Source organism: Anaerobacillus sp. 1_MG-2023, assembly GCF_030547345.1.
Taxonomy (GTDB): domain Bacteria; phylum Bacillota; class Bacilli; order Bacillales; family Guptibacillaceae; genus Guptibacillus; species Guptibacillus hwajinpoensis_B.
The window spans coordinates 173,015-288,357 of the sequence record NZ_JAUORD010000004.1 but is presented as its reverse complement, the minus strand read 5'-3'; the positions used below and the strand labels follow the sequence as shown (position 1 = coordinate 288,357).

Below are 115,343 nucleotides of genomic sequence, written 5' to 3'. Positions count from 1 at the left end.
TAGAACCAGAATCTATCCTCTGCTTCCTCGTATTGGATGTTTTTTTCTATAAAATGTTAGTAGAATAATAGATGGAATATGATATGATAAGAATTGGATAATTTGTTTGATAGAGGAGGAAAAATGATGAAAAAAGGGATTTTTGCACTTATTGCTGCGTTTTTGATCGCATTACCTTTCGCGAATACTGCAGCACAAGCTGAAGCTGATGTTAGTGGTGATGTAAAGAAGGGTGTTGCGGGTTACCTTGGGGAAGAGCATTATGACTATGATAAAGGTTCTCTTAAAGTTGTAGATGCTGAAAATCTTGAAGTTGATAGCTCGGCAGATAAGGACTTTAGTAAGGTTTCTATGATGCTTGTAGAATTCACGACAGTTCGTGACAATATCTTCTTTGAAGATCATACTCAGGTCCTTTTCTATGACACTGAAGCTAATGCTATTATTCCAGACTCAAAAGTATTAGACATTGAAAAAGCAAAAGAATACAAAGACAGTCATGCAGACGTAACGGGTGAGCATCTTCATATGAGTGTTATTCTAATTCTAAGTGCGATAATGCTTGTTGGTCCAGCACTTCTTGCTTATCTATGGTCAAAAAATAAGTATTCAACTCTTCGTTTTAAATTACAAAATAATGTATACGATACGAATACTACTTTCTAATTAATGAATGTATGTTACCCCCTTGCGGTTCTTCCGCAAGGGGGTTTTAATGATTCAAGACTTCAAAAGGAAGTCCCAAGAAGCCTAAAGAGTTAGTCTTCTTATTGAGCTTGTAATTCTACTAGTGTTCCTGTTTCAGCATCAACCATAAATTCAAGCTGTTGGAGCTGTCCTTCTTTTTCACAAGTTAGTCCACCAGCATAGACTGTGAAGGGGAGGTCGAACTTTTTTACTGAATCCGTTTTCATGTGAATCCATGAACCTTTGACAGTATAAGTAGATTTGACAGCTCCCTTCACAGCTTTTAGTGCCTTTTCAGGTGATATATACGTTTTTTTAGAAGCAATCGTTGAAGTAGTAATAGCTGCTGCTCCAGCTCCAATAAGCGCTCCAATTAATAGATCTCTTGTTTTCATTACTATGATTCTCCCTTCCTTTAATGGACGATTTATTTTCCATCTTCAGTATATCTGAAGTTAGCTCTCTGACCAAATATTTCTATAGAAAATCCGTGACACTAGCAACAATTATCTAGATTCGATACAATAGGAAAGGAATAGAGGAACGATGGAAGGGGATACATATGGAAAAAGAAACTCTCTCGTTATTTAAAACATTAACTGAATTACAAGGTGCTCCTGGTTTTGAACATGATGTTAGAAAATTCGTGAAAAGTGAGATTGGCAAGTACACGGATGAAATTATTCAAGATAATCTTGGAAGCGTTTTTGGAGTTAAACGAAACAATGGCCCACGCATTATGGTAGCTGGCCACATGGATGAAGTTGGGTTTATGGTTACATCAATTACTGAAAATGGGATGCTTCGTTTTCAAACACTTGGTGGATGGTGGAGCCAGGTGCTTCTTGCTCAGCGTGTTCAGGTTATGACCAAAAATGGTCCTATTCCTGGAGTTATTGGTTCGATCCCTCCACATTTGCTTGATGATGCTACACGAAACAAGCCAATGGCTATTAAAAATATGCTCATTGATATTGGTGCGGATAACAAAGAAGACGCAGAAAAAATTGGTGTCATGCCTGGACAACAGATCGTACCGGTATGTTCATTTACGCCTATGGCAAACGAAAAGAAAATCATGGCAAAAGCTTGGGATAACCGCTATGGTGTAGGTCTTGCCATTGAGCTGTTGAAGGAGCTTCAGAATGAAGAGCTTCCAAATGAGCTTTATTCTGGTGCTACAGTTCAGGAGGAAGTAGGTTTACGTGGGGCACAAACAGCGGCAAACATGATTAATCCTGATCTTTTCTATGCTCTTGATGCTAGTCCTGCCAACGATATGACTGGAGATAAAAATGAATTTGGCCAGCTTGGTAAAGGGGCTCTCCTGCGTATTTATGATCGATCAATGGTTACTCATCAGGGGCTAAGGGATTTTGTGCTTGATACAGCGGAGAGCAACGAAATTCCTTATCAGTATTTCATCTCTCAAGGTGGAACTGATGCTGGACGAGTGCATTTATCTAATAACGGAGTACCATCTGCAGTAGTGGGAATTTGTTCAAGATACATTCATACGTCTTCATCAATGATCCACGTAGATGATTACGCAGCAGCAAAAGAACTATTGATTAAATTAGTGAAGTCAACAGATCAAACTACAGTAGATAGCATTAAAAGCAACGTGTAAGTGAGAAGGGGCCAAAACGGCTCCTTTTCTTATGAGATCTTTTAAAAAATGGTGGAGGGAAGATGTATGGATAAAGTTGCAATCGGGTCGACAAATCCTGTGAAAGTTAATGCAGTCAAAGCTCACTTTAAAGGTGAAGTAGTGGGGGTGAGCGTTGAGTCAGGTGTCGCTGACCAGCCTTGGGGTGATGAAGAAACACTTCTTGGTGCTAAACAAAGAGCAATAGCTGCAATGGAAAAAGGGCATTCGACAATTGGTATAGGTCTTGAAGGCGGAGTACAGATGGTAGGGGAGCACTTATACGTTTGTAATTGGGGAGCACTTGTAGATGAGATAGGGAATGAAGTAGTAGCCGGTGGTGCAAGATTTCCACTTCCTGAAGAAATAAAGAAGAAGTTAGAACTAGGGGAGGAATTAGGTCCTGTTATTTCAGATTATGCGAGACGAGTCGATGTTAGCAAAAAAGAAGGCGCCATTGGTGTTTTTACCAATGGCGCCGTTACAAGAACTGACATGTATGAACAACTAGTTTCTTTACTGGTCGGTCAATATCAGCTGGTGATTCGTTAATTTGTTTCTAAAATATAGGACAGGGCTTTTAGTGCCTGATCAGTATTTTCCACTGTAACTTGAGCTTTGTTCGATAGCTCCTTTAAAGGATGGTGCAATGATTCAGGGCGAACTAGAATAAGTGGTTTGCCAAGGGTGATAGCTGTAGCAGCATCCATTGCACTGTTCCATTGTTTGTAACTTTCACCAAATAGTGCGAGGACAACATCTGATTTTTCAAGAAGAACTTGAGTTCTGAGATTATTGATCTCTGAAGCTGCTTCATCCTTCATAATAGCATTAGGCTGATTGCCTTTAATTTCTTCGCCAATGGCGTCAGAACGCTCATGATTTTCCATGGGTCCTACGAAGTGAATAGGTAATTCCAGTTTGATTGCTTTTTCTTTTAATTCATTTCTCCAGTTATCGTGAATTTGTCCAGCAAGATAAACAGTTAAGTCCATTTGTAGTCCTCCTTTAATTTGATACCGGTATTATTGTAGCATGGCTTTTTCACATATTCCCAGTAAAGTGAATGAGTAAAATCTTTCTCGATAGTAGGAGGTTAAATTACAATTTCTGTTTGAATAAGGAAAAATGAAGATACCCGTTAGTTCTGAAACCTTAATCAAACGTGGTAAATGAGAAATTTGTGTATACTAAGTAAGGATCAACAGTCTGGAAGGAGAAAGTAATGAACGGATTTTTGCAAAGGAAAGGCGTAACTCTATCACCACGAGTCTATTTTATTACAGCTCTAAGCTACATGGCTCTTGGTCTATTTTCATCGTTAATTATTGGATTGATACTGAAAACGATTGGAGGGCAAATCTCATCGTTATCATTTCTTGTTCCAATTGGTGAGCTTGCGATGAGTTTAATGGGACCAGCGATTGGTGTCGCTGTAGCGTATGGTCTACAAGCCCCTCCGCTTGTTTTATTTGCATCGCTTCTAGCGGGTGCAGCGGGTGCTGAGCTTGGTGGTCCAGCAGGTAGTTACGCTGCAGCGATTATCGCAGCGGAAGCGGGCAAACTTGTTTCGAAGTCAACTAAGTTAGATATTATCGTAACGCCACTAATCACTATTTTTGCAGGTTATGGAACGGCAGCTCTTATCGGACCTGGCATTCAAACATTACTGACTAATTTTGGTTCACTCATTATGTGGGCGACAGAGCAACGCCCGATAATTATGGGAATCATAGTAGCTGTTCTTATGGGACTAGCTCTTACGGCTCCGATTTCTAGTGCGGCCATTGCAATCATGCTAGGATTAGAAGGCATTGCTGCAGGGGCAGCTACAATTGGTTGTGCAGCTCAAATGGTTGGTTTTGCTGTAAGTAGCTACCGAGAGAATGGGGTAGGAGGTATCGTTGCTCAAGGAATTGGTACTTCTATGTTACAAGTTGCGAATATTGTTCGAAACCCATGGGTGCTTCTTCCACCTACGCTCGCTGGCGCCATTCTTGTCCCGATTGGCAGCGGTTGGCTGTCGATGTTAAATAACCCTTCAGGTGCAGGTATGGGGACGAGCGGCTTTGTTGGACAAATCATGACATTAAACGTTATGGGTACCGGAGGAAATATTTGGACAGCTATTCTTCTATTGCATTTTATTGGACCAGCTATTATAAGTCTGCTAATATCCGAGGTAATGAGAAAAAAAGGACTCATTCGTCTAGGAGATATGAAAATTAATACCGATTAGTATTAGGAGGTTTATCATGAAGAAATTTGTCAATCATGAAGAATATTTACAAGCAATTAAAGAAGGGAAATCGGTTTTGTTATTTTCCGCAGATTGGTGCCCCGATTGCCGCGTAATCGAACCGTTTCTTCCAGATTTAGAAGAGAAATACTCTGAGCTAGATTTCTATTACGTTGATCGTGATGATCATATTGAACTTTGCCAAGAAATGGATGTTTTTGGCATCCCGAGTTTTGTAGCCTTTAATGAAGGTGAAGAGACAGGAAGATTTGTAAGTAAGATGAGAAAAAGCAAGGAAGAAATTGAGGAATTTCTTACAGAAGTTAAGTAATTTCGTACAAAGCTATGCTTGGCATAGCTTTGTTTTTGTATTGGTTTATTTCATGGTATGATAAAAGAACATCTCAATTATAGGTGGTGAAAATATGGAACCAAAAGAATTAAAGAAATTGCTCGAAAAAAGTCTTCAACAAGAAGATCGTGAGCTTACATACAATCAAAAGGAAGAAAAACTTAGGGTAGAAGATAGTGCAACAGGTAAAGGAATCAGTCTTGGATTAAAGGGGCTGTCCGCTAAGTATGAAGAGCGAGGCGAAAAGATACTAGATGAAGTCGTTCATCATGTAGAAGAAACGTTAAAAGTAATGAGAGAGAAGCAAGAACTTAATGGCAAAGAAAACCGCATTTTTCCAGTCATTCGCTCGGGGTCATTTGCTTCTGAAACGGAAGCTGGCGTTCCGTTTGTTTTTGAAGAACATACGGCGGAGACAAGAATCTACTATGCACTTGATCTTGGTCATTCTTATCGCTTGATTGATGAGGAATGGTTAAAGAAGGAAAATTGGACGAAAGAAGCTTTGCATGAAGTGTCATTGTTCAATTTAAGAGGGTTATCTACTGAAGTAAAAGCAGATACGGTTGCAGGAAATACATTTTATTTCTTGAATACTAACGACGGCTATGACGCAAGTAGAATTCTTAACGATTCATTATTGGAACGCATGGAGAAGAGTGCGAAGGGTGAATTAGCGGTAGCTGTTCCTCATCAAGATGTCCTGATTTTTGCTGATATTGAGAATGAACAAGGTTATGATGCGCTTGCACAGTTGACCATGCATTTCTTTTCTAGTGGACTCGTACCAGTAACTGGACTTCCCTTTATGTATGAAGATGGAAAATTAGAGCCGGTATTTATTATGGCGAAAAACAAACCGAAAAAATAACTGTTTGATAAAAGGAGTACATGGACAATGAACATGTTTTACAATAAAGAAGGCGTTGGAGATACACTAATCGTTACTTTAGGAAGTACTGAACGAGAAGATAAAGCAGTTCAGCGCAAAGAGAATGTTGCACGTATTTATAGTAAAGAAACAAATAAAACTATTGGCTATAATCTATTTCATTTTTCACAAATCCAAGAGTTAACAAGCTCAGGTGTTGTTGAGGAAAGCGAAGAGCTTGTTAATGCTGTTAATCGGGCCATCCAAGCTAATGGATTTGACGATGAGCTTGTATACGATGCTTCCCCTAAGTTTGTTGTGGGTTATGTCGAGGAAATGGAAAAGCATCCGAATGCTGATAAATTAAATGTTTGTCAGGTGAACGTAGGACAAGAAAAACTCCAAATCGTTTGTGGTGCTCCAAACGTCGACAAAGGGCAAAAGGTGGTTGTTGCGAAGGTCGGAGCCGTCATGCCTTCTGGTATGATCATAAAGGATGCGAGCTTGCGAGGAATTGAATCAACGGGAATGATTTGCTCAGCAAAAGAACTTGCACTACCAGATGCTCCTCAGGAGAAAGGAATTCTGGTCCTTCCAGAGGATCATGAAATTGGTACGGAATTTAAGGCCTACTAGAAATTTTTCTAGTAGGTTTTTTCTTTCTATAAAATTGGGAATAAGAAATATTGAACCTATTTTTACGGTTTTAGACGAAGAACCTGTTTTTTTTACGAAAGATTTTAGAAACAGCCTTACAATGATAGGGGAGTTTCCGATAAAATAGAAGAACAAATCGACCTAAAAGGGCTTAATTAGAAAAGGTGATAGTAGTTGGATAATAATTGGATAAAAAAAGCGTGGAATAAATTATTTGACCTTGATGAGGAAGAAGAACCTCAAAGAAAGGAAGCAGATGTTAAAGAAACAAAATCGTTAAAAGACCGACCTGATCGAAAACATTCCATTGGGCGGATGGAAAGTGCAAATCGGAAGAATGAAGCAAGGATTGTTCACCAATACCCAAGAGAAGGGAACTTTCGGTTCCCTCTTATTCCGGATCATTCAAATAACCAAAAGAATAAAGATGGGAGAAAAGAAGTCCAACGCCATCAAAGTGAACAGTTACCTACGAATAAACCTAAGGCTGAGAATCGTAATCAGAGCATCACTTCTCCGAAGAAAGATGGCCCCTCCAGCAAAACGACGAGGGATGGGCTTTCAGAAAACAACGGTTCAGTAACAAATAAAAAGTTCTCAGGTGTGAATTTCAAACCATCTCAAATCCCATCACCTATTTATGGTTTTAGCAAACGTCCTGTTACTGAAAAAATGGAAGAAGAAGTAAAAAAATCGCATCCAAACAATCGATACACATCACTCGATAAAAGTGACGTAATTGAAAAACTTATCCAGGAACCTGAACCTTATTCACTAAGCGAAGGGAACGGCATACTGACGGATTCAGATCAAGTTACTCAAGGTGTCGATCAGCAAGAGACTGAAGCCGTTAGTGTGAAAGAAGAAACGACAAACAATGCAATTGTTAATGAAGAAGATAGAGAAGACAATAGAGAGGTCTTCATTTCTGATAAGAACAACTTTGAAGTTAAAAGCGGTGCTTCCTTACCTCTTGAGACAGAAAAAGAGAGTGAGCAATATAGGGAAGCTGAATCGGAAATCAGTCAGACTGAGGAACAGTGGGAGCAAATAGAAACTCTCACTGAAGATGTAACATTAGAAGAAACAAACGACCTTCAAAAGAGCGAGATGCTAGAAGATGAAAACGAAGAGAAATCAGAGTGGACTGCTGATTATGAAGTGACAGATGATATGGAAGAGGATTTTATCATTTCAGATGAAGAGTTTATTGTTGAGAATCAAAATGAGGAACAAACAGCTATTGAAGAATCACCAGAACCAGAACCAGAACCAGAACCAGAACCAGAACCAGAACCATCTAATCAACTCGAAGTAGAACAGCAGTTTCAGCGAGAACAAATAGAAGAATCAATTGAGGAGTCGTCTCAAAATCTTGAACATAAGGAGAAAAATGTTCAAGAACAATCCGGACGGGATTCCGCTCGACCAAAGCCGCAGGTTCCTTACAATGTAATGATGCTTGCGAATGACCGACGTCATTTAACAAAAAAACCAGGCAGTGGAGCAGAATATAAACTTCCTCCTATTTCACTTCTTGATATCCCTCCTCGTAATGAAGGTAATGACGAGCAGTGGCTTGAAGAGCAAAGGGAACTATTGGAGCTAACCCTTTCAAACTTTAATGTACAGGCTAAGGTAGTAGGGGCAACAATGGGGCCGACGGTTACCCGTTTCGAAGTGCAGCCAAGTCCAGGAGTTAAGGTGAATAAGATTACGAATTTAAGTGATGACATTAAATTAAGTCTAGCAGCTAGAGACATAAGAATGGAAGCACCGATACCTGGAAAGAATGCAATAGGAATTGAAGTGCCAAACCCTACGAGTAAGCCTGTATTTATTCGGGAGATTGTTCGAAGTGGAGCATTCCAATCTGAAGGTTCACTATTGAATGCGGCGCTCGGTTTTGACATTGCTGGGGAAGCAAAAATAACTGATATTCAAAAAATGCCTCATGGTCTTATTGCGGGTGCTACAGGGTCTGGTAAGAGTGTATGTATCAATTCGATCTTAGTGAGCTTATTGCTTAAAGCAAATCCTAATGATGTAAAGATGATGTTAATTGATCCTAAAATGGTAGAACTTGCACCATATAATGGCCTGCCACATCTAGTCACACCAGTTATTAATGATGTGAAAGAAGCTACTACTGCTTTAAAGTGGGCAGTGGATGAAATGGAAGAGCGTTATGAGAAATTTGCGGCAGCTGGTGTTCGAGATATCAAGCGATATAACGAGCGAGCGATAAACCACGGAGAACCTCAGCACAAACTACCATACATTGTCATTGTGATTGATGAACTCGCTGATCTAATGATGGTTTCACCACAGGACGTTGAGGATGCGATTTGTCGAATTGCACAGAAAGCAAGAGCTTGTGGGATTCATCTACTAGTGGCAACGCAAAGACCGTCAGTTGATGTAATTACAGGGCTTATTAAAGCGAACATCCCTACACGTATTGCTTTCTCTGTATCTTCGCAAATTGATTCTAGAACAATCCTTGATACAAGTGGCGCTGAGAAGCTTCTAGGAAAAGGCGATATGCTTTGTTTGGAGAATGGATCCTCGAAACCAGTTCGATTGCAAGGTAATTTTGTTTCGGACGAAGAAATTGAGCGAGTGACATCCTACGTACGTAAGCAGCGGAAGCCGAATTATTTGATCAAAAAAGAAGATTTGATGAAGAAGCAGCAGTACGATGATCAGGAAGATGAATTGTTTGAGGAAGCGTGCATGTGGGCACTTGAACAAGGTCAGGCTTCTTCTTCTGCACTGCAACGTCGTTTCCGAATAGGATTCAATCGAGCGGCAAGACTAATTGAAATGATGGAAGAACGTGGATTAGTATCTGAAGCTATGGGAAGCAAGCCTAGAAGTATTTTAATGACGAAAGCTGATTTTGAAGAAACATTCCTAAAAGATATGCACGTATAGTGCATATCTTTTCTACTTGTTTTATAGAGCCAGGTTCTATATGATAAGTAGTGTTAAGCTAATGTTAAATTATAGTCAGATAAGTGAATGGTTGAACATAGAGAGCTCACATTCGAATGACCAAACTACTTGAAGGAGCCCCATTATGAAGGAAATTGAACTTAAAATGCAAGGCAAAATAAAAAGGCTTACGAACCGAACCTTTAAATTTGATGAGCGTGTAGGTGAAGGCTGGTTTTCAGCTGTTTACTTCCTAAAGACATGCGAAATTGTGGAAGAGTTCAAGCCGGACAATATTGTGACAATGCAGTTCTTTCAAAAACATGATGCCGTTCTTTGTGGTTCAGATGAAGCAATTGCACTCATAAAAACCTTTGCGAAGGACCCTGAATCGCTTGAAATAGAGTCGCTAAAGGATGGGGATAAAATCTCTCCATTTGAAACGGTTTTGAAAATTAAAGGGCCATATCAAAACTTCGGATTTCTCGAAGGAATTATTGATGGTATTCTGGGCAGAAGAACATCCGTCGCGACGAATGTTTATCATGTAGTGAAAGCAGCACGATCATCAGGTATCCAAAAACCGGTTATTTTCATGGGCGATCGTGATGATCATTATACTCAACAAGCGGGTGACGGGTATGCTTCTCATATTGGGGGGTCTACTGCACAGGCAACCCATGCGATGAATGAATGGTGGGGCAAAAGAGGAATGGGAACTATGCCTCATGCCTTAATTCAACTTTTTAAAGGTGATGTTGTTGAAGCATCAAAAGCTTATTATGCAAAATACCCTGAAGATGAATTGATTTCTCTTGTTGATTACAATAATGATGTAATTACGGATTCATTACGTGTAGCAAGGGAATTTGGCAAGACGTTGAAGGGGGTTCGAGTTGATACCTCTCGTACGATGGTTGATCAGTATTTTTGGCGTAATCCTGATGTTCTAGGGACGTTTGATCCAAGAGGGGTTAATGCAGAACTGATTTTTGCACTTAGAGATGCCCTTGATAAAGAAGGCTTCGAGCATGTGAAAATTGTAGTAAGCGGCGGTTTTACGGAAGAAAGAATTCGAACGTTTGAATCTCAAAACGTTCCTGTTGATATTTATGGTGTTGGAAGTAGTTTGCTTAAAGTAGACATTGGCTTTACAGGAGATAATGTCATTCTTGATGATGAAGCAGAAGCTAAAGCAGGCAGAAAATATCGACACAACCCGCGTTTAGAGCGTGTTGAATAAGCAAAAAAGACAGGAACAAAATCCTGTCTTTTTTGCGCCCGTAGTACCAAATTACTTTGATGAATTATATTGGAGACCTGTCTCTTTTTCTGCTATAATGTAGTATTGAAAAGAAAAGCAGCGCATACTTGTAATGACATCATATACTAAAAAAGGTTACGCGGAGAAGAAATGAAAGTGTGGAGGTTCTGAAATGACTATATATCACTTTGTTGGCATTAAGGGATCCGGGATGAGCGCTCTAGCACAAATCCTTAGCGATATAGGATACAGTGTGCAGGGTTCAGACGTAGAGAAACGTTTCTTTACACAGGAGGCTCTTGAACAAAAAGGTATTACTATTCTTCCATTTGGAGAAGAAAATATTAAAGAAGATATGATTATTATCGCCGGCAATGCATTTGATGATCAGCATGAAGAGTTAGTGCGAGCAAGAGAAATGAACCTTCCTGTTTATCGCTACCATAAATTCCTTGGAGATTTTATTCAAAAATTCACTAGTATTGCTGTAACAGGCTCTCATGGTAAAACATCAACAACTGGTTTGTTGTCTCATGTTGTTGGGGCAGCAGAACCGACATCGTATCTTATCGGAGATGGTACTGGTAAAGGCGTAAAGGACAGTCAGTATTTTGTGTTTGAAGCATGTGAATACCGTCGTCACTTTTTATCTTACCAGCCTGACTATGCGATTATGACAAACATCGATTTTGATCACCCAGATTATTTTTCAGATGTTGATGATGTCTTTTCGGCATTTCAGGAAATGGCAATGCTTGTGAAGAAGGGTATTATTGCTTATGGTGATGATTCTTACCTTCAGCAAATCCAAACAAAAGTACCAGTCGTATTCTACGGATTTGATGATCAAAACGATTTTCAGGCAACAAATATTAAAATTGATGAACATGGGACAACATTTGATGTTCATGTTCGTGATGATTACTATCGTACATTCCAGATTCCGATGTATGGGAAACACAATGTGCTGAATGCTTTATCTGTCGTTGCTCTTTGTCACTATGAAAATCTTTCAGGAGATGCAGTAGCTGCTCAACTTGCAAACTTCAAAGGGGTTAAGCGTAGATTTACAGAAAAAGTCGTTGACAATCAGGTACTAATTGACGATTATGCGCATCATCCAACTGAAATTAAAGCAACTATAGAATCGGCACATCAGAAGTATCCAAATCGTGAAGTTGTGGCCATTTTCCAACCTCACACATTTACAAGAACAAAGACGTTCCTAAATGAATTTGCAGATGTGTTAAAAGAAGCAGATGTTGTTTACTTATGCGACATCTTTGGATCGGCACGGGAAGATGCAGGTCAGTTATCGATTGATCAACTGATTGAAAAAATCCCTAATGCTCACTTGATCTCTGAAGATTCCATTCAGCAGCTTAATGATCATGATAAAGGAGTACTTCTTTTCATGGGAGCCGGTGATATTCAGAAATATCAAGAAGCATATGAGACCGAAAAAGCGTCTATTTAAGCGAGAAGGCTCCTTGAGCCTTCTTTTTTTTACTATTCTCCTGATAGAGAAGAATGAGAATGTGTTATAAAAAAAATTAAAAAAGGAATAATGAAACTTGTAACGAATTAATTATGGTGTAGGGTAGTAAAGTAGACTCATTTTTCGTTCGTATGTGAAATGACAAACTTGTGTTTACGAAAGAGGAATGAAGGGAAGAGATTCAGAAAAGGGAGGTGCCAGCACATGGAGATTATTTTGTATTTAAGTGTAGCTATTATTGCGATTGCATTTGCAGTTCTTGTTTATTTCGTAGCCCAAACTCTCAAATCCTTGAAGGATACGCTGAGTAATACGGCGAAAACACTTGATAGCCTTGAAAAACAAATGAATGGTCTAACAACTGAAACTACTGCACTGTTACATAAGACTAATTTGCTTGCAGAAGACATTCAGGGGAAATCTGAAGCTCTGGATACTGTTTTTGTACAAGTAAAAGAAGTTGGAACATCACTTGGAAAGATGAATCATTCATTAAGAAATATTTCTGGAAAAGTAACAGATGAGGCAGAGCGTCAATCTGAACAAGTTACAAAAGTCGTTCAGTGGGGAAATGCTGCCATGCAAATATGGCAAAAATGGCAAGTTAAGAAGAAAGCAACAGATCAGTACGTTGATTCAAAATAATAGGAGGTATTTATATGTCGGATAACAACATTAACACAAAAGATTTTATCATTGGTTCACTTATTGGTGGAATCGTTGGTGCAGCAGCTGCACTACTTTCAGCACCTAAATCAGGTAAAGAACTTAGAAGTGATCTAAATCAACAAGCTGGAGCAGTGAAGGAAAAGACTTCTCAATTCCGTGATTCTGCAGTAGAACGTAGCACAGATTTTGCTAACCGTGCTAAAGAAAAATCTTCAACAATTTACAAGCAAGTATCGGATCAATCGAATAACATTGTTTCAAAGATTAAAGATCGTAATCTTGAAACAGAAGAAAATAGTGATCTGCATACTCAGGCAGATGCTGACGTTGAGAGCTTCCAACAGGATCTTAGCGATCATTTCTCTGAAGAAGAACCGGCTTCAATGGAGAATCCTACTAAGTCCTAATTTGTTATATAGAAATGAAAAAGAAGAAGCATAATGCTTCTTCTTTTTCATTTCCTGTAAACTTCTTTATAATGAATTTATAGCAATTTGAAGGGGGATAAACTTATGGCCATTACAAAAATAACTACATCAGAAGATTTCAAACGCATCAAGGAAGCTAATAATCAATTTCTATTATTTAAAAATAGTACAACTTGCCCAATAAGTGCTCAAGCTTTTGAAGAATTTCAGAAGTTTTCCGAGGGTGTGTCAGAAGACGTGTATTATTTGAACGTGCAGGAATCACGTCCTTTATCAACTGAAATTGCTGACTCATATGGGGTAAAACATCAGTCGCCACAAGCGCTAGTGTTTAATGAAAATGAGGTCGTATGGAATGATTCACATTGGAGAATCACTAATACCTCGTTAGCGGATGCTGCGAAAAAATATTTAAAATAAACGGCTTTATAAAGCCGTTTTTCTTTTACTGACATGGTTTAATGCTTAAAAGCGTTTAAGAATTAAAAGAAAAGTAGTGACATTTTATTTTTCATCGTATATAATAACCCTAATCACTTAAACAGATAGGAGTGGAGATATTATGGCTAATATCCAAATTGATGAGTTGAGAGAGAAATTAGACGAGATTAACCTGCAGCTGCTTGATTTAATTAATGAGCGTGCTGAAGTGGCGAAAGAGATAGGTAGAGTAAAGAAAGCACAGGGGATTAATCGTTTTGACCCTGTTCGAGAACGTAAGATGCTTGATTTGCTTACAGAGAAAAATGGTGGGCCTTTTGATAATTCCACTCTTCAACATATATTCAAGGAAATTTTTAAGGCAAGCCTTGAGTTACAGGAAGACGATCATCGTAAGGCTCTTTTAGTTTCACGAAAACGCCAACCCGATAATACGGTTATTGATATTAAAGGCGAAAAAGTTGGAGATGGCGGGCAAGTTCTTATTTCAGGACCTTGTGCTGTTGAAAGCTATGAGCAAGTTGCTGAAGTAGCGAGGGCTGTTAAGAAGCAAGGATTTAAAATGCTTCGCGGTGGAGCTTTCAAACCACGTACATCGCCATACGACTTCCAGGGTCTTGGAGAAGAAGGATTAAAGATTCTTAAACAAGTCGCTGATGAGTACGATCTAGCTGTAGTCAGTGAAATTGTAAACCCTGCAGATATTGAAACAGCAGTTAAGTACGTTGATGTAATTCAAATCGGAGCACGTAACATGCAGAACTTTGAGTTACTTAAAGCGGCAGGATCCGTTGATAAGCCGGTTCTTCTAAAAAGAGGTTTATCTGCGACAATTCAAGAATTCATTAATGCTGCAGAATACATCGTATCGAACGGTAATACACAAGTAATGCTTTGTGAGCGAGGAATTAGAACTTACGAAAAAGCAACGAGAAACACGTTGGATATTACAGCAGTTCCAATTCTTAAACAGGAAACTCATTTGCCAGTTCTAGTTGACGTAACGCATTCAACTGGACGCAAAGATCTTCTATTCCCTGCAGCAAAAGCAGGTCTAGCTATTGGAGCAGACGGTATCATGGTGGAAGTTCATCCAGACCCAGCTGTAGCTCTTTCCGATGCGGCTCAGCAGTTAGATATTCCACAATACGAACAATTTGTTAAAGATCTAAAAGCAAGTGGTTTATTCAATCCAGCGAAAGCTGCGCCTTCTACTTTATAAGTAGAAGGTTTTTTTCTGTGTATGATGTATGAATCCTCAACCTGATTTTCCTAAGTGGCTTGGGTTCTATTGGAATAAAAGAACGTAAGAGTGTTATCATATATAAAGATGGAAGCAAATACGACAGATTTATGATTTAGTCTTTGAAAATTTACGCTTATATAAAGCAAAAAGCGACTAAATATGCTATCTTTAATACAGTATCTAATTGTGAAATAACCTACATAGTCATAATAGCAGGTGTTTCACAGCTAATAGTGGTTTATTAGTGTTAGTCGATATAGGTTTTGGTTTGCAGTCAAACGGATAGTATCGTATCATTAAATAAATTAAAGTCCGTAAGAGCATGAAGGAGGATCATCGTGAATACAACGATTTATGACGTAGCGAAAGAAGCAGGAGTATCAATGGCAACTGTATCAAGGGTTGTGAATGGCAACCCTAATGTTAAGCCTGCAACAAGAAAAAAGGTATTAGAGGCGATTGAAAGACTAGGATACCGTCCTAATGCTGTAGCAAGAGGTCTTGCTAGTAAAAAAACGACCACTGTCGGAGTTATCATCCCTGATATTTCGAGTATTTTCTTTGCTGAGCTTGCTCGCGGTATTGAGGATATTGCTACAATGTACAAATATAATATTATCTTGAGTAACTCAGATCAAAATAAAGAAAAAGAAATTCATCTTTTAAATACGATGCTTGGAAAACAGGTAGATGGAATTGTGTTTATGGGCGGTAAAATTACAGAAGAACATGTTGAAGAATTTAAGCGCTCCCCTGTTCCGATCGTTCTAGCAGCAACGCTAGAAAAGGGCCAGGAGATTCCGTCAGTTAACATTGATTATCAAAAAGCTGCATATGAGCTTGTGACAAGCTTTATTGAAAAAGATCATAAAAAAATTGGACTTGTTAGTGGTCCATTAGAAGATCCAATTAACGGAGAAGAAAAGTTTCTTGGTTACCGAACAGCCTTAGAAGATGCAGGTATGAAAGTCGATGAAGATTGCGTTGCAATTGGTGACTATACTTATGACTCCGGCATTGAAGCAATGGAAGGGTTTCTTGAACTAGATGAGAAGCCAACAGCTATCTTTGCAGGTACGGATGAAATGGCACTAGGCGTTATTCACGCTGCACAGGACAACGGTTATAACGTTCCAGAAGATTTCGAGGTCGTTGGATTTGATAACACAAGACTAGCAACTATGGTTCGACCAACGCTTTCCACCGTTGTTCAACCTATGTACGATATTGGTGCTGTTGCCATGCGTCTTCTTACAAAATTAATGAATAAAGAAACAGTAGAAGAACAAACGGTTGTTTTACCCCATCGTTTGCAACATCGTAATTCAACTACTCATAATCAAGATTAAAAAAACGAGCCTAGGCTCGTTTTTTTATTAATTCACAATTTGATAAAGCGCTCGTTCGCAAGTTAGTTTGTTTTTTTCTGTGATTTCCTGTTTCCTTGGAATGGGCTCATACAAATCAGCTTTATCATGCCAATTCTCTGGAAGAGAAAGTGGTGAGAGTGGGGCCCACCTTTCGATCCATTGTTTTGGCAGGGCGCCGGTTGCTGATAGCCCTTTCATTTCTAACCAAATTCTTGACCAAGCGCGTGGTACAACACGCCAGATATCGTAACCACCCCCGCCAACGGCAATCCATTTTCCGTCACAATACTTATGAGCTAATTGGTGTGCTAGTTTTGGAATGAATTCATAGCTTTGCATGGAAACAGAGAGATGTGTTAACGGATCATAATAATGAGCATCTGCACCATTTTGAGTTAGGATTACATCAGGCTTAAAAAAATCGATTACTTTTCGAAACGAATCCTCGTACACTTCCTGAAATGACTCGTCCTCTGTAAAAGCGTCAATCGGAATATTAAATGAAAACCCATATCCTTTTCCTTGACCTTTCTCATTAATATTTCCTGTTCCAGGAAATAAATAGCGTCCCGTTTCATGGATAGATAGTGTGCAAACATCAGGATCATCGTAAAAAGCCCACTGCACACCGTCTCCGTGATGGGCGTCAGTATCAACATAAAGGACCTTTGCGCCATATTTTTGTTTCATGTATTCAATGGCGATTGAACTGTCATTATAGATGCAAAAGCCTGATGCTTTACCTCGAAAACCGTGATGGAGTCCTCCGCCTATGTTAAGGGCATGAGCAGCTTTTCCTGTCATAACCGCATCAACTGCAGTGAGCGTTCCCCCAACAATAAGAGCACTTGCTTCATGCATGTTCGGAAAGATTGGCGTATCTTCTGTTCCAAGACCGTAGTTAGCTGCAACAGAGGATGCAAGGCCTCCTTTACTAGCTTTTTTTACTGCTTCTATGTACGCTGGATCATGAATAAGAGCAATTTCACTATCGGTTGCAATCCGAGGAGGGACCACTTCTTGATCATTTAAAGCATTTATTTCGGTAAGCAAGTCCTGTGTGAGCTTAACACGTATATGATTGAAAGGATGATCGTCACTAAATTTATAATTTAAATAGTCTGAGGAATATACAAAAAGGGAGTCGCACTTCATTTTTGAACACCCGGCATATTTGGCCAGAGAACCTCATAACCTTCATTTTTAATATCGTTTACAACGGAAGTGGGATTCATCGTTTGTATTCGAAAAACGATGTTTTTGAATTTTTCATTGTGACTACACGGATAGACTAGAACGCTAATAATGTTAACATTGCGCTTTTTAATGATTTGGGTAATATCGGCCAATTGTCCTGACACATTTTCCACCTGTACTTCAATATGTGAACTCGGCTGGTGTGCTCCTGTCAAAAGGATTAACGTATGTAACATATCCGTCTCCGTAACCATTCCGATTACTTTTCGGTTTTCAACAATCGGAATCGAACTAATGCGCTGCTCATAAAAGATCGTAGAAATTTCTTCTACAAAATCCAATGGGTGAGCTGTAATGACGTCTTTCTTCATAATAGAGGAAAGAGGAGACTGTAATACGTCCTTGTTTGGATTTGAGTCAAGAATTGATGGACTAGCATCTTTAATATCTCGATCTGATATAATGCCAGTGAGTTCCCCTTCGCTATTTACGATAGGGAGATGGCGAATGTTTTTTTCTCTCATCATTTTAATGGCATCAGCAATGGTTTGGTTCTCTTCAAGTGAAAAAACATTTTGATTCATAATTTCTTCAATGACCAACTTGGCTCACTCCTTTGCATTCTTAATACATGAAGCGATTATGGAATCGCAGGCGATCAAACGCTTGAACAGAGTCCTGGTTAATTCTTGTCCCAATTCTAGCCATTAAGCAATTTGCAGGATGAGAGCTTATTTCAGGATCATCCGTTGCATACCACTCAAGACCTCCTGCATTCATCATTTTCTCCATCACTTTACGATAATCCCAAACTGATAAACCTGTTCCTTTAAGGTCCCAATGCCAATAATACTCGGTAGTTATCACGATGTAATCATTCATTGCATCGTCCATAAATGACGTTTTGAGAAGGCTTTTGCCGACTTTAGCATTACGGTACTTTGGAATAACTTCAATTGCTCCTAATTCAATTAAATCTTCCATATTACCTTCTGACCAACGTTCAAGTGGGTCTGGATATAGAAATGTGACATAGCCTACAATGGTTTCTCTTTCTCTAGCCACAATGATACGGCCTTCAGGCAGACCTGCTATTTCAACCAGTGCTTTATGCTGTTGTTCCGGTGGGCGAAATGCGACAAGGTCCTTATGTAAATGATAGGATGCCAGGCGATCTGGAGTAATTGGTCCTTCAATAATAAGTTTTCCATGCGGGGTATTCTTCTCGATTGCATTATACGTTTTACGATGTTCCATCTAGTCACCACCTTTTAATAATGGTCTCAGTTCTTATTATACATGAAACGTGAGAAATGTAAGGGGTTTCAATGTTATTTTTTGAAGTTTTGTCATTTGTTAAAAAATTAGGAATTTATGTTATACTATCAGTGAAAGACATGAAGGAGAAGGAGGAGATTACTTATGGAATTGAAACCGCTTTCTGCTACATTGGGTAATCATAATTTACAGGATTATGAAGCTACATACGAGAATTTTGATTGGAAAGACGTGGAGAAAACATTTACCTGGAGTGAGACAGGTAATGTCAATATGGCCTACGAAGCAATCGATAGGCACGCTGAGTCCGATCGTAAAAACAAAGTAGCTCTTTATTTTTCTGACCCAACACGAGATGAGAAGTATACGTACAGTGAGATGAAAGCAATGAGTAACAAAGCAGGTAACGTTCTAAAAAAAGTGAATGTCGAAAAAGGAGATAGGGTCTTTATTTTCATGCCAAGATCTCCAGAGCTATACTTCATTCTACTCGGAACGCTTAAGTTAGGTGCGATTGCTGGCCCACTTTTTGAAGCCTTTATGGAAGGTGCAGTAAGGGATCGTCTTGAGGATAGTGAAGCAAAGGTACTTGTTACAACACCTGAGCTACTTGAACGCGTTCCGGTTGATGAGCTTCCTAATCTCGAAAGTGTTGTGCTAGTAGGAGATAACGTTAAAGAAGAAGGTCCTTATATAGACTTTTATAAGCATTTTGAATCAGCAGAAAAGAAGCTTAAAATAGAATGGGTTGACCGTGAAGATGGGATGATTCTGCATTACACATCAGGCTCAACTGGTAAACCGAAAGGCGTACTTCATGTTCATAATGCGATGGTACAACACTATCAAACGGCGAAATGGGTACTTGACTTAAAAGAAGATGATGTCTACTGGTGTACAGCTGATCCAGGTTGGGTAACGGGGACGTCATATGGCATATTTGCTCCATGGCTTGCTGGAACGTCGAACGTCATTCGTGGTGGTCGTTTTAGTCCCGAAGATTGGTACGGTACGATCGAAAAATATGAAGTAACTGTATGGTATAGTGCTCCTACTGCATTTCGTATGCTTATGGGGGCGGGAGATGAGATCGTTAAGAAATTCGAACTTTCATCTTTACGTCATGTACTAAGCGTAGGAGAGCCATTAAATCCTGAGGTTATTAAATGGGGTAACAAAGTTCTTGAACGGAGAATTCATGATAACTGGTGGATGACAGAAACGGGAGCACAGCTAATCAGTAATTATCCATCAATGGAAATAAAGCCAGGATCAATGGGCAAACCAATTCCAGGCGTGCACGCAGCAATCGTAGATGATCAAGGAAATGAACTTCCTGCTAATCGAATGGGGAACCTTGCGATTAAAAAAGGCTGGCCATCAATGATGCGAGCGATTTGGAATCGTCCTGAAAAATATGAAAGCTATTTCTTAAAAGGAGACTGGTACGTATCTGGCGATTCAGCTTATAAAGATGAGGACGGATACTTCTGGTTCCAGGGGCGAGTCGATGATGTTATTATGACTTCGGGTGAAAGAGTTGGTCCATTTGAAGTTGAAAGTAAACTAGTCGAACATAGTGCTGTTGCTGAAGCTGGGGTGATTGGGAAACCGGATCCTGTGCGGGGTGAAATTATTAAAGCCTTTATTTCACTTAGAGATGGTCATGAACCGTCTGATGAACTGATGGAAGAGATAAGAAATTTCGTTAAAAAAGGACTTGCAGCTCATGCAGCACCTCGAGAAATCGAATTTAGAGATAAGCTTCCGAAAACGAGAAGTGGTAAGATCATGCGTCGCGTATTAAAGGCGTGGGAGCTGGATTTACCAACTGGCGATTTGTCTACAATGGAAGATTAGTTAATAGAAAACAGCCTGCAGCATATTGCTGCAGGCTGTTTTTTTACTGGTCGTTATTGCTTGTGTTGCCGCCGGTGCTGTTTGAATTATTTCCGCTTTCAGCACCATTTGTAGGACTACTGTTTCCATTGTTATTTCCATTACCGGAGTTGTTGGAGTTGTTATCATTTGCATTTTCACCGGTGTTGGTATTCCCTTCATTTGAAGATGAATCTTCTGAGTTGCTGGATTCATCACTCTCATTATCGGAGGGAGCATTATTTTCGTTCTCTTCATTATCAGAAGCCTCATCATTTTCTTCATCTGTTGAAGGTTCTGCTTCTTGCTTTTTCTCAGGTTTTGGCTCTGGTTTATCAGACCAATCTCCATTTGTTACTTTAGCCGATGGTCCCGATTCATTCCCAGCTACATCAACTGCTGTTACGTAATAGGCATAAGCACCAGAAGGGATGTTAAATGAGCTACCATCAGATGCTTTTACGCTTCCAAGCTTCGTAAATGAACTACTACCGTTCGAAGCGCGATAAATACGATAACCAACAATATCACTTTCACCTGAAGCCCCCCAATTTAGTGAAGAGCCACTTATTGAAACGCCACCAACTGCGCCTGGTTTTTTCCCATTTTCTGAAGCAGTTTTTCCTTCTGAAACGATATTTAAATCACTAAATCCAGAAGGGAGAAGCTGTGAAATATCAACTCCTGAGAAGTAATCCTCTTTAATCATGACTCCGCTGGATACAAACTCTTCTGGAGTGGAACTAAGTGCTTGATAGGTCTTACCATTCATGATGACATAACGTCCTTGAGTGAGACTGTCATCCACTTCAGTTGGTACATACTTTGCATTGAATAGATCAGTTTTGACAAGTCCGGCTTTCTGACAGAGATCAGAGGCGAGCTTTCCAGATATACCACAGAACGAACGTCGCACAATACCCGTTGGCATTTTGAATGATTCTTCTGGATCCATTATTTCTGGTTTTTTATCATAAGCGGCATTAGCAAATAGTGCCCATAAGTTTTTGTTTCTGTTGGCATATTGACTATCCATGCTAATTTGTTTGTCATATCCAGTCCATACACCTAGTGAAACATTAGGGTTGACTGCTACAAACCATGAATCATAATAATTTTGTCCAGTTCCTGTTTTTCCTGCCCAATCAGAAGCGAATTTTAATTTCCCTGGAATGTCTTGGGCAGTACCCTGGTTAACTACATCACGCATCATATCGATTGATAGATAGGCAGTTTGAGGACTGAAAACATCCACTGGTTCTGGTTTTTGTTCGAAAATGGTGTTTCCATCGCGGTCAACTATTTTATCAATTAAATAAGCATCAACAAACTTTCCTCCATTAGCAAACGTGCCAAATGCGTTGGTATTCTCTTCGACACTTACTCCCCGTTGTAGCGCACCAATTGCCATTGAAGGATTGGTGCGATCATCAAGAGTCATTGTACTAAAGCCCATCTTCACCAAATAGTCGGTTGCGTCCACTGGGTTCATTTTGTTATAAACTCGAACAGCTGGAACGTTATAAGACCTTTCCAACGCTTTACGTGCAGTTACAAGACCATGGTAGTTTGATGAATAGTTACCAGGATTATATCCATCTTGAATTGGTAAGTCTGGCACAATATAGCCAGGCTGAACTTTTCCCATTTCCATTGCCGGGGCATAGTCAAGCAATGGTTTCATTGTAGAACCGTTTGATCGATAAGCGTCTGTAGCATGATTAAGTTCTTCTTGCGCGAAATCCCTTCCCCCAACAAATGAAAGAATTTTTCCAGATTCATTTTCGATGAGGATACTACCTACTTGCATAGGAAATTCTTTATTTTCAAGCTCTCCAGTTTCAGGATTTTGCACGGAGAGAGTTTTAGCACTTTGGAAATAGCTTCCGTTTTCTAGCACTTTATCTCTTGCAGCATTCATAGATTCATAAATATCTTTGTCAATTGTAGTATATATTTTATATCCATTTTTGCGAAGCTCTTTCTCTGCATTACTCATAAATTCAAGGAATACATCTGAATTTTCTTGAACTTCTTCCCATTTCAAATCCATTTTCTTGGCTATTTCCGTTGCAGATCTACCAGTAACGTTAGCATCATAAGTAATTTGATTGTAATAGTCTACACTCTTCGAAAGTTCCTTCCCGTCATATCCTTCTTCATTGGCGATCTGCTCGGCAAGAACTCGCTTCGCACGATCTTCAATCTCAAATGTAAGGTAAGGGTATTTTTCTACTGGCGAAGGCGAAGACTCAGCTAGATTTTTTTCAATATCGTATTCTAGCGCTTTGTTATACTCTTCTTCAGTGATTGTTTCTTCTTCATACATACGATATAGAACAAATTCCATCCGATCGATTCCAGCTGAAAGATCCTTCTTTACCTCACCCGAATTTGTAAAAGGGGTGTATGTATAAGGGTTTTTGGGAATACCTGCAATGAATGCAGCTTGAGGCAAATTTAAATCACTAGCATTTACACCAAATATGCCCTGTGAGGCTGCTTGTACGCCCGCAATATTATTACCGGAAGCATTTCGTCCATAAGGAACGATATTAAGGTATGCTTCTAGAATTTCTTCTTTATTAAAGAAATTTTCGAGTCGAAGAGCGAGTAGCATTTCTTTTGCTTTTCGTTCGAAAGAAACTTCTCTTGTTAGAATCTGGTTCTTAACTAACTGTTGTGTTAATGTACTACCACCGCTTCGATCATCTGAATTGGTGACTTCTTGAAGAACGGCACGTCCAATTGCTTTTGGAACAATACCATCGTGATCGAAGAAATATTCATCTTCTGTGGAAATAACTGCTTTTTGTAGAAGAGGAGAAACGTTTTTTAACTCAACCTCTTTTCGCTCAATATCAGAACGAAAGTTACCAAGAAGAACATCACCTGCAAAATATACCTCACTGGTTTCTTCATAGTTATAAACGTCTCTCTTCATCTCATCGTAAGAGCGAATCGGTTCATCTTTAACAAGTGATGCGAAATATCCTGCACCAACACCACCGGCGAAAATAGTGCCCATTAGACCTAGCACGATAAAAATAAGAAATAAATTCCAAGTCACTTTGTAGGCGATCCTGGACCCGGTTAAGATGTTATATTCTTGTAATCTATCAATGAACGCGTTCCACTTCTGCCTGATAGAAGAAAAAAGCTCTCGCATTCCTATACCCCCTCAAATTAATCCTGTTTATTATAGCATATGTCGTCGAGATTTGTATAAACTGGTAGGGATTTCTATAGGCTTAGAATTGACATGATTTTACCTTTGTGATATTAATTTAATTAGTGTTTTTTAATGAACGACATGCCTTGATTGGACGAAGTAGCATTTTTCTCCCTTTTTCAGAGAGCTGATGTGCGGTGAGAATCAGCATAAAGGAAAATGTGAATTACCTCCATGAGCATCTAATGGGAAAGACAGTGTCTGTGTAGCATTAGACGGTTCAGACCGTTATTCTGACTGAGTGGGAGAAAGGTTACTTTCTTCAACAAGGGTGGTACCGCGATTAAACTCGTCCCTTTTCTGGGGCGGGTTTTTTTTGTTTTTTTTTGCCTATTAAGATTATTTTAGTGGTTTGCCAAAAGATATTATTAACGAAAGGGAGTCGATTACATGCACATATTAGAAGAATTAGAAGCAAGAGGACTTTTAAATCAAGTTACAGATAGAGAGGGCCTTGAAAAGGAACTTTCAGAAAACCGCATTGCTCTTTATTCTGGCTTTGATCCTACAGCTGATAGCCTTCATATTGGGCATCTTTTGCCTGTTCTAGCCCTACGTAGATTTCAGTTAGCTGGCCACACGCCGATTGCGCTTGTTGGTGGAGCTACTGGGCTGATTGGTGACCCTAGTGGCCGTTCAAATGAACGTACGTTGAATTCAGAAGACATCGTAAAAGATTGGACGAATAAGTTACAGGGGCAGCTTGCTCGCTTCTTGGATTTTGGAACAGATGCGAACTCTGCAAAAGCTGTAAACAACTACGACTGGATTGGGGAGCTAAATGTTATTCCATTCCTGCGTGATGTTGGAAAGAACTTTGGTTTGAACTATATGCTTGCGAAAGATTCTGTTACTTCACGTCTTGAAGCGGGAATTTCTTTTACAGAATTTACGTATATGATTCTTCAATCATATGATTTTCTTCAGCTTTACCGGAAAGAAAACTGTCGTCTTCAAATTGGAGGAAGTGACCAATGGGGGAACATCACAGCAGGTCTTGAACTGATTCGTAAAGAAGAAGGCAGCGAAGAGTCTTCAAAAGCCTATGGAGCAACATTCCCACTTGTTACGAAGAGTGATGGTTCTAAGTTCGGTAAATCTGAAGGTGGAGCGATTTGGCTTGATGCCGATAAAACCTCTCCTTACGAATTCTATCAGTTCTGGATTAACACAGATGATCGTGATGTTGTGAAATTCCTTCATTACTTTACCTTCTTAAGTATTGAAGAAATTAAAGAGATTGAATCTAAGCACATCGAGGCGCCTGAAAAAAGAGAAGCTCATCGTACTCTTGCTGAAGAAGTGACAAAGCTTGTTCACGGAGAAGAAAAACTTCAGCAGGCAATCAACATCTCGGAAGCGCTGTTCAGTGGTGACATTAAACAGCTAACAGCTGATGAAATCCGTTTAGGTTTTAAGGATGTTCCTTCTTACCATGTAGAAGATAATGAAAAGGGACTTATCGATCTTCTTGTAGAAGCTGGTATATCTTCATCTAAGCGCCAGGCAAGAGAAGATGTGAAAAATGGAGCGGTGTATATCAACGGTGAACGGTGTCAGGAAATGGATAAAGTTATTTCAGAAAGCGACCAAATCGAAAATCAATACGTGATTATTCGTAGAGGGAAGAAGAAATATTACCTTCTTACTTACTAATCATTTAGCTATTTTAACTAATACTGGTAATTCCCAATAACGAATAGTTATCACAGAGAGTAAATGAGCTAAAAATCACCAGCGGTTATTAACAGCCAATCATAAAGAGGAAGACCCTCCCATTGAAAAAAAGGAGGGTCTTTCTCTTTTTTTTTATGTTTTTTGTGCTAAGTAAATTGGGACATAAAAAAACCCCGGAATAAGTTCCGGGGTTTTTGAAACAGCTTAACGAGAGTAGTACTCAACGATAAGAGCTTCAGTGATTTCAGCAGGAAGTTCAGAACGCTCAGGAAGACGAGAGAACGTACCTTCAAGCTTATCTGCATCGAAAGTAAGGTATTCTGGAACGAAATTGTTTACTTCGATAGCTTCTTTGATGATGTCAAGGTTGTTAGACTTCTCACGAACGCTGATCACTTGACCAGTCGCTACACGGTAAGAAGGAATGTCAACGCGTTTGCCATCAACTGTGATGTGGCCGTGGTTAACTAGCTGACGAGCCTGACGGCGAGTGCGAGCTAGACCTAGACGATAAACAAGGTTATCAAGACGAGCTTCAAGAAGAATCATGAAGTTTTCACCATGAACACCTTTCATTTTGCCAGCATCATCGAAAAGACGACGGAATTGACGCTCAGTCATGCCGTACATGTGACGAAGCTTTTGCTTCTCTTGAAGTTGAAGACCATATTCAGAAAGCTTTCTACGCTGGTTAGGTCCGTGTTGACCTGGAGCGTAAGGACGCTTTTCCAATTCTTTACCTGTTCCACTTAGAGAAATACCAAGACGACGAGAAATTTTCCAACTTGGTCCTGTATAACGAGCCATAATTAGCTCCTCCTTTATACCATTATTATTGGTATAAAATAAAAACAGTGTCGTGATTCCGGTTTGTGCACATTGTGTTTTCACACGCCTTCACCTCGACAGCCGGAGGTTACGCGGCGTACCTATTAAAAGGAACACAATGAAATCACAGCCCGTCACGCTGCTGCCCATTCTTATTTTACACAAATGCTATTGTAACTCTTTCAGCATTAGATGTCAACTTTAGTAGAAATGAGATGAATAGATAGCACGTCGACATCATTTTTTAGGATATGAGAAAGATAAATACCTCTTCACCTTATAATTGAAAACGCTTACAATGGAGGTGTATCTAGTTATTTTATAACAGGGGGTTATTATTTTGACAAGGAAGCATCGCTTTGAGACAAAAACAATTCATGATGGATATGAATCTAAATCGCATCACAACAGCCTGGCATCTCCTATTTATCAAACATCAACTTTTACCTTTGAAACAGCTGAGGCTGGTGAACGAAGGTTTGCAGGTGAGGAGCCTGGCTATATTTATTCAAGACTTGGAAACCCTACTGTTCGAATGTTGGAAGAGCGGATTGCCTCTCTTGAAAATGCTGAGGCAGGCTTAGCGTTTGGTTCAGGAATGGCCGCTGTGTCTGCTGTTCTTTTGAACCTAGTGAAGACAGGCGATCACATTCTTTGTTCAGAAGGGGTCTACGGATGTACTTTCGGATTACTTAAAATGTTAGAAGAGAAATTTTCAGTCGAACATGACTTGCTTCCGCTAGACTCAGTTGAGCAACTACAAAAAGCAATTCGTCCAAATACTAAAGTTATATATATTGAAACTCCGATTAATCCAACATTGAAATTAATTGATCTTGAAATGGTTTCTGCAGTCGCAAAAGAAAAAGGAATTAAGGTTGTGGTGGATAATACATTTTCGACTCCTTATTTACAACGCCCGTTAGAATTTGGCTGTGACATTGTTTTGCATAGTGCAACGAAATATATTAGTGGCCATGGAGACGTGGTAGCTGGTTTAGTTGTGGGTGACCAAGAGACCATCTCTTCAATTGCTAAAAGTACGCAAAAGGATATAGGTGGAATTCTTTCACCATTCGATGCGTGGCTATTGTTAAGAGGCTTAAAGACCCTCCCTATTCGAATGGATCGTCACTCTTCAAATGCTAAACAAATTATGAGGAAATTAGCTGAGCATCCTGCTATAACGAACGTGATGTATCCGGGTTTGGAAGAATCTTCATCGTATGCTATTGCTCAAAAACAAATGAAAAGCTCAGGCGGTTTAATTAGTTTTGAAATTGCGGGGGGGAAGAAAGACTCCCAAGCCTTCATGAATAGACTTAATATGATTAAAATAGCTGTTAGTCTCGGAGATGCCGAAACCCTGATTCAACATCCCGCTACAATGACACATGCGATTGTCCCGGAAGAGGAGAGATTAAGGATGGGAATTAGTGAAACTCTTATTCGCCTTTCTGTTGGTCTTGAAGCATGGGAGGATATTTGGGAAGATATTCTTCAAGCGTTAGAGAACTAAAAAAAGCCATTAGAGAATTTCTCTAATGGTTTTTTAAGTAGTATAGGTTCAAAGCACTTTACTTCAACTCTAAAGAAAATCTTGCAATGCTTTAGTAAATTTCTCTAAATACTCCTGATCCAATTCATCGAAACGGCCAACTTTAGGGCTATCGATATCAAGCACTCCGAGTAGTTTATCTGAAGTGTACATTGGCACTACAATTTCAGATTGTGAAGCAGCGTCACATGCAATATGTCCGGGGAAATCATGAACATTGCCAATTCGCATCGTCTTGCCTTCTTTAAATGCTGTGCCGCAGACTCCTTTACCGTTCTGAATACGAACGCATGCTGGAAGTCCCTGGAAAGGTCCGAGCACAAGTTGATCGGTCTCTTTTTCGTATAAATAGAATCCAACCCAATTGACATCTGTTAGAAACTGATTTAATAAAGCAGAGGCATTTGCAAGATTAGCGAGCTGATTTGTTTCACCATCTAGCAGTGCTCTTAGTTGTTTAATTACCATTTGATAATCTTTTTCTCTTTTGCCTGAATAGGATTCGACTTCAAACATGTCAAAACACCTCTTCCTTACATCGAAATTATGACCATCATATCAAATCTTGCAGATTAATACACATATTTTGTCGTACGATTAATAAAGGATTGCCTATGTTATTACCGAATCAATAATTTAGATCGTATTATTTGGAGGTGGTTCCTAGTGAAACAGGAGCGAGATACAGCATCGAAGCGAAGTGTCATACAGGCCGCCATTCAACTTTTCAATACAAAGGGTTTTAACGGTACTTCAGTGCGAGATATAGCGGGTAAAGCTGATGTGAATGTTGCCCTGATTTCGTATTATTTTAACGGCAAAAAGGGGTTAGCTGAGTTTCTAATGACGTCATTTCTAGAAGGGTATGTAAAGGAACTCGAAAAAGTATATCAGCAGCTTGATGCGCAATCTGCCAGAAGCTGTCTCGCTGAAGCAATTGAAAGGATTATGGAGTATCAGTATCAGAATAGGCAACTCGCAAGGTTTGTACTTCGAGAGGTCACCTTTGATTCAGTGCTTGTTCGGGAAATCATGACCACTTATCTAGCAAAAGAAAAGTACTACTTTAGCAAAATATTTGAGGTGGGGTTTGCAAGGGAGGAATTTCGTCCACAATCCATTGATTATATCATCATGCAAATGAGAGGCATGCTTTCTATGCCGTTTTTGCAACCTCAATATATACTAGAAGTGCATCATATTCAGCCAAATGAACATTACTTTATTGAACGATATACGAAACAATTAAATGAATGGATAGAACGATATATTTGTAAGACTGGAATTTGGGAAGCAAGGCCGTTCGTTATGAACGGCTAAGCATAGTTGGTGATTGTAGAGAGTGTGTAATAAGTCGTTCTGCTCCTTGACCTATCCCTTTTGCGCTATGGGCATCTGAGCCATAGACGAGAGGGATTTCTCGTTTTATTGCTTCACGTATAACCCAGTCAGTTGGATATGGCTCTCCACATAAAGGTTTCACTGTTCCGGCTCCATTATAATCTAATGAAAAGCCCCTTCCTTTAATCGCATCAAGTAATGTAGAGATTTCCGAGAAAAAGGAACTTTTAGACGGGTGTTTTTTCTGGAATTTATTTGCTAAAGTTATATGTCCAATTCGAGTAGGCTTATACTTTCCTAGATCAGCATGTACTGACTTCAATAGCGTTTCGTAATACTTTTGGTGAACCTTATCAACGGAACCCAATGAAGCAATTAGTCGTTCAAAAGCTTCTGGACTGTAGTCAAGGCAAGTATAGTTAGTTCCTTCTTTCAAAAAATGAACAGAAAGAATCGCATCATCTAATTGTGGTCCTACTGTATTAAGAAACTGTTTTGTCTCTTCTTCATAGCCTTCAATAAAATCAACCTCTAGTCCACAGTTAATTTCAATTTTTCCCTTAAACTTATGTTTTAGCTGCTGAATATTTTCAAAGTAGTTTTCTAGTACTTCCCATTTCATTCCGCTATCTTGATTTGGAACAGGGTCCTGGAAATTTTGTGGGAGAGGAGCGTGTTCAGTAAATGTCATGCCTTTGTAACCGAACTGAATAGCAGCTTCTACGTAATCCTCAAATAAATCTGTTGATCCATGTGGACAAAATGGAGAGTGTATGTGTCCATCATATGAAATAATCATCCAAAAGCACCTTCTTTCAATAAATGAAAAAGTTTATAATAAAATCAAGGATTTTAGTTGTCGAATATTGAATTTATTTAGTCAAAGAGGTAATTACATGGTATCATAAAAACATTGATGAAATTCGTACATATTCGTTTATAAAAGATCTATATCTGATGATTTAGACTGCTGTTTTAGCATGTATACATAAATTGATGATGTGGAAGAAGGGGTGCTTCCGTTGGAGTATATTGTCATTGCGATTATTTTACTTGTTGCCGTCATTTTATACGGCACTTTTGCTAGAAGAAAAATATACAATGAAATCGATCGTCTAGAAGAATGGAAGATTGATATATTAAACAGACCTGTGACAGATGAGATTTCGAAGGTGAAAGGTCTAACAATGTCAGGTCAAACGGAAGAAAAATTTGAAAAATGGCGTGAAGAGTGGGATGAGATCGTAGCAGTTAAGCTTCCCAACTTGGAAGAGCAGCTTATGGATACCGAGGAAGCTGCTGAGAGGTATCGCTTTAGAAAAGCGAAAGCAACATTAGTTGAAACACGTGAACGATTAGAACAGATTGAAAAGCGGATTGAACTAATGTTAGAAGATATTAATGAGCTCGTTTCGAGTGAAGAGCAGAATAGAACAGAAATTGTTTCCGTTCAAGAGGTATTCAGGGAAGCCAAACAGCGACTTCTTTCGCAAAATCGTTCACTTGGTAAGGCTTATCCTACACTAGAAGCTGAACTCGAAGAACTTAAACAAAATCTTAAGCGTTATGAACAACTAACCGAAGAAGGTAACTATCTTGAAGCTAGAAGTGTGTTGAAAGAAACCCAAGAGCGGTTAACAGCTGTTCAAGAAAAAATTTCTGTTACACCAGAATTAATAGCGCTTGTGCATACGCAGATACCTTCTCAACTAAAAGAGCTTGAAGATGGAACTTCCGTGATGGAGTCTGAAGGCTATGTACTTGATCATTTGGAAATTCAAGATCATATTGAACACGTCGAATCAGATTTAGTCAGATGGGATTCGGCTATTGAGAAGACGGAAGTCGAAGAGATCAAGATAGAAATTGATACAGTGCGAAGAAATATTGAAGGATTATATGATCAATTGGAATCTGAAGTAGATGCAAGGCATCTTGTTACGGAGAAAGTAGAGGAGCTTGAACATGAGCTGCTTAAAACTAATAATCACTTTCAAGACTTGCAAGAAGAAACGAATGTTGTACAGCTCAGCTACCGTTTAGAGGAACAGGAATTGAAAATGATTAAAGAAATTGAGAAAAAGATTTCTGATATGCATATTCGGTTTAATGCTGTTATTGGAGCAGTTGAAGGCAATAAGCAGGCATTTACCACACTTGCTGAAACGGTACTTTCCTTAAAAGAAGATCTTGCTTCAATTGATCATGAAATGCAAATTCAAAAAGAGAATTTGCATATGTTAAGAAAAGATGAGCTTAAAGCGCTTGAGACGATTAAAGATTTGAAAAGAAGATTAATTGAATCAAGAAGAATGATGAAGTTAAGTAATCTACCAGGCATTCCAGAATCATATTTAGATGGTTATGAACTGGCAGAGGATATCATTGTAGAATTAAGTGATCGTCTTTCAGACGTACCGCTTGATATTTATCAAATTAATGAAGTGCTTTCTGATGCTGAACGTGCGGTTGAACATAGCACTGAAATAACAAAAAAGCTTGTCGAAGACGCCATTCTGACCGAACGCTTGATTCAGTTTGGGAATCGATATCGAGGGAAGCACAGAAGTGTAGATGAACTGCTTCAAAAAGCAGAAGATCACTTCAGACAATATGAGTACGATGAAGCATTATCAACAGCTGAAGTTGCCATTGAAAAGGTTGATCCACAGGTGCTTCAATCGTTGAAAGAAGATGTAAGAGAACCTGTTAAATCATAACTCTCCTCCTTGAGGAGAGTTTTTTTGTTGTAATCAGTATTTTTCTTTTTAAAAAAACGCAGACAATTTGTCTGCGTTAGCAAAATTATGATGTTCTATCTTTCTTAGATATTATCCATCCTACTATTCCACCTATGATAGCGGGTACAATCCATCCTACGCCATCACTATAGAGTGGGAGCTTATGTAGAATGGTAATCCCAGGCATTATAATCCCGGCGCCCTCAAGGGCGTTAGGAACACTTATAAGGATTGTCAAAATGATAGCCCCCCTATAAACGTAGTGATGGATAGAAAATAGGTAGCTCATGAATGTTAAGAAGATCAATACAATTGCTACAGGATAAATCGCAATTAAAACAGGTAATGTAAATGTAATCAATTGAGTCAGTCCAAGGTTTGCCACAAAAGCACTGAAAATTGTAACGATCAGAATGACAAACTTATAAGAAAGCTTTGGATATGTTTTTGAGAAATACTCGCCACATGCCGTTACTAGTCCTACAGATGTTGTTAAACAAGCAAATGTAATCGCGGCTCCAAGAAGAAGTGTGCCAAATGAGCCGAACAGGTAACTCGCAACGCTAGAGAGGATTTCTCCTCCGTTATTAACTGAACCAAGAAGATTAACACTTGTAGCTCCTATATAGGCAAGTGATAAATAAATACCCGTTAACCCTATTGCTGCTAGGATTCCAGCTTTCAATACAGCGATGGAAATGGTTTTTCGATCTGTGATGCCTTTATCCTTGACGGCTTGAATCACCACAATTCCAAATACAAGAGCTGCAATTGCATCCATCGTAAGATAACCTTCAATAAAACCTTTAAAGAAAACGCCGTCCTCATACTTCGCTGAAGGAGCTGAAAGTGGACCTGGAGGATGGATAAAAGCCCCTACGATTAAACTTCCAAGAACTAGAAGTAACAAAGGTGTTAAGACCTTTCCCACTCGATCCACTAATCTTGAGGGATTCAGTGATAACCAAAACGTAATACCGAAGAAAATAATGGTATAGATAAATAATGGCATCCCGGTAACGTTCGTTGATTCATTCAAAAATGGCACGACACCAATTTCAAATGCTACCGTGCCGGTACGTGGGATTCCAAAGAATGGCCCAATCGCAAGATAGAGGATCGCAGTGAATACAAATCCGAAAGTGGGATGAACTTTAGAAGCAATATCTTTTAAGTTTCCCCCCGTTAACCCAATCGCGGTCACGCCTAAAAGAGGAAGTCCAACTCCTGTGATGAGAAAACCAGCTGTTGCTACCCAAATATTACTCCCAGCAGAATGACCGAGCGCGGGTGGGAAAATCATGTTTCCTGCTCCGAGAAAAAGGGCAAAAAGCATTAGTCCTATTGTCAAAATGTCTTTATTTGATATTTTCAACTTCATAAGGGCCTCCTGATTAAACTGTTTAACATGTCCTAATTTTCGGACTTCATATTAACACAATTGATCGACAAATCATAACGAAACCAAAATGATTAATAATTCAAATAATTTATCCGCCAGTCTAGCAGCGTTCGTTCGACTTTGGTAATCATAACCATTCTTAGCGTAAGGAACAAAATGATGAATCTATCTCATTGTCTAGAATATTTGATTTGGTGATTTGTTTGACCTATGGTAGGATTATTAGTTGGAAATATAAGATGACTGAAGGTGTCATAATATGATTTATTTGGATAATAGTGCTACAACGCAGCCCTATAAAGAAGTACTTGATGCATATCGAAAAGCAGCTGAAAATTTTTTTGCTAACCCTTCTTCTCTTCATCGAAAAGGTGGAGAAGCAGAGCGATTGTTTCGACAAGCGAGAATGAGTATTTCAGATTTGTTACAAGTGAAAATGAATGAAATTATTTTTACTTCTGGTGGAACTGAGAGTAATAATTTGGCTATTAAAGGTTCAGCACTTCAATATATGAATCGAGGTAAGCACCTCATTACTACGAGTATAGAACATGCTTCCGTTTTGGAGTCCTTCCGGCAACTTGAATCCATGGGATTTGAAGTGACGTATTTACCTGTTAACAGAGAAGGAAAAATCTCTCTAGATGATCTTGAAGAGGCGCTCACTCCTGAAACCATTCTTGTTTCTATTATGCATGTGAATAATGAGATTGGTGCTATTCAACCAATAAAAGAAGCGGGAAAGTTGATTAAACAAAAATCACGTGCTTTCTTTCATATTGATGATGTTCAGGGAATTGGTAAGGTGCCACTCAATTTCAATGAAGTACAAGCTGATTTAGTCTCTTATTCGGCGCATAAATTTCATGGGCTAAAAGGTAATGGGGTATTAATAAAACGAGATAAACTGTCTTTATTTCCACTGCTTTCAGGAGGGGGACAGGAAAACGACATTCGCTCAGGTACAGAAAATGGTCCTGGAATTGTCGCGATGGCAAAGGCTCTTCGATTATATTTAGGGAAAGCGGATGCTCAAAAGGAGAAGTTAAAAACTTTACAAACGCTGTTGCTAAAAGAACTCTCCGATATTGAATGCGTGAAGTTAAATAGTACTCGATTAGGTGCTCCGCATATTGTTAATTTCTCAGTCCCTGGTATTAAGCCGGAAGTATTGATTCATACGCTTGAGGAAAAAGAAATTTATGTGTCAACTCGTTCGGCGTGTTCTTCCAAAACAGCAGCAGCAAGTCACGTATTAACATCTGTTGGTTTATCAGATCAAGAGGCAAAGTCGGCTATTAGAATAAGCCTTTCTTTTGATACAACAATAGAGGAAGTAGAATTCTTTCTTGAAGAGCTTCAAAAAGTAATACCTAAACTAAAACATGTAATGAGGTAATAGCTATGTATGATCATATCATTCTTCGCTACGGGGAAATTTCACTTAAAGGTAAAAACAGAAAAGGATTTATCACTGCTTTGAAAAAAAGAGTGAAGCAGGTATTGTCTGACTATCCATCCATTGAGGTTCATCAATCTTTTGACCGAATGATTGTGAAATTGAATGGAGAGGATCCAGATCCGATAATTATGAAGCTAAAAACGATTTTTGGCATTCACTCCCTTAGTGTCGCCATCAAGACAGAACACGATCTCGATCTTATTAAAGAAAAGGCATTACAGCTTGTTAAGGATCAAATGGGTAATGAAAGTATGACTTTCAAAGTAACAGTTAGGAGACCTTTCAAGCAATTTCCACACCGCTCACAAGATATGAATCGCGATATAGGCGGTTATGTTCTTACTAACACAGAAAAATTAACGGTGGATGTGCACAATCCCGACATGGAATTGAAGGTAGAAGTGAAGCAAGATGGCGCTTACCTTAGTTGCGATAATTCTGAAGGTGCTGGTGGTCTTCCAACTGCTCAAGATAATAAAGTAATGTTGATGTTATCAGGTGGTATTGATAGTCCAGTCGCGGGTTATTTAACGATGAAAAGGGGAGTGAAAGTAGAAGCTGTTCATTTTCATAGCCCCCCTTTTACAAGTGAGCGTTCACGCCAGAAAGTAGAGGATCTTGTAAAAGTTCTCTCTCGATACGGTGGAGACATTCGCCTTCATATTGTGCCGTTTACAAATACACAGAAATCAATTCAAAAAGAAATGCCTGATAATTACAGCATGACAATTATGAGAAGAATGATGATGCGAATCACAGAAAAGTTAGCAGAAAAAAGTGGAGCACTGGCCATTGCAACAGGGGAAAGTCTTGGACAAGTAGCAAGTCAAACGATTCAAAGTATGAATACAATTAATGAAGTGACAAATTATCCTGTTCTAAGGCCACTTATTTCTATGGACAAAATTGAGATCATGAGGATTTCAAGGGCTATTGACCTGTATGATATCTCGATTCGGCCATATGAGGACTGTTGCACGGTGTTCTTGCCAGATGCACCTAAGACAAAACCAAAACGGGAACATGCAAATAAATTTGAACAATACTTACCAATTGATGAATTAGTAGAAGAGGCTGTAAGTGGTGTTGAAACGATTGTTATTAAGGAAAAAGATGATTCATTTGATGACTTACTTTAATCTTCCAACATTTAACCATACTACCAATAGTTAATGAGAATAACCCTCCCTTTTCTATCAAATGATAGTGTCAAGGAGGTGAATAACTCATGGCTAATAACAGCTCAAACAACCTTGTTGTACCAGGTGTACAACAAGCTTTAGATCAAATGAAATACGAAATTGCTTCTGAATTTGGTGTGAATCTTGGTCCAGACTCAACTTCACGTTCAAACGGTTCAGTTGGCGGCGAGATCACAAAGCGTCTTGTTCAGCAATCTGAACAGCAATTCGGAGGATACTCCAAATAATTTAATATAATGGCTTGGAGAAGGTGAATTAGACACCTTCTCCTTTTTTATCGGGAATAATGTTCAAAACTTTCATACTTTTATGTATAATATAATTATTGCAGAATAAAGGGGGATAAGAATGCAAGACTTAATTGCACCTGAACATTATAATCTAACAAGCGAGATGGAGCGCTTTACTTCTAAAGAACATAAAGTGGCCCTGAAATGGCGAAGTGATAAAGGCGAAGTTCAAGAAATTACATATAAACATTTATTTGAAAAGGCGAATCGCATCGCTGGTGCGCTAACTGCCCAGGGATTAACAAGTCAAGATCGTGTTTTGATCATGATGCCCAGGTTAATTGATACATATGCCGTATACATTGCCTGTTTGAAAGCGGGTCTAGTCGTTATTCCTTCTTCAGAAATGTTGAGGAAAAAAGATTTGATCTATCGAATTAATCATGCCGAAGCAAAAGCGGTTATTTGTGAAGCAGAACTTATTGAATCATTTGAAGGTGTAGAAGACGAAGCGCCTTCTTTGGAACATAGATTCATTGTAGGCAATCGTGCTAATGGATGGATATCTTTACTGGATGAAGCTAAAAATGAAAGCGCTTCTTTCGCTGGAGTGGCCACATCAAGAGAAGACATGGCATTCCTTTCCTATACGTCTGGAACAACGGGAAATCCTAAAGGCGTTGTTCATAGTCATGGTTGGGCATATGCTCATTTAAGAACTTCTTCAGCCTCATGGCTCGATATTCATGAGGGAGATAACGTTTGGGCAACTGCAGGACCAGGGTGGCAAAAATGGATTTGGAGCCCTTTTGTTGCCACATTATGTAGTGGTGCAACTGGTTTTGTTTATAGCGGTAAATTTGATCCAGAAGCGTACCTTGGTTTTCTTTCAGAATATGATATTAATGTTTTATGTTGTACACCAACAGAGTATCGCTTAATGGCAAAAGTAGATGATTTAACTAGGTACAAATTGCCTGCTCTCAGAAGCGCCGTTTCAGCTGGTGAGCCGCTTAATCGTGAAGTAATTGATACGTTTAGAAAATATTTTCAGATTGATGTCAGAGACGGCTATGGTCAAACTGAGAATACATTGCTTGTTGGCATTCTAAAAGGGATGGAAGTAAAGCCAGGTTCAATGGGGAAACCAACACCTGGTAATCAAGTGGATATTATTAATGAAGATGGTCAACCTGTTCAGGTTGGAGAAGTGGGAGACATTGCCGTCCATAAGGATGTACCTGCTCTTTTCAAACGGTACTATAAGGATCAGGAGCGTACGCAAATGGCCTACAGAGGTGACTATTACTTAACGGGGGATAAAGCTTCCAAAGATGAGGATGGTTACTTTTGGTTTGAAGGTAGAGGTGATGATATTATCATTAGTTCCGGATATACAATTGGACCATTTGAAGTAGAGGATGCTCTTGTGAAACACCCGGCTGTACGGGAGTGTGCGGTCGTCGCAAGTCCTGATGAAGTTCGCGGTAATATAGTAAAAGCGTATATTGTACTGAAAGATCCCAATCAAGCGGGAGATGCTTTAGTTCGTACACTACAAGATCATGTGAAAGAGCTAACTGCGCCTTATAAATATCCAAGAAAAGTTGAATTTATTGAAGAACTTCCGAAAACAACTTCGGGTAAAATTAGAAGAATCGAGCTTCGTCAAAAAGAAACTCTTGGGGCGTCTTAGAATAGAGGATACAGTAAAGAATAAGAAGAAGACCTCAGTGGTCTTCTTCTTATTTTTTTGCTTTATTTTTGATTAAAGCTTCAATCTTATTTGCCTGATCTCCTGCATTATCCTGCTCCATTGCTTTAATATATGTCGAGCGGTTCTCAAATGTTTCACGCACGGATTTTAAGAAAGAAGCTTCTGATAAATCTTCCTCCAATAGAACATTCGCATAGCCTGATTTCTGGAACGATTGGGCGTTCAAAATTTGGTCCCCTCTACTTGCAGCTCTTGATAATGGGATGAGTAACATTGGTTTTTTCAATGCAAGGAACTCAAAAATAGAATTTGAACCAGCTCTTGAGACAATTAAATCAGACATGGCTAATAAGTGAGGAAGTTCATCTGTTACATATTCGAATTGCTTATACCCCTGCATTTGTAAATTTTCATCCATTTGCCCTTTACCGGTCAGGTGGAGAATATCAAATGTTTGTAAAAGCTCATCTAATTGATTGCGAACAGCTTCATTGATTCGTTTTGCACCAAGACTTCCGCCCATAATTAACATAACAGGCTTTGTGCCAGTGAATCTGGCAAAAGAGAGGCCAGTGGAGCGTTTTCCACTTTTTAGTTCATCACGAACAACTGCGCCGATATATTCCGCTTTACTTTCAGGCAAATGGTTTACCGTTTCAGGGAAAGTTGTACATACCTTTGAGGCGAAAGGGATGGCTACTTTGTTAGCGAGTCCCGGTGTTAAATCAGATTCATGAATAATGACAGGAACTCCATTCATTTTTCCGGCAATTACGACAGGTACAGATACAAATCCCCCTTTAGAGAAAATGACAGAAGGCTTTTCACGTTTAATAATGGAAAAAGCCTCTCCTACACCTTTAATTACTTTAAAAGGATCTTTGAAGTTATTCCAGTCAAAATATCTTCTTAGCTTTCCAGTAGCAACATGATGATAAGTAACCCCTTTGACAGGTTCAATTAACTGACGTTCAATGCCGTTCTCAGAACCGATATAATGGATATCCCAGTCGTCTTTTAAAAAACGAGGAATTAGTGCTAAATTAACTGTAACATGCCCTGCGGAGCCGCCACCTGTAAATAAGATTTTCTTTTTCAACGAGATTTCCTCACCTTCAACAATTGTCTTGCATATACTCTTTGTTATTCTTATTGTATCATGATTGAAAAATCAACCAAGAGTTTGATGAAAAACCAGAAGATTCACAGTTTATATGTGGAATGATACAATTAGCTCACAATTCACATTTACATAAAGGAGAGAACATCAGTGGGAACGCTTTGGTTTGGTGGTAAGATCTATACGCTTGAACATGAAAATGAAACGGTAGAAGCCGTCTATACAGAAAATGGCCGTATCAAAAAGGTCGGGTCTAAATCAGAACTAACCTCTATGTTCGAGAAGGAAATGACAGAAAAGCATGATTTAAAAGGAAATGTCATGATTCCTGGCTTTGTGGATAGTCATCTCCACATGATTGGACATGGAGAAAAACTTCTGCGTCTCGATTTATCTGAGGCTACTTCAGGGGAAGAGATGAAAAGACACCTTATTAACAAAGTGAATGATACAGCCTCATTTGACTGGGTGATTGGGGAAGGTTGGAATGAAAACAACTTTCAGGACCGCAAAATCTTCCACCGTGATGAATTAGATGATATTGCTCCAAATAATCCAATGATGTTAACAAGAGTGTGTAGACATGCCATACTTGCAAATTCGATAGCCCTTGATCTTGCAGGTATAACGGATGATACACCAGATCCTGAAGGTGGTGTAATCATGAGGGATAATGAAGGCAGAGCAACTGGTTATTTATTGGATCGTGCCCAGGAACTAGTGAAGGATGCTATGCCTGAAGTAAGTACTGAATATCTTGAAAAAGCTCTGTCTTGCTCAGTCGATGACCTTGTAGCGAAAGGCGTTACGGGTGGTCATAGTGAAGATCTAAATTACTATGGTGGTTTTAAACGTACTTATGAGACTTTTGTAAATGTTATTAACGGACAACGTAAATTTAGAGCTAATTTATTAGTCCATCATGAAGTAATCGAGCAGATGCGCAAGCAAGGATTAGGTTTCGGTGATGGAACAAATTATGTGGAGCTAGGTGCGATGAAGATTTTTGCTGATGGCGCACTTGGTGGACGTACTGCTTTATTGAGCGATCCATATAATGATTCTCCTGATACTTCAGGAGTTGCGATTCATAGCATTGAAGGACTTGCCGAACTTGTGAAGAAAGCAAGGGTTCATGATATGCCTGTTGCTATTCATGTAATTGGTGATCTGGCACTCGAGTATGCAATTGAAGCGATTGAACAGTACCCTGCTCCATACGGGCTTAGAGATCGCCTTATCCATACGCAGGTCATGCGTGATGATTTGTTGAAACGATTAAAAGAACTTTCAGTTATACTTGATATTCAGCCAAGATTTGTCGCTTCGGATTTTCCATGGGTAATGGAGCGTCTCGGCGAAGCAAGAATGAGGTGGTCATTTGCATGGAAAACGCTGCTTAATAGCGGCGTCCCAATTGCAGGTGGATCAGATGCACCGATTGAACCTGTGAATCCATTATTAGGTATTCATGCAGCAGTTACGCGAAAGCGTCCTGAGGAAACACATAGTGGATATTATCCTGAACAGAAATTATCTGTGTATGAGAGCGTCTCACTTTTTACTAAAGGAAGTGCGTTTGCAATTGGAAGAGAACATGAAAGAGGTTTGATTAAAGAGAACTTTGAAGCGGATTTCACTGTATTAAATCGCGATATATTTAATTGTGATCCAGACCTCATTCTTGAAACAGATGCTGTTATGACAGTGATTGATGAAACAATTGTTTATCAAAAAGAGCGTGGTTCTCTCTTATAGAAAAAATATTTACTAATATAAATCTATGTGAACTTATATAGTTGATAACTCGGTTTTTTAGCTTAAAGCGATTGGTTATCACCGATCGTAAATAAGCCGAAGTTCAACGATGTTCGTTAACATAGTCAATAAAAAAGAAGCGCCGCACATTTTTGCGACGCTTCTTTCGTTTAGAGGAAACTTCTTTGAACTTTATGCCAGAAAGAATTGTTTTTAAGCTTTACCGTTTTAATGCGTTTTTCTGGGATATGAATTTGAATTTCTTGAGCATGTTGAATGCTCATTGCTTCATTGTCAATACCAATAACAGGATAATCATTACCATCCTGTATAACTTGAAGAGAAAGCGTTCTCTCATCACTTAGTATAAAAGGAGAGCCAAGCGTTCGGTAATGATTATTGTTTAGTGAAGCGAGTTCACTTACTTGCATACAAGCAAGCTTTGGATCTACCACAGCACCGTTTACGGACTTGTTATACGCCGTGCTTCCTGTTGGTGTAGAAACAATGAGACCATCTCCACGAAATGTTTCAAAGTGAAAATCTTCCACATAAACTTCCATGGCAAGTGTCTTAATAATTGAAGAACGAATGGTGCACTCGTTCAAGCAATAGAAGGATGATTCATTGTTCACTTTTACTTCAATCGTCGGGTAACGGCGAACTTCAATGCCTTCTGATAAAATGTCTCCTACCATATTTTGGATGTTGTCGATGTGGAAATCACAATAAAATCCGAGCTCACCAGTAGAAATTCCTACATAAAGGCAATCTTCTCTGAAACCTGTTTTTCTAACGGCTTGAAGGAAAGCACCATCTCCTCCAATACTTGCAATAATGCTAGCTTCTTCAGGGGTTTCTACGATATGAAAATCGTTTTTTTCTGCTAGTGCCTTTAAGGGTTCTACTTTCTCCTGAATTTCTTTTGACTGCTTATAGAAAAAAAACAAATTCCGTCGATTTGGCATGTGAATTCCTCCCTGTCTATCTGTTTGTCTTCTTTACTTTATCATTATCGCATTTTAGAAAAAAGAAAAAATTATGATTTCGTTCAATTATTCAAGGCTATGAATGATTGCGGAAAGAAGAGTAAAGTGTACTTTCTATAGTTCCCTATCTCGTCACACTAAATTTGTTAAAACACTTCTATGGAGTGCGGTTCCTTATTTTGTATGGTATTCTCAAAAATATGAAACCAATAAGTTGGCTTCATCGTACATAAGATAGCATCAGGATATAGAGGAGGCTTACTATGAATGGAAAACGATGGATCGCCCTCGGCATTACCGCTGTTTTGATTATCGTATCAATCGGGTTTAATTTTGTTTCTAGTCTGGCATTTGGAGGATGGCAGGAAGAAATGAATACAACGGACCAATTTGCAGAGACGGTTATTGAAGAAGGTAGTAGTTCGAATAAGATTGCGGTTTTGAATGTGGAAGGAGTTATTCAAGACACTGGCACAAACACTAGTTTTCTTCCACAGACTGGATACAATCATGCTGTGTTTATGAAACGTTTGGAGCATGCTGGGGAAGACAACAGTGTTAAAGGCATCATTTTAAGACTTAATACGCCAGGCGGCGGGGTAGTAGAAAGTGAAGAGATTCATGATAAGCTCTTAGAGATTAAAGAGAAAACGGATAAACCCATTTATGTATCAATGGGAAGCATGACGGCTTCTGCGGGTTATTATATTTCAGCTCCAGCTGATAAAATCGTTGCGAGTCCTTCCACGATTACAGGTTCCATCGGTGTTATTATGCAGTCGATGAACTATGCAGAACTAGCTGAGAAGGTAGGAGTGAAGTGGGAGACAATTAAGAGCGGTCCACATAAAGATATTATGTCTCCTAGTCGTGAAATGACTGATGAAGAACGGGACATTCTCCAATCAATGATTGATAATTCATATGATGAATTCGTTCGGGTAGTTAGTGAAGGTAGAGGAATGGATGAAAGTAAAGTGAGGGAGCTTGCTGACGGAAGAATTTATGATGGAAGGCAAGCGAAGGAAGTTAACCTTGTTGATGACCTGGGAAATCTTGAAGATACAATTGCCGGTATGAAAGAAGAGGTGGGGGATCGCAAGTTACAAGTGGTTCAATATAAGCAAAACTTAGGATTAAACTCTCTATTTGAAATGACGGCAGCTAAGCTCATGGGACCTGATAAAGATCTCTTAGGCATCCAGCAGTTATTATCCACTCCACAATCCCCTAAGTTAATGTATTTATATTCTGAATAAGGAGGCAGGCAGAATGGATGAAACAATGAGTACGACTGCCTCTCCCGCATCGTTAGAGAAAGAAGTGAAGCACGAACGTTTTGCTGGCTTCTGGATGCGCTTTTGGGCATATTTAGTTGATATTATTGTTGTAGCAAGTTTGAATGGAATTCTGATTACTCCTATGATCAGAGGGTTTGATCTTCCTGCAAATGAACCTGCCTATCTGCCGCTACAGGCGATATTAACAGGTATCGTGTATTACGCTTATTTTATACTGATGACTAAGTTCTTATCTCAAACGCTAGGGAAAATGCTTTTTGGTTTAAGGGTAGCCTCTGTTAAAAGTACGACTTTATCATGGGGAACGGTTATTTTTAGAGAAGGCATTGGACGATTTATTAGTAAGACAATCTTATTTGTTGGTTTCCTTGTCGTTGCTTTTACGAAAAAGAAACAAGGAATCCATGATTTGTTCGCTGATACAATTGTTGTGCACGAGGAATAGGAACATACTGAATGAATAAACCTGTCCATATTGGGCAGGTTTATTTTATACTCTATTTTCATGAATACTGTCTCAAAATAGAAAGGTATATGGGAGGAGGCTATTCATTGATTATTATTATTGTTGCTATATTTGGCTTATTAGTGATTGCCTCCTTACCCCTTATTGTTTTTTCGACTGTAAGAGTAACGTTCACAATAGAGCACTCTACTTCAGTTGAAGAAATTCAAATAGCGGTGAAAGCCCTCTTCGGATTAGTAATTTATGAGACAACCATACCACTTGGAACGTTATTAGAAGGTGGGGAAGAGGCTGTCAAAGCAAGCAAAGAAGAAGATGGGCTGAAAGGTGATCTCAAAGAGGTCATCCAGTTACTGAAAAAAACGCTTGGGGCTAAAGCATCTGTTTTGTTTTTTCTTAGGAAGACACGATTTCGAACGATTCAATGGGAAACAAATTTTGGAATGGGAAACGCAGCGAGTACTGCAGTAGTAGCTGAACTTATTATGAATACAAAAGTCGCTATCTTCACACTTTTATCACATTACTCTAATCTTCATTCAGTCCCTCAACTCATCGTAACACCAATTTATGAAGTGAAAACGATTCAAACTTATATACGATGCATGATTACATTTAAACTGGGGCATGCTATGATCGCGGCAATTAAATTAATGAAGTCTCAAAAGAATGTACAGGAGGCTTAGCGGTTTAGTAAGTGAAGGAGGAAAACACAAAATGCCTGAACATCCAATTGAAGGACTTATGCAGACTGCAATGGAAAATCTGAAAGACATGATTGATGTAAACACGATTATAGGTGACCCTGTCGAAACCCCTGATGGAAGCGTCATTCTAACGGTGTCAAAGGTTGGGTTTGGATTTGCTGCTGGTGGTAGTGAATTTATGCTAAAGCAACAGTCTAATCAGCGTGATCAGCAAGGGCAAAGCAAAGGCGATCCTTTTGGTGGAGGTAGTGGTGGTGGTGTTTCCATAACACCAATTGCGTTTTTAATTGTAAGTGCTGGCGACATAAAGATGATACACCTTGATAACACCACACATCTTTATGAGAGATTGCTCGATCTTGCCCCACAGGCAATTGAAAAAGTACAAAGCATTCTTCAGAATATGAATCATGATACTAAGGGAAGAAGAGGAAACGATCATCAAAGCGATTCACAATCTTCGCGACATACATCCCAAGGAAAACACCTCTTCCGTGGTCATAAGAGACAGCAGGATGACGATAAGCAGGATTTGGATTTTTAAGCTACTTTTAATTAAAGTAGCTTTTTTATATGGTCTTTAGCTTAGATCCTTCTGCCATTGTGGGTTGTTCTAGAAAACTAAGTTGCATTAATCGAACATAAATACGTCTGGTTCATAAAAACTGAGTTAGAAAGCCTTAGCTGATTTCTTGAAATCAGAAGCGATGGCATATATGATGAAAACAGTCGTACATACGACCAATTATGAAGGAGGTATGAACATGGCTAATATTACATTTAAAGAAACGCCGATGACACTTTTAGGGGAAGAAGTAAGAGCGGGGGACAAAGCGCCTGATTTTACTGTTCTTGCTAATGATCTATCTGAAAAAACGCTTGATGATTATGCAGGTATTCGTCTCATTAGTGTCGTACCATCACTAGATACAGGCGTTTGTGATGCTCAAACACGTAAATTTAACGAAGAAGCTGCTAAGCTTGATAACGTGAAAGTGTTAACAATTAGCGCTGACCTCCCATTTGCCCAGAAGCGCTGGTGCGGTGCTGCTGGAATTGAAGATGCTATTACTTTATCTGATCATCGCGATCTTTCATTTGGTAAAGCTTTTGGCGTAGCAATGGAAGAGCTTCGTTTATTAGCAAGAGCTGTTTTTGTAGTAAACAGTAAGGACGAAGTTGTATACACAGAATATGTTAGTGAAGCAACAAATCACCCAGATTATGACGCTGCACTTGACGCCGCTAAGCAAGCTGAATAATGTAAACAAACATGGCAAGGACTTCGATGACGTGATCGGAGTCCTTTTTTAACGGAATTGTATTGTGATCTATAATTCATAGACGTTAGTGTAGAAAACTCTCGATTAGCCATAAACTTTTGCAAAGAATAAACAGTCACTCTCGTAACAGATGATCTTCCGATGTTGCGAAAGAACTCAAGACTGTTTACAATAGAGACGGCGAACTGATAGGAGGCCAATCAATGACCGAACTAACTGTAGAAAATTTATATAACGTGCTTGATGAATCGACGCTAGTTATTCAAAATAAATTGGAAATGTCGTATCTTGAAGCTCTCGTTGAGACAGGTTTAAACATATTCGAAAATAAAGTATTACAAGAGGAACTAGATACGGATACCGTTGTCCGTCTTAAAGCTCTTTATGATTCATGTGATCTTGAGGGTGCTAAGAAAGAAACAGTGCGTAAAGGAATCCAGCTTGCACTTCTGAAAGGGATGAAGAAAGGAATTCAGCCTCATCATGCCATGACTCCAGATAGCGTTGCGCATTTAATCGGTTATCTTGTGAAAAAATATAAAGATGTATTAAATATAGAGGAAATGAAAATTCTTGATCCTGCAGTAGGAACAGGAAATTTACTCACTTCTGTTTTAAACCAATTAGAAGGTGAGAAAGTTGAAGCATTCGGAGCGGAACCAGATGATCTTTTATTACATTTAGGTTTTGTTAATGCGAATTTGCAAAAACACCAGGTAGAATTTCTTCACCAGGATAGCGTAAAGCCACTTTATATTCCCCAAGTTAATACGATCGTAACTGATTTACCTGTTGGGTACTATCCTCATGAGGAAGCAGCTGCAAAATACGAATTAAAAGCAGAAGAAGGGATGTCTTACGTTCACCATCTTCTTATTGAACAAAGCTTAAATATGACAGAAGAGTCTGGTATGCTCTTCTTTATGATTCCAAACTTTCTCTTTGGAGATGATGGAGCAAAACAAGTAAGGAATTTACTAAACGATCGCTCTGTTATCCACGGCATTATTCAATTGCCTACAAGTTTATTTGCGAATGAATCGCAAGCTAAAAGTATTCTTGTTACTCAGAAAAAAGGAGAACATACGTTAAAGCCTAAACAAGTCATGATGGCGAAACTTCCGTCTTTTTCCAATCGCGAAGCGATGTTGAACATGATGCAGCAGATTAACGGTTGGTTTTCACAGCTTTCTTAAAGTTTATGAAACGTTTACAAATCTGAATTGACGGAATACTTGAATGTAAGCGGTTTTCATCTTGAATAAAGTAATGGTCGGTGTTTAAATAATAAGAGTGCTAAAGATAGAAGGGTCTGACCCTTCTATTTTCGTGTCGTATTCTAATTTTATTGAATTAAAGGAGCTGTCACATATGGCGAAAATAATCGCAATCAACGCCGGTAGTTCTTCGTTGAAGTTTCAACTATTAAATATGCCGGAAGAAACTGTTATCACTAAAGGACTCGTGGAGAGAATCGGCCTTGATGACGCCATTTTTACAATAGAAGTGAACGGTGAAAAGAGAGAAGAAATCACAGATATCCCTGATCACGCAGTAGCAGTTAAAATGCTTCTAGACAAGCTGATTAGCTTTTCAATCATTTCTTCTTACGATGAAATTGAAGGTGTTGGACACCGTGTTGTTCATGGTGGGGAGAAATTTAATGATTCTGCATTGATTACTGAAGATGTGCTTGCTGGAATAGAAAAAGTATCAGAGCTTGCACCATTGCATAATCCAGCAAACCTTGTAGGTATTCGCTCTTTCCGCGAGATTTTGCCAGAGGTTCCATCTGTAGCCGTATTTGATACAGCTTTTCATCAGTCAATGCCTGAACAATCATTCTTATATAGCTTGCCATACGAATATTATGAAGACTATGGTGTTCGTAAGTACGGTTTCCATGGTACTTCCCACCAGTATGTTTCAGAGAGAGCGGCAGAGATGCTTGGTCGCCCGCTTGATCAATTGCGTCTCCTTTCTTGCCACCTTGGTAACGGTGCGAGTATCGCAGCTATTCAAGGCGGAAAGTCAATTGATACATCAATGGGCTTCACTCCACTAGCTGGTGTGACAATGGGAACTCGTTCAGGTAACATTGACCCTGCTTTGATTCCATTTATTATGGAGAAAACTGGTCAAACAGCGGAAGAAGTTATGAATACATTGAATAAGAAAAGTGGTCTTCTTGGAGTGTCTGGTTTCTCAAGTGATCTTCGCGATATCACTAGTAAAGCAGAAGCTGGAAACGAACGTGCTGAATTAGCACTAGAAGTATTTACTTCTCGTATTCATAAATACATTGGGTCTTATGCAGCGCGCATGTCAGGACTAGACGCTATTATTTTCACAGCAGGTATCGGTGAAAATAGTGACGCGGTTCGTGCACGTGTACTTCGTGGACTTGAATTTATGGGCGTATATTGGGATCCAGCTCTAAATAAGGTGAAGGGGAAAGAAGCATTCATTAACTACCCTCACTCACCTGTCAAAGTAATGATTATTCCTACTAATGAGGAAGTCGTCATTGCACGTGATACAGTTAGGCTTTCAAAATAAACTTTAGAGGAACAGCGTATCTTAACAGATGCGCTGTTCTTTTTTTACTCCTTATTCCACCTTTGTTGGAAGTTTTTGATTGGAAAAGCTACAATATAAGAAAGAGTTGTAAGGGAGTGAATTCGAATGGTGTGGACAGATAGAGAACAAAAAAGAATGAACGCCATAAATCAATGGGAGGAAGAGCACTTTACGCATCATGCAACGGACGTAGAGCGCACTTTCCAGAAATGGTATGACTATCAGCTTAATCAGCTAGAGTCACCAACGAAAAACCGTTTGTATGCCGTAATTGATTCAGCTCTTTTTCATATGCATTCGCTTATACAAAACTCACAATCGCAAGTGGATGCCAGTCATCGATTGTTAACGGATGCAAGGTTATTTGATCCTAGAATTGAAAATATTCAGGACATGAAAAACCTTTCAATTGATCATCTTGTTTACATAGCAGATCAACAAATTGCCCGTCAGCGAATGGTATCATTTGCCCAAGGGGGACTTGCGGGAACGGGGAGTTTTCTACTGCTCGGTCTTGATATACCTGCTGTACTTGCTATTAACTTGCGTACCGTTCAGCTAATAGCGATGACATATGGCTATCCAGTAAACTATCCTTCCGAAATGATGATTGCTCTTAAAGTATTTCACATGGCAACGTTACCGAAAGTGCTACAAGAACAAGCCTGGAAAGCGTTAGAGGAAGAGATAAAGCATGAGCAAACGCATCCTTATTTTTATGAAGGGCCTGAAGAAATTGCAGACGGAAATTGGCTACAAGGACCAATGAAGCAAATTATAAAGGGAACTGTTCTTATGATGTTAAGGAAAAAAGTAATTCAAGGAATACCCCTTCTTGGAATAGCCATTGGAGCGGGAGTGAACTATAGATTTGCGCGGACAGTAAGTGAAACCGCACATAAATTTTATCAGAAACGTTTCTTGAATGAACTTGGAAAGGGGGACGTAGGATGAGTTCAGAAGATCACAAAAAAGATGCGCCATCGATTCGAGCTCTGATTGTAACAGTGAGTGATACAAGGACAATTGAAACGGATAAAAGCGGAGATATCATTTATTCCTTACTTGAAGATAACAATCATATGGTTGGGCAAAGAGCAATTGTAAAAGATGAACAAGAAGAGATCCGCCATGCGATTCAAAAAGGTATAGATGATAAAGGCGTTGATGTTGTGCTTTTAAATGGTGGAACTGGAATATCCCAAAGAGATGTTACGTATGAAGTTGTGGAAGCCATACTCGAAAAGGAGCTTGCGGGATTTGGAGAACTATTCCGCATGATTAGCTATACAGATGATATTGGTACTCCAGCGATGCTTAGTAGAGCCATTGGTGGGGTGACAGGTGGAACGGCAATATTTGCTATGCCTGGGTCTTCAGGAGCAGTCAAATTAGCGATGTCGCGATTACTGCTACCGGAGTTGCCACATATTGTCCGTGAGCTCCATAAATAAAGAATCTCTTGTAACGAAATTTATGTGACCATCCATTCCGATATCAGATTCAATCATCCTATTTTTAGAAGCATTTTTCATCCTTGCTTTGGAAACAATATAAGCGCAAGTCCGAAATGATAGGAGGATGTCTTATGGCTGATAAGAAAAAGGAACTGATTTATGATGAGAATGGCGAAATGGCCGTGCATCAGCAATTGAGTGAATCATACCAGAGTGGTGTCATTGATCAAGAAGAAACTAAAAAAACAAAAGAATTACCACGGAAAGCTGACAGGAAAAGTTATTATTAAAAAGCAAAAAGTTCATGCTAAACGCATGAACTTTTTTATTTATGATCGTTTTGGATTGCTGTTTCTAATGGAACTTCACCATGATTAACCAACTGGGAAGTAACGAAAAGCGAGATAACATCCACCAGTTAGGAAAAATGAGAGAAAACCTGGTGAATAGGATGCAGGAAGAATAATGTAAAAGATAAGACCAATTAAAATCGCGACAAACCCAGGTCGATTCAAGAGATTGGCCTTCTCAGATAATTCCTGGAGCATCGCTGAAGTAAATCTTCCTTTTTTCACAATAATAAAATCAGTCACGATTACAGCTGATAACGGGATAACGAAGGCTCCAAGAAGTGAAATAAATGACTCGGCCTGGTTAACAAAAGTAGGGAATCCACTTAATATAACAGCGGCACAACCTAGTAATACCGCACTTTTTACTCGACCAAGAGAAGGGAAAGTATTAAGCAGACTATATCCTCCTGTATAAGCATTGCTAATGTTAATCATAATCATCGAGCAAAGGGCTGAAGCAAAAATGAGGATCAATAGGAGTGGTGACTGTGTTTGTTGACTCGTGATTAAAAATGGGTTCCACGTGTTAGCTACTGAAGCGGTGTAGGCTCCGAGTAGTGCTGTTAATGTGAAACCAATCGTATTTCCTGAGAAGATTCCCCAGAATGCATGCTGAGTGGATTTTGCGTACCTTGCCATGTCTGAAGAACTACTAACACCTGATACATACTGCACAAAAGCGAGGCTGGCAAAGAAAAAGAAAGAGCCTAGTTCAGGGCCGTGTTTAACTGATAGAACGTTTGAGTAACTGTTCCCGTTAATAGGAGTCTGAGAATACACAAAAAACATGGCAACTCCTCCGGCAAATAGAAGAGGGAGAAAGTACCTTGTGGCTTTTTTGACGGCATTGAATCCTATTAATGCAAGTAAAGCCATTACTGAAGCGAGAAATAGAGATGTTGGTAGAAAAAGAAGGTCGATTGAAAAAGCACGTTTCATCAGCTCTACAACCATATAAGTACCTCCAATGGTTTGGACAGCAAACCAATAGAGCGACGTGATGGTTCTTACGGGAGAGGCGAAGTATTGAGCTCCTTTCAGACCAACAAAAGCTCTTACTGCATATTGTGAAGGGATACCTCGACGCGCCCCTGGAAAAGAAAGGTAAGACACGAAAAGGAATGCAAGACTTGCTCCAAATACAGTGGCTAGAACTGCCCATACAAAACTAAGGCCGCCTTCGAGGACGGCGAGAGCTGGGACGAGAAAGTTACCGGCATTGACAGAAACGGTCATTTGAATCATGGCATACTCATACCATCTTGTTGTGCGTAATTTTTCTGGGACTGATTCAAGCCCATAACGCTCAATTTGAATAGTGGAAGAGGTTTTGCTTAGACTGCTCATATGATCTCCTTTAAAGTTACGGACTTATCTTTATTTTAGTTCGCAAAAAAGAATGAAGCAATCCTGATTGCTCGGTTAGGAATAATATATGCTGTTTACACTCAGCATAAGGGTGAGGTGATTAATAATGAAAAAGTTTGTTGTCATAACCTTTGCTATTTACTTGTGTCTTTTTACAATTCGAGCAGAGGCTTCTACATTAGAAAACAGCTTCTCGTTTAAATGTATGGTAGTAACAAATGGAGTTGAACATGAATGGGAATTTTCCAGTCCGAACGAATTTGAGGTAGAGAATGGAACAGTCGTTGAGAAAGGTGGTCGTGCAAAAGACGAAGTAGAGGCGTTATTTCAGCATTTGGAAGTAACTGAAATCGCGCGAGTAGAAGAATTAGTAAAGAAAATGGACACCTTTGGTTATAAAAATGCAGAGCGATTTGAGTTGAAATGGATGGATGCAAGTGGAAGATTATATACTTGGGTCTGGAACCAAAACGATCGGTAGACTTTGAATAGCGGTTTCGTTAAGATGAGGAAAGACGTGAAAGGAGCCGCATTCAAGTGAAGAATAGTTTTGCAGTCGTTTTAGGTGGTGCAATTGGTGCTACACTACGAGCGGTGGTGGGAACCATATTGAATGGCAGTCCCTTATCGACTTTTATAGTAAATATAGTAGGTTCCATTATCCTTGGGTTTTTCTATCAATACAATCATTCAAACAATCGCTTTTCAGAGCCAGCAAAAAAAATGATTGTAACTGGCATGATAGGATCATTTACGACTTTTTCAACCTACTCCCTTGATCTTTTGGTCTACATAAAAGATGGTCAGTTTATTAAGATGGGCCTATATGGGGGCGGCACTATTGTAAGTGGAATTCTAAGTGTCTTCCTTGGAGTCTTATTAGCTAAAAGAACGAGGAAGGTGACGTAATGGAGTGGTTAATGATTGCGATCGGTGGAGGTATAGGGGCATGGCTTCGATATATAACGGCATTAATGGTTAATCGATGTAACACTTCTCGATTCCCGCTAGCCACTCTACTTGTTAACCTCATAGGGAGTTTCATACTAGGGATGGCTTTCGGAGCAGGCGATTGGGGTGCTGGGATATCGACTGGATTTCTTGGAGCACTAACGACTTTTTCTACCTTTATGTACGAGGCTTTTGACCTAGGCTCAATAAAGCTTTGGCTTTCTGTCACATATATATCAATTAGCTTAATTGGCGGGTTGTTAATGGTGGCAGCGGGGTATATGATGGTGATGTAAAAATACTCCGACAACTAATGCGATCTATTTATGAAATAGATTCACCCCTTAAGTCATTCCCACATTTAATGGTATTAAATGTTATACAATAGAGATAACAGTATATGGCTGGTTAGAGATAAAGGAGGAGTATCAATGCATATTGGAGTGCCTGTTGAGGTTAAAAACAATGAGAACCGTGTAGCAATGACCCCTGCTGGAGTACTGACCTTAACGCGATTAGGTCATGAGGTTTATATCGAAAAAGGAGCGGGCGTTGGATCTGGTTTTGGGGATGATCAGTACCTTGAAGCTGGAGCCCATCTAGTAGAGACGGCCGCTGAAGCGTGGTCGAAGGAAATGGTCATGAAAGTAAAGGAACCACTTCGAGAGGAGTATGTCTACTTTCGTGAGGGTTTGATTTTATTTACATATCTTCATCTTGCTGCAGAATCTGAATTAACCAGGGCTCTTGTAGACAAAAAAGTGATCGGAATTGCCTATGAAACCGTTCAGTTACCAAATGGCTCGCTACCTCTTTTGACACCCATGAGTGAAGTTGCTGGTCGGATGGCGGCTCAAATAGGGGCTCAATTCCTTGAGAAACCTAAAGGAGGACTCGGTATTCTACTGGGCGGTGTCCCTGGGGTTAAAAGAGGTAAAGTAACGGTTATTGGTGGAGGAGTCGTCGGAACGAACGCTGCGAAAATTGCGATGGGGCTTGGTGCCGATGTGACAATTATGGATTTAAGTCCAGAACGAATGCGTCAGCTTGATGACATTTTTGGTACTGAGATTAATACGATGATGTCTAATCCACTTAACATAACAGAAGCCGTGAAAGAATCAGATTTAGTGATTGGTGCAGTGCTTATTCCAGGGGCAAAAGCACCGAAGCTTGTAACAGAAGAGATGATCAAAGAAATGAAGGCGGGCTCTGTTATTGTTGATGTAGCAATTGATCAGGGAGGTATTTTCGAAACGACCGATCGTATCACAACTCATGACAACCCGACATACACAAAATATGATGTTGTTCACTATGCGGTAGCGAATATGCCTGGAGCTGTGCCGCGTACATCAACCATTGCCTTAACGAATGTGACTGTACCTTATGCCGCTCAACTTGCGAATAAAGGTTATAAAAGAGCCTGTCTAGAAAATGAACCATTGCTAAGAGGAATTAATACGATGGACGGATTTGTAACGTACGAAGCAGTAGCTGAAGCCCATCAGCTCACATATAAAAATGCTCGCTCACTCCTTGAAAAATAGAAGTAGAAATAAAGCAGCTAACCGTTAGCTGCTTTATTTTTTTATCGTATTAAAAAGCTTAGAAATTTTCATCAGTGTTGAAGGGTTTTTATATAGTTATACGAATCATAAGAGAGGGAGGTGAATCATCAAATGGCTTTTTGGAGTAAAAAAAGCATTAAAAACAATCCGCAACATTCAATCGGGATAATAGATGCAAACCTTCATGAGATACGACAGGCTGTCGGAGCATTTGCTGAAAAGAAAAGAGATGGGATCTCGTTGAAAGTATTGGTAAAAGAAAATAATGAACTTGATTCTTCTCTCCTCGCTCCCCATCTTGGAGGCATTCCTTCTAAATCATTTTATATGTCAAAAGAGACATTTGAACTCTTTGAAGAGGAAAACCGTCACATTCCTTTTTGGATTGATGCAGTGCAAAGAGCGGTAGATGCATACATTCGTTCTGAAAAAGCACCTCCAATTATTGAAGGAGACCCGTATAAAAAAATTAGTTTTTTTAAGCTAGAGAAAAAAGCTCTTTTAACAGAACGACCGCCACTTGATTTTTATTTTACAGAACAGGAAAGTATGGTTACACATAGAAAACGGGAAAAATAACGGGAACATTTTTCTCGATCATTCGTATGAAAGAGAGGATGGGAGGTCGCGGTATGAGTTTTTTATCAAAGTTTTTTGGAAAGAAAGAAGAGAAGAAGGTAGAAGAAAGAACGGTTTTTACGATTCAGATAGGAGATATCATCACATATGATCTTGAGGATTATGAGGTTGTGGGGACGCTAACATATCATAATAAAGGTTACGAATGGCAAGCATACCAGTTAATCTCAGGATCATCTTCGATCTGGCTTAGTGTTGAAATGGATGATGAACTAGAGCTAGGCATTTATCGAAATGTAAAAGAAAAAATCTCGAAACCAATTCCTGAAGAAATAAGCATTGATTCCGTTACTTATTATAAAGAGGAACATGGTTACGCAAAGGTGACGGGCAATGGACGAGGAAGTAAGTTAGATGGACAGGAAGTCGAGTATTATGATTTTTCCAATGAAGATGAATCAAGTTATCTATCCATTGAAGTCTGGGGTTCCGAAGTAGAAGTGAGTAAAGGTTACGCGATTGAAGATTATGAAATCAAAATTCTTGCTGGAAGCAAATGAGAGGATGAAAGCGAATGTTTAAAATGTTTAAAAGAGTAAAAACGATTATGTCTTCTGAATTAAACGCTGCACTTGATAAAGCGGAGGATCCCGTAAAAATGCTAGAGCAATTTATGAGGGATATGGAAGCGGATATAAGAGAAGCAGAAACCGCTGTTGCAAAACAAATCTCTAATGAAAAGATGTTAAAGAAAAAATGGGACGATGCTAATTCTATGGTGACTAAGCGTCAGGGGCAAGCTGAGAAAGCTCTTCACTCTGATAACGATGATCTTGCAAGAAGAGCGCTTCAGGATAAGAAAGATCATGAAGCCAAAGCGGAAACATTAAAGGTATCGTACGAAAGAGCAAAAGCTGACGCCGACTCTCTTCGCTCAAAACTAGATGAAATGAAAGAAGAGTATCGTCAAATGCAACTGAAGAAAGATAGTTTGAAAGCTCGAGCTGAGTCAGCTAAAACAAAAACAAAAATAAATCGCGCCATGTCTGATATTGGTGGTGATGATTCTAAACGAGGATTTGAGCGTATGGAAGAAAAGGTTCTTCAATATGAGGCAGAAGCTGAAACAAGTGAAGATATGCGTTCCAAAAACCGTTCGCTTGATGATGAGCTTGCGGCCCTCGATAAAAATAATGGAATCGATGATGAATTAGCTGAGCTAAAGAAAAAAATGGGGAAAGAATAACCTTTCCCCTTAAAATGGGGTGGAAGAATGAAATGGCTAATAGGATTGCTGACAGCATTCATTCTGCTCTTATCGGCATGTGGGATTACGAAGGATATTCTCGAAATTGTTGAAGACCGCTATCAGCTTGAAGATGTTGTAGCGAGTAGCGTGGATTCAAACGATACCTCAAAGGTCTATCTTGCTGAGGAAGATATTCCTTCTGTTGCCACCTATCTTAAGGAACAAATAAAGCCGAATGAAGTCAGTGAATTAAAAGAAGGTAAGCAAATTCTTGTTTATGATGACTATATCGTTACATTAGAAGAAAGTGATGAGCCATCAAACACACTAGTTGAAGTTGCGACAGTTGGCTTTGTGAGAGATAATTACCAGCCGGATTTCTTTGATGGGTTGCTGGCTTACTACATTCTTGATGAAATACTTGATGTAGACGACTGGGGCAAAAAGCAGAAGAACCGCTGTCAGAGCGCTAGCGGAAATTGCTATGGCGGTTATGGATCTACTGGAGGTTCATATAAAGGACCGACTACGATTCCGTCATTCCGAGGATCTAATCGTGGGGGCGGACCTGGAACAGGAAAATAAACAAAGGAGGATCATGACATGGGGCCATTTCTATTAACATTTTTTTATTTTATAGCGGCGATTGTCGTTGTTGTAGTTGGATTGATTGTGTTTGAATTGATCACGACAAAATATAAGGACTGGGAACAGATTGAGAACGGGAACATGGCCGTTGCACTTTCGATAGGTGGTAAGATAATCGGGATTTGTTTAATACTAGCATTCTCTATTTACCATAGTTCGGATGTTCTTGAAACAATTATCTGGGGAGCGTATGGTGTAGTGCTTCAACTAGTTGCCTATTATATTTTCGATTTTCTTACTAGACGATTTTCAGTGGAAGAGAAGCTTAGTGAAGGTGTCGTAGCTGTAGGCATTCTATCGATGTGTGTTTCAATAGGACTAGGCTTAGTAGTAGGAGCATCAATTACGTAAAAAGAAATGATCAGCTGAAGGTGGAAGTCATGAGCAAGACGTTAAGTAAAAGCAGTCAATTGTACTGGGCTTCAGGAATTGTATCCATTTGCGGTATTATTTTTGAAGTGCTGTTCGGTGCACTGGGTTCTTACATACTCGGAGACGGTGTTAAGCAATACACGTTAACTATTTCTCTCTTTCTAACAGGTATGGGTATTGGCGCATCATTGAGTGAAAAGGTAGTTAAAAACCTGATTACGAGATTCATTGCAATTGAGCTTCTTATTGGCTTAATTGGAGGATTTTCAAGTTTTGCTGTGTTTGGAATTACAGCTTTTGCGGGAGAAGAAGCAACAGCCATTGTACTCTATTCCATTATTCTCATTGTTGGTGGACTAACTGGCCTTGAATTACCCATTCTTATTCGGAAAGCGAATGAGATTGGCGTTGAAATGAACAAAAGCACGGCTAGGGTGCTCTTCTCTGACTATGCTGGGGGACTTGTAGGAGGAATGTTATTTGCTTTTTACCTTCGTCCGGAATTCGGTCTAGTAAAATCAGCCTTTCTTGTAGCTATTGTAAACATTCTCGTTGCATTTTGGATGATTAATTCATTTAGAAAAGAGATCGTCTATCAAGGAATGTATGTTGGAATAGCCTTTCTTCTGTTTGTACTAATGATTGGTGGGACTTTATTTGGAGAGGAGATGGCGTTCTCGTTTGAGCAACGCCTATACAAAGACCCCATCATTTACTCCGAGGAAACATCCTATCAAAAAATCACCTTGACGAAGGAGCAGGGAGATCTAAGACTTTATTTAGATGGACAGCTTCAGTTTAGCTCAAGTGATGAACATAGGTACCATGAAACACTTGTGCATATTCCTATGGCTGCTGTTAAAGAAGTGGAGGATGTTCTTATACTTGGCGGTGGAGATGGTCTTGCGGTTAGAGAGCTACTTAAATATGACGATCTGAAATCCATTACAGTAGTGGATCTAGATCCGGAAATGGTAAAACTAGCGAAGAATCATCATTTATTAACGGAATTAAATGAGCATTCACTTGAAGATAAACGTGTCGATATTCATAATGAAGATGCATTTCAATACATTGAAAAACAGAAAAAAATGTTTGATGTCATCATATCTGATCTCCCAGATCCAAATAATGAGTCTTTGAATAAGCTTTACACGTGGGAGTTTTACTCTTTATTGCGCAATCATTTAGATGTAGGTGGGGCGCTAATGGTGCAGGCGACTAGTCCCTTATTTGCGAGGGAAGCTTATTGGACGATTGATCGAACGATTTCAGAAACTGGACTACGAACGTCAAATTATCACGTTGAAATTCCAAGTTTCGGGAACTGGGGTTTTGTTATGGCAACAAGGAATCCTGTAGCTCAAGAGGACTTGGATATTTCAGTTCAAACCGATTATCTTTCAGACGAAATGATTCCATATCTTACTGTATTTGGTAAAGATGAGGACAGTCACATGGTGAAAGATGGCGAAAAAATCAGCCTTGAACCTAATACTCTAATCCGCCCTCATTTAATTGAAAAATATGAAAACGCCTGGTTGTATTATTAGTTTAGATCGTTTATCAAAGGGAACGTAATAAGTAAAGAACTAACCTCCTAGCGTTTTAGGGAAGGTAGTGAAACCCAATTGTTAAAGGAGCGATAACAAATGAAAGTTACATTTCATGGTCATTCAGTTGTAGAAGTTGTTACGAACAAAGCAAAAATTTTAATTGATCCTTTTATTTCCGGTAATGGTCAGTGTGATTTAGATGCGGATCAAGTTACTTGCGATGTGATATTGCTAACACATGGGCACAATGATCACGTTGGTGACACAGTTGAAATTGCAAAGCGAAACGATGCATTAGTCGTAGCTCCATTCGAACTTGCTACATATCTTGGTTTCAAAGGTGTTAACACGCATCCTATGGCAATCGGTGGGGCACATGAGTTTGAGTTTGGTAATGTGAAGTTAACTCAGGCATTCCATGGTTCGAGCTACACTGAAGAAGAAAACCAGCAAATCATTTACACAGGGATGCCAGCGGGGATTCTCTTTAGCGCAGAAGGTAAGACGGTCTACCACGCGGGTGATACTGGGCTTTATTCTGATATGAAGCTATTATCTAATAAGCAAATTGATCTTGCGTTTCTACCAATTGGTGATAATTTTACTATGGGTCCTGAAGATGCAGCTATCGCTGCAAAATGGATAGGAGCTGAAATAACCGTACCAATTCACTACAATACTTTCCCGCTTATTGAACAAAATGGCGAGGCGTTTACTGAAAGCCTTGAAGGTACAAAAGGTAAGGTTCTTCAAACAGGAGAAACAATCGAATTGTAATCAAACACAAAACCGATGCTTTGCATCGGTTTTGTGTTTGATAATCGTATTAATTAAGCGGACTTGAACATACCCTTTTAGTAAAGACCGTGAGGGGGGAATCATTGTGAAACAACGATTGTTTTTATCCGTCTTATGTATTCTGTTTTTGATGTATGATGCTATGCCGCGCTTTCAAATTGACTTAACGCTAGAAGGTGCTTTTTTTAGTCTCTGGCTTTTATTTGCTATTATGGCACTTGGTGGAAATCTTTCCGGACTATTTTTTGGAAAGCAAGAGAGAAAACCTATGATAGTTAATGATTCAGTAGAAGAATTAAGAAAAAAACAATACGGTCGTTGAAGTTATAGGTCTGTGTTATGTATAATGAAGTCAATTCAAACACCACTATAACAGCAGTAGTTTAGCTACTGATACAGATGTGCATGTAGAAAGTATGGTGAAAGAAATTGACAACGAAACATGAACAGATCCTCTCTTACATTGAAACGCTAGAAGTAGGAAGTAAAATATCCGTACGTCAAATTGCTAGAGAATTAAAGGTTAGTGAGGGTACAGCATACAGAGCGATTAAGGATGCTGAAAACAAAGGAACGGTCAGCACGATTGAACGGGTTGGGACGATCCGAATCACAAAAAAAGAGAAAGAAAATATCGAAAAACTCACGTATGCTGAAGTAGTGAACGTCGTCGATGGGCAGGTGCTTGGAGGAAGAAATGGTTTACATAAAACCCTTCATAAGTTTGTTATCGGTGCGATGAAGCTAGAGGCCATGATGCGTTACGTCGATCCTGGTAGTTTGCTCATAGTCGGTAATCGCGACAACGTGCATAAAATTGCACTAGAAGCCGGGGCTGCTGTCCTTATTACAGGTGGATTTGATGCGCAGGATGATGTGAAAAAAATGGCTGATGCATATGATTTGCCGATTATATCTACCTCCTATGACTCCTTTACAGTTGCAACAATGATTAATCGTGCAATATATGATCGATTAATTAAGAAAGAAATAGCCCTAGTAAGTGACATACTAACGCCGCTTACGAAAACGAGTTTTCTTGTGACAACAGAAAGTGTAGGTCGCTGGCATGAGCTAAATGAATCAACATTGCATAGTCGCTATCCGGTTGTGGATCCAAATATGAAGGTTCAAGGCATTGTGACATCTAAAGATATTTTAGGTGAGCAGCATGAAACGTCAATAGCTAAGGTGATGACAAAACACCCGCTCACTGTTAATGAGCAAACGTCAGTCGCTTCTGCAGCTCATACAATGATCTGGGAAGGGATAGAGATGCTTCCTGTTCTCGATCATTATCAGCGACTTATCGGTATTATTAGTAGACAGGATGTACTTAAGGCTCTTCAAATGATTCAGCAGCAGCCACAGATAGGGGAAACCTTTGACGACCTTATTACGAGTCAAATCAAAGATATTTCCACTGGATCGGAAAGTCGCTATAGCTGTGAAGTAACACCTCAAATGACGAGCCTACTTGGAACGTTATCTTATGGTGTTGTAACAACCCTTGTCACTGAAGCTGGAAGTCGAGTTTTGAAGAAATACAAAAAGGGTGATTTAGTAGTAGAAAACATTACACTTTATTTCATCAAACCGGTTCAAATTGATCATACAATTGAAATTGTACCTAAAGTTCTCGAGGTATCAAGGAAATTTGGTAAAGTAGATGTTGAAATTTATCATGAAAATACGGTCGTAGGAAAGGCCCTTATGATGGCGCAATTGATTGATCGATAATAAAAAACCGCCAGAAATAAATCCGTGGCGGTTTTACAAGTAAACATAGCGCTGCTAGTTTAGTTTCATATCCTTTGCTTCTTCGATTGCAAATGGAAGATAGTGTCGATACTTTTTATAGCCAACTGTGACGTTTACAAGACCAAGTAAAATAAAGACAGCGGCAACAATCACAGTGACCGTTGATAAAGAAACGGTAAGCGTATTAATGGCAAAAAAGATAAGGAAAAGTCCTAGTGCAATGCTTGCTTTTGAATTAAGCCATTGAGTTGTTGCGACACCGTTATGTCGAACAGATTTTACTCGATAAAACAAATAGAAAACGATTGAAAAGACAATTAATATGACAAAGATAGGCATGACTGTTTTCCTCCATAATTCAAGGTTCTTTTCTATTGTATAGAATTTAGTACTGAAAATCTATGACATATACGTAACAATTGGGAAGCGGTCGAAAGGAGAAAGTTGATGAAGGAACAAATATTAGATGCTATCGAACAATATGAGACCATTATCATTCATCGTCATGTGCGCCCAGATCCTGATGCACTTGGCTCACAGGGAGGACTTGCCGAGCTTATACACGCTTCTTTTCCAAAGAAGCGTGTGTTTACGGTTGGTGAAGAAGAACCATCACTTACATTCCTGAACCGAATGGATGAGGTTCAGGATGAAACATATCATAACGCACTTGTCATTGTTTGTGATACGGCGAATCAGCCTAGGGTTAGTGATAACCGATATCGTAATGGCAAGCTCTTAATTAAAATTGATCATCATCCAAATGAAGACCCTTATGGTGATCTTCTCTGGGTGGACACTTCTTCAAGCTCTGTTAGTGAAATGATTGTAGATTTGTACCTTACCGCTAAGGAACGAGGGTACAAGCTTTCTGAAAAAGGAGCTTTTCTTCTTTATGCAGGTATAGTAGGTGATACCGGACGTTTTATGTTTTCTAATACGACTCAGCGTACCTTTATGTATGCAGGTGAGCTTTTGAAGTTTGGTGTAGACACAGGCTCTCTATATAAGGAACTATACAAAACGGAACAGCATATCGCTCGCTTAAACGGATATGTCTTACAGCATTTTGAAACATCAGAAACTGGTGCTGGATGGATGAAAATCACAAAAGAAACAGTTGCTTCATATGGCGTAACGGCTAGTGAGGCATCACAGCTAGTGAATACTTTCTCTAATGTAGCGGGTTTGAAGGCGTGGGTTTTCTTCATTGAGGAACCAGATCAAATTCGTGTTCGTCTTCGTTCTAAAGGGCCTGTTGTGAATACAATTGCTGCTCAATTTAATGGTGGCGGACATCCAATGGCTGCGGGGGCAACTGTTTATTCGTGGGCAGAGGCTGATGACGTTCTTGCGGAGTTAGACAAAGTGTGCGAAGAAGTATAATAACAAACTAAAAGACCGGTGTCTCCTTTATTGAGAGAGCGCCGGTCTTTGTTGTTACCACATTTACACTTGATCATGCGATTTAGGTATAAACCATGAACCAAAGCTTGTCACGTCTTCGTGCACGTCGATGTTAAGTGATTGCAATTCCTTTTTAATTAGAGCAGTCATTTCGTGTGACTCTGCGTAAGCGGATCGCCCATTCATTAAATCAGCAATTTTCGCTCTCGCGATTTGTTTGCGATCAATAACCATCGCGCCACCTCCAAATTTTCTATACTCTTATCATATACTACACCTATGAAAATTGCGACTTGTCTGACAAAAGGTCACAAAATAGTTTTATTTTCGCTATTGAACGAGTTCAATTGTAAGCACCACCTCGACTGTTGTCCAAAGAATAAATTGCTTCACTTTAAAACCATATTTAATATTGTCAATCATAAGCGTTTTGTTTTCGAGGGATTGAATGATAAAACTTCTAGTTCTAGAAATCGCTCCGAGATCCTTGTTGAGAAGATCATTTAATTCGGTTTGAATTTCTTTCTTTAATTCGTGACGCGTTAATGAGTTTAATGATAGGTCATTATTTTTCTCGAAAGTGACTTCGATTTTTTTGACGAGAAGAGTTTTTTCGATTTCTTTATTATTATAATTTTCTTGATCATCGAGCAATGTTTGATTTTGGGTTTTTAGGTCCGAGATTTCAATTTTTTGTTCTTTAATTGTTGTAATCTGCTTTTCGTACATAATGCCGAAAAGCATCAGAAAGAATAACCACCCAAAGATAACTCCTACAGAAAGACCTGCAAGAAATCGTTGCCATCCTTTTCTAGAATAAATTTGCGGAACTCTCATAAGGAAGAGCGTTCCTGAGTAAGCCAGTTAATGATCTCCATACCTGCCTGCGCCCCGCCAAGCGCACAGAAAATCCATAAAAATTGACGCATGATTTCATCTGGTGAACCACTGAGAAAACTTCTTTCCATGTTATTTATCGTATCAAATGTTCCGCCAATTGCTGCGGCAATCGCCCAGATTTTTAATCTTTGTGCAACGATATAGATCCAGTGTAGTGGTGGCTCACCAGAAAGGAATGCCCCGATTCCTCCGATAATTGACCCTCCAACAATCACACCAAATGCAACGAAAAAAGCGATAATTAATGTTACGAGCGTTACTCTCTCCATTTTGATTCCTTCTTTCGTATCAAATTTCATGAAGTAACTTATTCTTTACAATACATAAAAAGCTGAAGAAAAAGTGTGTGATTATAAATCAGCCTATTTTTCGCTTTTAGTACAGCCTATGCAATTAGGAGAGAGGGATATGCTTGATAATGTTTGTTTGAGAAGGTGGAAGTATTTATAATAGAAAGTAATAGCAAATTGAGAGTGGGATTATATATGGAATTTGTGCATCTTCGTGTTTACAGTGAATATAGTCTGCTAGATAGCCCAAGTCGAATTGAATCACTTGTTGAATCTGCAATACAAAAAGGATTTCAGTCTATGGCTCTGACAGATAAAGGAACAATGTATGGGACAATTCCATTCTATAAAGCATGTCAAGCAAAGGGAATCAAGCCAATAATTGGACTAGAGGTAAGCGTGGGGAATGAGTCTTCTCTCCATCAGCGGGACCAACAGTTGGATAACCTTGTTCTACTTGCTGTTAATACGGTAGGTTATGAGAACTTATTGAATATCAGTACGCAAATGCAAAGTACAGGGGGGCCAAATCCATACATAGATAAAACAAATTTATTTGAAAGATCAGATGGTCTCATCGCCTTATCTGGGACCCTTCATAGTGAAATTGGAAAAGCCCTTCTTTATGAAGAAGAGACGGTCGCCTTACAAATGGCAATAGAGTATCAACGCGTTTTCAAAGAGGGATTCTATCTCGAAATGCAGGATCATTCTCTTAGAGAAGAAAGACACCTTAACTTGTTAATTTCCAAGCTTGCCAATAAAGCGAACATTCCATTAACCGTTTCAAATGCGGTTCACTATATTAATCAAGAAGATGGGGAAGCACATGATTGCTTAAGGTGTATTGATACAGGGCAACGTTATCAAGAGAAAGACAAGGTGGCCTTACCTAATCATGAATATTATTTAACCTCTGAGGAAGAAATGAGAGAGCGGTTTAAGGGTTATGAGGAAGCTCTTGCAAACACAACTAAGATCGCCGCAAGATGTTCTGTCGAACTGAATTTTGAGCAAACGCACTTACCCGTTTATCCAGTTCCTGACGGAAAATCGGCTTTTGAGTTTTTGAAGGAGATATGTATAAACCATTTAGCTGAACGGTATCACGATCCAGGTATACATGTGACGGACCGATTAGATTACGAACTTACAATTATCAATGAGATGGGATTTAATGATTATTTCCTAATTGTTTGGGATTTCATGAAATATGCTCATGATCATCATATGATTACAGGTCCGGGGAGAGGATCGGCGGCTGGCTCTCTCGTTGCTTACTTATTGCATATAACTGATGTGGATCCTATCGAACACAACCTTCTATTTGAGCGCTTCTTGAATCCAGAACGAGTTACGATGCCAGATATTGACATCGACTTCCCTGATGTAAGAAGAGATGAGGTCATTGAATACGTTTACGAGAAATACGGACATGACCGCGTAGCCCAAATCGTAACGTTCGGTACGCTTGCTGCAAAAGCTGCAATTCGTGACGTTGGAAAAGTGTTAGAAGTAGACACGAAGCTTCTGGATGCGATGTCTAAAGCAGTCCCTTCAAGACCTGGAATGACGTTGAAACAGGCAAAAGAAGAGTCAAAAGCACTCAGGGAGCTCATATCATCTACCTCTGAAGGAAAACAGGTTTTTGACATAGCAAGTACGATTGAAGGGCTACCACGTCATACATCAACACATGCCGCAGGAATTGTTATTTCAGCTGAGCCGCTTACGAAACATGTGCCTTTACTTGGTGGTCATCATATTAGTTTGACGCAGTTTCCCATGAACGATTTAGAAGAAGTAGGTCTATTGAAAATGGACTTTCTTGGACTTCGAAATTTAACTTTAATTGAAGGGATATTAAATGATATTGAAAGTGAAACAGGCGTGCGCCCTTCGCTTTCTACTATTCCAATGGATGATCAACCTACCTTCTCACTGCTGCAAAAAGCTGACACAACAGGTGTTTTTCAACTTGAATCTGATGGCATGCGTCAAGTGTTGAGGAGGTTGAAGCCGACTGAATTTGAAGATATTGTTGCTGTTAATGCTTTATATAGGCCGGGTCCAATGGAAAACATTCCGCTCTTCATTTCAGGTAAACATAAAGAACGTTCAATTGATTATCTCCATCCAGATCTTGAACCAATTCTAAAATCAACTTATGGAGTTATCGTGTATCAAGAGCAAATCATGCAAATTGCATCAAAATTAGCAGGTTTTTCTCTTGGAGAAGCGGATTTATTAAGAAGGGCCGTATCTAAGAAGAAGCGTGAAGTTCTTGAATCTGAAAGAGAGCATTTCGTTAGTGGTTGTCTTGCAAAGGGATATCCTAAAGAAACTGCTATTAAAGTATATGAGTACATTGTCCGTTTTGCGGATTACGGATTTAATCGGAGTCACGCAGTAGCTTATAGCGTGATTGCTTATCAACTAGCTTATTTAAAAGCTAACTATTCACGTTACTTCTTTTCGAGTCTATTAACTTCTGCAATCGGAAATCAAGATAGACTTGCTATGTATTTATCAGAAGCAAGACAGAAAGGCATAACGGTTCTTCCGCCGTCAATCAACAAAAGTAAAGAAACCTTCACTGTTGAAAATGAGGCCTTGAGATTCGGTTTACTTCCTGTAAAAAATGTAGGTAAAAATGCTATAGAAGAAATCTTGGATAAGAGGAATCACTTTTATAAAAGCCTTTTTGATTTATGCGCAAGAATTTCACTGAGAATAGTAAATAAGCGTGCACTTGAATCGTTGATCTTTGCTGGTACGATGGATGAGTTCGGGGTAAGTCGTTCCTCTATGCTCGCTTCACTCGAAGGGGCCATGAACTATGGGTCTGAACAAAATGGACAAACAGGTTTTTTTGAAGATGGTGAGGCTGAACCAGTTTACGAGAGCGTTCCCCCTTTTGATGAAAAAGAAATGCTTGCTTTCGAGAAAGAAGCAATTGGGTTTTATTTAACAGCCCATCCTCTTGATCCCTATTTAGAGAATTTGAAGGGATACGTAAGAGATGTTACGAGGGAAGCAATCACTGCTTCAGATCGAGCCCCATTAAGGTTAGCTGTAGAGGTATTGAAGGTCAGAAGTATTCGCACGAAGAAAGGACAAATGATGGCTTTTCTAACGTTTGGTGATGAAACGGGAGAAATAGAAGGAGTCGCTTTTCCTGATGTTTGGGAACAAATGGAGAGTCTTTTATCGAAAGGGCAATTTCTTTACGTTGATGGTGTAGGGCAGAAACGAAATGATCAAACGAATATTATTATTTCTCGAGTGATGAAGCTAAGTGATGTTCAGCCAAAGAAAGAGAAGAAAACCTTATTTCTGAAAGTTGAGCCTCACCATATAAGTATGCTAAGTGAAGTGAAGGAAGTGCTTCGTAACTATGAGGGTGATGCAGAGGTCGTAGTTTATTATAGTGAAACAGATAAAACCGTAAAGCTTGGTAAAGAATGGCTGGTAAACCCTGATACTGACTGTCTTCAAGCCTTGAAAAAATTACTTGGTGAAAACAATGTTGTGAAAAAGCCTCAATGAAAATCTTTACAGCTAATGGTGATTTGTTATAATGGTGAAAATAGAGTGGTCTGACCACTGCCCAATTGTACTAGGGAAATTGTTAACATCATCTAATGCTTCTGAAAAAAGGAGAGTGGGTTTATTGTCCATTACGAGAGAAGAAGCTCTACATATTCACAGAGTGAGACAAGGAAAACTAGAATCTAAATCAAAGGTGCCGGTTCGAAACGCTACGGATTTAAGTCTAGCTTATTCACCAGGTGTTGCAGAGCCTTGTAAAGAAATTTATGATGACAAGAATAAAGTATATGAATATACGATGAAAGGAAACATGGTTGCCGTCGTATCCGATGGCACAGCCGTTCTTGGACTTGGAAATATTGGGCCGGAGGCAGCACTTCCTGTAATGGAAGGGAAAGCAGTGCTTTTCAAAAGTTTTGCTGGTGTTGATGCATTTCCTATTTGCTTAAATACGACAGATGTTGATCAAATTGTGCAGACAGTAAAGTTAATGGAACCTACTTTTGGTGGTATTAACCTTGAAGATATTGCTGCCCCTAATTGCTTTGTTATCGAAGAAAGATTAAAAAAAGAAACAAATATCCCTATTTTCCATGATGATCAACACGGCACTGCCATTGTTACGGTAGCAGGGCTTGTCAATGCTTTGAAACTATCAGGTAAGAAAATGAGTGAAATTAAAGTAGTTATCAATGGTGCTGGAGCTGCAGGTATCGCCATTATTAAGCTTTTGAATCGTTTTGGTGTCAAGGATATCATTATGTGTGATTCGAAAGGTGCTATATACGAAGGCCGTTCTTATGGAATGAACGACGTGAAGGCAGAAGTTGCGAAGTATACAAATCGTGACAAAGCAGAAGGATCACTGAAAGAAGTTATTTCAGGAACAGATGTTTTCATTGGGGTTTCAGTTGAGGGAGCACTGACAAGAGAAATGGTCGAATCTATGAATGATGATCCAACTATTTTTGCAATGGCTAACCCTAATCCTGAAATCATGCCAAATGATGCAAGAGAAGCGGGAGCTAAGGTCATTGGTACTGGGCGATCAGATTTCCCAAATCAAATAAATAATGTTCTAGCGTTTCCTGGAATTTTCCGAGGCGCACTTGATGTTAGAGCAACTCATATTAACGAAGATATGAAGGTCGCTGCTGTCCATGCTATTGCAGAACTTGTTGCTGAAGAAGATTTGAGCGCTGATTACGTTATTCCCGCACCGTTTGATCCACGAGTAGCACCTGCTGTTGCTGCTAGTGTAGCGAAAGCTGCGATGGAGACGGGTGTGGCTCGTATAAACGTAGATCCTGAAGCAGTTAAAGAAAAGACACGTGCTCTCGCTATTATTGAAGAAGATAACGAGTAAGTGGGGAAGAGCTTGACTTTCTCACTTTTTTCTTGCATTTTATTTATGGAGAACATGAAAAACAGCTTATCTTCTGAACATTTATTTTGGTTAAGAGGCATTCACGGTTCCAAACCGCAATTGTCTACTGTTACTATTTGTTTTCAGTCAGGAAAGGGTGTTGATTTCCCATGACGAGTCAGGGGAAAGTTTATCAGAATATCCTTCAGAAAATAAAAGCGATTATTTATAACGATGGTTTACAAACCGGTGATAAGCTCCCTTCGGAAAGGGAGCTTTCTGAGCGCTTAAATGCAGGAAGATCTTCCGTAAGAGAAGCGTTAAGATCAATGGAAATGCTTGGTCTAATTGAAACTCGTCGAGGAGAAGGGACATTTATTGCAAATGCTAGAGATCATCGACTTGTAGAAGTCATTGCCTCCTTCATTCTAAAAGATACAAAGTCTAAAGAAGATCTGTTAGAAACTAGAAGGTTAATTGAAAAAGATATTCTAAGGGTGGCTTGTGATCGAATCTCAGATGAATATCTTGATCGATTAAGAACTATGATGGAATATAAGGACAACTCTTCCGGTCGAAATATTTTTTCAACTGAATTTGATACAGCTTTCTTCCGAGTTATTGTTTCATCAACTCATAATCATCTACTCATGAGGTTATGGGGAGAGCTTGCAGATTACCATCAGACAATTTGGCACCAGTTAACTTTCCGTCCTAAAGAGTATTATGAATCCATGATTGATGCATTGACTTCTAGGAATAAGGAAAGTGCCATTTGTTTATTTGACACGTATGAAATAAAAAAAACGGAAGAATAGCAAATATGTTTGATATTGTGAAAGGGATGGTCAACTTTGTTAAAAGATCTATTCAACAAGAAGAAGAAGTATGCGACGGTTCCCTCAGATAAAATAAAACAAGATGTACCTGAAGGCATTATGACAAAGTGTCCAGGGTGTAAAAGTATTATTTATACGAAAGAGCTGGAAAAATCGCATAAGGTTTGTGTGAAATGTGGGTATCACCATCAAATGTCAGCCCCTGAAAGGTTAAAGGATACGCTTGATGCAGGTTCTTTTACAGAACTGGATGCTGATATGATTTCAGAAAACCCGCTCTCTTTTCCCGATTATGTTGAGCGTTTGGAAAAGGATCAAAAGAAATCCTCATTGAATGAAGCGGTTGTAACGGGTGAAGGAACAATAGATGGCTACCGAACAGCTATTGCAGTAATGGATGCACGTTTTCGAATGGGAAGCATGGGTTCAGTGGTAGGAGAAAAAATCACTAGAGCGATTGAGCATGCGCATAAAGAAAAAATTCCGTTTATTGTCTTTACTGCCTCAGGCGGTGCTCGAATGCAAGAGGGTGTTTTGAGTTTGATGCAAATGGCGAAATCCAGCGTTGCGCTTAAAAGGTTTAGCGATGACGGAGGACTATTCATTTCTATAATGACACATCCTACAACTGGTGGTGTATCAGCGAGTTTTGCTTCTGTAGGCGATTTTAATTTCGCTGAACCTAAGGCTTTGATTGGCTTCGCTGGTAGACGAATTATTGAGCAAACGATTCGTGAAGATCTTCCAGAAGATTTTCAAACGGCTGAATTTCTCCTTCATCATGGTCAGTTGGATCGGGTGATACATCGAGCTGATATGAAGAAGATACTCGGTCAGGTACTAATGATTCATGGAAATGGAGGTGAAGAATAATGGCACAGAGACTTGATTTTGAACGACCTCTCCAGGAGTTAGAAGATAAAATTACTGAATTACATTCTTTCATGGAAGAAAAGAATGTGGATCTTAATGATGAAGTTTCTCGTCTTCAAAAAAGACTTTCAAAAATGGAAGAAGAAATTTATGAGAATTTAACAGCGTGGAACCGTGTCCAATTGGCTAGACATCCTGAACGTCCCACAACTTCTGATTATATCGAGCGTATATTTGAGAACTTTCTTGAATTGCATGGTGATCGACTGTTTGGTGATGACGAAGCGATTGTAGGAGGTATCGCAACCTTTGAAGGAAAACCTGTTACGGTTATCGGCCATCAGCGTGGTAAAGATACAAAAGAGAATCTTAAACGGAATTTTGGTATGCCACATCCTGAAGGCTATCGTAAAGCGCTTCGTCTCATGAAACAAGCTGAAAAATTTCAACGTCCCGTTATTTTTCTTCTAGATACTAAAGGAGCGTTTCCTGGTAAGGCAGCGGAAGAAAGAGGACAAAGTGAAGCGATTGCACGAAACCTGATTGAAATGGCGGGACTAACCGTTCCTATCATTTGCATTGTTATAGGAGAAGGTGCGAGTGGAGGAGCGTTAGCGATTGGTGTAGGTAATCACGTGCACATGCTTGAAAATTCATGGTATTCCGTTATTTCTCCTGAAGGAGCTGCGGCCTTGTTGTGGAAAGATTCTAGTTTAGCTCAGCAGGCTGCTGATACTATGAAAATCACGGCGCCAGATTTGAAAGAACTAAATGTCATAGATGAGATTATCCCTGAAGTAAAGGGAGGGGCTCATCGCAATATGGAAGAACAGGCGAAAGCGATTCAATCGGCCCTTGTCAAATCACTTGAAGAACTGACACAACTTTCCAAACAGGAGCTTGTGAATCAACGCTATGAAAAATACAGAAATATTGGACAATATACGTTTGTAACCGATACCATTGGCTTAAAATAAGGAAAGTGCTTTCTCGTTATAGAGAAAGCACTTTTTTGCGATGAAGCTTAGCTATTGTATTCAACGACCGTATTTGATATTTTAATAACACAAAGAATTAATGAGGTGAACAGTTATGAAACGTATTGGTGTACTAACCAGCGGAGGAGACTCACCAGGAATGAACGCTGCTATTCGAGCTGTCGTTCGAAAAGCAATCTACCATGATATTGAAGTTTATGGGATCTACCACGGATATACCGGGTTGATTAATGGAAATATAGAGAAAATGGAAATCGGTTCTGTAGCTGATATTATCCATCGTGGCGGTACAATGCTATATTCTGCTCGCTGCCCTGAATTTAAGACACTTGAAGGTCAACTGAAGGGTGTAGAGAACTTAAAGAAATTTGGTATTGAGGGTCTAGTTGTAATCGGAGGAGATGGATCCTACCGTGGAGCTCAGAAATTAACTGGTCATGGCTTCCCGACGATTGGAATTCCAGGAACGATTGATAATGACATCCCAGGAACAGACTTTACAATTGGTTTCGATACAGCACTAAATACAGTTATTCAAGCTATTGATAAAATTCGTGATACGGCGACATCTCATGAGCGTACATATGTGATCGAGGTAATGGGACGTGACGCAGGAGATATCGCTCTTTGGTCAGGACTTGCTGACGGTGCTGAATCAATTCTCATTCCTGAGGAGAAGTTCGAGTTGTCAGATATTTTGAGTCGTCTGAAGCGCGGCCATGATCGCGGAAAACGTCACAGTATTATTGTTGTTGCTGAAGGTGTTGGAAGTGGTGTTGAAATTGGGAAACAAATTCAAGAAGAAATGAACATGGAAACACGTGTAACCGTTCTTGGTCACGTTCAACGTGGTGGTTCACCAACTGCTTCGGACCGAGTTCTAGCAAGCCGTCTTGGAGCACGTGCTGTTGAACTTCTACTTGAAGGAGCAGAAGGGCGAACAGTTGGTATTCAGAACAACCAAATTGTTGATATGGATATTAACGAAGCACTCGCTCTGCCACATGAAGTCAATCAAAAAATGTGTCAGCTTGCAAAGGAATTATCTATTTAAAAGACGTTAAGTGGTTCACCCCTTTAAACTTAAGGGGTGTATCGTAATGTCCGAAAATATTACATAACATAGTTGTTATGAAGAAAACTAATTGAAGCATAGCTTTTAGGAGGAGACAGACCCATGCGCAAAACTAAGATTGTCTGTACGATTGGACCAGCAAGTGAAAATGAACAAACTTTAGAAAAATTGATTAATGCAGGGATGAACGTTGCTCGTTTAAATTTCTCACATGGTGATTTTGAAGAACACGGTAATCGTATTAAATCAATCCGTGCAGTTGCTGAAAAGCTAGGAAAAAACGTTGCGATCCTTTTAGATACAAAAGGCCCAGAAATCCGTACGAACAATATGGAGAACGGTGGAATCGATCTTGAAGCTGGTCAACAGCTTATCGTTTCTATGGAAGAAGTACTTGGTACAACTGAGAAAATCTCTGTCACATATCCTGAACTTGTTAATGATGTTCACGTTGGATCTAAGATTCTACTTGATGATGGATTGATTGAACTTGAAGTAAAGCAAATTGAGAAGAATGAACTTTATACTGAGGTTCTAAATAATGGAACATTGAAAAACAAAAAAGGTGTTAACGTACCTAACGTGAGCGTTAACCTTCCTGGTATTACAGATAAGGATGCTGCAGATATTGAATTCGGTATTGAACAGGGTGTAGATTTTATTGCTGCGTCATTCGTTCGTCGAGTATCCGATGTTCTTGATATCCGTAAACTTCTTGAGAAGCATAAAGCAACTGACATTCAAATTATCCCTAAGATTGAAAACCGTGAAGGTGTTGATAACATCGATTCCATCCTTGAAATTTCAGATGGTTTAATGGTTGCTCGCGGTGATCTAGGTGTTGAAATTCCTGCTGAAGAAGTACCTCTTGTACAAAAGCAGCTTATTAAAAAGTGTAATGCACTTGGAAAGCCTGTTATTACTGCAACACAAATGCTTGATTCTATGCAGCGTAATCCTCGTCCAACTCGTGCGGAAGCGAGTGACGTTGCCAATGCTATTCTTGATGGCACAGATGCAATCATGCTTTCAGGTGAAACAGCGGCAGGATCTTATCCGGTAGAAGCTGTTCAAACTATGCATAACATTGCTTCTTATACTGAAAAATCATTGAACTTCCGTGAGCTTCTTTCTGTAAGAAGTAAAGAAACAGAAACAAATACAACAAATGCGATTAGTGAATCAGTAGCTCACACAGCTTACAACTTAAATGTGCCAGCAATTATTACAGCTACTGAGAGCGGACATACAGCGCGTATGATTGCTAAATACCGTCCGAAGGCACCGATTGTAGCTGTAACAAATACGGCTAGCGTTTGCCGCAAGCTTGCTCTTGTATGGGGCGTTCATGCACAAGAAGGACACAAAGTATCAACAACAGACGAAATGCTAGAAGTTGCAGTTGACGCTTCAATCCAGTCTGGAATTGTAAATCACGGAGATACAGTTGTTATTACTGCTGGTGTTCCAGTTGGAGAATCTGGTACAACGAACTTGATGAAAGTTCACGTTATCGGTGATATTCTTGCAAAAGCTCAAGGAATTGGGAAAACATCTATTTCAGGAAGAATCGCTATCGCAAAAAATGCTCAAGAGGCGATTGATAAAGCAGATGGAAACACAATTCTAGTTACAATTGGCTCTGATAAAGATATGGTTCCTGCTCTAGAGAAGGCAGCAGGGCTTATTACAGAAGAAGGCGGACTTACTTGCCATGCTGCAGTTGTAGGTCTTAGTCTTGGACTCCCTGTCGTAGTTGGTCTTGAAAATGCGACACAACTATTCGAAGAAGGTCAACAAGTAACACTTGATGCAACGACTGGAATTATTTACAACGGGAAAGCAAGCATTCTATAAGCAAGATTGAAACTTTTAAAAGGCTGTCGAGAAAATCGACAGCCTTTATTATTTAACTTATTTTGAGTATTCTTCACTGGGGATTAGGTTAATGGTGCAATTGAGTTCGAAAATTATTTTAAATCACGTATAATAGTGTTAACGGGACAATTTCCCGATTATGATTGAGGGAGCTATGTCATGTTTCGTATTTTGTTGCTTTTTATTATTATCGTTCCAGCTCTAGAAATCGCTTTGTTACTTCTGTCAGGAAGAACACTGGGACTTATTCCGACAGTATTATTGATTATTGGTACAGGGATTCTAGGAGCGTGGCTTGCGCGTAAAGAAGGGGCAGAAACGATCCAAAAGGTTAACAGACAAATGCAATCAGGCCAGATGCCTGGAGATGCTATTCTAGATGGTCTATGCATACTCGTAGGTGGTGTCGTTCTACTCACACCAGGCTTCATCACAGATGCAACAGGATTTTTACTTCTCATCCCGGCAACGAGAAAACCTTTTAAGAGATGGATTAAGAAATTCCTTGAACGTCGAATGAATAATGGTCAGTTTATGTTTATTAGAAGGTAAAAATTCTGCCTTAGAAACGTATAATGAAATGTCATTAAGGAGCTTGAATACATATTCAAGCTCCTTTTCTATCGGAAGAAATAAAGTGTGATTTGACATTGTATAAACAAGTAAATTATATTAATTGATAGGTCAATGATTGACCTATCAATTAATTAAGGTTATATTGTTGACATCAAGGAACTCATCTAGTATATTAGTTGATGAGTCAACGATTGACCCATCAACTGATTGAAGGAGGAGGATGCGTTGAAGAATTCTTGTTCAAATGAAGGCGAAATTTTATATCAGTTAAATGATATTTACAAGCAAATGAGCCCTAAATTCGAACGATGCACCGGCATCAGTCAGTCTCGCTTAGAGCTCCTGCATAAATTGTTTGAGGTTGATGAAATTAGCCAAACAGCATTGCAGAAAGAAGTGAATATTGATAGCGCTGCTGTAACGAGACATTTAAAGCAGTTGGAAGTGAAAAAAATGGTTGCTCGTCGTAAAAATCCAGATGATAACCGGTTTACCTTCGTGAGGTTAACAGAAGAAGGCAGAGATCGAATTGCATCTTTTCGGAAAGAGAAAGAGCAATTCATTCAAAAGGTACTAAAAGATTTTACTGAGCAGGAACAATCAGAATTATCGAATATGCTTAATCGTATTCAAAATAACATTAAAGAAATTCAATACTAACTAGAAAAGTACTAAGGAGAATTAACGATGAATGCAACGAAAATTAATGACTTTAACGAAATTATTACAGGGCGCCGCTCAATCCGCCATTATGATCCATCCGTGAAAATAAGTAAAGAAGAGATGACTGAAATACTAACTGAAGCAACACTCGCACCCTCTTCAGTGAACCTTCAACCATGGCGTTTTGTCGTTATTGATAGCGAAGAAGGAAAGGCGACATTAGCACCACTTGCTAAATTCAACCAGTCTCAAGTTGAGACTTCTTCAGCAATGATTGCCGTTTTTGTTGATATGAACAGCTTGGACTATGCTGATGAAATTTATGACACTGCTGTACAAAAAGGATATATGCCTGCAGAAGTTAGAGATCAGCAGCTTCCAGCGATTAAAGGGTTGTTAGAAGGCATGTCAACAGAACAGTTTAGAGAAATGAACATCATTGATGGTGGTTTGGTATCCATGCAGTTAATGCTTGCTGCACGTGCACACGGTTATGACACCAATCCAATTGGAGGATATGAGAAAGCTCAAATCGCTGAAGCTTACGGTATGGATAAAGAGCGTTACTACCCAGTTATGTTGCTTTCAATTGGTAAAGCAGCAAATGAAGGCTACAAATCTGTACGCTTACCTGTTGAATCGATTGCAGAGTGGAAATAAAAAATAAAAATTGAAAAGAGGAAATGAACAATGATTATTATTCATGCAGGATTACAAATTAACCCGGCTAAAGAAGAAGAATTTCTTAAAGAAGTGACAACTTTGATTGAAGCGGCTAGAAATGAAGAAGGTAACATTTCTTATACACTTTCGAAAGAAGTTGAAAAAGAGAACACTTATAAAATGATTGAAGCTTATGAAGATATGGCTGCAGTCGAAGCGCATAACCAAAGTGCTCATTTTCAAACTTTTGTAGGTAAAGCACCAGAATATCTAGTTGCACCTTTAGAAGTTAAAGTTTATGACGCTACTGAGATACAAAAATAATAATTACTAGATAGCGACAAGCTTTCGACTGTAGCATGGGAGCAACGTCCAAATGAGACGTTGCTCCCATGCTTTTTTTGCTTCTATTATTAAAGGGGGTTTGATATAGCCGCTCAGACCGATTTTTCTCTTTGTGATTCATCCAATTGGTTTCGAGAGAATCCTGTACGAACCACTAAAGTGATCAGTGTAATTAGACTCATGCTCCTTTGATAAAACCCCAAATGTCCTTAAAAACATTTGCATGATAAAGAGTTTTTAGTACAACGAGAAGAACTGGGCCGATGATTAGACCAATGAACCCAAATAGTTGGAAGCCTACAAATAGAGCAATCAATGTTGCAAGAGGATCAAGTCCAATATTCGATGATAGCACTTTAGGCTCCATGACTTGCCGCTGAATCACGACAACTCCATAGAGAATAGAAAGTCCTATGGTCAACCCGTAGTTTCCGATTAAAAAGGAATAAATCATCCATGGCACGAAAATTGCGCCTGTACCAAGGTATGGTAGTAAATCGACAAGGCCAATGATAATCGCTATGGTAATAGCATAATCTACCCTTAAAATAAAAAGACCAACTAAAACAATGATCGCTGTCATTGAAATAAGGGTAAGCTGTGCTTTCAAAAAGCCAAATAGAGCGCGTCTTAAGTCAATATAAACGGTGCTAATACTTTCTTGGATATCAGTTCTTACTTTTAATTTCATCCAATTTATGAACTTATACCAGTCTTTACTAATAAAGAAAGTGGCAAGCATAGAAAAGACCAGAACTGTTAGGATCGTAGGTAAGCTGACGATAAACGAGCGTATTCCTTCAACAAGAGATTGAAGTATATTCGTAAGAGTAGTTGTAATGGTTGTTCCAATGGATTGGATATTATCGAGTACAGTGGTTTGTTGATCTTTGTTCAAATCCTTAAATAATTCTTCAAGCTGATAATAAAGTGGCATGACGTGAGACACGAAAAGATCTTCTATGAATAAGATAATTTCCTGGAAATTTCCTGGTAATACATTTGCGATATATACAACGCCTTGTACAACTTCATTTACTAGCAGAGCAATAAAGGCTGCAAGGACTCCGATAAGGAATAGAATTGATAGGGCTACAGCGAGCGGTCTCGGTATTTTCGCTCTGTTTTCTAATAAATCTACGAGAGGGTTAATTAGAAAAGCGAGCAGCAGAGCGATGACAAATGGATAAGCAAGATGCCAGATATAATAAAAGGAGATCAGAGAAACAATAATAAGAAGAATGACAAGTAGAAAGCGTAAGATTCTATGTATGTACTTCCAATTCATTTGAATCCCCCTTATGTCTTTCCTATATTTTACACCGGTTACTTCGTGACAATCAATTAGGGATTGAGGTGATCCGTGCTTAAATTCATAAAATTTGTTATACTATAAGAGTTCTGTTAGTGTGAAAGAGGGAGTTATATGACAATTATTTCACAGCCTACCATCTTTTTGCTTATCTTACTTGGGATCGCACTTGTAGCGAAGAATAGCTCACTGATCATTGCGGTAGTTGTTTTATTACTAATCAAAGCAGTGGGATTAGGGGATAAAGTGTTTCCGATATTTCAATCCAAAGGCATTTCATGGGGCGTAACGATTATAACCATTGCTGTACTCGTGCCAATTGCTAGTGGTGAAATAGGGTTTAAGCAACTAGGAGAAGCTGTCAAATCTTCCTATGCCTGGATTGCGATGGGGGCAGGAGTGTTTGTAGCCATCATAGCTTCAAAAGGCATCGTCTTACTTCAGAATGATCCGCATATTACGACAGCACTTGTGTTTGGTACTATTCTTGCAGTGGCCGTTTTTCAAGGGATTGCTGTAGGGCCATTAATAGGAGCAGGAATTGCCTACATGGCTATGAAAATTGTCGAACTTTTTAACTGAACAACTGTTCAGGAAGGGATGTTTGTGCATTATTTATTTGATTATCAATTCAGATTTTCGGCATATGAGAAAAAAAGGAATTGATGAAATTATGCATATTCATTCACAAATATCAGAGAATTGTTTATAATGAGAACTGACGCACCAACTTGTACATAGGTTCTTATTTTTTTTGGAGCGTTTTAAAAGCGTTATCAAAGCAGAATTTTTAGAAAATATCAAAGCCAATAATATGGAAAAGGAGAGGGAGACGTATGACGACTACACGCGGATTAGAAGGCGTAGTTGCAACAACATCATCGATTAGTTCTATCGTTAATGATGTCTTAACATACAGAGGATATAACATCGATGACCTCGCTGAGAATGCTAGTTTTGAAGAAGTAATTTATCTTTTGTGGAATGATAAACTTCCAAATAAGACAGAACTTGAGGAATTTACAGCTGATTTTGCCAAAAATGCAGCTATTCCTGAAGAAATCGTTGCTCAAATGAAGTCTTATCCAAGTGATCAAGTACATCCGATGGCAGCTCTTCGTACTGCTGTTTCTACACTTGCTTTATATGACGAAGAAGCAGATGATATGAGTGAAGAAGCGAATTATCGTAAGGCGATTCGTCTTCAAGCTAAAATACCTACTGTTGTAACCGCTTTTTCCCGGGTTCGTGAAGGAAAAGATCCAATAGAACCTAAGAAAGATCTAAGCTTTGCTGCTAACTTTTTATACACATTAACTGGTGAGCTTCCGGAAGATGTGGCTGTGACAGCTATCAATAAAGCCCTAGTCCTTCATGCAGACCATGAACTGAACGCTTCCACTTTTACCGCTCGCGTATGTGTAGCTACTTTATCTGATATGTATTCAGGTGTCACAGCAGCGATTGGTGCTCTTAAGGGACCTCTTCACGGTGGGGCAAATGAACGCGTGATGGCTATGTTAAGTGAAATTGGAAGCGTTGATAATGTCGAACCTTATTTGCAAAATGCATTTGATAACAAAGAAAAGATCATGGGCTTTGGACATCGCGTTTACAAGACAGGTGACCCGCGTGCGAAGCATTTACGAGAGATGTCACGTCAGTTAACTGATCTTACAGGTGAAACAAAATGGTATGAGATGTCAACGAAGATGGAAGAAATCGTTACAAGTGAGAAAGGTCTTCCACCAAATGTAGATTTCTATTCAGCTTCTGTTTACCATAGTCTTGGCATTGATCATGACCTGTTCACGCCACTTTTTGCAGTGAGTAGAGTTTCTGGTTGGATTGCTCATATCCTAGAGCAATATAGTAATAATCGCCTCATTCGTCCGCGCGCAGAATATATTGGTTCAACGAATCAGACATATGTAAAAGTAGAAGACAGATAGAAGAAAACTCAGGGAGGATCATTTCTTCCCTGTTTAGCTAACATAAAAGTTATTTCAATAGGAGGAATACAGAATGGCAAATGGAGAGAAGATTACTGTAAATAATGGTGTACTAAATGTTCCAGATCACGCAATTATTCCGTATATTGAAGGAGATGGGACTGGTCCTGATATTTGGGCAGCTGCTTCTAAAGTTATCGAAGGTGCCGTTGACAAAGCTTACGGAGGAAAGAAGAAAATTGTATGGAAAGAAGTATATGCAGGTCAAAAAGCCTACGATAAAACAGGTGAATGGCTACCAGCAGCTACTCTTGATGCAATTCGTGAATACATAATTGCAATTAAAGGGCCACTTACAACACCTGTAGGAGGAGGCATTCGTTCTCTTAACGTTGCACTTCGTCAAGAACTTGATTTATTTACTTGTCTTCGTCCAGTTCGTTATTTTAAAGGAGTTCCTTCTCCAGTAAAACGCCCTGAAGATACAGATATGGTTATTTTCCGAGAAAATACAGAAGATATCTATGCTGGAATCGAGTTCCAAAAAGGATCAGATGAAGTGAAAAAAGTGATTTCATTCCTTCAAGATGAAATGGGTGCAAAAAACATTCGTTTCCCTGAAACTTCAGGTATTGGTATTAAGCCAGTTTCTGAAGAAGGAACGAAGCGTCTTGTTCGCGCAGCGATTCAATACGCTCTTGATGAAGGTCGTAGAAATGTAACGCTTGTTCATAAAGGGAACATCATGAAGTTCACAGAAGGCGCATTTAAAAACTGGGGCTATGAAGTGGCTGAACAAGAATTTGGAGATAAAGTCTTTACTTGGGCTGAATACGATCGTATCGTTGAAGAAAAAGGTAAAGATGCTGCGAACGAAGCTCAATCTAAAGCAGAAGGTGAAGGCAAACTCATCGTGAAAGATGCGATTGCGGACATTTTCTTGCAACAAATTCTTACTCGTCCAGCTGAGTTCGACGTTGTCGCTACAATGAACCTTAACGGTGATTATGTATCGGATGCTCTTGCAGCGCAAGTTGGTGGAATTGGGATTGCTCCAGGAGCCAATATCAACTATGAAACTGGTCATGCTATTTTTGAAGCAACGCATGGTACAGCTCCAAAATATGCTGGTCTTGATAAAGTGAATCCATCATCTGTTATTCTCTCAGGCGTTCTTATGCTTGAGCACATTGGATGGAATGAAGCAGCTAAGCTAGTTCTGGATTCCATGGAAAAATCAATTGCGAATAAAGTTGTAACATATGACTTTGCGCGACTAATGGACGGCGCAACAGAAGTGAAAACATCTGAATTTGGTGATGAACTAATCAACAATATGGACTAATTCCACAGACCACCAATTTTGAACTGGATTAAAGGAGTGGCTATTAAATGACAATGAAACGTAAGAAAGTTTCCGTAATTGGTGCAGGATTTACAGGTGCAACGACGGCTTTTCTGCTAGCTCAAAAAGAACTTGCTGATGTAGTACTTGTAGATATCCCGAATCAAGAAGGTCCGACAAAAGGAAAAGCTCTTGATATGTTTGAAGCAAGCCCAGTTCAAGGATTTGACTCTAAAATCACAGGGACTTCAAGCTATGAAGATACAGCTGATTCAGATATTGTCGTTATCACTGCTGGAATTGCAAGAAAACCAGGGATGAGTCGCGATGATCTTGTGAATACTAATGCCAAAATCATGAAGAGCGTTACTCAAGAAATCGTAAAGTATTCTCCTGAAACGACAATAGTTGTTCTAACAAATCCTGTAGATGCCATGACGTATACGGTGTTTAAGGAGTCAGGTCTCCCTAAAAACCGTGTCATTGGGCAATCAGGCATTCTTGATTCTGCACGATTCCGCTCATTTATTGCTGAAGAATTAAATCTTTCTGTGAAAGATATTACCGGTTTCGTACTTGGTGGTCATGGTGATGATATGGTACCACTTGTTCGCTATTCATTTGCTGGGGGCATACCACTTCAGAGCCTTATTTCTGAAGACCGACTTAATGAAATTGTAGAACGTACACGCAAAGGTGGCGGGGAAATTGTGAGCCTGCTTGGAAATGGTAGTGCTTATTATGCTCCTGCTGCATCTCTTGTTGAGATGGTTGAAGCCATTTTAAAAGATCAACGCCGTGTGCTACCTACAATCGCTTATCTTGAGGGTGAATATGGCTATGATGGTCTATACCTTGGTGTGCCAACAATACTTGGCGGTGGTGGGATTGAAGACATCATCGAATTAGATTTAACAGACGAAGAAAAGAAAGAGCTGGATAAATCAGCTGAATCTGTTCGTAAAGTTATGACGGTATTAGGTTAATAAAGCCAATAAAGTAGATCCGGTTTTAACCGGATCTCTTTTACAACATTAGGAGAAAGCGCTTTCTTATATAAGGTGGGGTAGCTATGCTTTTAGGAAAAAAACGAAAAATCGGGCGAATGATTGAAGAAATTTCTGTTGGAGAAAAGCTTGAGGTATCAGAAAAGATAGAGGATCGAGATCTTCTTCTCTACCTTGGAATTTCTAATGATAACAATCCTCTATTCATTCAGCATGATTATGCCTCCATGACGCCTTTTAAAAAGCCGATTGTTCCGCAAATTATGCTTCTTGCTATCGTAACAGGTGCTATTTCTAAATATTTGCCAGGACCTGGAAGTAGTCTTAAAAAACATGACGTAATATATGAAAACCCGGTGCATCATTATGAGACGATTCACTTCAAGTTTGAAGTCACAAACGTGTCTAAAGAAGCACATGAAGTCGTCATAAATGTTAAGGGTGTAAACGAATCAGAGAATTCCATTTTAGACGGAACTTTCACTGTCAGCCCTCCATATCCTGCTAAACCATTAACAAAGTCAACTTCATTTGATAATTTTTAGAGCCCATTTTGGGCTCTTTTTTTGTTACGAACTTTCATACGTATGGAAAACGGTTAATACCGTGGATAGCTTAAGTTTTTCTTTTGCCTTTGTGAAAAAAATAGTATGATGAAGGTATTCAGGCTAAAATAAAGAAAACCGCCTGGTATAAGAATCGGTATTGATGAATGGGGAAATTCGTTAGGGGGATTTGACAATGGCTCAAAAAATACTAGTTGTTGATGATGAAATATCAATTTTAACATTGCTTCAATTTAATCTTGAACAGGCAGGATACGAAGTCGTCACTGCTGAAAACGGTGCTGAAGCATTAGAAGTCGTGGTTGAGGAAAAGCCGAATTGCATTATCCTTGATCTCATGCTACCTGAAATGGATGGATTAGAAGTATGTAAAGAATTGAGACAACGTCATATTCACACACCTGTGCTGATGTTAACTGCAAAGGATGATGAATTTGATAAAGTGCTTGGTCTTGAACTAGGTGCTGATGATTATATGACGAAGCCATTTAGTCCAAGGGAAGTAGTGGCCAGAATCAAAGCTATTCTCAGACGAGTGAAACAACTTGAGGAATCAAAGGCTGCTAGCCAAATGGAAGAATCCGAAAAAATCCAAGTTGGAGAATTGGAAGTATATCCCAATAATTATGAAGCATTCTTCCAAGAAAAGATTATGGAGGTAACCCCGAAAGAATTTGAGTTACTAGTTTATCTTTTACGTCATAAAGGACGTGTGCTTACCAGAGAGCAGCTGTTGAGCGCTGTATGGAATTATGATTTTGTAGGAGATACGAGAATTGTTGATGTGCATGTTAGTCACTTACGTGAAAAGATCGAACAGAATACGCGCAAACCTGAATATATTAAAACAATCAGGGGGCTTGGATATAAGTTAGAGGAGCCCTCAATTTAATGAAAAGATTTCGTTCACGCTTTCTTAATGCTCAATTTGTTATCCTCTTTATTGTATTTTCTATGATGATCGTTTTCCTTGGCAATTTATTTGAAGGAATTCTATTCGAGAGTGCTAGTCAGGAAACTCTAACGAATATGTGGCTGATATTGATTTTTTCTTTTGCAGCTGCTTTTTTTATCATTATATATTTTAGTCTTCGTATCTCCAATCAGTTAACGAAGCCCCTGGAGGGAGCATTAAAGGTTGCGAATGAACTAGCTTCGGGAAATTTCAAGGCAAGAACATATGAGTATAAACTAGACGAGACAGGACAACTAAGTCATGCTTTAAATATACTTGCTAGAAATTTGCAAACCATGACGACATCTTATGAAATTCAGCAAAATCGCTTAATGACACTTATTGAAAACATGGATAGCGGCTTAATTCTTATTGACTCAAAAGGTCATATTAATTTAGTGAACCGCTTTTATAAAGATACCTTTCAAATCCAAGTAAATGATTATATGGACTTGCTTTATTATGAGGCTATTCCTTATCGAGATATTATTCGTATTGTTGAGGAGACACTTCTTGTAGAACACACAGTGCGTAAGCAGGTTGAATTAGAAGTAGGAATTGAAATAAGGCATTTTGATGTGTCTGGTGCACCAATTCTTGATCAGGACAATAAGCTGAAGGGTGTTGTCCTTGTTTTTCACGATATTACAGAACTGAAGAAGCTCGAACAAATGCGCAAAGACTTCGTAGCGAACGTTTCTCATGAATTGAAAACGCCGGTGACTTCGCTCAAAGGGTTTGCTGAAACATTATTAGATGGCGCTATGGAAAATAAAGCTTTTAGAACTCGTTTTCTTACCATTATTCTAAATGAGAGTGATCGACTTCAAAGTTTAATTCAGGATCTTCTCGATTTATCTAAAATGGAACAAAAGCATTTCTCATTAAACTGGCAAGTTGTGGACTTAGAAGAGGTTATTGATGACTGTTTGTTAATGACTCAAAGCAAAGCAGAAAAAAAGGGCATCGAAGTGAATGTCCAATATGAGGGGAATCTTCATATTAAAGGAGATACAAATCGTTTAAAACAAGTGTTTCTGAATTTAATTGCCAATAGCATTACGTATACACCGGAAGAAGGCAAAGTTACGATTTCTGTTAAAGAGTCAAATGACATTGTTGAGTTCATTATTTCGGATAACGGAATTGGCATTCGTAAAGAAGAACTTCCTAGGATATTTGAACGTTTCTATCGAGTGGACCGGGCTAGAAGTAGAAATTCAGGCGGAACGGGTCTTGGGCTTGCTATAGTGAAACACCTTGTTGAAGCCCATCATGGCCGTATTGATGTGAAGAGCGAACTTGGAGAGGGGACAACATTCGTGATTACACTTAACAAAGAGAGATATTTCTAAACTTTACGATTTCTTTACACTCTATTTATATGTCCTTTAAACTATTTCTGTAAAGTAACAATTGACCCCTTCATCATGACGAGAGCATATTTTTGAGACGAGTATAACTCGTCTCTTTTTTTTTGCTCATATTATGGAATGCTTTCTATACAAAATCAAAACTTTATTGAAAATGTTAAGTCGTAATTTTCTTATGCTTTTTTTGTTTATTGGCGCTTGTTTTTCTTTCTTTTTGCCATCGTGGTAAAATGAAAGGAGCAGGCGTCGCTTTTTATAATTTTAGCGATAATAAAACGTCTATATGAATGAAACGGGAGGATTTCGATTGAAAAACAAATTAGTATTAATTGATGGAAATAGTATTGCTTATCGTGCATTTTTCGCATTGCCATTGCTAAACAATGATAAGGGTGTATATACGAATGCGGTGTTAGGTTTTACAACGATGTTGCTGAAGATTATTGAAAATGAATCACCAACTCATATGCTCGTAGCGTTTGATGCAGGAAAAACTACGTTCCGTCATAAGACATATACAGAATACAAAGGTGGTAGACAAAAGACTCCTTCTGAATTGAGTGAACAGTTTCCTGTCATTCGTGAGGTGCTAGATGCCTTTAATATTAAGAGATATGAAATTAAGAACTATGAAGCAGATGATATTATTGGAACGGTATCAACCATTGCGAGTAAGGAAGATTGGGAAGTTAAAATATACTCTGGTGATAAGGATCTTCTTCAGCTAGTTTCAGATAACGTTCATGTGGCTTTAACTCGTAAAGGGATTACAGATATTGATACATATGACCCTGCATTTCTTAATGAGAAATATGGACTTTCTCCAGATCAAATTATCGATATGAAGGCGCTAATGGGTGATAACTCGGATAATATCCCTGGGGTCCCAGGGGTTGGAGAAAAAACGGCTCTTAAATTATTAAAGCAGTTTGGCACAGTTGATGCGGTTTATGAGTCGCTTGATAAAGTGTCGGGCAAAAAGCTTAAGGAAAAACTTGAAGATAACCGTGATCAGGCCATGATGAGTAAGGAGCTCGTAACAATATTTAAGGAGACGCCTCTTGAGCTTGGAATAAATGATCTGTCATATAGCGGATATGAACATGATGCTGTCGTTTCATTATTTAATGAGCTCGGATTTAAGAACCTTCTTAATCGAATTGGTGGAGAGCAAAATGAAGAACAAGAAATAGATGAATTGTCTTTTGATTTGGTTAAAGAAATTGAAGAGCATCATTTAATCAGTCCATCTGCCATGATCGTGGAGGTAATGGAAGAAAATTATCACAATGCGGAAATACAAGGTATTTCTATTGTGAATGAAAATGGGAATTATTTCATACCAACCGAAGTCGCAATGTCTTCTAAGCTATTAAAGAACTTCCTTGAAGATCGATCTCAGAAGAAGTGGGTGTTTGATGCGAAGCGAGCAGTTGTTGCTTTAGGGTGGAAAGGGATTGCGCTAGAAGGCATTACGTTTGATTTAGTAATTGCTTCTTATTTACTGAATCCCTCTGAATCAACGCATGATATATCTGCTATTTCTCGTCGAGAAGGCTTTTCAATCGTTTCCTCTGATGAATCGGTTTATGGTAAAGGGGCAAAACGCAAACTTCCAGAACAAGACGAGCTTGCAGACCACCTTGTTCGAAAAGCTTTCGCTGTTTTCCAATTAAAAGAGACACTTGAAGAACAGTTAAAAAAGAATGAACAGTATGAGCTATTTCACGATCTTGAAATGCCGTTAACCCTTGTTCTTGGTGAAATGGAAACAAAAGGTGTATCCGTCGATACGAAATTCCTTGAGAAAATGGGTGCAGAGTTAAATGAGAAATTAAGCAAAATCGAAGCAAGGATTTTTGAACTTGCAGGTACAGAGTTTAACATCAATTCGCCTAAGCAACTCGGTGAGGTTCTATTTGATAAGCTGGAGCTTCCGGTGATTAAGAAAACAAAAACTGGATATTCAACTTCAGCTGATGTACTCGAAAAGCTTGAAAGTAAACACGATGTTATTCCAGAAATTCTTCTTTACCGTCAATTAGGGAAGTTGAATTCAACATATGTAGAAGGTTTACTAAAAGTCATCTATTCTGATACTGGGAAAATTCATACAAGGTTTAACCAGGCTCTCACGCAAACAGGTCGACTTAGCTCTACAGATCCTAACTTACAGAACATTCCGATTCGTTTAGAAGAAGGCCGTAAGATTAGAAAAGCTTTCATTCCATCTAATGAAAACTGGGTTATGTTTGCGGCAGACTACTCGCAAATTGAACTAAGAGTCCTTGCACACATCGCACAGGATCAAAACTTAATCGAAGCTTTCCAACAGGATGAGGATATTCATACGAAAACAGCGATGAATGTGTTCAACGTTAACAAGGATGACGTTACGTCGAACATGAGAAGACACGCGAAAGCTGTTAATTTCGGAATTGTTTATGGTATTAGTGATTATGGTCTTTCTCAAAGTATTGACGTTTCGAGAAAGGAAGCTGGCGAATTCATCGATCGGTACTTAGAGAGTTTCCCAGGGGTGAAAAATTACATGGAAGATGTAGTTGTTAAGGCGAAAGAAGAGGGGTATGTATCAACAATGCTCCAGCGAAGAAGATATCTGCCTGAAATTAATTCAAGGAACTTTAATCAAAGAGGATTTGCTGAAAGAACGGCAATGAATACACCGATACAAGGAACGGCTGCTGATATTATTAAGCTTGCGATGGTTCAAATGGATACGCGATTAAAAGAAGAAAATCTAAAAACGCGTATGCTACTTCAAGTACACGATGAATTAATTTTTGAAGCACCAGAAGAAGAAATTGAAACGTTAAAACGGATCGTACCTGAAGTGATGGAATCTGCAATCAAACTGGATGTACCGCTGAAAGTTGATTATGAATATGGCTCCACCTGGTATGATGCGAAGTAGGCATCAAAGGAGAGAGAATAATGCCTGAATTACCAGAAGTAGAAACAGTTAAACGCACGCTCGAAGAATTAATTGTAGGGAAACGGATTACAAATGTATTAGTAAAATGGCCAAAAATCATCAAGAAACCTGATGATGTCGAAGAATTTAAAATGAAGGTGATTGGACAGACATTTAAGGGTGTAAGAAGAAGAGGGAAGTTTCTAAAGCTTATACTCGAGGATGATGTGATCGTTTCGCATCTTCGAATGGAAGGGAAATATAAGTTAACATCTATAGAAGAAGAGTTTGATCATCATACTCACGTATTCTTCACTTTTGATGATGGGACAGAACTTCGATACCATGATGTACGTAAATTTGGCACGATGCACTTGTTTCCGATTGGAATAGAAGAAAATGAGTTGCCGCTTGCTCAGCTAGGTTATGAACCATTTTCTGATCAGTTTACCCCAGAAGTTTTACAACAGGGGTTTAAAAAGACTTCTAGGAAAGTAAAAACGGTGTTATTAGATCAAACAATCGTTGTGGGATTAGGAAATATTTATGTGGATGAGGCATTGTTTAAAGCTGGTATTCATCCTGAGCGAGTGGCTTCAACGTTAAAAGAAAACGAAATTGAAGAGCTTCATGCTGAGATTGTGAATACGTTAAAAGAGGCTGTAAACAAAGGTGGAAGTACAATACGTTCCTATGTAAATAGTCAGGGGAAAGTTGGAACTTATCAGGACAGTCTATTTGTCTATGGTAGAGCAGGTCAAGAGTGTAAGAGGTGCAGTGGAGAACTTTCCAAAATCGTAGTCGGTGGGCGCGGTACGACATTTTGTCCTGCCTGTCAGAGAAATGAGTGATTCGTAGCGTTGGATGGGCTGCTTTCATATACTATTTAAGATTTTAGTATGGAAGGAGCTCGCCTATGTACTGGGTTTCTCTTTGTTTCTTAGCACTTGCAGTAAGTGTAGATGGATTTGGGGTCGGCTTAACTTATGGCTTGCGAAGAATGAGGATTCCTTTTAAGTCAATTCTCATTATTTCAATCTTTTCGGCGGTCTCCATGTTGTTCGCTATGGGGTTTGGGTCACTTTTACAATTATGGATATCAGATATATTAGCCCAGCGTATTGGAGGCGGCATCCTTATTGCGCTTGGTGGCTGGGTGCTGTATCAAATGTTTCGTAACAATAAAGAAGCAGAAAAAACTGTTTCAGAGCGAATCCTTCTTCATTATGAAATTCGGTCGCTTGGAGTGGTCATCAGTATATTAAGAAAGCCGACAACAGCCGATTTTGATGACTCCGGTACGATTACAGGTATTGAAGCTATCATGCTCGGTGCAGCATTGTCGCTTGATGCCTTTGGAGCAGGGATTGGTGCGTCAATGGTTGGGTTTCCACCAATTGAAACTGCTCTTTTAATTGCATGTATGAGTTCGTTATTCCTGCTTTTAGGTCTTAAGTTTGGTAACTTCACTTCAAATATTAAATGGATGGATAAACTTTCTTTTTTACCAGGGTGTTTACTCATCATTCTGGGCTTTATGAGAATGTAGGAAAGGAGAAGATACGATGGATATAGGACTTACGGGTGGAATTGCTAGTGGAAAAAGTACTGTGGCAGAAATGATTCGTCAATATAACATACCAATAATTGATGCAGATGTGATGGCAAGAAAAGTAGTTGAACCTGGTGAGCCAGCTCTAGAAGAGATTTTTCGTTTGTTTGGAGAGGAAATGAAGGATGGTAATGGTGGGCTTGATCGGAAGAAGCTTGGCTCGGTTATCTTTAAGGACGATGACAAGCGTAAGCAATTAAATCGTGTTCTTCATCCTGCTATTCGAAAAGGAATGCTTGACGAAGCTGCAGCTTATAAAGAACAAGGAAACGCTCACGTGGTATTCGATATTCCGCTGTTATTTGAAAGTAAACTGACTCATATGGTAGATCAAACACTCCTTGTCTATGTTAATGCTGACGTTCAATTGAAACGATTAGTGGAGCGGGACGGTAGTACAGAAGAAGAGGCAACTGATCGCATACACTCTCAATTGCCTATCGAACAGAAGAAAAAGCTTGCTGACGAAGTGATTGATAATATGGGAACACGTGAAGAAACAGATAAGCAGCTTAGGAACATTCTAACTAAATGGAAAATCATTTAAAAAACACGCCTTTTCTGGCGTGTTTTTTGCATTTATTTAGACAATTGCTCAGATATATGACAATTTACAAAAATAGTGTAAATTAATCTTTTCAATTGCATATTATATGTTATACTAATTTTGTGATAGGGGAAATAAGTATAACACATATATGGCGGGAGGAACGCTAGATGAAATCAAGAGTAGCGATTAATGGCTTTGGAAGAATTGGGCGTATGGTATTTAGAAAGGCAATTATGGAAGATAGTTTAGAAGTTGTGGCAATTAACGCTAGCTATCCGCCGGAAACGCTCAGCCATTTAATTAAATATGATAGCATTCACGGTACATTTGATGGAGAAGTAGTCCCTGTTGAAAACGGGATAAAAATTAATGGTAAAAAAGTTGTTGTTATAAACAATCGTGATCCGAAAAGTCTTCCTTGGAAGGATATGGGGATCGATATTGTGATTGAAGCCACTGGTAAATTCCGTACAAGAGAAGAAGCAGCTTATCATATTGATGCGGGTGCTACGAAGGTAATCATAACAGCTCCTGGTAAAAATGAAGATCTTACAATTGTTATGGGGATAAATGAAAGCGAATACAAAAATGAGAAACATCACGTTCTTTCAAACGCTTCTTGTACAACCAACTGTCTTGCTCCTGTAGTACAGGTGCTTGATAAATCCTTTGGTGTTGTCTCGGGAATGATGACAACTGTGCATGCGTATACGAATGACCAAAAAAATATCGACAACCCACATAAAGATTTGAGAAGAGCTCGCGCTTGTGGTCAGTCAATCATACCGACTTCGACAGGAGCGGCAAAAGCAATTTCTAAAGTTCTACCACACCTGGAGGGGAAACTTAACGGTATGTCACTTCGTGTACCGACACCAAATGTCTCACTTGTAGATCTTGTAGTAGATCTAGAGAAGGATGTGACAATTGATCAGGTTAATGATGCTTTAAAGGCTGCTTCCGAGGGACCGCTTCGAGGAATTCTTGGCTACTCTGATGAACCTCTCGTTTCCATTGATTACAACGGAAATGATCATTCATCGATTGTCGATGGACTTTCTACAATGGTCGTTGAGAATAAGAAAGTAAAGGTTCTTGCCTGGTACGATAACGAATGGGGTTACTCATGCCGAGTTGTTGACATGGCGAAATATGTGGGAGAAAGAATACCCGAGAGATTGAAAGCAATCGTATAGAAAGAAGGAGAAGAAGCGGTATCTCACCGCTTCTTTTTTAAATGCTTGTGTTATTGATATCTCGATTTTGTTCGAATCAATGGGGGAACACAGCGCGTAAATACTACAAAAATCAACAAGGCTTGTTAATCTAGTCGGTGTGTAAAAAAGCGAAATGCACATCTTAGTTAACGGAGCAGTTAACGATAAACCAAATATATTTGAATGATTGATTCATACTACAGCTAATAGGATAAAATTAGTCATATGAGAGTTTGAGGAGCTTTAATGCTCTATAAAGACGAATTAACAAAAAGGTTCTCTAATTTATTCTTGCAAATCTATTTTAAAAGCCTTATACTATTTTTCGTGAACTTCTTTTATAGCAATTTGGCATTGAAAACTACTTAAAGGGTTAGGACCTCATCGGACTAACTTTCCCCCGTGGTGGATTTTCGATACCGCATGCTAATCAATGCATGAGTAAATTTAAAGGGGGAATTTTGCTATGGATACAATGGGTCGTCACGTCATTGCTGAACTATGGGGCTGTGACATTGAAAAATTAAACAACATGAAATTTATTGAAGAAACGTTTGTTGAAGCTGCTCTGAAGTCTGGTGCTGAGGTTCGTGAAGTTGCATTTCATAAATTCGCTCCACAAGGTGTTAGTGGTGTTGTTATTATTTCTGAATCACACTTAACGATTCACAGTTTTCCTGAACATGGTTATGCAAGTATTGATGTATATACTTGTGGTGATCTTGATCCCAACGTTGCGGCTAACTATATTGCTGATGCTCTAGGTGCAGATTCACGAGAAAACATTGAACTTCCTCGAGGCATGGGTCCTGTGAAACCTAAAGTTAGAGAAGAACAGTCAGCGTTTACTTCATAATAATACAATGATTGAAAAGGGTGCTCAGTGCACTCTTTTTTTATATTCACTAATACGACATCTCGCTTTTCCTCACGGTCCTATTACTTTCAATGTGATTGATTTATCAGTCATTTATTGCTATTCTTAAAAAAAATAGAGGAGGACCTGGGGTGGGAATAAAAGAATTTTTTAGCAACCGTTCTGAAACTGGGGAGAGACATCCGAATGATGCACTTAAAACCCATTATTTTAAAGCGACAAAGGAACAGGCTTTTACAGAAGCAAAAGCCGTCCTTCAACAGCACTATAAAGGTGAAATCGTTACGAATTCTCCGGAGCGTGGAGAATTTGTTTTTCAAGTGAAAGGTCCTAAAAAGGCTCTTATTGTTGTAACAGTTGTCACGGTTCGTGCTTATAGAACTGCAGTCGATTTCTCTGTTTCAACAGAGACGCCTCTTCCGGTTGATTTTGGTTACAGTAAGAAAGTGATTGAAACCATTTATAATGATTTGAGAAAGAAACTTACGTTAATCGGAACAGGGATTTCTGAACAGTTTTAAGGGTAGGTGTGTCTTGACACATTTTATGCTAAAATAGTAGTAGAAATCTTGTTCGTTTAGTGGAGATGATCTTATGCGTTGTCCCAACTGCAATCACAATGGTACAAGGGTGCTTGATTCTCGGCCGGTTCACGAGGGCCGTTCGATTCGTAGGCGCCGTGAGTGTGAATCGTGTACGTATCGATTTACGACATTTGAAACAGTTGAAGAAATACCGCTTATAGTAGTGAAAAAAGAAGGAACTAGGGAAGAGTTTAGCAGGGATAAAATTCTTAGAGGTTTAATTAAAGCCTGTGAAAAAAGGCCTGTTCCACTTGAAACTCTAGAAACAATTGTTAATGAAATCGAACGTGATCTTCGTAATCAGGGAGCTTCCGAGATCAGTAGTGATGCTGTGGGAGAGCTTGTTATGGATCAGCTGGCAAAAGTTGATGAAGTTGCTTATGTTCGATTTGCTTCTGTCTATCGTCAGTTTAAAGATATTAATGTCTTTATCCGCGAATTAAAAGAATTAATTAACAGAGCAGAATAACAAAGGGGGAGCTTCGCGTAAGCTCTTTTTTTGTACGGTTTCAAAAATTATGAGGAATACAAAGGTGAAGCATATGCATTGGAAAGAACTTCTTCCTGTTGATACGCTTCAGATTGAAGCATCCGGAATTTTGCACGAGTATGATCGAAGAGTACTAACATTGTTATATCAACCTTTAATCGGGGCTCCGGCCTACAGTCTTTATATGACTCTCTGGAGTGCTCATGAGCAGCAGAATCATTTTGTTACAACAATGACTCATCATAATTTGCTACTTATGATGAGATGGGATTTGAAGAGAGTACTTGAAGAGAGACGTAAATTAGAAGGAATTGGCCTGTTGAAAACATATGTAAAAGACAGTGGAGATCCTAGACATTTTACTTATGAATTGCAAGCTCCTCTCACACCGGAACGCTTCTTCAATGATGGCGTACTGAATATTTATTTATTCAATCGATTAGGACGTAATCGATACAATGATCTAAAAAAGCATTTCACAGTGGAAAAGGCAGATCTAGCTGAGTATAGTGACGTGACTGCATCATTTAATGAAGTATACGATTCTCTTCACCCGTCTGAAATGACTGGTATGAGCGAAGTAGAAGAGGAAGTAACGATAGAGAAACGTGATGAAAATAAAGGCCTTGTTTTTACTTCTTCACAATTCGACTTCGATATGATGAAGCAGCACATTTCTGATATGATTGTCACTGAGAAAATGTTTACAGAGTCTGTTAAGAAAACGATTGAGCGACTTGCTTTTGTGTATAAAATTGAACCATATGAAATGGGCCGGATTGTAGAACAAGCCGCAATTCACCATGACGAACTTTCTGATGATCTATTGCGAAAGGAAGTAAGCAGTTGGTTCGCGCTTGAAAATCGTGGCAAAGTGCCTGCTCTCCAATATAGAAGTCAGCCTGTTTCTTTACAAGAGTTTCATAAGAAAGAACCCGAGACAGAAGAAGAGAAAGCGGCGCAGAGATATGAACAGATGACGCCATATGATATTCTTCAGCGGGCAGCTGAAGGGGGAAAACCTTCTGAAGCAGATATGAAGCTTGTGGAGCGAATAATGGATGAACAAAAGCTGACTCCTGGTGTTATGAATGTTTTACTTGATTTCATTCTAGAAACTCAGGATAAGAAGCTATCGAAGAATTATGTAGAAAAGTTTGCGAGTCACTGGGCAAGGGCGAGGGTAAAGACAGTAAGAGAAGCGATGAACCTTGCCATTAAAGAGCTTCAACAACCGGCCAAGAAAAAGACAGGCTCTTCCAATCGTGGGAAACCTGCCGCTAGAAAGGACAAAGTCCCGGAATGGATTTCAGATCAAAAAGAACCGGATATGTCTCATGAGGAGCGATCTGAGAAACAGGATCAGCTTAAAAAGATGCTAAGTAAATATAAGAAATAAGCGGGGTGAACAAGAATGGAATCAATCCAGGAATCATTTAACAAGATGCCAGGCAATAAGAAATTCCAGCAACAGTACCAAGAGATGAAGAAGGCTATTATGGCCGATGAAGATATTCGTGCATTTATTGAAGAGCATGACGAGGTCGATGACAAAATAATTGATAGAAGTCTTGCAAGACTATATGAATATACAACACAAGCAAAGCGATGTGAAGGATGCCCTGGTCTCTCGAACTGCATTAATATGATGGAGGGGTACGAGCCTGAGCTATTTATTAATCGTTCGGTGATTGATATTCGCTACAATCGTTGTCCAACAAGAATTGAAGATGATAAGAATAAAAAGCGTAATCAGATGATTCAAAGCTACTATATTCCGAAAGAAATTCTTCAGGCTACCTTCGCGGATTTGGATGATGAAGATCCTGTTAGAATTGAAGCGATTGGGACAGCGATTCAATATGTAGAAGATTTCGTTCCTGGTGAAACCACTAAAGGGCTTTATATTCATGGAGGTTTTGGGGTAGGGAAAACGTTTATTCTCGGGGCTATTGCAAACCAGCTGGCGAAAGAAAAAGGGGTTCGTTCTCAGTTTATTTATACTCCGGATTTCTTCCGTCAAATGAAAAGCGCCATTCAAGATCAATCTATTGATGAAAAGCTTGATTATTTAAAAGAAACACCGCTCTTGATACTTGATGATATTGGAGCGGAAAATATCTCAAGTTGGGTACGAGATGACATTCTTGGAGCTTTATTACAATATCGTATGACTGAGGGCTTACCAACTCTGTATTCATCTAACCTGGACTATGCTTTGCTTGAAGATCATCTAGCTTATTCCCATAAAAGTGGAATTGAAGAAACAAAAGCTAAGCGGATTATGGAGCGAATTAAGCACTTTACCACGCCTGTATTTTTAGAGGGTAAAAATAGACGAGTTTAAAGTCTTCCATTACGGAAGGCTTTTTTTTGTGGTTCTATACATCATTTCGCATACTCTGCCATATAGATTCTAATGAGAAGGTAGTGGACAGGAGGGAATGCGTTGGTTACGATAACATTTACTGATATAGATGACTTCCTATTTGTATTCGATCAATTGAACAAGTTCATTAAAATCGGTGACTCAGTCATTGTAAATGAAGAAGAGTTAAGTCTTTCTGTTGCGATAGGCCCATATGATACAAAACTGTGTTATCAGATTTCTCAATGCATTGCTAACTGTGTGAGTACCTTTTATGAGAAGCGTTGGATGGAACAGCTATTAACTTCAACGTATTATTATCAAGATAAAGATGAAATTGGTGAAATTACATCCATTGCTCGAAGTATTGGAGATGGGGATAAAGAAGACTATCCAGGTGCTCATCGCTATGCTAATCGAAGGGACGTACTCCTTCAGTCAACATTATCGTGTATTGAACAGGGTGGAACCATTTTGTTTGATTCTTTTTTAAGGTTTCGAACGGGTCCTTATCGTGCTTTGCTAAATGAATTGATTGGAGAGGCGATTGACGAATATAAACTTGAACAAGAATATCAAAACTTCGTTGAAGGTTTAAGAATTCTTTTGCGATCCAGGCAATCTCTTCAGAAAAAAGTAGTTCTTGTTTATGATAAAACGTATCAATTGTTTGATATGAATGGGTCACTATTAACTGGTATAGAAGGGAAGTTGGAAGATCTTCCTGTTGGGCTAACCATAGATGAGATAGATTCTGAAATTCTATTTCCCCTTCTGCTGCTTGCTCCAGAAGAAGTTTGTATTTACACGGATGATTCCGATGAGGGGCTCGTTCAAACAATCCGAAATGTTTTTGAAGAAAGGTTAAGTTTTTTTCCGTATCGTATGTCTAAACTATTTTTTTCAGGCAATCCTTAAAATAGGCTTGATTTTCATATGTACACTACTTATAATACCTACATACACGCATATACGTAATTGTTACGATAAGGACATGAGATGTGTTGTTAGCTTTCAGAGAGGGAAGGATTGGTGCGAACTTCCTAGCGAGACGAGCATACTTACCACCTTTGAACTCTGCCCTGGAAATGGGGTGGCGTTTCTGCTACGTTACAGCAGTCTGAGCCGTATAGGTTATTATCTTATGCGGGAAGCAGGGTGGAACCACGAGATCAACACTCGTCCCTTTTGGGATGGGTGTTTTTTATATGCAAAAAAAGGAGTGAAGAAGCATGGCTGAAATGGTAAAAATAACGTTTCCTGACGGTTCTGTAAAGGAATTTAATAAAGGGACAACAACGGAAGAGATTGCAAGCTCAATCAGCCCGGGCCTAAAGAAAAAGGCTCTTGCAGGAAAAGTGAATGGTGTTCTTTTTGATTTGAGACGCGAAATTGAAGAGGATGCTTCTATTGAAATTGTAACCCCTGAAAGTGAAGACGGTCTTGAAGTGCTTCGTCATAGTACAGCGCACCTGATGGCACAGGCAATTAAGCGCCTTTATAGTGATGTGAAACTAGGAGTAGGCCCGGTTATTGATAGTGGTTTTTACTATGATATTGACTGCCCTGTATCCATTACGCCTGAGGACCTGCCTAAGATTGAGAAAGAAATGAAGAAAATCATTAATGAAAATCTTGAAGTGAAGCACATCGTTGTAAGCCGCAGTGAAGCAGAGAAAATGTTTAAAGAGATTGGCGATGAGCTCAAATTAGAGCTATTAGAAGCTATTCCAGCTGACGAACAAGTGACAATTTATGAACAGGGTGAATTCTTTGACCTTTGCCGTGGACCACACGTTCCTTCTACTAGTAAGATTAAAGCCTTTAAATTACTTTCGATTGCAGGCGCTTATTGGCGTGGAGATAGCGAAAACCAGATGCTTCAACGCATTTATGGAACTGCTTTTCCAAAGCAATCTCAAGTTGAAGAATACCTTCATCTTTTAGAAGAAGCCAAAGAACGTGATCACCGCAAACTCGGTAAAGAACTTAAACTATTTACTATTTCCCAAGAAGTTGGACAGGGACTTCCGATTTGGTTGCCAAGAGGGGCGACTATTCGTCGGACGATTGAACGATATATTGTAGACCTTGAGGAACGTCTTGGTTATAACCATGTATATACACCTCATCTTGCAAATGTTGATCTATATAAAACGAGTGGTCACTGGGATCACTATCAGGATGATATGTACCCTCCGATGAAAATGGATGAAACAGAAGAACTGGTTCTTCGTCCAATGAATTGTCCGCATCATATGATGATTTATAAAAACGATCTAAAAAGCTATCGTAGTCTTCCATACCGCGTTGCAGAGCTTGGAACAATGCATCGATATGAAATGTCTGGTGCGCTAGCAGGTCTTCAGCGCGTACGTTCGATGACGTTAAACGACGCTCACATCTTCTGTCGTCCTGATCAAATCAAGCAAGAATTTATCGAAGTTGTCGAGCTTATCCAGGAAGTTTATAAAGACTTTAACATCAGTGACTACTCATTCCGTCTTTCTTATCGCGACCCAGCAGATAAGAAAAAGTATATCGACAATGATGAAATGTGGGAAAAAGCACAAAGAATGCTTAAAGAAGCAATGGATGACCTAAACGTCGAATATGTGGAAGCTGAAGGCGAAGCGGCATTTTATGGTCCGAAATTGGATGTTCAGGTGAAAACAGCTCTAGGTAAAGAGGAGACTCTTTCGACTGTTCAACTTGACTTCCTACTTCCAGAGCGATTTGATCTATCTTATATTGGTGAAGATGGCAACCACCATCGTCCAGTTGTTATTCATCGCGGCGTTGTTTCTACAATGGAACGCTTCGTAGCATTCTTAATTGAAGAATACAAAGGAGCATTTCCAACTTGGCTTTCACCTATCCAGGCGGAGATTATTCCGGTATCAGAAGTTCACTTAGAATATGCGAAGAGCGTTCAGAAAAAACTTCAGCGTGCAGGAATTCGTGTCGAGGTTGACGAACGCAATGAAAAGATTGGTTACAAAATCCGGGAAGCTCAAATGCAGAAAATTCCTTACATGCTCGTAGTAGGTGATAAAGAGGTGGAAGGTGAAGCGGTTAACGTACGCCGCTACAGCCAGCAGGATTCTGAGACTGTTTCATTGAATGATTTCACAGCTAGAATCGAAGAAGAAATTAAACTGAAGAAGTAATGTAAGACCGGCATAATTGCCGGTCTTTTATTAATATAGAAAAGAAATTTACAAAAAACACTTGTCACAAAGGGAAAGATTCGTTATGATAATCAAGTGCACTTCGAACGAATCTTATCACCTTGACATACATTTGGTCAGCATGGTATACTGTCTTAGGTAATTAAATATCGGAAACAAAGCAAGCAGAAGCGCCCGCTTCTCACCTGATTGACGCCGTAACTGGTAGTTTGCAGGTACACTGTTCTTATAATTGTGTAATGTGTGGGTGCCGTATGCGCCGACGCTTTTTTTATGCTTTGAACCGGATATAAACCATTTAATGACATCATGTTAGATGATCATCATCGAACAATAACCATGGAGGTGGCTGATTATTAGTAGAGATATGAACGTCAATGAGGGCATTCGTGCTCGGGAAGTACGTCTAGTTGGTGCAGACGGAAACCAAATTGGTGTGAAATCCAAATCTGAGGCATTAGATATGGCTCGTAATGCAAATCTTGATCTTGTAATGGTTGCTCCAAACGCGAAACCTCCTGTTTGTCGCATTATGGACTACGGAAAGTTCCGCTATGAGCAGCAGAAGAAAGAGAAAGAAGCGCGTAAGAAACAAAAGATCATTACCGTTAAAGAAGTTCGCTTGAGCCCGAACATTGAAGAACACGACTTCAATACGAAGCTTCGTAATGCACGTAAGTTTCTTGAAAAAGGCGACAAAGTGAAAGCATCGATCCGTTTCCGCGGACGTATGATTACACACTCTGATATCGGTAAAAAGGTGCTTGAGCACCTAGCAGAAGATTGCAAAGATATTGCAACTGTTGAGTCCAAACCAAAAATGGAAGGACGCAGCATGTTCCTAATCTTGGCACCTATCGCAGAAAAGTAATTCTTGAAGGAGGAACTCACTCATGCCAAAAATGAAATCTCACCGTGGAGCTTCAAAACGGTTTAAGAAAACTGGATCAGGTAAACTTAAGCGCAGCCGTGCTTACACTAGCCATATGTTCGGTAACAAGTCTCAAAAGCAGAAGCGTAAGCTTCGTAAAGCTTCTCTTGTTTCCGCAGGTGACTTCAAGCGCATTAAGACTTTAATCTACAATAAGAAGTAATCGGTTATTATATTATTTAGACACAGAAATTAGGAGGGGTTTAGTATGCCAAGAGTAAAAGGTGGCTACGTAACACGTCGTAGACGTAAAAGAACGTTAAAACTCGCAAAAGGATATTACGGATCTAAGTCTTTGCTTTTCAAAGTTGCTAATCAGCAAGTTATGAAATCAAACATGTACGCTTACCGTGACCGTCGTCAGAAAAAACGCGACTTCCGTAAGCTTTGGATCACTCGTATCAACGCGGCAGCTCGTTTGAACGGTCTTTCTTACAGCCGTTTGATGTTTGGTCTTAAAACAGCTGGTATCGACATCAACCGTAAAATGCTTGCAGAACTAGCGGTAAATGACGAAAAAGCATTTGCTGAACTAGCTTCAAAAGCAAAAGAAAACTTGAAATAAGTTCTTTAAAACCATCCTCACATGTTGAGGATGGTTTTTTTGTAAGCTATGTTACTTATATCATTGTTTCTCAATTTTGTCTCACAAAGCGTAATTGAGTCAAAATCAACAGCGCTCATTAACATAGCCTTTTTGAAAAAGGTTTTAATAGAGGAGAGAGTAAGTGTTGGATGGTTTAATTGTATTAGGAATATATTTGGCGATCATCAATAGTTGGAGTTTCATAGCTATGGGGGTCGATAAGCGTAGAGCGCAAAATCGAAAGCGAAGAATTCCCGAAAAGACGCTATGGTTTTTATTTTTCTTTGGAGGAAGCTTCGGAGGTTTAACTGGAATGAAGAATTTTAGGCATAAAACCAAACACAAGCAATTTGTGTATGGCATCCCCGCTCTATTAGCTCTTCATCTCGTGCTCCTTGTTATCTATGCATACATCTATATGTAGAAAAAACGCCGAATGGGCGTTTTTTTTATTTAGAGTATTGTTCTTTTTATTCATAAGACGAACTTGTTTTCAATTAGGATTCATTTTGCTTAAGGTACCTTTTGTCTTTCAAAAATAGGCGCCAGAAGTAGATGAATCCTGGGGTTAAAATAAAGAAGGCTACAATGTAGGTGACGATTAATGCTCTAAATGTAGCGGGGTCTGTGAATCCAGTTTCAATCGTTACATTTGGGTATACGATATAAGGTAAATGAGCTGAACCATAAGCATAACTAGCAAGTAAATATTGTGTAACGATACTTACCATCGCAAGCCTCGGAATACCGACACCTGTTTTTCTAGGAATAAAGAGAGCGAGATATCCGATTGCAAAGGTTGTGATAGAACCAATTAACCACGGTACGTAGTCCATTAAATTGTCATAAAGCCATGGAGCTTCCGTTCGAATAGTGAGAACGAGTAAACCCGCCATCGCTAGTGAGATTGGACCGACAAGAATAGCATCCCTTCTGTAAGTTTGATAAGCTTCTTCATCTCCTGATACGTTAGAGTAATCAGAAAGCAGCAGAGAAGATAGAAAGAGCGTGCTTGAGATGGCGAAGGCCATGAAAGCATAAACACTTGGACTTGTAAATAATTCAACCAATAAAAGACGTTCTATCCCGTTTGATGTTTGGATAAATCCGCCATGCGTAATAGGTAACACGCAAATCAAAAGAGCTGGAATAAGAAAACCAGTTATTCCTGATATCAAGGTTAAGAGGCGTTTGTAATTTGAAGAAGCAGAATGAGAAAATACAAGAAACGCACTCCTAAGGGCAAGTAATAGTATAATCAAACTCCCTGGAATGAGAAGGACAGTACCGAGGGTAAATGTTGCTCCAGGGAAAAAGCTGAAAAGAGCTACGACGATGGCAACGATAAATACATTTGTTACTTCCCAAGATGGAGATAAATAACGATTTGCAATATTTGTCGCTTTCGTGTTGTTTTTATTTAAATAGATCATGGACCAAAAACCAGCACCGAAATCGATTGTGGCCATAACCGCATAAATAAAAACAAGACCCCATATTAATGTGATAGCGTAAAATGCTTCTGACATGTGGTTCACCTCTTATTCTTTTTGAACGGTATAGGCAGGTGCCTACTGATCGAGTTCCTCGCTAATCGGGTTACGATTGAAATAGTAGCGAAGGACGAGGACTGTTGAGATCATTAAAATGATATACACAATGAGAAAGAGAACAAAGAGCAGGCCGATATTTCCTGAAGTCGTGACTGCTTCTTCCGTTTTCATAACGTGATAGATAATCCAGGGCTGTCTGCCGGTACAGGCGAATATCCATCCGAATTCAATTGCTGTAATGGCGAGCGGACCTGCAGCAATAAATGCCCACATAAGCCAGCGTGGAAATTCTTTTCGTTTAAGGATTTTGTACCAAGTAAATCCAACAATAGACAATAGCATGAGTAGGGAACCAATCCCGACCATTGAATTGAACAAGGTATGAACAAATAGTGGTGGCCACTCTTCTTCAGGCCATTCTTCAAGACCGAGTACTTCCGTATCAAATGAGTCATCGGATAGAAAACTGAGTGCCCACGGAACTTCAATTGCCCACTTTACCTCACGTTCTTCTTTATCGGTATAGCCGCCAATGGCAAGTGGTGCATAAGTTTGTGTTTCAAACAAACCTTCCGCCGCCGCGAGTTTCTCAGGTTGATATTGATACAGTTGTTGAGCAGATTCATGTCCATTTAAGGCAGTTAAAATTGAAAAAACCCCACCTATAACGAGCCCCATCATTAAAGCTTTATGATGAAATTTATATTCTCTCGTATTACCTCGTTGACGAATCATTTTATATGCCGCAATGGATGCGATAACAAATGCTCCTGTCATTAAAGCGGAAACAGTTACGTGTCCAGCTGTAACTAGAAAGGAAGGATTGAAGAACGCCTCCCATGGATCAACGTTAACGAATTTTCCGTCTACTATCTCAAATCCAGCTGGTGTACCTTCAAAAGCGTGGACATTTGTAATTAAGATAGCTGATGCGCTCGCACCGAATGCAACAAGCGTTACGCTCACAATTCGCATGATTGGAGAAAGGCGATCTGCAGCATAAACATAGATTGACATAAAGAGAGCTTCTAGGAAGAAAGCATAAATTTCAATTTGAAAGGGCAATGCAATCACTCGTCCAACGACTTCCATAAATCCTGGCCATAAGAGAGAAAGCTGTACACCTGCAATGGTTCCTGTAGGAATCGCCACCCCTAGTAAAACAGCGAACCCTTTCGTCCATCGATTGGCCATTATCGCATAATCTCTATCTTTTGTTTTTTGATACATAAGCTCAGCTACAAGAACCATTAAAGGTAAGCCTACACCGAGTGTTGCATAAATAATATGTACGCCCATTGTCATTCCAAATAATGAACGAGCAATAACGAGTTCATCCATAATTTATCCCCTCCAATTACCGAACTGATTAAATCCCTCCTTATTGTCCACGTATTTCCAAATAATATTCTAATCGAGAACCTTCGCTTTTTGACATAACAGCTCGTCTCTTGTCATAAAGGTTAAAGGAAGGGGGGAACATCATGAATGAGCTCGTCCTACCGCTTGTGGAGGTTGTATCAAATAGCGGAATTTACGCCCCATTCTATTTCATTATTTTTCATTTTATTCGTCAGTTTGTATTTGTTCCAGTTAGTGTTGTTTGTGTTGCTGGTGGAGTGATGTTTGGCGCAATATATGGCACGATTTACTCATTGATTGGAATTACTGTTGTAAGTACGGTTTTTTATTTAGTTGTTAAGCGGACGCCGGGTTTGTTTAAGAAAATTATTCGAATGAAAGAACGATGGACACGTAAACATATGCCAATGTCAGTTGGGCAAATCGCCATCCTTCGATTAGTACCTTTCGTTCATTTTCATTTCATTTCCCTTTGTTTAATTGAGGTATCTAAAGACTTTAGAGATTATTTGCGGTCATCCCTCATTTCAAATGTACCTCTCGCTTTGTTGTATTCTTTCTTTGGTACGGCGATTAGTAGGTTCGATCCGGTCGTCATCGTACTCATGTTGTGTGGACTTGTCATCCTTTTCTATTTACTAAGAAGAAGAGAGTGGATTATGAAGTGGGAGGATTTCTTTCAGCCTGTGAGATAAAAAACTTTTATATTTGATCGTAACAAACAACCCCCCTCCAGATCGGAGGGGGGTTGTTTGTTAAGTATTTTCGCGATGGCGTAAAAATTCTTTGACTGGGCTCTTCCATTCAATTTTTGCACTAGGATAGCGGATGTCCATTTCCTTTTCAAGAAAATAGAAATCTTCTTTCTCAAGCAAATATAGTTCTGATGCATTTTTCACCCCTACTGAAAGGGTAATAATATCGAACGATTTTTCAGTAGTGCCAAGATACTTTTCACCTTCGAATAAGGCACCTTTGTAGGTGACGAGAAAATTTTTTCTTACATTGGACGAGTCATCGAAGAAATAGTACTCTTTATGATCGTGAGCTTTTTCCAACTTTCGTTTTGGATCCATAAAAAAGCGGATGACAGAATAAGCAATCAACACCATGGCTACGAGAATGACAAGACGAAAAAGAATAATAATCATTAGTCAGCACCTCATTTTCACTATGCTTCTATTCTCTATACGTATATGATAAAGAAAGGTTTCAAAAAAAGAAAAGATTTAAGAAAGGAAGAGTTCATTGAAATTCGAACAATTATTTACATTACAAAGACAACTTGATACTCGGATTGTAAAGGAACACAATCTGAGGCATGAAGATTTATTCGAGAATAAACTACTTGCTCTTAAAGTCGAGATTGGAGAACTAGCGAATGAAACACGTTGTTTTAAATATTGGAGTAAAAAAGCTCCTTCCCCTAAAGAAACGATTCTAGAGGAGTATGTGGATGGTATTCATTTTATTCTCTCATTAGGGATTGAATTGGGTATTACAACGTATGAAGCATTGTCAAAAGACGATCCCGCTGGCTCTGAAGTACAAGCTTTCCATCGTGTCTACAAAGCGATTGATCAAGTGGCGAGTGAAAAAAATGAGGAAGCATTTAACGATTTAATGGAAAGTTATCTTTTACTTGGACAACTTATCGGGCTACGGTTTGAAGAAATGAATGAAGCATATTTGAAAAAAAATAAAGTGAATCATAATCGACAGGATCAGGGATATTAGATTCAAGAGTCCTCTGAATTGTGAAATATTTCGGAAACCGTTATAATGAACAGAGAATACATATCAAGGAGGCAATACATATGGCTAAGCTAGACGAAACGTTGCAGATGCTGAAAGAACTCACTGATGCGAATGGTGTACCAGGTAACGAACGTGAACCTCGCGAAGTGATGAAGAAGCACATTGAATCTCTTTCAGATGAAATTATGTATGATAATCTTGGCAGCTTAATTGCGGTTAAAAAAGGTAAAGCAGAAGGCCCAAAGATTATGGTTGCAGGTCATCTCGATGAGATTGGCTTTATGGTAACGCGTATTGATGATAAAGGCTTTCTTTATTTCCAAACAGTTGGCGGCTGGTGGGAGCAGGTTATGCTTGCACAGCGTGTTAACGTCATGACTCGTAATGGTAACATTATGGGCGTCATCGGTTCTAAACCACCACATATTCTTCCTCCTGAACAGCGTAAGAAATCGGTCGATAAGAAAGATATGTTCATTGATATTGGTGCTTCAAGCCGAGAAGAGGCTATGGAATGGGGCGTTAAGCCGGGAGATTCTGTTGTTCCAGTTTGTGAATTTACTGTTATGAATAACGAAAAAATGCTTATGGCGAAAGCATGGGATAACCGTATTGGCTGTGCTATTGCGATCGAAGTACTTCGTAAGCTAAAAGGAGAAGAGCATCCTAATACTGTCTATGGCGTTGGGACGGTACAAGAGGAAGTAGGTCTTCGCGGAGCGACTACGGCTACAAATATGATTAAGCCTGATATAGGCTTTGCGGTTGACGTTGGTATCGCTGGTGATACTCCTGGAGTAAGTGAAAAGGACGCTCAATCCAAAATGGGGAAAGGTCCTCAAATTATTATGTATGATGCTTCAATGGTCGGTCACAAAGGTCTTCGTGACTTTGTAACAGATACAGCTGATGAGAACAATATTCCTTATCAGTTTGACTCTATTGCAGGCGGTGGAACAGATTCGGGTAAAATTCATTTAACAGCAAATGGAGTACCTGCACTTTCCATCACAATTGCCACACGCTATATTCATACTCACGCAGCGATTCTTCATCGTGATGATTTTGAGAATGCAGTTAATTTGATTGTTGAAGTGATTAAAAAGCTTGATGCTGATACTGTGAAAGAAATTATCTTTAACTAGAACACAAAATCCGGTGGCTCTTGCCACCGGATTTCGCTTGTTAATTTACACCCTGTGCCATATAAGAGAGCATTTGCTCTCGCTCATTTTCTGGTGCTTCTTTCCAAAGAATTTCGAAAAGAACACCAAGCCCAGGGAGCATTTTCTCTTCTCCGCTTTGCATGGCGTCGAGGATTGTCGCTTCGAGTTGCTCCTCATTGTTGCCATTAATATTAGCGAGAATTGCTTTGCGTAAATTAAGGTCCATACTTTCCACCTCGCCTTTCTCATTCGCTTGTTGGTTCAAGCCTCATTAGTATGAGCGAATTGAAGAAATTTCATGAGTTTTATTGGAATCTTCCCTTTCAACCCTTTATAATGGAAACATTGAAAACTGAAGGAGAGCATAATGATTATAGAATCCGCTAAAAATCAAAAAGTGAAAGATTGGAAAAAACTTCAGACGCGAAAGGGTAGAGAGAAAGCTTTTTCTTATATCATTGAAGGTCCACATATTGTAGAAGAAGCTGCGAAGGCTGAGGCTTTAATCACAGAATTGATTGTGATAGAAGACACTGACTTATCTGCTTATCCGTTTAAAGAGCTACCTGTGGTCTATACTGTTACGGAGAAAGTGATGCAAGAACTAACGGATACAGAAACACCACAGGGGATTATGGCTGTTTGTAAAATGGTTGAGCCTGAACTACCTCGTCATGGCAAACTATTATTACTGGACGCCATTCAGGATCCCGGTAATTTGGGAACGATTATTCGAACTGCAGATAGCGCTGGATACGACGGCCTTCTACTTGGACATGGAACCGTTGATGCTTATAACAGTAAGGTGCTTCGATCCACCCAGGGATCTATATTTCATCTTCCTGTAATAAAAGGGGATTTGGTGAAAGAAGTTCAGAAATTAAAAGAAGCTGGCATGCTGATATACGCAACAGAAGTGAGTGGAGGAACGCCATATCACGAGCTTGATTCATCTTCTCAGTTTGCTGTCATTCTTGGAAACGAAGCAAACGGTGTATCAGACGAGCTTCAATGTTTAGCAGACGTGAACGTATATATTCCGATATATGGTAAAGCAGAGTCGTTAAATGTCGCCGTTGCAGCAGGAATTCTGATGTATGGATTGTTACCTTCATAATAAGGCTTGCGGATATAGCGATTTTTTTCTATAATTAAAAGCAACTTATATATGTTAAAAACAATGATGGAGAGTAGTAAGCTGCCGCTGCCTTTGCAGGGAGGAAATGCCGAGACTGAAAGCATTTCTATTGGGACGCTGCCGAATTCGCTCTGGAGTTGCCGCTTTGTTCGTTCGAAAGCGGATCGGTTTACAAGCCGTTATTCTTTGCTTAAGGCTGATAGGTGTACTCTATCGGTGAATTAGGGTGGTACCGCGAAATCAAATCTTCGCCCCTTTCTGGGGAGCGAGGATTTTTTTATTGCAAAAAGAAGCAAACACGAAAATGAAGTGGAGGTTGAAAAGATGCAAGAGCGTTTACAAACGTTAAAAGAAGAAGCACTATCAGAAATCCAGCAAGCTTCTTCAATGAAAGAAGTGCAGGATATCAAAGTGAAATACCTTGGAAAAAAAGGGCCAATTACAGAAATTTCTAAAGGTATGGGAAAATTATCGAAAGAAGAACGTCCGAAAATGGGGCAGCTCGTTAATGAAATTCGCTCAGCGATTTCGGATCAATTAGAGGAGAAAGTGACTCGTTTAGAAAAAGCAGCCGTAGAAGAACGATTGAAGAAAGAAACGATCGATATTTCTCTGCCGGGTCGTCCAATTAAGAGAGGAAATCATCACCCACTTACGAGGGTAATCGAAGAAATTGAAGACCTATTTCTTGGTATGGGATTCTCGATTGCGGAAGGACCAGAAGTTGAAACCGATTATTATAATTTCGAAGCGTTAAACCTTCCAAAGGATCATCCGGCTAGAGATATGCAGGATTCATTCTATATAACTGAAGAAACGCTATTAAGAACGCATACCTCTCCAATGCAAGCTAGAACGATGGAGAAGTTAAATGGAGAAGGTCCTGTTAAAATCATCGTGCCCGGTAAAGTTTATCGTCGTGATACAGATGATGCAACACACTCCCATCAGTTTATGCAAATTGAAGGACTAATGGTTGGTGAGAATGTTCGCATGAGTGATCTAAAAGGTGTGCTCCAATCATTTGCGAAGAAAATGTTTGGAGAAGAACGTGAAATCCGTCTTCGCCCTAGCTTCTTCCCATTTACTGAGCCTTCTGTAGAGATGGATATTTCTTGCTTTAATTGCGGCGGGAATGGCTGCTCTGTATGTAAAGGAACAGGATGGATAGAAATTCTTGGAGGAGGTATGGTACATCCGAATGTACTTCGCATGTCCGGCTTCGATCCTGAGAAAGTCACTGGGTTTGCTTTTGGTATGGGACCAGAACGGATCGCTATGCTGAAATATGGTATTGATGACATACGTCATTTCTACACGAATGACAGCAGATTTATTAAACAGTTTAATTCACTATAATATGATTGAAAGTTAGGAGGAGAAAACATGCTCGTATCAATGAATTGGCTACAGCAGTATGTAGATTTAGATAGTTACTCAGCTGATGAACTGGCAGACCTGATTACTAAGGGTGGTATTGAGGTAGAAACAGTCGAAAAGCTTAATAAAGGAATTACCGGTGTGGTTATTGGTCACGTTCTTGAATGTCAGCAACACCCTGATGCTGATAAGTTAAATATTTGTAAGGTGAATGTTGGTGAAGAAGAGCCGGTCCAAATTATTTGTGGAGCACCAAATATTGCTCAAGGCCAGTACGTAGCTGTAGCAAAAGTTGGGGCTGTACTTCCAGGCAATTTTAAGATTAAGAAAGCAAAACTTCGCGGTGAAGCTTCTCATGGTATGATCTGCTCGCTTCAGGAGCTTGGAATTGAAAGTAAACTTGTATCGAAAGAGTATGCAGACGGAATCTTTGTATTTAGTGAAGACGTGACACCTGGAGAAGATGCGCTTGAATACTTGAATCTAAATGATGAAGTTCTTGAGCTAGGTCTTACTCCAAACAGAGCTGATGCGATGAACATGATCGGCGTCGCTTATGAAGTCGGGGCAGTATTGAATCGCTCAATTGAACTTCCATCTCCAGAGCTTGTTCGTTCGGATGAAGACGTTGAAGAGTATGTGTCAGTTCGTGTAGAGAATGAAGAAGATAATCCTTATTATGGAGCTTCCATTATTAAAGACTTAACGATCAAATCATCACCGCAGTGGCTTGTAAATCGCCTCGTTTCTGCTGGTATTCGTCCAATTAACAACGTAGTCGATATTACGAACTATGTTCTTTTGGAATACGGACAGCCACTTCATGCTTTTGATTATAATCGGTTTGGGTCGAAGGAAGTCGTGATACGTCGCGCAACTGAAGGAGAAAAAATTGTCACTCTTGATGATGCTGAACGCACGCTTTCGAGTGAGCATCTTGTAATCACGAATGGTTCAAAACCCGTTGCCGTGGCTGGTGTTATGGGTGGCGCTGATTCTGAAGTACAAGAAGACACAACAACGATTTTGCTTGAAGCAGCTTACTTTAACAGCAAGCTTGTTCGGAAAGCATCAAAAGATCTAGGCTTACGTAGTGATTCAAGTGCGCGTTTTGAAAAAGGAATTGATCGAAACCGCGTTGTTGGTGCAAGCGAACGTGCTGCTCAGCTCATTCAAGAAATTGCCGGTGGAACAGTGTTAAAAGGTATTGCTGAACAGGGAGCTCGAACCATCGAAGCTCTTGACGTTAGTGTTGAAGTGAATCGAATTAATCAAGTTCTTGGAACAGAAATTTCTGAAACAGAAGTTGCTGCTATTTTTGAGCGTCTGCAATTCTCTTATCAAAACTTTGGTGGCACATTTACAGTTCAGGTACCGCCACGCCGCCCGGATATAACGATTTCTGAAGACTTAATTGAAGAAGTAGGACGTCTCTACGGATATGATAATGTTCCTGCAACGCTGCCTGTTACAGAAAGTACACCAGGACAGCTGTCAGAATATCAAGTGAAGCGTCGCCATGTTCGCCGTACGCTTGAAGGCGCAGGTCTTTTCCAAACAGTAACGTATTCTCTTACGTCGCCTTCTAAACGTCTTTTCTTCTCTGATGAATCAGCCGAAGCTGTTCGTCTTGCGATGCCAATGAGTGAAGAAAGAAGTGAACTTAGAACGAGCCTGATTCCGCATCTTCTAGAGGTAGCGCAGTATAACCGCAACCGTCAGCTAGAAAATATTGCTTTCTATGAAACGGCTTCTGTGTTCTTACCAGGTGATGAACTTCCAGTGGAACAGGAACACCTTGCTGGCGTAGTGTCAGGATTATGGCAAGAGCACCTATGGCAAAAAGAAAAGAAAGTCGCTGATTTCTTTGTCGTAAAAGGAATCCTCGAAGAAATAGCGGTTGAATTTGGTTTAGAGGATCGTCTTTCGTTCGCTCGTGCAGAAGAGCCAAAGCTTCATCCAGGTCGTACAGCATCGGTTTATCTTGATGATGAGCTCATCGGATATATCGGTCAACTTCATCCAGAAGTTGAGAAAGATCTTGATTTGAGTGAAACATACGTTTTTGAAATCAATCTAGAGAAGTTACTGAATGCAGATGTTGCTCACCTTCAATACAAAAAGCTTCCACGCTTCCCGTCTGTTACTAGAGATGTTGCTCTTGTTGTCAGTGAGTCGCTTGAAGCTGGAGAAGTAAAGAAAGTCATCAAAGAAGCTGGTGGATCTAAGCTTGTGGACATTCAACTATTTGATGTTTACCAGGGTGAACATCTTGATGAAGGTCAAAAATCACTAGCCTTTTCTCTTAGATATTACAATCCAGAACAAACTTTAACAGAAGAAGAAGTGAAGAAGGCACATGACCGGGTTCTTACAGCAGTAGAAGAACAATTTGGAGCTGCCCTTCGTCGATAGCTATAGAAAATCCTCCCTACGTGTATAGGGAGGATTTTTATTTATACTATTTTTTACATAAACATTCCTACAAATATAGCCGTAATAAAGGACGCTAGTGTACCACCGATAATGGCCTTTAACCCTAATTTAGAAACTTGAGAACGTTTAGTGGGCTCGAGTGACCCTAGTCCAATAATAAGCTGCCCGATGGATGAGAAGTTAGCAAAGTTACATAGTGCGACAGAAAGAATGGCAACGGTTTTGTCAGATAGCTGTGCTTGAATGGAGGTTAAGTTTTGGAAAGCCACAAATTCATTAATTGACATTTTCGTACCAATGATGGATGCTGCTCGAAAAGCTTCATCCGTTGGAATACCTACTAATAGGGCAAATGGATAGAAGATATACCCTAGAATTGAGCTCAGGTCAGTTCCAACGAAACCTAACATGCCGTTTACAACTGCTAGAATACTGATGAATGCTATCAAAAGACCTCCAATATTTAACGCAAGCATCACACCGCTGACTGTTCCGTCGGCGATTGCCTCAAAAATATTGGCGTGATCCGTTTTTTTCATTTTTACTTTATCATTAGTTTGTGAAACTTCAGTTTCTGGTTCCATCACTTTTGCAATAACAAGTGAAACGAAAGGAACGCTAAAGACAGAGATCAATAAATATTTAAGTTCAATACCCATAAGTGAATAACCGACGAGGATGGCTCCACTAGCAGAAGCAGTACCTCCTACCATGATGGCAAATATCTCAGATCTGGTGAGCAATTTCAAATATGGTTTTACAAGTAAAGGCGCTTCGGCTAGGCCTAAAAAGGAGTTTCCAACAGCGTTAAATGTTTCAACTTTCGTCGTTCCCATTAGCTTACCAATCGTAATGCCAATCACTTGAACGATAAGTGGGATAATGCGCATGTAATAAAGTGCTGAGACAAGAGCAGAAATGAAGATGATGACAGCTAAAACATTTATAGCAAATACAAATGTTAGACCTGTTTCTTCGTAGAGGCCACCAAATACGAATTGAATACCTTCGTTACTATAGTTAATAACGTTTTGTACAGCTGCAGAAGCTTTTTCGAGCATAACCTTTCCTGCATTTACTTTTAGAACAAATAAAACAAAAAGCCCTTCAACTAAAACGCCAACCCCGATCGTTCTCCATTTGACTGATTTTTTCTTGTTACTCATTAACCAGGCGATAGCAAGTACGCCAATAATCGAGAGTAGTCCTGTGAAAATATTCATGATGGTAATTCCCCCTGAAAACTAGTGGTTTCTTCACAAATCTAAATCGGTTGAATACAAAAAAACCCGTACTTTGTAGAAAGTCCGAGTTTACAGGAAGAAAAGTGGCACACAAAAAAACAGAATATGCTTGTCTAAGTGATGATGCCATACCTTCCCTATAGTCCAGCAATTCTCGGTTGCCGGGTAGAAACTCTTTGGACCCTATTTCCAAAATTATATAGAGATAAATGTGAAGTTGTATTCATCAATCTAGCAGAAGAAAGAATAGGTAGCAAGACCTATTAATAAAGTAGGAATGTTTGGAATATTCGAATGAAAAATGTAAACGCACAACATTTTTTTGCTTATTGCTTCCTTATTCACGCTCTGATAGAGTACAAAGTGATTAGAATAATGGAAGCTCATATATGTCGGGAATTGGCCTGAACGTTTCTACCCTGTTACCTGAAATGACAGGACTATGAGTGAATAAAAAATTGAGAAGCCCTTAAACGTAGCTCATTGCTATAAATAGAAAAGGTTCACTTTCAGGAAACGATGGTTAGCGACATGCGAGTTATCCAGCAGGGGGATATAGGATGGAAAAAAAGAAGGTATATTTCAATCATGATGGTGGCGTTGATGATTTGGCATCACTGTTTCTATTATTAAACATGGAAGAGATCGAGCTTGCTGGCGTATCGGTTATTCCTGCAGATTGTTATCTAGAACCAGCTGTTTCTGCAAGCAGAAAAATAATAGATCGATTTGGAAAAGCCACTGGATTAAATGTTGCGGCCTCCAATTCAAGAGGGATTAATCCATTCCCTAAAGACTGGCGCATGCATGCCTTTTATGTCGATGCTTTACCTATTCTAAACGAATCAAATAAAGTAAATACACCTATGTCAGAACTGCCTGCTCATTTGCATCTGATTGATGCTCTCGAACAAAGCTCTGAACCGCTGACGCTCCTTTTTACTGGACCATTAACAGATCTTGCTAGAGCGTTAGAAACAGCTCCGCATATTGAACAGAGTATTGAAAAGTTAGTATGGATGGGGGGCACTTTCCTAGAAGTAGGAAATGTGGAAGAACCAGAACATGATAGTACAGCAGAATGGAATGCTTTTTGGGACCCCGAAGCAGTATCTACTGTTTTCAAAACTTCTATTAAGATCGAAATGGTCGCACTTGAAAGCACGAATCAAGTTCCATTAACCAATAATGTAAGAAACATGTGGGCAGCTAAACGAAAGGAAATTGGTGTTGACTTTATTGGACAATGCTACGCCATGTGTCCTCCACTTGTACACGTTGAGACCAATTCGACTTACTATTTATGGGATGTTCTTACTACAGTTTCTGTGACACCAAAACCTTTTATCCATTCAAGAAAAGTAAAATGTCGTGTTGAAGTAGATGGAGTAAGTCAAGGGAGAACCGTTCTTGATGAAATAGGTCGTGAAGTAATTGTAGTAGATGACGTGGATCGTGACATGTTCTTTAACTATTTCACTTCCATCATGCTGAAAGCAGAAGATCAATTAGAAGCTTCTCACCCTTATTAATTAAATGAACATCAAAAAAGCTGACTCACTCGAGTCAGCTTTTTTCGTAGAGTTCCTTTAACGACGTGATTGATCAGCTATTTTTTGAGCTTTTAAGCTATTAGCAAAATGTATCTTAGCTAAATTCCCAAGAATCTGATCTCCATGTTTTTGAATAAGCTTTGCAGCTGCTATATCTACAGCTGGTCCCGCCCCTTTAGGAAGCTTTACATTATATTCTTTTCCAAGTCGATCCATTTCCATTACAAAAGAGTACCTTGCAATAATGGATGCTGCTGCTACGGCAAGGTGTATTTCTTCAGCTTTAGTTGCGAAATATACATTTTCTTTTACGATTGTGGATTGACCTTTTAGGTAGTTGAAATAAACTTCAGGTTTAGCGAATTGATCAATGAGTATGGCATCATATTCCTGTACTTTGCGCATCACATTCTGGATGGCCTGATTATGTAGTAGAGCCTTCATTTTCCCCTGATTCGTTCCCTTTTTCTGCATAGTATTGTATTTTTCATTTGGTAGGATAAGCAGGCTATAAGGAATGGTTTTAATCAAATTTCTAGCTATTTCAATAATTTCTGGATCCTTCATTCCTTTAGAATCTCTTACACCGAGTTCCTTTAAGAGTGGAATTTGCTTCTGGTCGACATATGCAGCAACAACTGTCATTGGACCAAAGAAATCTCCTGTCCCAACTTCATCACTTCCGATGGCGGAAAGAGTTGAGATATTACCAGGTGGAGAGTATTGATGATCGCCCACTGTTTTCTTTTTCGAATTCGTTGCCTTTTTAGAACTCGCTGTTCCGCTAGATTGCCATGGTCTTGCTTCTGCTTCTGCCCCTGCACCCTGGAACATTATTTTTCCAGATTTATAGCCTGTAATAGTACAGGTAGAAGTTTTCGCTACAAAAACGCTCCCCGGTGGCTGTTTATCGCTTAAGTGGCTGTTGTATTTCTTTTTAATTTCATTCATAATGGAAGGTGATACAGTTAAAACAACCTGTGACATAACAAAACTCCTTTTGTGAACTAGGCTTGCATCCTATTATAGCAGAATCTGAAGGTGAACAAGAATGGTTCAGGAGCGCTGTGTTTCAAAAATACCAATTTTCATGCTATGATGTAAAATAGGATTCTCTCTCTTGATAGGAGGCTTATGGGGTGACAGACAGTCATGGAAAAATACGTACAACCGTGGAAATCTATGGTGAACAATATACAATAATCGGTGATAAAAGTCATCAACATATTCGTGAAGTCTCAACTTTAGTGGATGAGAAGATGAATGAGATTAAAGGAATGAATACCTATTTAGATACGAAGCGACTTGCTGTGCTAACAGCAGTTAATATTGTAAATGATTATGTGATGATTAAGAAAGAACTTGAAGAGTTAAAGAAAAAACTGAGAGAAGAGGAATAACGTAAGATGGTTGATCTAATTCTTTTTATTATACTAGTTGGAGGGTTCCTAATTGGACTTCGAAGAGGCTTGATCCTTCAAGTCGTTCATTTAGCAGGATTTATCGTTTCATTTGTTGTTGCGTATATGTATTTTAAGGATCTCGCTCCACATTTGAAGC

General features: G+C 39.3%; 116 protein-coding genes, 2 riboswitches and 4 other annotated features (1 of these 122 cut by a window edge). Of the genes, 92 read left to right on the top strand and 24 right to left on the bottom strand.

From position 1 onward, the window contains the following. Positions 1-126: 126 nt before the first annotated feature. Positions 127-666 (top strand): hypothetical protein, encoded by a 540-nt coding sequence (locus tag Q4550_RS09960; protein ID WP_283153858.1) that lies wholly within the window; start codon positions 127-129, stop codon positions 664-666. 101 nt (positions 667-767) lie between these two features. Here Q4550_RS09960 and Q4550_RS09955 read toward each other — a convergent pair whose 3' ends face one another. Next, positions 768-1,082 (bottom strand): hypothetical protein, encoded by a 315-nt coding sequence (locus tag Q4550_RS09955; protein WP_303532251.1) that lies wholly within the window; start codon positions 1,080-1,082, stop codon positions 768-770. Positions 1,083-1,249: 167 nt separating this feature from the next. Here Q4550_RS09955 and Q4550_RS09950 point away from each other — a divergent pair, with 167 nt between their 5' ends. Together Q4550_RS09950 and Q4550_RS09945 are read left to right on the top strand one after the other, a co-directional pair. Further along, entirely contained in the window at positions 1,250-2,317 is a 1,068-nt protein-coding gene (locus Q4550_RS09950) for a M42 family metallopeptidase (protein ID WP_303532249.1), read from the top strand. Positions 2,318-2,383: 66 nt separating this feature from the next. After that, the gene (locus Q4550_RS09945; RefSeq protein WP_303532247.1) at positions 2,384-2,887 is read left to right on the top strand and encodes a DUF84 family protein; all 504 of its coding nucleotides are present in this window, start codon (positions 2,384-2,386) and stop codon (positions 2,885-2,887) included. On the opposite strand, the gene Q4550_RS09940 is transcribed toward Q4550_RS09945, so the two are convergent. Continuing rightward, the gene (locus Q4550_RS09940) at positions 2,884-3,330 is read right to left on the bottom strand and encodes a YtoQ family protein (RefSeq protein WP_194219239.1); all 447 of its coding nucleotides are present in this window, start codon (positions 3,328-3,330) and stop codon (positions 2,884-2,886) included. The two genes, Q4550_RS09945 and Q4550_RS09940, sit on opposite strands and share 4 nt — an antisense overlap. Before the next feature lie 230 nt (positions 3,331-3,560). Between Q4550_RS09940 and Q4550_RS09935 the strand changes: the two genes are divergently transcribed. The 12 genes from Q4550_RS09935 to ccpA all read left to right on the top strand — a co-directional run bounded on the left by Q4550_RS09935 (position 3,561) and on the right by ccpA (position 16,286). Further along, complete coding sequence (locus Q4550_RS09935) at positions 3,561-4,574, top strand: PTS sugar transporter subunit IIC (protein ID WP_303532243.1); 1,014 nt, start codon at positions 3,561-3,563, stop codon at positions 4,572-4,574. Positions 4,575-4,590: 16 nt separating this feature from the next. Further along, positions 4,591-4,905, top strand: a complete 315-nt coding sequence (locus tag Q4550_RS09930) for a thioredoxin family protein (protein WP_303532242.1) — start codon at positions 4,591-4,593, stop codon at positions 4,903-4,905. 94 nt (positions 4,906-4,999) lie between these two features. Continuing rightward, on the top strand, positions 5,000-5,797 hold the full coding sequence (locus tag Q4550_RS09925; protein WP_303532240.1) for a DUF1444 domain-containing protein: 798 nt from the start codon (positions 5,000-5,002) through the stop codon (positions 5,795-5,797). Between the two features lie 27 nt (positions 5,798-5,824). Beyond that, positions 5,825-6,433 carry a YtpR family tRNA-binding protein gene (ytpR, locus tag Q4550_RS09920; protein WP_303532237.1) on the top strand — a complete coding sequence of 203 codons (609 nt, stop codon included), beginning with the start codon at positions 5,825-5,827 and terminating at the stop codon, positions 6,431-6,433. Positions 6,434-6,628: 195 nt separating this feature from the next. Further along, complete coding sequence (locus tag Q4550_RS09915; protein WP_303532235.1) at positions 6,629-9,391, top strand: DNA translocase FtsK; 2,763 nt, start codon at positions 6,629-6,631, stop codon at positions 9,389-9,391. A gap of 145 nt (positions 9,392-9,536) precedes the next feature. Beyond that, entirely contained in the window at positions 9,537-10,634 is a 1,098-nt protein-coding gene (locus Q4550_RS09910) for a nicotinate phosphoribosyltransferase (RefSeq protein WP_194219244.1), read from the top strand. A gap of 193 nt (positions 10,635-10,827) precedes the next feature. Beyond that, positions 10,828-12,132: a UDP-N-acetylmuramate--L-alanine ligase gene (murC, locus tag Q4550_RS09905; protein ID WP_283153867.1), complete on the top strand. Its 1,305-nt coding sequence runs from the start codon at positions 10,828-10,830 to the stop codon at positions 12,130-12,132. A 225-nt stretch (positions 12,133-12,357) separates the two neighbouring features. Beyond that, entirely contained in the window at positions 12,358-12,798 is a 441-nt protein-coding gene (locus Q4550_RS09900) for a DUF948 domain-containing protein (RefSeq protein ID WP_194219246.1), read from the top strand. Positions 12,799-12,812: 14 nt separating this feature from the next. After that, positions 12,813-13,229, top strand: coding sequence for a YtxH domain-containing protein (locus Q4550_RS09895; RefSeq protein WP_194219247.1), 417 nt, complete (start codon positions 12,813-12,815; stop codon positions 13,227-13,229). A 105-nt stretch (positions 13,230-13,334) separates the two neighbouring features. Then, positions 13,335-13,670: a bacillithiol system redox-active protein YtxJ gene (gene ytxJ, locus Q4550_RS09890; RefSeq protein ID WP_283153868.1), complete on the top strand. Its 336-nt coding sequence runs from the start codon at positions 13,335-13,337 to the stop codon at positions 13,668-13,670. Positions 13,671-13,812: 142 nt separating this feature from the next. Then, positions 13,813-14,913, top strand: coding sequence for a bifunctional 3-deoxy-7-phosphoheptulonate synthase/chorismate mutase (locus Q4550_RS09885; protein WP_283153869.1), 1,101 nt, complete (start codon positions 13,813-13,815; stop codon positions 14,911-14,913). A 362-nt stretch (positions 14,914-15,275) separates the two neighbouring features. Beyond that, a complete protein-coding gene (ccpA, locus tag Q4550_RS09880; RefSeq protein ID WP_226614743.1) occupies positions 15,276-16,286 on the top strand; it encodes a catabolite control protein A in 1,011 nt (336 codons plus the stop codon). A 27-nt stretch (positions 16,287-16,313) separates the two neighbouring features. Here ccpA and Q4550_RS09875 read toward each other — a convergent pair whose 3' ends face one another. Genes Q4550_RS09875 through Q4550_RS09865 form a run of 3 tightly spaced genes read right to left on the bottom strand, consistent with a single transcriptional unit; the run spans position 16,314 to position 18,761 of the window. Next, positions 16,314-17,462, bottom strand: a complete 1,149-nt coding sequence (locus Q4550_RS09875) for an acetoin utilization protein AcuC (protein ID WP_283153870.1) — start codon at positions 17,460-17,462, stop codon at positions 16,314-16,316. Continuing rightward, positions 17,459-18,106 carry an acetoin utilization AcuB family protein gene (locus tag Q4550_RS09870; protein WP_194219252.1) on the bottom strand — a complete coding sequence of 216 codons (648 nt, stop codon included), beginning with the start codon at positions 18,104-18,106 and terminating at the stop codon, positions 17,459-17,461. Before Q4550_RS09870 ends, Q4550_RS09875 begins: the two co-directional genes overlap by 4 nt. Before the next feature lie 22 nt (positions 18,107-18,128). Next, a complete protein-coding gene (locus Q4550_RS09865; RefSeq protein ID WP_194219253.1) occupies positions 18,129-18,761 on the bottom strand; it encodes a GNAT family N-acetyltransferase in 633 nt (210 codons plus the stop codon). A 165-nt stretch (positions 18,762-18,926) separates the two neighbouring features. Between Q4550_RS09865 and acsA the strand changes: the two genes are divergently transcribed. After that, positions 18,927-20,642 (top strand): acetate--CoA ligase, encoded by a 1,716-nt coding sequence (gene acsA / locus Q4550_RS09860; RefSeq protein ID WP_283153871.1) that lies wholly within the window; start codon positions 18,927-18,929, stop codon positions 20,640-20,642. A gap of 43 nt (positions 20,643-20,685) precedes the next feature. Here the strand turns inward: acsA and Q4550_RS09855 are convergent, their stop codons facing one another. After that, positions 20,686-23,829, bottom strand: a complete 3,144-nt coding sequence (locus tag Q4550_RS09855; protein ID WP_283153872.1) for a transglycosylase domain-containing protein — start codon at positions 23,827-23,829, stop codon at positions 20,686-20,688. 140 nt (positions 23,830-23,969) lie between these two features. Then, positions 23,970-24,192 (top strand) — a binding site (T-box leader). Positions 24,193-24,282: 90 nt separating this feature from the next. Here Q4550_RS09855 and tyrS point away from each other — a divergent pair. Beyond that, positions 24,283-25,548 carry a tyrosine--tRNA ligase gene (gene tyrS, locus Q4550_RS09850; protein WP_283153873.1) on the top strand — a complete coding sequence of 422 codons (1,266 nt, stop codon included), beginning with the start codon at positions 24,283-24,285 and terminating at the stop codon, positions 25,546-25,548. Positions 25,549-25,773: 225 nt separating this feature from the next. On the opposite strand, the gene rpsD is transcribed toward tyrS, so the two are convergent. Beyond that, the gene (gene rpsD, locus Q4550_RS09845; RefSeq protein WP_136948553.1) at positions 25,774-26,376 is read right to left on the bottom strand and encodes a 30S ribosomal protein S4; all 603 of its coding nucleotides are present in this window, start codon (positions 26,374-26,376) and stop codon (positions 25,774-25,776) included. Positions 26,377-26,737: 361 nt separating this feature from the next. Between rpsD and megL the strand changes: the two genes are divergently transcribed. Then, entirely contained in the window at positions 26,738-27,916 is a 1,179-nt protein-coding gene (gene megL / locus Q4550_RS09840) for a methionine gamma-lyase (protein WP_306558420.1), read from the top strand. 69 nt (positions 27,917-27,985) lie between these two features. Here megL and Q4550_RS09835 read toward each other — a convergent pair whose 3' ends face one another. Continuing rightward, positions 27,986-28,471, bottom strand: a complete 486-nt coding sequence (locus tag Q4550_RS09835) for a GAF domain-containing protein (RefSeq protein WP_283153874.1) — start codon at positions 28,469-28,471, stop codon at positions 27,986-27,988. 150 nt (positions 28,472-28,621) lie between these two features. Between Q4550_RS09835 and refZ the strand changes: the two genes are divergently transcribed. Next, positions 28,622-29,275 carry a forespore capture DNA-binding protein RefZ gene (refZ, locus tag Q4550_RS09830; protein ID WP_303532218.1) on the top strand — a complete coding sequence of 218 codons (654 nt, stop codon included), beginning with the start codon at positions 28,622-28,624 and terminating at the stop codon, positions 29,273-29,275. Here the strand turns inward: refZ and hisJ are convergent. Continuing rightward, entirely contained in the window at positions 29,262-30,089 is an 828-nt protein-coding gene (gene hisJ / locus Q4550_RS09825) for a histidinol-phosphatase HisJ (RefSeq protein ID WP_283154267.1), read from the bottom strand. The two genes, refZ and hisJ, sit on opposite strands and share 14 nt — an antisense overlap. Positions 30,090-30,318: 229 nt before the next feature. Here hisJ and ezrA point away from each other — a divergent pair, with 229 nt between their 5' ends. Further along, the gene (ezrA, locus tag Q4550_RS09820) at positions 30,319-32,016 is read left to right on the top strand and encodes a septation ring formation regulator EzrA (RefSeq protein WP_303532216.1); all 1,698 of its coding nucleotides are present in this window, start codon (positions 30,319-30,321) and stop codon (positions 32,014-32,016) included. Between the two features lie 85 nt (positions 32,017-32,101). Here ezrA and brnQ read toward each other — a convergent pair whose 3' ends face one another. Next, positions 32,102-33,418 (bottom strand): branched-chain amino acid transport system II carrier protein, encoded by a 1,317-nt coding sequence (gene brnQ / locus Q4550_RS09815; RefSeq protein ID WP_303532213.1) that lies wholly within the window; start codon positions 33,416-33,418, stop codon positions 32,102-32,104. A gap of 280 nt (positions 33,419-33,698) precedes the next feature. Here brnQ and Q4550_RS09810 point away from each other — a divergent pair, with 280 nt between their 5' ends. The 4 genes from Q4550_RS09810 to mbcS all read left to right on the top strand — a co-directional run bounded on the left by Q4550_RS09810 (position 33,699) and on the right by mbcS (position 38,029). After that, complete coding sequence (locus tag Q4550_RS09810; protein ID WP_303532211.1) at positions 33,699-34,838, top strand: cysteine desulfurase family protein; 1,140 nt, start codon at positions 33,699-33,701, stop codon at positions 34,836-34,838. Next, positions 34,838-36,040, top strand: coding sequence for a tRNA uracil 4-sulfurtransferase ThiI (gene thiI, locus Q4550_RS09805; RefSeq protein ID WP_276511810.1), 1,203 nt, complete (start codon positions 34,838-34,840; stop codon positions 36,038-36,040). Before Q4550_RS09810 ends, thiI begins: the two co-directional genes overlap by 1 nt. Before the next feature lie 89 nt (positions 36,041-36,129). Further along, positions 36,130-36,330, top strand: coding sequence for an alpha/beta-type small acid-soluble spore protein (locus Q4550_RS09800; protein ID WP_098444548.1), 201 nt, complete (start codon positions 36,130-36,132; stop codon positions 36,328-36,330). 115 nt (positions 36,331-36,445) lie between these two features. After that, positions 36,446-38,029, top strand: a complete 1,584-nt coding sequence (gene mbcS / locus Q4550_RS09795; protein WP_303532341.1) for an acyl-CoA synthetase MbcS — start codon at positions 36,446-36,448, stop codon at positions 38,027-38,029. Between the two features lie 49 nt (positions 38,030-38,078). Here mbcS and Q4550_RS09790 read toward each other — a convergent pair whose 3' ends face one another. Further along, the gene (locus tag Q4550_RS09790) at positions 38,079-39,149 is read right to left on the bottom strand and encodes an undecaprenyldiphospho-muramoylpentapeptide beta-N-acetylglucosaminyltransferase (protein ID WP_303532207.1); all 1,071 of its coding nucleotides are present in this window, start codon (positions 39,147-39,149) and stop codon (positions 38,079-38,081) included. Positions 39,150-39,320: 171 nt separating this feature from the next. Here Q4550_RS09790 and Q4550_RS09785 point away from each other — a divergent pair, with 171 nt between their 5' ends. Beyond that, entirely contained in the window at positions 39,321-40,928 is a 1,608-nt protein-coding gene (locus Q4550_RS09785) for an amidohydrolase (RefSeq protein ID WP_303532206.1), read from the top strand. 170 nt (positions 40,929-41,098) lie between these two features. Here Q4550_RS09785 and Q4550_RS09780 read toward each other — a convergent pair whose 3' ends face one another. Then, positions 41,099-41,896, bottom strand: coding sequence for an NAD kinase (locus Q4550_RS09780; protein WP_194219266.1), 798 nt, complete (start codon positions 41,894-41,896; stop codon positions 41,099-41,101). Positions 41,897-42,180: 284 nt separating this feature from the next. Here Q4550_RS09780 and sppA point away from each other — a divergent pair, with 284 nt between their 5' ends. The 10 genes from sppA (at position 42,181) to Q4550_RS09730 (ending at position 50,001) form a co-directional block, all read left to right on the top strand. Continuing rightward, the gene (gene sppA, locus Q4550_RS09775; protein WP_303532205.1) at positions 42,181-43,176 is read left to right on the top strand and encodes a signal peptide peptidase SppA; all 996 of its coding nucleotides are present in this window, start codon (positions 42,181-42,183) and stop codon (positions 43,174-43,176) included. A gap of 13 nt (positions 43,177-43,189) precedes the next feature. Next, the gene (locus Q4550_RS09770; protein ID WP_303532203.1) at positions 43,190-43,663 is read left to right on the top strand and encodes an RDD family protein; all 474 of its coding nucleotides are present in this window, start codon (positions 43,190-43,192) and stop codon (positions 43,661-43,663) included. Between the two features lie 107 nt (positions 43,664-43,770). Continuing rightward, on the top strand, positions 43,771-44,370 hold the full coding sequence (locus tag Q4550_RS09765) for a DUF2953 domain-containing protein (RefSeq protein WP_303532202.1): 600 nt from the start codon (positions 43,771-43,773) through the stop codon (positions 44,368-44,370). 31 nt (positions 44,371-44,401) lie between these two features. Further along, positions 44,402-44,935, top strand: coding sequence for a GerW family sporulation protein (gene ytfJ, locus Q4550_RS09760; protein ID WP_303532201.1), 534 nt, complete (start codon positions 44,402-44,404; stop codon positions 44,933-44,935). 220 nt (positions 44,936-45,155) lie between these two features. After that, complete coding sequence (gene tpx, locus Q4550_RS09755) at positions 45,156-45,653, top strand: thiol peroxidase (protein ID WP_303532200.1); 498 nt, start codon at positions 45,156-45,158, stop codon at positions 45,651-45,653. Between the two features lie 224 nt (positions 45,654-45,877). Beyond that, positions 45,878-46,870, top strand: coding sequence for a class I SAM-dependent methyltransferase (locus Q4550_RS09750; RefSeq protein WP_303532199.1), 993 nt, complete (start codon positions 45,878-45,880; stop codon positions 46,868-46,870). Between the two features lie 175 nt (positions 46,871-47,045). Continuing rightward, positions 47,046-48,233 (top strand): acetate kinase, encoded by a 1,188-nt coding sequence (locus Q4550_RS09745; RefSeq protein WP_303532197.1) that lies wholly within the window; start codon positions 47,046-47,048, stop codon positions 48,231-48,233. A 126-nt stretch (positions 48,234-48,359) separates the two neighbouring features. Further along, positions 48,360-49,208 (top strand): EcsC family protein, encoded by an 849-nt coding sequence (locus tag Q4550_RS09740; RefSeq protein ID WP_303532195.1) that lies wholly within the window; start codon positions 48,360-48,362, stop codon positions 49,206-49,208. Further along, on the top strand, positions 49,205-49,708 hold the full coding sequence (locus Q4550_RS09735; RefSeq protein WP_303532193.1) for a MogA/MoaB family molybdenum cofactor biosynthesis protein: 504 nt from the start codon (positions 49,205-49,207) through the stop codon (positions 49,706-49,708). The genes Q4550_RS09740 and Q4550_RS09735 overlap by 4 nt, the downstream gene beginning before the upstream one ends. 134 nt (positions 49,709-49,842) lie before the next feature. Next, a complete protein-coding gene (locus tag Q4550_RS09730) occupies positions 49,843-50,001 on the top strand; it encodes a hypothetical protein (RefSeq protein WP_226614667.1) in 159 nt (52 codons plus the stop codon). Positions 50,002-50,085: 84 nt separating this feature from the next. On the opposite strand, the gene Q4550_RS09725 is transcribed toward Q4550_RS09730, so the two are convergent. After that, complete coding sequence (locus Q4550_RS09725; RefSeq protein ID WP_303532191.1) at positions 50,086-51,411, bottom strand: purine-cytosine permease family protein; 1,326 nt, start codon at positions 51,409-51,411, stop codon at positions 50,086-50,088. 127 nt (positions 51,412-51,538) lie between these two features. Here Q4550_RS09725 and Q4550_RS09720 point away from each other — a divergent pair, with 127 nt between their 5' ends. The 13 genes from Q4550_RS09720 (at position 51,539) to Q4550_RS09660 (ending at position 60,896) form a co-directional block, all read left to right on the top strand. Beyond that, on the top strand, positions 51,539-51,913 hold the full coding sequence (locus Q4550_RS09720; protein WP_303532189.1) for a hypothetical protein: 375 nt from the start codon (positions 51,539-51,541) through the stop codon (positions 51,911-51,913). Between the two features lie 56 nt (positions 51,914-51,969). Continuing rightward, positions 51,970-52,341, top strand: coding sequence for a fluoride efflux transporter FluC (locus tag Q4550_RS09715; protein WP_303532187.1), 372 nt, complete (start codon positions 51,970-51,972; stop codon positions 52,339-52,341). Beyond that, entirely contained in the window at positions 52,341-52,679 is a 339-nt protein-coding gene (locus Q4550_RS09710; protein ID WP_303532186.1) for a fluoride efflux transporter FluC, read from the top strand. The genes Q4550_RS09715 and Q4550_RS09710 overlap by 1 nt, the downstream gene beginning before the upstream one ends. Before the next feature lie 135 nt (positions 52,680-52,814). Then, positions 52,815-53,933: an alanine dehydrogenase gene (gene ald / locus Q4550_RS09705; RefSeq protein WP_303532185.1), complete on the top strand. Its 1,119-nt coding sequence runs from the start codon at positions 52,815-52,817 to the stop codon at positions 53,931-53,933. 132 nt (positions 53,934-54,065) lie between these two features. Further along, positions 54,066-54,533 (top strand): DUF3939 domain-containing protein, encoded by a 468-nt coding sequence (locus Q4550_RS09700; RefSeq protein WP_303532183.1) that lies wholly within the window; start codon positions 54,066-54,068, stop codon positions 54,531-54,533. 53 nt (positions 54,534-54,586) lie between these two features. Continuing rightward, positions 54,587-55,093 carry a DUF4178 domain-containing protein gene (locus Q4550_RS09695; RefSeq protein ID WP_303532181.1) on the top strand — a complete coding sequence of 169 codons (507 nt, stop codon included), beginning with the start codon at positions 54,587-54,589 and terminating at the stop codon, positions 55,091-55,093. 14 nt (positions 55,094-55,107) lie between these two features. Beyond that, complete coding sequence (locus tag Q4550_RS09690) at positions 55,108-55,779, top strand: PspA/IM30 family protein (protein WP_303532179.1); 672 nt, start codon at positions 55,108-55,110, stop codon at positions 55,777-55,779. A gap of 27 nt (positions 55,780-55,806) precedes the next feature. Beyond that, positions 55,807-56,367 (top strand): DUF4247 domain-containing protein, encoded by a 561-nt coding sequence (locus tag Q4550_RS09685; protein ID WP_303532177.1) that lies wholly within the window; start codon positions 55,807-55,809, stop codon positions 56,365-56,367. Between the two features lie 18 nt (positions 56,368-56,385). Beyond that, positions 56,386-56,781: a DUF350 domain-containing protein gene (locus tag Q4550_RS09680; RefSeq protein WP_303532176.1), complete on the top strand. Its 396-nt coding sequence runs from the start codon at positions 56,386-56,388 to the stop codon at positions 56,779-56,781. Positions 56,782-56,810: 29 nt separating this feature from the next. After that, on the top strand, positions 56,811-58,355 hold the full coding sequence (locus tag Q4550_RS09675) for a polyamine aminopropyltransferase (RefSeq protein WP_303532174.1): 1,545 nt from the start codon (positions 56,811-56,813) through the stop codon (positions 58,353-58,355). Between the two features lie 99 nt (positions 58,356-58,454). Further along, the gene (locus Q4550_RS09670) at positions 58,455-59,135 is read left to right on the top strand and encodes a metal-dependent hydrolase (RefSeq protein WP_194219288.1); all 681 of its coding nucleotides are present in this window, start codon (positions 58,455-58,457) and stop codon (positions 59,133-59,135) included. Positions 59,136-59,241: 106 nt separating this feature from the next. Beyond that, positions 59,242-59,478, top strand: coding sequence for a hypothetical protein (locus Q4550_RS09665; RefSeq protein WP_303532171.1), 237 nt, complete (start codon positions 59,242-59,244; stop codon positions 59,476-59,478). Positions 59,479-59,585: 107 nt separating this feature from the next. After that, positions 59,586-60,896: a DRTGG domain-containing protein gene (locus Q4550_RS09660; protein WP_303532169.1), complete on the top strand. Its 1,311-nt coding sequence runs from the start codon at positions 59,586-59,588 to the stop codon at positions 60,894-60,896. Positions 60,897-60,950: 54 nt separating this feature from the next. Here the strand turns inward: Q4550_RS09660 and Q4550_RS09655 are convergent, their stop codons facing one another. Further along, positions 60,951-61,256, bottom strand: coding sequence for a YtpI family protein (locus Q4550_RS09655; RefSeq protein ID WP_303532168.1), 306 nt, complete (start codon positions 61,254-61,256; stop codon positions 60,951-60,953). Positions 61,257-61,364: 108 nt separating this feature from the next. Between Q4550_RS09655 and Q4550_RS09650 the strand changes: the two genes are divergently transcribed. Then, entirely contained in the window at positions 61,365-62,303 is a 939-nt protein-coding gene (locus Q4550_RS09650) for a DHH family phosphoesterase (protein ID WP_303532166.1), read from the top strand. Between the two features lie 63 nt (positions 62,304-62,366). Here Q4550_RS09650 and Q4550_RS09645 read toward each other — a convergent pair whose 3' ends face one another. The 3 genes from Q4550_RS09645 to Q4550_RS09635 form a co-directional block, all read right to left on the bottom strand. Further along, positions 62,367-62,558, bottom strand: a complete 192-nt coding sequence (locus Q4550_RS09645; RefSeq protein WP_098444518.1) for a YtzJ family protein — start codon at positions 62,556-62,558, stop codon at positions 62,367-62,369. A gap of 96 nt (positions 62,559-62,654) precedes the next feature. Further along, positions 62,655-63,161, bottom strand: a complete 507-nt coding sequence (ytrI, locus tag Q4550_RS09640) for a sporulation membrane protein YtrI (protein ID WP_303532163.1) — start codon at positions 63,159-63,161, stop codon at positions 62,655-62,657. Further along, the gene (locus Q4550_RS09635) at positions 63,158-63,493 is read right to left on the bottom strand and encodes a YtrH family sporulation protein (RefSeq protein ID WP_194219635.1); all 336 of its coding nucleotides are present in this window, start codon (positions 63,491-63,493) and stop codon (positions 63,158-63,160) included. The genes ytrI and Q4550_RS09635 overlap by 4 nt, the downstream gene beginning before the upstream one ends. A 216-nt stretch (positions 63,494-63,709) precedes the next feature. On the opposite strand from Q4550_RS09635, the gene Q4550_RS09630 reads away from it, so the two are divergent. The 11 genes from Q4550_RS09630 to Q4550_RS09580 all read left to right on the top strand — a co-directional run bounded on the left by Q4550_RS09630 (position 63,710) and on the right by Q4550_RS09580 (position 76,321). Further along, a complete protein-coding gene (locus tag Q4550_RS09630) occupies positions 63,710-67,063 on the top strand; it encodes a DNA polymerase III subunit alpha (RefSeq protein ID WP_303532160.1) in 3,354 nt (1,117 codons plus the stop codon). A gap of 130 nt (positions 67,064-67,193) precedes the next feature. Continuing rightward, complete coding sequence (gene ystJ, locus Q4550_RS09625) at positions 67,194-68,432, top strand: NADP-dependent malic enzyme (RefSeq protein ID WP_408962578.1); 1,239 nt, start codon at positions 67,194-67,196, stop codon at positions 68,430-68,432. Between the two features lie 170 nt (positions 68,433-68,602). Next, the gene (locus Q4550_RS09620) at positions 68,603-69,250 is read left to right on the top strand and encodes a FadR/GntR family transcriptional regulator (protein WP_303532156.1); all 648 of its coding nucleotides are present in this window, start codon (positions 68,603-68,605) and stop codon (positions 69,248-69,250) included. A 36-nt stretch (positions 69,251-69,286) separates the two neighbouring features. After that, positions 69,287-70,144 (top strand): acetyl-CoA carboxylase, carboxyltransferase subunit beta, encoded by an 858-nt coding sequence (gene accD, locus Q4550_RS09615; RefSeq protein ID WP_303532153.1) that lies wholly within the window; start codon positions 69,287-69,289, stop codon positions 70,142-70,144. Next, complete coding sequence (gene accA / locus Q4550_RS09610; RefSeq protein WP_303532151.1) at positions 70,144-71,121, top strand: acetyl-CoA carboxylase carboxyl transferase subunit alpha; 978 nt, start codon at positions 70,144-70,146, stop codon at positions 71,119-71,121. The genes accD and accA overlap by 1 nt, the downstream gene beginning before the upstream one ends. 115 nt (positions 71,122-71,236) lie before the next feature. Beyond that, complete coding sequence (gene pfkA, locus Q4550_RS09605; RefSeq protein ID WP_226614638.1) at positions 71,237-72,196, top strand: 6-phosphofructokinase; 960 nt, start codon at positions 71,237-71,239, stop codon at positions 72,194-72,196. A gap of 123 nt (positions 72,197-72,319) precedes the next feature. Then, positions 72,320-74,074, top strand: coding sequence for a pyruvate kinase (pyk, locus tag Q4550_RS09600; RefSeq protein WP_194219300.1), 1,755 nt, complete (start codon positions 72,320-72,322; stop codon positions 74,072-74,074). 180 nt (positions 74,075-74,254) lie between these two features. Continuing rightward, the gene (locus Q4550_RS09595) at positions 74,255-74,647 is read left to right on the top strand and encodes an FxsA family protein (RefSeq protein ID WP_194219301.1); all 393 of its coding nucleotides are present in this window, start codon (positions 74,255-74,257) and stop codon (positions 74,645-74,647) included. Between the two features lie 249 nt (positions 74,648-74,896). Beyond that, positions 74,897-75,331, top strand: a complete 435-nt coding sequence (locus Q4550_RS09590) for a MarR family winged helix-turn-helix transcriptional regulator (protein WP_303532147.1) — start codon at positions 74,897-74,899, stop codon at positions 75,329-75,331. Positions 75,332-75,358: 27 nt separating this feature from the next. Next, the gene (locus tag Q4550_RS09585) at positions 75,359-75,994 is read left to right on the top strand and encodes a nitroreductase family protein (RefSeq protein ID WP_303532146.1); all 636 of its coding nucleotides are present in this window, start codon (positions 75,359-75,361) and stop codon (positions 75,992-75,994) included. A 30-nt stretch (positions 75,995-76,024) separates the two neighbouring features. Beyond that, the gene (locus tag Q4550_RS09580; protein WP_303532145.1) at positions 76,025-76,321 is read left to right on the top strand and encodes a putative quinol monooxygenase; all 297 of its coding nucleotides are present in this window, start codon (positions 76,025-76,027) and stop codon (positions 76,319-76,321) included. 199 nt (positions 76,322-76,520) lie between these two features. Here the strand turns inward: Q4550_RS09580 and ytvI are convergent, their stop codons facing one another. Beyond that, positions 76,521-77,630, bottom strand: coding sequence for a sporulation integral membrane protein YtvI (gene ytvI / locus Q4550_RS09575; protein WP_303532143.1), 1,110 nt, complete (start codon positions 77,628-77,630; stop codon positions 76,521-76,523). 138 nt (positions 77,631-77,768) lie between these two features. On the opposite strand from ytvI, the gene Q4550_RS09570 reads away from it, so the two are divergent. The 23 genes from Q4550_RS09570 (at position 77,769) to Q4550_RS09460 (ending at position 100,617) form a co-directional block, all read left to right on the top strand. Beyond that, positions 77,769-78,236 carry a DUF441 domain-containing protein gene (locus tag Q4550_RS09570; protein WP_306558417.1) on the top strand — a complete coding sequence of 156 codons (468 nt, stop codon included), beginning with the start codon at positions 77,769-77,771 and terminating at the stop codon, positions 78,234-78,236. Between the two features lie 254 nt (positions 78,237-78,490). Further along, on the top strand, positions 78,491-79,606 hold the full coding sequence (citZ, locus tag Q4550_RS09565; RefSeq protein ID WP_303532142.1) for a citrate synthase: 1,116 nt from the start codon (positions 78,491-78,493) through the stop codon (positions 79,604-79,606). Positions 79,607-79,679: 73 nt separating this feature from the next. Beyond that, complete coding sequence (gene icd / locus Q4550_RS09560) at positions 79,680-80,951, top strand: NADP-dependent isocitrate dehydrogenase (RefSeq protein WP_194219307.1); 1,272 nt, start codon at positions 79,680-79,682, stop codon at positions 80,949-80,951. A 47-nt stretch (positions 80,952-80,998) separates the two neighbouring features. Then, a complete protein-coding gene (gene mdh, locus Q4550_RS09555; protein ID WP_283153889.1) occupies positions 80,999-81,937 on the top strand; it encodes a malate dehydrogenase in 939 nt (312 codons plus the stop codon). An 86-nt stretch (positions 81,938-82,023) separates the two neighbouring features. Beyond that, the gene (locus tag Q4550_RS09550; protein WP_303532139.1) at positions 82,024-82,503 is read left to right on the top strand and encodes a MaoC family dehydratase; all 480 of its coding nucleotides are present in this window, start codon (positions 82,024-82,026) and stop codon (positions 82,501-82,503) included. Between the two features lie 196 nt (positions 82,504-82,699). Beyond that, on the top strand, positions 82,700-83,416 hold the full coding sequence (locus Q4550_RS09545) for a response regulator transcription factor (protein ID WP_303532138.1): 717 nt from the start codon (positions 82,700-82,702) through the stop codon (positions 83,414-83,416). Then, positions 83,416-84,834 (top strand): two-component system histidine kinase PnpS, encoded by a 1,419-nt coding sequence (gene pnpS, locus Q4550_RS09540; protein ID WP_303532137.1) that lies wholly within the window; start codon positions 83,416-83,418, stop codon positions 84,832-84,834. Before Q4550_RS09545 ends, pnpS begins: the two co-directional genes overlap by 1 nt. Positions 84,835-85,159: 325 nt before the next feature. Next, positions 85,160-87,787: a DNA polymerase I gene (polA, locus tag Q4550_RS09535; RefSeq protein WP_303532135.1), complete on the top strand. Its 2,628-nt coding sequence runs from the start codon at positions 85,160-85,162 to the stop codon at positions 87,785-87,787. A 20-nt stretch (positions 87,788-87,807) separates the two neighbouring features. Further along, entirely contained in the window at positions 87,808-88,638 is an 831-nt protein-coding gene (gene mutM / locus Q4550_RS09530) for a DNA-formamidopyrimidine glycosylase (RefSeq protein WP_303532133.1), read from the top strand. A gap of 65 nt (positions 88,639-88,703) precedes the next feature. Continuing rightward, positions 88,704-89,336, top strand: coding sequence for a sporulation membrane protein YtaF (gene ytaF, locus Q4550_RS09525; protein WP_303532132.1), 633 nt, complete (start codon positions 88,704-88,706; stop codon positions 89,334-89,336). Between the two features lie 16 nt (positions 89,337-89,352). Next, complete coding sequence (coaE, locus tag Q4550_RS09520; protein WP_303532130.1) at positions 89,353-89,946, top strand: dephospho-CoA kinase; 594 nt, start codon at positions 89,353-89,355, stop codon at positions 89,944-89,946. 170 nt (positions 89,947-90,116) lie between these two features. Beyond that, complete coding sequence (locus Q4550_RS09515) at positions 90,117-91,145, top strand: glyceraldehyde-3-phosphate dehydrogenase (protein ID WP_303532128.1); 1,029 nt, start codon at positions 90,117-90,119, stop codon at positions 91,143-91,145. Positions 91,146-91,632: 487 nt separating this feature from the next. After that, on the top strand, positions 91,633-92,022 hold the full coding sequence (speD, locus tag Q4550_RS09510; protein WP_194219317.1) for an adenosylmethionine decarboxylase: 390 nt from the start codon (positions 91,633-91,635) through the stop codon (positions 92,020-92,022). 152 nt (positions 92,023-92,174) lie between these two features. Continuing rightward, a complete protein-coding gene (locus Q4550_RS09505; RefSeq protein WP_303532125.1) occupies positions 92,175-92,564 on the top strand; it encodes a cytosolic protein in 390 nt (129 codons plus the stop codon). Positions 92,565-92,637: 73 nt separating this feature from the next. After that, positions 92,638-93,096 carry a transcriptional regulator NrdR gene (gene nrdR / locus Q4550_RS09500; RefSeq protein ID WP_194219319.1) on the top strand — a complete coding sequence of 153 codons (459 nt, stop codon included), beginning with the start codon at positions 92,638-92,640 and terminating at the stop codon, positions 93,094-93,096. Between the two features lie 73 nt (positions 93,097-93,169). Beyond that, positions 93,170-94,516, top strand: coding sequence for a replication initiation and membrane attachment family protein (locus Q4550_RS09495; protein ID WP_303532338.1), 1,347 nt, complete (start codon positions 93,170-93,172; stop codon positions 94,514-94,516). Positions 94,517-94,531: 15 nt separating this feature from the next. Next, positions 94,532-95,464 (top strand): primosomal protein DnaI, encoded by a 933-nt coding sequence (gene dnaI, locus Q4550_RS09490; RefSeq protein WP_283153895.1) that lies wholly within the window; start codon positions 94,532-94,534, stop codon positions 95,462-95,464. Between the two features lie 102 nt (positions 95,465-95,566). Beyond that, complete coding sequence (locus tag Q4550_RS09485) at positions 95,567-96,403, top strand: putative sporulation protein YtxC (RefSeq protein ID WP_283153896.1); 837 nt, start codon at positions 95,567-95,569, stop codon at positions 96,401-96,403. A gap of 56 nt (positions 96,404-96,459) precedes the next feature. Continuing rightward, positions 96,460-96,675: a binding site (T-box leader), on the top strand. Positions 96,676-96,717: 42 nt separating this feature from the next. Further along, positions 96,718-98,655 carry a threonine--tRNA ligase gene (thrS, locus tag Q4550_RS09480; RefSeq protein WP_303532120.1) on the top strand — a complete coding sequence of 646 codons (1,938 nt, stop codon included), beginning with the start codon at positions 96,718-96,720 and terminating at the stop codon, positions 98,653-98,655. Between the two features lie 177 nt (positions 98,656-98,832). Continuing rightward, positions 98,833-98,954: a sequence feature (ribosomal protein L20 leader region), on the top strand. A gap of 89 nt (positions 98,955-99,043) precedes the next feature. Continuing rightward, positions 99,044-99,547: a translation initiation factor IF-3 gene (infC, locus tag Q4550_RS09475; RefSeq protein WP_283153898.1), complete on the top strand. Its 504-nt coding sequence runs from the start codon at positions 99,044-99,046 to the stop codon at positions 99,545-99,547. Positions 99,548-99,569: 22 nt separating this feature from the next. Next, positions 99,570-99,770, top strand: coding sequence for a 50S ribosomal protein L35 (gene rpmI, locus Q4550_RS09470; protein WP_048312400.1), 201 nt, complete (start codon positions 99,570-99,572; stop codon positions 99,768-99,770). A 45-nt stretch (positions 99,771-99,815) separates the two neighbouring features. Next, positions 99,816-100,172 carry a 50S ribosomal protein L20 gene (rplT, locus tag Q4550_RS09465; RefSeq protein WP_098444486.1) on the top strand — a complete coding sequence of 119 codons (357 nt, stop codon included), beginning with the start codon at positions 99,816-99,818 and terminating at the stop codon, positions 100,170-100,172. 163 nt (positions 100,173-100,335) lie between these two features. Further along, the gene (locus Q4550_RS09460) at positions 100,336-100,617 is read left to right on the top strand and encodes a DUF1294 domain-containing protein (RefSeq protein ID WP_283153899.1); all 282 of its coding nucleotides are present in this window, start codon (positions 100,336-100,338) and stop codon (positions 100,615-100,617) included. A 73-nt stretch (positions 100,618-100,690) separates the two neighbouring features. Here the strand turns inward: Q4550_RS09460 and Q4550_RS09455 are convergent, their stop codons facing one another. Together Q4550_RS09455 and Q4550_RS09450 are read right to left on the bottom strand one after the other, a co-directional pair. Continuing rightward, positions 100,691-101,731, bottom strand: a complete 1,041-nt coding sequence (locus Q4550_RS09455) for a cytochrome d ubiquinol oxidase subunit II (protein ID WP_371018370.1) — start codon at positions 101,729-101,731, stop codon at positions 100,691-100,693. 33 nt (positions 101,732-101,764) lie between these two features. Beyond that, the gene (locus Q4550_RS09450; RefSeq protein WP_283153901.1) at positions 101,765-103,087 is read right to left on the bottom strand and encodes a cytochrome ubiquinol oxidase subunit I; all 1,323 of its coding nucleotides are present in this window, start codon (positions 103,085-103,087) and stop codon (positions 101,765-101,767) included. Between the two features lie 143 nt (positions 103,088-103,230). Here Q4550_RS09450 and Q4550_RS09445 point away from each other — a divergent pair, with 143 nt between their 5' ends. After that, positions 103,231-103,803, top strand: coding sequence for a TVP38/TMEM64 family protein (locus tag Q4550_RS09445; RefSeq protein ID WP_194219327.1), 573 nt, complete (start codon positions 103,231-103,233; stop codon positions 103,801-103,803). A gap of 60 nt (positions 103,804-103,863) precedes the next feature. Here the strand turns inward: Q4550_RS09445 and Q4550_RS09440 are convergent, their stop codons facing one another. Then, positions 103,864-104,259, bottom strand: coding sequence for a sigma-w pathway protein ysdB (locus Q4550_RS09440; protein ID WP_283153902.1), 396 nt, complete (start codon positions 104,257-104,259; stop codon positions 103,864-103,866). Positions 104,260-104,356: 97 nt separating this feature from the next. Here Q4550_RS09440 and Q4550_RS09435 point away from each other — a divergent pair, with 97 nt between their 5' ends. Both Q4550_RS09435 and Q4550_RS09430 read left to right on the top strand, forming a co-directional pair. After that, the gene (locus Q4550_RS09435) at positions 104,357-104,845 is read left to right on the top strand and encodes a dUTP diphosphatase (RefSeq protein ID WP_303532108.1); all 489 of its coding nucleotides are present in this window, start codon (positions 104,357-104,359) and stop codon (positions 104,843-104,845) included. An 80-nt stretch (positions 104,846-104,925) separates the two neighbouring features. Beyond that, positions 104,926-106,011 (top strand): M42 family metallopeptidase, encoded by a 1,086-nt coding sequence (locus tag Q4550_RS09430; RefSeq protein WP_303532105.1) that lies wholly within the window; start codon positions 104,926-104,928, stop codon positions 106,009-106,011. A gap of 40 nt (positions 106,012-106,051) precedes the next feature. Here the strand turns inward: Q4550_RS09430 and sspI are convergent, their stop codons facing one another. Next, positions 106,052-106,258, bottom strand: coding sequence for a small acid-soluble spore protein SspI (gene sspI / locus Q4550_RS09425; RefSeq protein ID WP_194219331.1), 207 nt, complete (start codon positions 106,256-106,258; stop codon positions 106,052-106,054). Between the two features lie 141 nt (positions 106,259-106,399). On the opposite strand from sspI, the gene Q4550_RS09420 reads away from it, so the two are divergent. The 3 genes from Q4550_RS09420 to pheT all read left to right on the top strand — a co-directional run bounded on the left by Q4550_RS09420 (position 106,400) and on the right by pheT (position 110,965). Then, positions 106,400-107,149, top strand: coding sequence for a TrmH family RNA methyltransferase (locus Q4550_RS09420; protein ID WP_283153905.1), 750 nt, complete (start codon positions 106,400-106,402; stop codon positions 107,147-107,149). A gap of 54 nt (positions 107,150-107,203) precedes the next feature. After that, positions 107,204-107,429: a binding site (T-box leader), on the top strand. A gap of 65 nt (positions 107,430-107,494) precedes the next feature. Beyond that, positions 107,495-108,529, top strand: a complete 1,035-nt coding sequence (gene pheS / locus Q4550_RS09415) for a phenylalanine--tRNA ligase subunit alpha (RefSeq protein WP_194219332.1) — start codon at positions 107,495-107,497, stop codon at positions 108,527-108,529. A gap of 27 nt (positions 108,530-108,556) precedes the next feature. Further along, entirely contained in the window at positions 108,557-110,965 is a 2,409-nt protein-coding gene (gene pheT / locus Q4550_RS09410; protein WP_303532102.1) for a phenylalanine--tRNA ligase subunit beta, read from the top strand. 53 nt (positions 110,966-111,018) lie between these two features. On the opposite strand, the gene Q4550_RS09405 is transcribed toward pheT, so the two are convergent. Next, a complete protein-coding gene (locus Q4550_RS09405) occupies positions 111,019-112,209 on the bottom strand; it encodes a NupC/NupG family nucleoside CNT transporter (RefSeq protein ID WP_303532101.1) in 1,191 nt (396 codons plus the stop codon). A 141-nt stretch (positions 112,210-112,350) separates the two neighbouring features. Then, positions 112,351-112,453, bottom strand: a riboswitch (purine riboswitch). A 140-nt stretch (positions 112,454-112,593) separates the two neighbouring features. After that, positions 112,594-112,693, top strand: a riboswitch (purine riboswitch). Positions 112,694-112,790: 97 nt separating this feature from the next. Between Q4550_RS09405 and Q4550_RS09400 the strand changes: the two genes are divergently transcribed. Next, positions 112,791-113,762 carry a nucleoside hydrolase gene (locus tag Q4550_RS09400; RefSeq protein WP_283153909.1) on the top strand — a complete coding sequence of 324 codons (972 nt, stop codon included), beginning with the start codon at positions 112,791-112,793 and terminating at the stop codon, positions 113,760-113,762. Between the two features lie 57 nt (positions 113,763-113,819). Here the strand turns inward: Q4550_RS09400 and rnhC are convergent, their stop codons facing one another. Next, entirely contained in the window at positions 113,820-114,770 is a 951-nt protein-coding gene (rnhC, locus tag Q4550_RS09395) for a ribonuclease HIII (RefSeq protein WP_303532099.1), read from the bottom strand. Between the two features lie 152 nt (positions 114,771-114,922). On the opposite strand from rnhC, the gene zapA reads away from it, so the two are divergent. Both zapA and Q4550_RS09385 read left to right on the top strand, forming a co-directional pair. Further along, positions 114,923-115,183, top strand: a complete 261-nt coding sequence (gene zapA, locus Q4550_RS09390) for a cell division protein ZapA (protein ID WP_194219337.1) — start codon at positions 114,923-114,925, stop codon at positions 115,181-115,183. 6 nt (positions 115,184-115,189) lie between these two features. Further along, positions 115,190-115,343, top strand: partial view of a CvpA family protein gene (locus Q4550_RS09385; RefSeq protein ID WP_226614603.1) — the beginning only. 389 nt of this gene lie beyond the right edge of the window; only the first 154 of its 543 coding nucleotides appear in the window; its start codon is at positions 115,190-115,192; the stop codon falls past the right edge of the window.

Bases quoted from the DNA above. Each gene is read 5' to 3' on its own strand.
- Q4550_RS09960 (WP_283153858.1), top strand. From the start codon at position 127: ATGAAAAAAGGGATTTTTGCACTTATTGCTGCGTTTTTGATCGCATTA.
- Q4550_RS09955 (WP_303532251.1), bottom strand. From the start codon at position 1,082: ATGAAAACAAGAGATCTATTAATTGGAGCGCTTATTGGAGCTGGAGCA.
- Q4550_RS09950 (WP_303532249.1), top strand. From the start codon at position 1,250: ATGGAAAAAGAAACTCTCTCGTTATTTAAAACATTAACTGAATTACAA.
- Q4550_RS09945 (WP_303532247.1), top strand. From the start codon at position 2,384: ATGGATAAAGTTGCAATCGGGTCGACAAATCCTGTGAAAGTTAATGCA.
- Q4550_RS09940 (WP_194219239.1), bottom strand. From the start codon at position 3,330: ATGGACTTAACTGTTTATCTTGCTGGACAAATTCACGATAACTGGAGA.
- Q4550_RS09935 (WP_303532243.1), top strand. From the start codon at position 3,561: ATGAACGGATTTTTGCAAAGGAAAGGCGTAACTCTATCACCACGAGTC.
- Q4550_RS09930 (WP_303532242.1), top strand. From the start codon at position 4,591: ATGAAGAAATTTGTCAATCATGAAGAATATTTACAAGCAATTAAAGAA.
- Q4550_RS09925 (WP_303532240.1), top strand. From the start codon at position 5,000: ATGGAACCAAAAGAATTAAAGAAATTGCTCGAAAAAAGTCTTCAACAA.
- ytpR (WP_303532237.1), top strand. From the start codon at position 5,825: ATGAACATGTTTTACAATAAAGAAGGCGTTGGAGATACACTAATCGTT.
- Q4550_RS09910 (WP_194219244.1), top strand. From the start codon at position 9,537: ATGAAGGAAATTGAACTTAAAATGCAAGGCAAAATAAAAAGGCTTACG.
- murC (WP_283153867.1), top strand. From the start codon at position 10,828: ATGACTATATATCACTTTGTTGGCATTAAGGGATCCGGGATGAGCGCT.
- Q4550_RS09900 (WP_194219246.1), top strand. From the start codon at position 12,358: ATGGAGATTATTTTGTATTTAAGTGTAGCTATTATTGCGATTGCATTT.
- Q4550_RS09895 (WP_194219247.1), top strand. From the start codon at position 12,813: ATGTCGGATAACAACATTAACACAAAAGATTTTATCATTGGTTCACTT.
- ytxJ (WP_283153868.1), top strand. From the start codon at position 13,335: ATGGCCATTACAAAAATAACTACATCAGAAGATTTCAAACGCATCAAG.
- Q4550_RS09885 (WP_283153869.1), top strand. From the start codon at position 13,813: ATGGCTAATATCCAAATTGATGAGTTGAGAGAGAAATTAGACGAGATT.
- Q4550_RS09875 (WP_283153870.1), bottom strand. From the start codon at position 17,462: ATGAAGTGCGACTCCCTTTTTGTATATTCCTCAGACTATTTAAATTAT.
- Q4550_RS09865 (WP_194219253.1), bottom strand. From the start codon at position 18,761: ATGGAACATCGTAAAACGTATAATGCAATCGAGAAGAATACCCCGCAT.
- acsA (WP_283153871.1), top strand. From the start codon at position 18,927: ATGGAATTGAAACCGCTTTCTGCTACATTGGGTAATCATAATTTACAG.
- Q4550_RS09855 (WP_283153872.1), bottom strand. From the start codon at position 23,829: ATGCGAGAGCTTTTTTCTTCTATCAGGCAGAAGTGGAACGCGTTCATT.
- tyrS (WP_283153873.1), top strand. From the start codon at position 24,283: ATGCACATATTAGAAGAATTAGAAGCAAGAGGACTTTTAAATCAAGTT.
- rpsD (WP_136948553.1), bottom strand. From the start codon at position 26,376: ATGGCTCGTTATACAGGACCAAGTTGGAAAATTTCTCGTCGTCTTGGT.
- Q4550_RS09835 (WP_283153874.1), bottom strand. From the start codon at position 28,471: ATGTTTGAAGTCGAATCCTATTCAGGCAAAAGAGAAAAAGATTATCAA.
- brnQ (WP_303532213.1), bottom strand. From the start codon at position 33,418: ATGAAGTTGAAAATATCAAATAAAGACATTTTGACAATAGGACTAATG.
- Q4550_RS09810 (WP_303532211.1), top strand. From the start codon at position 33,699: ATGATTTATTTGGATAATAGTGCTACAACGCAGCCCTATAAAGAAGTA.
- Q4550_RS09800 (WP_098444548.1), top strand. From the start codon at position 36,130: ATGGCTAATAACAGCTCAAACAACCTTGTTGTACCAGGTGTACAACAA.
- Q4550_RS09780 (WP_194219266.1), bottom strand. From the start codon at position 41,896: ATGCCAAATCGACGGAATTTGTTTTTTTTCTATAAGCAGTCAAAAGAA.
- sppA (WP_303532205.1), top strand. From the start codon at position 42,181: ATGAATGGAAAACGATGGATCGCCCTCGGCATTACCGCTGTTTTGATT.
- Q4550_RS09770 (WP_303532203.1), top strand. From the start codon at position 43,190: ATGGATGAAACAATGAGTACGACTGCCTCTCCCGCATCGTTAGAGAAA.
- ytfJ (WP_303532201.1), top strand. From the start codon at position 44,402: ATGCCTGAACATCCAATTGAAGGACTTATGCAGACTGCAATGGAAAAT.
- tpx (WP_303532200.1), top strand. From the start codon at position 45,156: ATGGCTAATATTACATTTAAAGAAACGCCGATGACACTTTTAGGGGAA.
- Q4550_RS09750 (WP_303532199.1), top strand. From the start codon at position 45,878: ATGACCGAACTAACTGTAGAAAATTTATATAACGTGCTTGATGAATCG.
- Q4550_RS09745 (WP_303532197.1), top strand. From the start codon at position 47,046: ATGGCGAAAATAATCGCAATCAACGCCGGTAGTTCTTCGTTGAAGTTT.
- Q4550_RS09740 (WP_303532195.1), top strand. From the start codon at position 48,360: ATGGTGTGGACAGATAGAGAACAAAAAAGAATGAACGCCATAAATCAA.
- Q4550_RS09735 (WP_303532193.1), top strand. From the start codon at position 49,205: ATGAGTTCAGAAGATCACAAAAAAGATGCGCCATCGATTCGAGCTCTG.
- Q4550_RS09730 (WP_226614667.1), top strand. From the start codon at position 49,843: ATGGCTGATAAGAAAAAGGAACTGATTTATGATGAGAATGGCGAAATG.
- Q4550_RS09725 (WP_303532191.1), bottom strand. From the start codon at position 51,411: ATGAGCAGTCTAAGCAAAACCTCTTCCACTATTCAAATTGAGCGTTAT.
- Q4550_RS09720 (WP_303532189.1), top strand. From the start codon at position 51,539: ATGAAAAAGTTTGTTGTCATAACCTTTGCTATTTACTTGTGTCTTTTT.
- Q4550_RS09710 (WP_303532186.1), top strand. From the start codon at position 52,341: ATGGAGTGGTTAATGATTGCGATCGGTGGAGGTATAGGGGCATGGCTT.
- ald (WP_303532185.1), top strand. From the start codon at position 52,815: ATGCATATTGGAGTGCCTGTTGAGGTTAAAAACAATGAGAACCGTGTA.
- Q4550_RS09700 (WP_303532183.1), top strand. From the start codon at position 54,066: ATGGCTTTTTGGAGTAAAAAAAGCATTAAAAACAATCCGCAACATTCA.
- Q4550_RS09695 (WP_303532181.1), top strand. From the start codon at position 54,587: ATGAGTTTTTTATCAAAGTTTTTTGGAAAGAAAGAAGAGAAGAAGGTA.
- Q4550_RS09690 (WP_303532179.1), top strand. From the start codon at position 55,108: ATGTTTAAAATGTTTAAAAGAGTAAAAACGATTATGTCTTCTGAATTA.
- Q4550_RS09685 (WP_303532177.1), top strand. From the start codon at position 55,807: ATGAAATGGCTAATAGGATTGCTGACAGCATTCATTCTGCTCTTATCG.
- Q4550_RS09680 (WP_303532176.1), top strand. From the start codon at position 56,386: ATGGGGCCATTTCTATTAACATTTTTTTATTTTATAGCGGCGATTGTC.
- Q4550_RS09675 (WP_303532174.1), top strand. From the start codon at position 56,811: ATGAGCAAGACGTTAAGTAAAAGCAGTCAATTGTACTGGGCTTCAGGA.
- Q4550_RS09670 (WP_194219288.1), top strand. From the start codon at position 58,455: ATGAAAGTTACATTTCATGGTCATTCAGTTGTAGAAGTTGTTACGAAC.
- Q4550_RS09655 (WP_303532168.1), bottom strand. From the start codon at position 61,256: ATGCCTATCTTTGTCATATTAATTGTCTTTTCAATCGTTTTCTATTTG.
- Q4550_RS09650 (WP_303532166.1), top strand. From the start codon at position 61,365: ATGAAGGAACAAATATTAGATGCTATCGAACAATATGAGACCATTATC.
- Q4550_RS09645 (WP_098444518.1), bottom strand. From the start codon at position 62,558: ATGGTTATTGATCGCAAACAAATCGCGAGAGCGAAAATTGCTGATTTA.
- ytrI (WP_303532163.1), bottom strand. From the start codon at position 63,161: ATGAGAGTTCCGCAAATTTATTCTAGAAAAGGATGGCAACGATTTCTT.
- Q4550_RS09635 (WP_194219635.1), bottom strand. From the start codon at position 63,493: ATGGAGAGAGTAACGCTCGTAACATTAATTATCGCTTTTTTCGTTGCA.
- Q4550_RS09630 (WP_303532160.1), top strand. From the start codon at position 63,710: ATGGAATTTGTGCATCTTCGTGTTTACAGTGAATATAGTCTGCTAGAT.
- Q4550_RS09620 (WP_303532156.1), top strand. From the start codon at position 68,603: ATGACGAGTCAGGGGAAAGTTTATCAGAATATCCTTCAGAAAATAAAA.
- accA (WP_303532151.1), top strand. From the start codon at position 70,144: ATGGCACAGAGACTTGATTTTGAACGACCTCTCCAGGAGTTAGAAGAT.
- pfkA (WP_226614638.1), top strand. From the start codon at position 71,237: ATGAAACGTATTGGTGTACTAACCAGCGGAGGAGACTCACCAGGAATG.
- pyk (WP_194219300.1), top strand. From the start codon at position 72,320: ATGCGCAAAACTAAGATTGTCTGTACGATTGGACCAGCAAGTGAAAAT.
- Q4550_RS09595 (WP_194219301.1), top strand. From the start codon at position 74,255: ATGTTTCGTATTTTGTTGCTTTTTATTATTATCGTTCCAGCTCTAGAA.
- Q4550_RS09585 (WP_303532146.1), top strand. From the start codon at position 75,359: ATGAATGCAACGAAAATTAATGACTTTAACGAAATTATTACAGGGCGC.
- Q4550_RS09580 (WP_303532145.1), top strand. From the start codon at position 76,025: ATGATTATTATTCATGCAGGATTACAAATTAACCCGGCTAAAGAAGAA.
- ytvI (WP_303532143.1), bottom strand. From the start codon at position 77,630: ATGAATTGGAAGTACATACATAGAATCTTACGCTTTCTACTTGTCATT.
- Q4550_RS09570 (WP_306558417.1), top strand. From the start codon at position 77,769: ATGACAATTATTTCACAGCCTACCATCTTTTTGCTTATCTTACTTGGG.
- citZ (WP_303532142.1), top strand. From the start codon at position 78,491: ATGACGACTACACGCGGATTAGAAGGCGTAGTTGCAACAACATCATCG.
- icd (WP_194219307.1), top strand. From the start codon at position 79,680: ATGGCAAATGGAGAGAAGATTACTGTAAATAATGGTGTACTAAATGTT.
- mdh (WP_283153889.1), top strand. From the start codon at position 80,999: ATGACAATGAAACGTAAGAAAGTTTCCGTAATTGGTGCAGGATTTACA.
- Q4550_RS09550 (WP_303532139.1), top strand. From the start codon at position 82,024: ATGCTTTTAGGAAAAAAACGAAAAATCGGGCGAATGATTGAAGAAATT.
- Q4550_RS09545 (WP_303532138.1), top strand. From the start codon at position 82,700: ATGGCTCAAAAAATACTAGTTGTTGATGATGAAATATCAATTTTAACA.
- pnpS (WP_303532137.1), top strand. From the start codon at position 83,416: ATGAAAAGATTTCGTTCACGCTTTCTTAATGCTCAATTTGTTATCCTC.
- mutM (WP_303532133.1), top strand. From the start codon at position 87,808: ATGCCTGAATTACCAGAAGTAGAAACAGTTAAACGCACGCTCGAAGAA.
- ytaF (WP_303532132.1), top strand. From the start codon at position 88,704: ATGTACTGGGTTTCTCTTTGTTTCTTAGCACTTGCAGTAAGTGTAGAT.
- coaE (WP_303532130.1), top strand. From the start codon at position 89,353: ATGGATATAGGACTTACGGGTGGAATTGCTAGTGGAAAAAGTACTGTG.
- Q4550_RS09515 (WP_303532128.1), top strand. From the start codon at position 90,117: ATGAAATCAAGAGTAGCGATTAATGGCTTTGGAAGAATTGGGCGTATG.
- speD (WP_194219317.1), top strand. From the start codon at position 91,633: ATGGATACAATGGGTCGTCACGTCATTGCTGAACTATGGGGCTGTGAC.
- nrdR (WP_194219319.1), top strand. From the start codon at position 92,638: ATGCGTTGTCCCAACTGCAATCACAATGGTACAAGGGTGCTTGATTCT.
- Q4550_RS09495 (WP_303532338.1), top strand. From the start codon at position 93,170: ATGCATTGGAAAGAACTTCTTCCTGTTGATACGCTTCAGATTGAAGCA.
- dnaI (WP_283153895.1), top strand. From the start codon at position 94,532: ATGGAATCAATCCAGGAATCATTTAACAAGATGCCAGGCAATAAGAAA.
- thrS (WP_303532120.1), top strand. From the start codon at position 96,718: ATGGCTGAAATGGTAAAAATAACGTTTCCTGACGGTTCTGTAAAGGAA.
- infC (WP_283153898.1), top strand. From the start codon at position 99,044: ATGAACGTCAATGAGGGCATTCGTGCTCGGGAAGTACGTCTAGTTGGT.
- rpmI (WP_048312400.1), top strand. From the start codon at position 99,570: ATGCCAAAAATGAAATCTCACCGTGGAGCTTCAAAACGGTTTAAGAAA.
- rplT (WP_098444486.1), top strand. From the start codon at position 99,816: ATGCCAAGAGTAAAAGGTGGCTACGTAACACGTCGTAGACGTAAAAGA.
- Q4550_RS09450 (WP_283153901.1), bottom strand. From the start codon at position 103,087: ATGGATGAACTCGTTATTGCTCGTTCATTATTTGGAATGACAATGGGC.
- Q4550_RS09445 (WP_194219327.1), top strand. From the start codon at position 103,231: ATGAATGAGCTCGTCCTACCGCTTGTGGAGGTTGTATCAAATAGCGGA.
- Q4550_RS09440 (WP_283153902.1), bottom strand. From the start codon at position 104,259: ATGATTATTATTCTTTTTCGTCTTGTCATTCTCGTAGCCATGGTGTTG.
- Q4550_RS09430 (WP_303532105.1), top strand. From the start codon at position 104,926: ATGGCTAAGCTAGACGAAACGTTGCAGATGCTGAAAGAACTCACTGAT.
- sspI (WP_194219331.1), bottom strand. From the start codon at position 106,258: ATGGACCTTAATTTACGCAAAGCAATTCTCGCTAATATTAATGGCAAC.
- Q4550_RS09420 (WP_283153905.1), top strand. From the start codon at position 106,400: ATGATTATAGAATCCGCTAAAAATCAAAAAGTGAAAGATTGGAAAAAA.
- pheS (WP_194219332.1), top strand. From the start codon at position 107,495: ATGCAAGAGCGTTTACAAACGTTAAAAGAAGAAGCACTATCAGAAATC.
- pheT (WP_303532102.1), top strand. From the start codon at position 108,557: ATGCTCGTATCAATGAATTGGCTACAGCAGTATGTAGATTTAGATAGT.
- Q4550_RS09405 (WP_303532101.1), bottom strand. From the start codon at position 112,209: ATGAATATTTTCACAGGACTACTCTCGATTATTGGCGTACTTGCTATC.
- Q4550_RS09400 (WP_283153909.1), top strand. From the start codon at position 112,791: ATGGAAAAAAAGAAGGTATATTTCAATCATGATGGTGGCGTTGATGAT.
- rnhC (WP_303532099.1), bottom strand. From the start codon at position 114,770: ATGTCACAGGTTGTTTTAACTGTATCACCTTCCATTATGAATGAAATT.